Source organism: Streptomyces sp. NBC_01241, from assembly GCF_041435435.1.
Classification (GTDB): domain Bacteria; phylum Actinomycetota; class Actinomycetes; order Streptomycetales; family Streptomycetaceae; genus Streptomyces.
Map to the genome: position 1 here is coordinate 3,214,121 of NZ_CP108494.1, position 115,343 is coordinate 3,329,463.

The window sequence follows — 115,343 nt, forward strand, 5'->3', positions numbered from 1 at the left end:
CGGACCGCGGCGACCTTGGTCCGGTCGGGGGCGTGGAACAGGTCGTTGCGGGGATAGCCGCACTCAAGGACCTCGCCCCGGTAGCCGAACGAGCGCCGCAGGACGGGGGTGGAGAAGCGGTTCGGGGAGACGAGGACGCTCCACTGCCGGGCGCGCTGCTCGATGGTGGCGAGGTAGGCGGCGTTGGCGCAGGCGGTACCCGCGAGGTCGAGGCCGATGCGCTTGAGGGGGGTGCCGTGCCAGGTCTGGACGACGCACTGGCCCTCGCGTCGCTCGAACCACTCCGGCAGCTGGGTGTTGGTGACGAGGTGGCGGCTGGTGGCCAGCGCCTCGTACCAGGCGGTGGAGCCGTGTTCGACGGCCGTGGCACCCGCCGGGACCCGGGCCTGCTGGTCGCTCACCACCCACAGGTGCTCCGACTCGACACCCCTGCGGACCATTTCCTCGTGGATGGCCCGCGGTGAGTCGGAGTACTGGCGGCCGTCGAAGCTGCTGAACAGCACGGTGTCGCGCAGCGGCGCGGTGCGTCGTCGGCTCCGGTACGCCTCACGCAGCAGCCGCTTGCCGTGTGCGCCGCGTTCCGCGGGGGTGAGCACCGGGGCGCAGTTGATCAGCAGTTGGTCGTGGAAGCGCCGTTCGACGAGGTACTTCCGGCCGGTGAGGGTGCGGGCGGCGGGCAGGGTGCGGTGGGCGGCGGCCGGGATGCGCAGCGGGGCGTCGTACGCGTCGTCCAGGGCGCCTTTCTCGCGGAGGAAGAGGTACCAGTGGCCCTGGCCCAGCGGCAGTTGCCCGCCCGGTCCCTCGACGGCGTCCGGCCGGAGTACGGCCCTGAACCGGCGGGTTCCGGCCGCGCCGGAGAAGGCCAGCGGGAAGGCCGCCTCCTCCCCGTGTCCGCTGTGCCTGGTCACCAGTTCGACGGGGCGGTCCGGGTCGTGGGGGAAGGTGCCCTCCAGGAGGAGTTGGCCGTCCTCCGTCCAGGTCGCCAGGTCGACGGCGGGCTGCACGGTGCGGTCGCTGATCAGCAGATTGCCGCGCGAGCTCGCGGTGAGACCGAGTTCGCGCCGCCGGCCGCCGGCCCCGGCCAGCGGGTAGCGGCCCGGCAGTACGGGCCCCGGCACGTCGATCGGCGTTCTGCGCCCGTCCGGGCCGACGAGATGCAGGCTGTACGGGAGCTGCGCGGGCGCCGTCCCCTCCCCCGCGTCCGCGCGGGCGTCGGCGAAGGCGTCGAGCGGGACGGCGGCGGTGAAGCGCCGCCATCCCGCCGCCGACGGTACGGCCCCGTCCTGGACGGTCACCGGACAGTCGAAGGAGGTGCCGGAGGCCCGGTGGGTGAGCGCGAGACGCAGCGGGCCCTTGACCAGGCGATCGCGGATCATGCCGTCGACGACCACGGTGCCGGCGCCGTCGCCCGTGCCGCCCGCGCGGTGCGTCTCGAAGCGGGCGTCGATCCGCTCGGCGTGCAGCACGAGCCGGCCGTCGTCGAAGGCGGGCACGATCCGGTGGTCGCCGTCGGGGCGGTGCACGGGCGGCGGTGCGGCCGCCTCGTCGGTCGAGAGGCCGGAGCGGCGCAGCATGCCGTGTCCGGCGATGCCGATCTCCAGGCGCCAGGTGAGCCGTTCGGGACTGCCGTCGGCGTCGATGCGGAGCCTGGCCGGGTCGATGACGGTCTCGAAGCCGGAGCGGTCGTAGTCGTGCAGGCTCTGCCGGGACCGGGCGGTGGCCTCGGGCTCGGCGACCGTACGCAGCCGGAGCGGCACCACGTGCCGGCGCCCCGCCCGCAGCCACCCGGCCCGGAACTCGCTGCCCCGCGAGGTCGCGGGCAGGTTCCGGATGTAGGCGTACCCCTTGAGGTGCAGTCGGCCGCCCTGCCAGTGGGCGTCCCGCAGCCGGGCGGTGAGCGGGAGGTCCCGTTCGGTGACCCGCAGCACCGGACTCGGCACGGGCCGGGCGAGCGCCGGGAAGGCGGCGCTACGGCGCCGCAGGCCCCGTACCGCGAAGGCTCCCGGCTCGGCCTTGTCGTGGGCGAGCAGCGCCAGCAGTTCGTCGGCCCGCCGTTCGCGCACCAGGTGCCACATCAGCCGCAGTCGCAGCGGGAGCGCGTCCAGGACCGCGGGGTCGACCTGGTCGGTGAACTCGTTGGCGTACGTGAGGAAGGCACGCCGGTACTCCTCGTCGCCGTCGGGCAGCGCCTCCATGAAGTACCGCAGGTCATGGGCGAGTACGTGGGCCTCGTAGCGCCGTTTGTCGGTGGCGCCGCGGTGCTCGTCGAGGAAGGTGGCGACGCCCAGCACGTGCGAGGCCCGGTCCTGGATGCCGCGGACGACGGCGCGACGCGCGGTGATCGAGCCCGGGCGGTCGCGCCAGTGGTAGACGGCGTCCTTCAGCACGTCGACGGAGCGGGCCAGGAAGTGGGCGGGCAGGACGACCGGGATGTCCTCGTAGAGGGCACCGACCGGGAAGGCGAAGGCGTGCTCGTCCCAGAAGGACCGGCGGAAGACCTTGTTGCAGGCGATCCGGTCGGCGGCGAGGTCCCAGTCACGGGAGATGTGGGTGCGCAGCCGGGTCGTCGCCATCGGCTTGCGGAAGTTGGGCGACTGCTGGAGCCTGCCGGTGGACCGCAGCCGCAGCACGTTGCCGGACGCGAGGTCCGAGCCCGTCTCGTCCAGGGCGCCGAGCAGGAGTTCGTACGCGCGGGGCGGGAGCACGTCGTCGCTGTCGACGAAGGCGAGGTGGCGGGCGCCCGGGTCGCAGTGGCGTACCCCGGTGTTGCGGGCGTGCCCGAGTCCGCCGTTCTCCTGGCTCACCAGCCGGAACCGGCCGTCCTGCGCGGCGAACCCGGCGGCCAGGGCCGCGCTGTTGTCGGTGGACCCGTCGTCGACCATGACCACCTCCAGGTCGGTCATGGTCTGCTCCGCGAGGGACTTCAGGCAGTCCGTCAGATAGAGCTCGACGTTGTGGACGGGTACGACGACACTGAGCCGTGGCGGCATGTTGAGCACGTCCGTTCATCCGGGGCCTGGTTGTCCGTACGGCTCAACCCCGTGACGGGCCGGGGGTCACCGGTTTCGGTCTCTCCCGAACGGGTGACATCGGCCGCGCCGGGCTTACGACCTCACCCGCGACGGAGAGCGGGTGAGGTCGTTACTCGCCGCCGCCGAGGAACAGCCGCCGCACCACGCGCTCGGCCGCGTGTCCGTCGTCGTACGGGCAAAAGCGCGCCCGGAACGCCGCCCGCAGCTGCGCCGTCCGCGCCGAGCGCCACTCGCCCGTCCTGAACAGTTCCAGCAGTTCGTCGTCGGTGGTGGCGACCGCACCCGGGGTCTCGCCGGGGCGTCCGGAGAGCAGGTCGAAGTAGGTGCCGCGCGAGGCCCGGTAGGCGGCCCAGTCCGGGGCGTGACTGATGATCGGGCGGTCCAGGCAGGCGTAGTCGAACATCAGCGACGAGTAGTCGGTGATCAACGCGTCGGAGACCAGGCAGAGTTCCTCGACGGACGGATGGCCCGTCACGTCCACTACCCGGGCGCTGTCCGGCGCCGCCGAGCGGCCGTAGAAGTAGTGCGCGCGGACCAGCACCACGTACCGCGGCCCGAGTTCGCGGGTCAGCCGGTCCAGGTCGAGGTGGGGGACGAAGCCCTTGCGGTAGTCGCGGTGGGTCGGTGCGTACAGCAGCACCGTCCGGTCCGGGTCGAGGTGGAGGCGCTGCCGGATCGCCGCGGTCTGCTCGGGGGTGGCGGTGAAGAAGACGTCGTTGCGCGGGTAGCCGAGGCCCAGATGCTCGTATCCGGACGGGTAGACCCGGTCCCAGATCTCCGTGGTGTGCGGATTGGCGGAGAGCGAGAAGTCCCACTGGTCGGCGTGGGCGACGATCTTCTCGAAGCTGATGCCGTTGGTGAGGGCGGGGTAGGAGCGCTGGTCCAGGCCCATGGTCTTCAGCGGGGTGCCGTGGTGGGTCTGGAGGTAGCGCTGTCCGGGGCGCTTGGTGAAGCCGCCGGGAAAGCTGGAGTTGTTGATCAGGTACGTGGCGGTGGCCATGATCCGCCAGTACGCGAGGGAGCCCTCGATGACGTACGGGACGTCGGGCGGCATGCGGTCGCGGTGCCGGGACGAGACCACCCAGACGCCCTGGATGTGCGGGGCCAGTTCGAGGGCCTTGGCGTGGATCGCGGCCGGGTTGCAGGCGACGCCGCGGTTCCAGTAGGCGCCGTACACGGCGAGGTTCGGGTCCAGGGGGCGCAGCAGGTCGGCGCGGTAGGCGGCGCGCGTGAGGCGGGCCCGGAGCGTCTTCCTGCCTCGGCGCAGGGCTTCCCCGGTGCGGGTGCGGCCGGTGCGGACGGCCTCCTGGGCGCGGTGGACGGCATAGCTGCCGGGGAGGTCCGCGGCGCGGTGGAAGGCGGCGCGGTCCTCGGGGGCGATCCGGCCGGGGTCGGCGAGGAGGGTCCGCAGATGGCGGGTGCGGGCGGCCCGGATCCGCGGGTCGTGGCCGGTCGCGGCGAGCAGCCGTTCGTACGCGTCGAGGATCGCGAAGTGGTGGCGGCCGGGCGTGGTGGCGAAGGTGCCGGTGCGGCGGGCGCGGTGGCGGACGCAGACCCGGTCGAGGGTGTCGAGCGTGCCGGTGTCGGAGGCCAGGAGGGTGGCGCTCAGGACGGGGAGGACGTCCTCGTAGGGGCCGTCGGTGAAGCGGAGGCCGTGCGCGCTCCAGAAGGCGCGGCGCAAGAGGCGCGGGGTGGCGGTGGAGAAGCCGTCGGGGCCGGTTTGCGGGGGCGTGACGGTGCCCCACCAGTCGATCCGGTCGTGTCCGAGGAGGAGCACGTCCGGTTCGCTCCCGGCCAGCCGGGCGGTGATCGCGTCCAGGGCGCCCGGTCGCAGCAGGTCGTCGCCGTCGAGGAAGAGCAGATACCGGCCCCGCGCCTCGGCGGCCCCGGCGTTGCGGGCCGGACCCGCGCCGCGGTGCTCGGGAAGGGTGAGCACCCCGGCCCTCGGGTCGCGCGCCGCGAACTCGGCGGCGATCTCGGCGCTGCCGTCCCGCGAGCCGTCGTCGACGACGAGCAGCTCCAGCTCACCGGAGCCCCGGCCGAGCACGGACTCCAGCGTCGCCCTGAGATATCCCTGAGCACGGTGGACGGGCACGACGACACTGAGGAGCATGGCAGCCGAGCGTAATCGCGCAGTCACCGCGCACCGAATCGCGTGTTCACCCGTTCGGGGCAGTGCCGGTGACCCGGCGCGTCCGCCCCGGTTGACCTGGCATGAAGCCGCGCCTCAGTGTCGTCGTCCCGGTCCACAACGTCGAGGACTATCTGGAGGACTGCCTGCGCTCGGTGGCCGAACAGTCGGTCGCCGACATCGAGGTGATCCTCGTCGACGACGGTTCGACGGACGGCAGTACGGCCATCGCCCGGGAGTTCGCCGCCCGCGACCGCCGCTTCCGCTATGTCCGCCGGCCCAACGGGGGGCTGAGCGCGGCCCGTAACACCGGCGTGCGGCACACCACCCAGGGCGTGCCGTATCTGGCGTTCGTCGACAGCGACGACATCGTCGTCCACGACGCCTACGCGCGGATGCTGGCCTCCCTGGAGTCGACCGGCTCCGACCTCGCGACCGGCAACGTGTGGCGGCTCACCGAGCGGGGGCGGCAGCAGGCCTGGCAGTACCGCTGGCTGACCACCACCCGGGCGCGCACCCACATCGGCCGCGATCCGCGGCTGCTCGCCGACCGGGTCGCCTGGAACAAGGTGTTCCGGCGCTCCTTCTGGGACCGGCACGCCTTCGCCTTCCCGGAGGGGAAGCTCTACGAGGACACTCCGGTGATGATCCCGGCCCACTTCCTCGCCGGCTCGGTCGACGTGCTGCACGAGCACGTCTACTACTGGCGGGTGCGCGAGGGGTCGATCACCCGGCGGCGTACGGATGTGCGCGGCGTACGGGACCGGATCGCGGCGTGCGAGCAGGTCAGCGCGTTCCTGGCGGGCCGGGGCGGGGTCGGACACGGCGGTGCGCGGCGCCGCTACGACCTCTCGTGCCTGCGCGACGACTTCGTGTACTTCCTGGAGGGGCTCGCCATGGGCGGGCCCGCGTACCGGGAGGCGTTCATGGCGGACGCGGGGGCGTTCCTGGACCGGATGGAGCGGATGGACGGGGCGGCCAGGTCGAGCCGGGCCGTGGCGCACGAGCTGCCGGTGGAGCTGCGGATCAAGTGGCTGCTGGTGAAGGAGCGCAGGCTCGCGGAGCTGCTCGCCGTGCTCGCCTTCGAACGGGCCAACGGCGCCGGAACGTTCCTGGTGGGCGGTGTGCCGGGGCGGCGGCAGGCCGGATTCCCCGGCATTCCGGACGCCCCCCGGCTCGCCCGTGCCGATCTCCCGGCCGTGGCACGGCTGTTGGAGGCGCAGTGGGGCGACGACGGAAGGCTGCGGCTGCGCGGCTACGCGTACATCCGCAATCTGCCGGCCGGGTCGCCGCGCCACTCGCTGAAGGTGGGCATGGTGCGCGCGACCCGTGGCCAGCAGCTGCGGACGGTGCCCGTACGAAACGTTCCCGCACCCGAGGCGACCATCAACTCCGGTCAGCAACTGCACAGTTACGACCAGTCGGGCTTCGAGCTGACGCTCGACCCGCGTCGACTGCGGCCCGGCGGCTGGCTGGTGGGCATGATGGTGGCCGCTCATGGCACGGTCCGCCGGGTGGCCGTGCGCGCGGTGGACGCGGGGGCGGTCCAGCCGCACGTCCGGGACCTGGGCGACGGACGGCGGGCCGTGCTCGACTACGCGGGCGGGCGGCTCCGGCTGACCCTGACGCAGCTGCCGGCCCGGTGCGAGGACCGTCGCATCGGCGAGGAGCTGCTGTTGACCGGCCGGCTGTACGGGGGTGCCCGGCCGAAGGCCCTGGTGCTGACCTGCGACGGGGTCGCGGACCAGGAGTTCGGCCACCCCGTCGAGTGCCGGGCGGACGGGCGCTTCACGGTACGGATTCCGCTCGCCGACCTCGCCGGGATGGCGGCCGCGCCCGCGTCCTCGCACCGGGCGCCGCGCGAGGTCGAACCGGAGCCGGGCGGGCGGTGGCGGGCGCGGCTGGTGCTGGCGGACGGGTCGCGGGTGCCGCTGGCGGCGGCCCCGGAGGTGGCGCCGCCGGTGGTGGCCGACGCGGCGGGCGAGCTGGTGCTGGACCTGAGCGGGCAGCCGTTCGCGGACGGGGCCGCGTGGACGTCGGACGGGGCGCTGCGGGTGGAGGGCGTGACCGGCGCCGGGGCGGGCGTACGGCAGGGCGAGGGGCCCGCCCACCTCGTGCTGCGGCACGAGACGCTGCGCGAGACGGTGTCCGTCCCCGTCACCCACCACGAGGAACGGCGCGCCGGGGTGTACGAGGGGCGACGTTTCACCGCGTTCCTCGCGCCCTCGGTGGCCGCGGGGCTGCCCGAGGGCCGCTGGGAGGCGCACCTGGGTGGCCGGCCGGTCCGGGTGCTGACCGCGCTCGCCGCCCGGCTGCCGCTCCGCCGCACAGGGACGGACGCCAACACCCCCGCCGCCGACCGGGAGTTCGCCCTCGACCGCCGGTTCGGCGACCGGCTGACCGTACGGACGGGGCCGGTCCTCGCGGTCTCCGAACAGGGCGCGTACCGCCGGGCCGAACTGCGCCGCACGCACTACCCGGCCCGGCGCGCGCTGCCGCTGCGGGACACCGTCCTCTACACGGGCGGCGACTCACCCCGCGCCGTCCACGCCGAACTGGTGCGCCGGAGAGTGGAGTCGGAGCAGCTCTGGGTCACCGACGGGCTCCACGGCCACATCCCGCCCACCGCCGTCCCGGTCATCGAGCACAGTGCCGCCTGGTACGAGGCGCTGGCGCGGTCCCGCCGGATCGTCACCGCCGACCAGCTGCCCGAGTGGTTCGAGCGGCGGCCCGGCCAGATCGTCGTACAGACCTGGCACGGCACCCCGCTCGGCCGCTTCGGCACGGATCTGGACGGCACCCTGTACGCGGACCACCACGAACTCGCCTCGCTGCCGCGCCGGGCGGCCCAGTGGTCCGTCCTGGTCTCCCCCAGCCGCCACTCCACCCCGCTGCTGCGCCGTGCGCTCGGCTACGGGGGCGAGGTCCTGGAGGCGGGTTCCCCGGCCAACGACCTGCTCTTCTCGGCCGACCGGGCCAAGACCGCCGAGCGAGTCCGGCGCCGGCTCGGCATCCCGGACGGCCGCCGGGTCGTGCTGTACGCGCCGACCTACCGTGACCAGCTGGCCCACCCGCCCGGCGCCGACGGCGAGCGGCTCCGCTACCGCTGGGATCCGGCGCTCGACCTGGCCGCCCTGGCCCGGTCCCTCGGCGACGGCCACACCCTCCTGGTGCGGCGCCATCCGCGGGTGACCGGGAGCGTGCCCGAGGGGCACGGCGTACGCGACGTGTCGGCGCACCCGGACACCGCTCAGCTGCTGCTGATCGCGGATGTGCTGGTGACGGACTACGCGGGGCTGATGTTCGACTACGCGCACACGGGCCGCCCGATCCTCTTCCACACCTACGACCTGGCGCACTACCGCGACACGGTGCGCGGTTTCTGCCTGGACTTCGAGGCCCGGGCGCCCGGGCCACTGCTCGTCGGCACGGACGAGATCGCCGGGGCCCTGCGCGATGGCGGCGCCCTGACCGCGTCGGCGGTCCGGCACGCGCAGGCGTACGAGAGTTTCCGCCAGGACTTCTGCGACCTGGACGACGGCGGGGCGGCGGCGCGGGTCGCGGACCGGCTGCTGGCCGAACGGTAGCGCCTACCCGGCCCGGTTCCTGAGCGCGGCGACGGCCGACCCGGCCAGGTCGTCGAGGTAGCCCTTGGGCAGCGGGGTGCGGACGACGGCGAGCCGCCAGTAGAGCGGACCGACGATCAGGTCCAGCGCACGGTCCGGGTCGCTGTCCTCGGGCAGCTCGCCGCGCGCCACGGCGTCCCGTACGACGACGGCGGCGATGCCCTGCTGCGGGTCGAGCAGGGCGGCCTTGATCGTGTCGGAGATCTCCGGACTGCGGGCCGCCTCGACCAGCAGGTCCGGGATGACCTGCGAGGCGACGGGGTGGCGCAGGGCGTAGGCGGCCAGTTCCAGTACGGCGCGGACATCCCCGTACAGCGAACCCGTGGCCGGAGCCGGCATGCCCTGGACGGCGACGGCCGAGACCAGGTCGAGGACCAGGGCCAGCTTGGACTTCCAGCGGCGGTAGACGGCCGTCTTGCCGACGCCCGCCCGCCGGGCGATGCCCTCGATGGACATCCGGGCGAAGCCCACCGCGGCCAGTTCCTCGAAGACGGCGCTGCGAATCGCATCGGTGACGTCCTCGCGCAGCACAGCGGCTCCGGCGGGGACACGGCGGCGGGTTCCCGGGTCGGTGGTCATGGCCGAATCATAGTCCGTCACGACGAAACGGTTGCGTTGCGACGTAGTGCGCCCTACCCTCAGCGTTGCGACGATACGGTCCCGTCCCGTCGATCGTCGTGTTCCTGCCCTCCCGTCGAAAGCGATCGTGGTGAGCCAGACAACAACCCCACCGGCCCCGGCCGACACCCCCGCCGGTACCCCCTCCCCGGTGTACGCGCCGGGCGAGCTGGCCGCGCTCGCCGCCCGCCACGGACTGACGATGAGCGGGGCCCGGCCCTCGCTGGTCGCGTACGTCCGGCAGCTGTGGGGGCGGCGGCACTTCATCACGGCGTTCGCCACCGCCAAGCTGACCGCGCAGTACAGCCAGGCGAAGCTCGGCCAGATCTGGCAGATCATGACCCCGCTGCTGAACGCGACGGTCTACTACTTCATCTTCGGCGTCCTGATGGACACGAAGCGCAACGTCGAGGACTTCGTGCCCTTCCTCGTCACCGGCGTGTTCATCTGGACCTTCACCGCCAGCTCGATCACCGCGGGCACCCGTGCGATCAGCGGCAACCTGGGCCTCGTCCGGGCCCTGCACTTCCCGCGCGCCTCGCTGCCGATCGCGCTGGCCCTGCAGCAGCTCCAGCAGCTGCTGTTCTCACTGGGCGCGCTGGTGCTGATCCTGATCGGGTTCGGACAGTTCCCCAAACCGTCCTGGGTGCTGGCAGTTCCGGCGCTGATCCTGCAGGCCGTCTTCAACACCGGTGTCTCCATGGTGGTGGCGCGGCTGGCCGCCCGGACGCCGGACATCGCCCAGCTGATGCCGTTCATCCTGCGCACCTGGATGTACGCCTCGGGCGTCATGTGGAGCGTGGACGCGCTCCTCAAGGGCGACCGGGTTCCGCACTTCGTGAAGGTGATGCTGGAGTGCAATCCGGCGGCCGTCTTCATCGACCTGATGCGGTTCGCGCTCATCGACAGCTTCACCCGGGCCCAGCTGCCCCCGCATGTGTGGGCGATCGCCACGGGCTGGGCGCTCGTGTGCGGGGTGGGCGGCTTCGTGTACTTCTGGCAGGCGGAGGAGCGGTACGGACGTGGCTGACAACAACAAGCGGGTGCCGACCGTCGTCGTGGACGACGTGCACATCACGTACAAGGTCAACGGCGCCCGTACCGGAAAGGGCAGCGCCACCTCTGCGCTCAGCCGCATCGTCTCGCGCCGGCAGACCACCGGGGTGCGCGAGGTGCACGCCGTGAAGGGGGTGAGTTTCGCCGCGTACAAGGGCGAGGCCATCGGCCTGATCGGTTCCAACGGTTCGGGGAAGTCGACGCTGCTGAAGGCGATCGCCGGTCTGCTGCCCGCGACGAAGGGCCGGGTGCACACCCAGGGCCAGCCCTCCCTGCTCGGAGTGAACGCGGCGCTGATGAGCGATCTGACCGGCGAGCGCAACGTCGTGCTCGGCGGCCTCGCGATGGGGATGACGCGGGCCCAGATCCGCGAGCGCTACCAGGGGATCGTCGACTTCTCCGGCATCAACGACAAGGGCGACTTCATCACCCTGCCGATGCGGACGTACTCCTCCGGCATGGGCGCCCGGCTGCGCTTCTCGATCGCGGCCGCCAAGAGCCATGACGTCCTCCTGATCGACGAGGCCCTGTCCACCGGCGACGCCAGGTTCCAGCGGCGCAGCAAGGAACGGATCATCGAGCTGCGCAAAGAGGCCGGCACGGTCTTCCTGGTCAGCCACAGCAACAAGTCGATCACCGAAACCTGCGACCGGGCGATCTGGCTGGAGGCGGGAACCCTGCGGATGGACGGTCCGGCCGACGAGGTCGTGGCCGCGTACGAGGAGTTCACCGGCAAGAAGTAGCGGACGCCCCCGGCATGAGGGCGGGGCGGCCACCGGAAACCCCGGCGACCGCCCCGCCCCACCACCCGCTACGCGTGCGTACGCAGCAACGTCCGCATCGTCCGCATGGCCACCGACAGGTTCGCCAGGTCGAACGAGTCCGATCCCCGGATCTCCTCAAGCGTGGAGCGCGACCGCGTGAGGATCGCCGCGTTCTTCTCCTCCCACGCCATGAACCGCTCCTCCGGGGTCGAGGTCCCGTTGCCCACGGACAGCACATCCGCGGTGAGCGCGGCGTGCGCGGCGTACAGGTCCTCCCGGATGGACGCCCGGGCCATGGACTGCCAGCGGTCCGCCCGCGGCAGCTCGATGATCCGGTCCATCAGCTGGGTGATGCCCAGCCGGTCCGCGAGGTCGTAGTACACCTCGGCGACGGAGAGCGGGTCCTTGCCGGTACGGTCCGCGATCGCCACGATGTCCAGTGCCGGGAACGCGGAGGAGAATCCGGCGACCCGCTGGGCCAGTTCGCCCGGGACACCCGCCTCGGTGAGCTCGTCCAGGATCGACTGGTACCAGTCCAGGTCGGCGCCCATCAGCATCTTGGGCAGCTCGGCCCAGACCTGCTCGACGCCCGCCTTGAAGAAGTCGATCGTCCCGGCGATCTCCAGCGGCTGCGGCCGGTTGCCGAGCAGCCAGCGCGAACCGCGCTCGACGAGCCGGCGCGAGTGCAGCCGGATCCGGGTCTGCACATCGGCGCCGACCTCGTTGTCGAGCGCCTCGACGGCGTCCCACACCTGGCCGAGGCCGAAGATCTCGCGGGCCGCGAACTGTGCCCGCACGATCTCCTCGATCGAGGCGCCGGTCTCTTCCCGCAGCCGGTGCAGGAAGGTCGAACCACCGCTGTTCACTGTGTCGTTGACCAGGACGGTGGTGATGATCTCGCGACGCAGCGCGTGCCCGTCGACCGCCTCGGGGAACTGCTCGCGCAGCTGCTGCGGGAAGTAGGCGTGCAGCAGCTTCTGCAGGTGCGGGTCGTCCGGCAGGCTGGTCCGGATCAGCTCCCGGGCCGCCGTGATCTTGGTGTACGCCATCAGCACGGCCAGCTCGGGCTGGCTGAGCCCCTTGCCGGCGTTGAGCAGTTCGCGGATCTGCCGGTCGGTGGGCAGGAACTCCAGCGCGCGGTCGAGGTCCCCGTCGCGGCCCAGCCGGCGCATGAAGCGCTGGTGGGCGTGGAGCAGGGAGGACGACTGGGCGGTGGCGTTGGCGAGTGCCACGTTCTGCGCGTAGTTGTTGCGCAGTACCAGACGGCCGATCTCGTCGGTCATCCCGGCGAGCAGCTTGTTGCGCTGCTTGACGGTCATGTCGCCGTCCCGGACCAGGCCGTTGAGCAGGATCTTGATGTTCACCTCGTGGTCGGAGGTGTCCACACCGGCGCTGTTGTCGATCGCGTCGGTGTTGATCCGGCCGCCGGTACGGGCGAACTCGATCCGGCCGAGCTGGGTGGCACCGAGGTTGCCGCCCTCGCCGACGACCTTGGCCCGCAGGTCCTGGCCGTTGACGCGGATCGCGTCGTTGGCCTTGTCCCCGACGTCCGCGTTCGACTCGGCGGAGGACTTGATGTACGTACCGATGCCGCCGTTCCACAGCAGGTCGACGCGGGCCTTGAGGATGGCCTGCATCAGCTCGGCGGGCGTCATCTTCGTGACCCGCGACTCGATGCCGAGCGCCTCGCGGATGTGCGCGTTGACCGGGATGGACTTGGCGCTGCGCGGGTGGACTCCGCCGCCCGCGGAGAGCAGTTCCTTGTTGTAGTCGGCCCAGGAGCTGCGCGGCAGGTCGAAGAGGCGGCGCCGCTCGGCGTACGAGGCGGCGGCGTCCGGGGTCGGGTCGATGAAGATGTGCCGGTGGTCGAAGGCGGCGACGAGCCGGATGTGCTCGGAGAGCAGCATGCCGTTGCCGAACACGTCACCCGACATGTCACCGACGCCGACGACGGTGAAGTCCTCGGTCTGGGTGTCGTGGCCGAGCTCGCGGAAGTGCCGCTTGACGGATTCCCAGGCGCCGCGGGCGGTGATGCCCATGCCCTTGTGGTCGTATCCGGCGGAGCCGCCGGAGGCGAACGCGTCGCCGAGCCAGAAGCCGTACGAGACGGCGACCTCGTTGGCGATGTCGGAGAACTTCGCGGTGCCCTTGTCGGCGGCGACGACCAGGTAGGTGTCGTCCTCGTCGTGCCGGACGACGTCCTTGGGCGGCACGACCTCGCCGGCCACCATGTTGTCCGTGATGTCGAGCAGCGCCGAGATGAAGGTGCGGTAGGAGGCGACGCCCTCGGCCATCCAGGCGTCACGGTCGACGGCCGGGTCCGGGAGCTGCTTGGCGACGAAGCCGCCCTTGGCGCCGACCGGCACGATGACGGTGTTCTTCACCATCTGCGCCTTGACCAGGCCGAGGATCTCCGTACGGAAGTCCTCCCGCCGGTCCGACCAGCGCAGACCGCCTCGGGCGACCTTACCGAAGCGCAGGTGCACGCCCTCCACGCGCGGCGAGTACACCCAGATCTCGAACGCCGGGCGGGGCGCCGGGAGATCCGGGATGGACTGCGGGTCGAACTTCATCGAGACGTAACCGTGCGGATTGCCGTCGTCCGCGGTCTGGAAGAAGTTCGTGCGCAGGGTGGCCTTGATGACGGTGAGGAAGGACCGCAGGATCCGGTCCTCGTCGAGGGAGGCGACCTGGTCCAGGGCCCCGTCCAGCTCTTCGAGGAGCCCGTCGGTCAGCTCGGTGCCGGCGCTCTGCCGGTCCGGGGACATCCGCGCCTCGAAGAGCGAGACCAGCAGCCGGGTGGTGTGGACGTTGTTGCGGAGAGTGCTCTCCATGTAGTCCTGGCTGAAGGTCGAACCGGCCTGCCGCAGGTACTTCGCGTAGGCGCGCAGCACCATCGCCTGCCGCCAGTTCAGACCGGCGCCCAGCACGAGGGAGTTGAAGCCGTCGTTCTCGGCGGCACCGGTCCACACGGCCGCGAAGGTGTCCTGGAAGCGGTCGCGGGCGTCATCGGCGAGGTAGTTGCCGCTGCCGTTGGTCTGCGGCAGCCGCAGACCGAAGTCGTAGATCCAGGCGTGCGTACCGTCCGCGCAGCGCAGCTCGTACGGACGCTCGTCGACGACCTCGACACCGAGCCGCTGGAGCGCCGGGAGGACGGCCGAGAGGGAGACCTGCTCGCCGGTCCGGTAGATCTTGAAGCGACGCTCGCCGGGGCCGGCGCCGACCGGCTCGTACAGGCTGAGGGAGAAGTCCTTCTCGTCCTTCTTGAGCGCTTCGAGGTGGATCATGTCGGACACGGCGGAGCGCGGCGTGTGGTCGGCCTTGTAGCCCTCGGGGAACGAGGGGCTGTACTGGCGCAGCAGCTCGGCGGCGCGCTCCTCGCCGCACTCGGCGTTGAGTGCCTCCTGGAAGCCGTCGGCCCAGGAGCGGGCGGCCTCGACGAGCCGTGCCTCGATGCGGTCGGCCTCGGCGTCGGTGAGGTCGGGCAGCTCGGTGCCGGGGGCGACCCGGACGACGAAGTGCAGCCGGGAGAGGATCGACTCGGTGTTCCAGGCGGTGAAGTCGACGCTGGTGCCGCCCAGTTCCTCCTTGAGGATGTCGATCAGACGCAGCCGGACACCGGTGGTGTAGCGGTCGCGCGGCAGGTAGACGATCGCGGAGTAGTAGCGCCCGTACTCGTCCTGGCGCAGGTAGAGCCGCAGCCGGCGGCGCTCCTGGAGGTACAGCACGGAGGTGACGACGGAGCGCAGCTGGTCGACGGGCGCCTGGAACAGCTCGTCGCGCGGGTACGTCTCCAGGATCTGCAGCAGATCGCGGCCGTCGTGGCTGTTGGGCGTGAAGCCCGCGCCCTCCAGCACCTCGGCGACCTTGCGGCGGATGACGGGCACCCGGCGTACGGACTCGGTGTAGGCGGCGGACGAGAACAGTCCGAGGAAGCGGCGCTCACCGACGACGTTGCCGTCGGCGTCGAACTTCTTCACACCGACGTAGTCGAGGTAGCTGGGGCGGTGGACGGTCGACCGGCTGTTGGCCTTGGTGAGCACGAGGAGCTTGTGCTCACGGGCCTTGGCCCGGGCGTCGGCGGGCAGCCGTTCGAAGGACGGGCTGACGGGGTGTGCCTCGTCGATGCTGTGGTGCGGGTCGGAGCGCAGGATGCCGAGGCCGGTACCGGGGACGGCGGCCAGCGCGTCGGTGTTCTTCAGCTCGTACTCGCGGTAGCCGAGGAAGGTGAAGTGGTCCGCGGCGAGCCAGCGCAGCAGCTCCCTGGCCTCGTTCACCTCTTCGTCCGCGAGGTCGGCGAGCGGCTCGGCGGGCAGGTCGTCGGCGATGCGCAGCGCGGCGTTGCGCATCTTCTCCCAGTCCTCGACGGCCTCGCGCACGTCGGACAGCACGCGGAGCAGATCGGTGGCGATCTGCTGGAGGTCGGAGCGGTCGGTCTCGCGGTCGATCTCGACGTGGATCCAGGACTCGACGAGCGCGTCGTGCGGCAGCTCGGTCGTGCCGCCCTTCTTGCCGCCCTTGGCGCCCTTGGCGTTCTTGCGGGCCTGCGGGCTCGCCGAGGCGCCGTTGCCCTCGGCGAGGACCTCGATGAGCTTGCCGGTGACGTCACGGCGTACGACGACCTGCGGGTGGATCACGACATGGATGCCGCGGCCCTGCCGGGACAGCTCATTGGTGACGGAGTCGACCAGGAACGGCATGTCGTCGGTGACGACCTCGACGACGGTGTGGCTGCACGTCCAGCCGTTCTCCTCGACGGTCGGGGTGTGCACCCGGACGTTCGCCTTGCCCTGCGGGCGGACCTCCGCGAGCCGGTAGTGGGACGAGGCGGCACCGAAGACGTCGACGGGGTCACGGCCCGCGATGTCCTCGGGTGCGGTGTGCAGGTAGTAGCGCTGGAGGTAGGCGAGGAGTACGTCATGTCCGGGACGCTCCTTCTCGGCCCCGGCGCCGCCGGTGGCCGCGACACGTACCGGGGGGGTACCGCCCGGGCCGCCGACACCACCGCCCGGGCTGTTGTCAGCTACCTTGGCGGCCCGTGCGAGCAGCTCGGCCTTGGCTTCGTCCAGCTTGGTCTGCATGTCCTCTGGCTCCTGTCGCGCGCCGTTGCGTGACGTAGGTGTAAAAGACGACGTACCGCCACGACACGGGGTTTCCGGTCTGAGTCGACGCTATGCCGCTATGAGAGACGCCCGGGACCATATTGGCCATTTTTGGCAGTCGGTCCGGGCTGTGAGGATCAGTGATGGCCCGGGTGCTGTGGCACTCCGGGCGCAGGCCGGGGGCTCCGCTGCCCCCGAGGCGTATCGCGCTGATCACGGGGTCCAGGCTATCTCGCCCGCCGCCGTAACCGTCACGAGCCGTATGTGTACAAAAGATGGTCGGAAGTTTGACACTCTGGACAGCGCGGCCGCCCGTCTTGCCGCACTCTGGTAGACGGAACAGGCCGACGAACCGTGGGAGCCCCGCCATGGCACCGAAAATCCTGATCGTCACCGGCGACGCCGCCGAGTCCCTGGAAGTCCTCTACCCGTACCAGCGGCTGCGCGAGGAGGGGTACGACGTCCATATCGCGGCCCCCGCCCGCAAGACGCTCCGCTTCGTGGTCCACGACTTCGAGCCCGGCTTCGACACGTACACCGAGAAGCCCGGCTACACCTGGCCCGCCGACCTGGCCTTCTCCGAGGTGGACGCCGGGGACTACGTGGCCCTGGTCGTCCCGGGCGGCCGGGCCCCCGAGTACCTGCGCAATGACGCCGAGCTGCGCAAGATCCTCAAGGCGTTCTTCGACTCGGACCGGCCGGTGGCCCAGATCTGCCACGGCCCGCTGATGACGGCGGCGGTCGGCGCCCTGGCCGGCCGGCACGTGACCGCGTACCCGGCGCTGGAGCTCGACATGCAGGCGGCGGGCGCCACCTTCGAGGACCACGAGGCGGTGGTCGACGGCACGCTGATCTCGTCCCGTGCGTGGCCGGACCACTCGGCGTGGATGCGCGAATTCCTGAAGGTGCTCCGCACCAAGGCCCCGGTGACCACCTGACGGCGCAGCCGGGCCTCTTCCCCCCTTCCGCTCGTCTCTCCGTCTCATCCAGCCATGCGCCCGGCAAGGTCCGCGGCCTCGGCCAGGCTGTCCACCACCGGCACCCCGGCGGCCTCCAGGCTGGCCCTGCTGTGCGAGCCGCCGGTGTAGAGCACGGCCTTCGCCCCGACGTGGGCGGCGGCCACGGCGTCGTCCACGGCATCACCGACGATCACGGTGTACTCCGGGGCTATCCCGTCGAGCGCGGCAATGTGGCGCTCCATGTGCTGCGCCTTGCTGCCGCCGGACGGCCCGGTGCGCCCGTCGATCCGTAGGAAGTGCCGTTCGATGCCATATCCCCGGACCACTGGGACCAGCTGATCGTGACCGTACATGCTCAGCAGGGACTGGCTGCCGCCGTCCCGCTGCCACTGGGAGAGCAGTTCCTCGGCCCCTTCGGTGAGCCCGCAGGCGGCCCGCTGCTCGATGTAGTACCGGTGGAATATCCCGTCCATCCGCTCCCACTCGGCCTCGGTGGGCAAGCGGCCCATCAGCCGTTCGTAGAAGCGCGGGATGGGGACGCAGTACATCTCGCGGTACTGCTCCAGCGTGATCGGCTCCAGGCCGACCTCACCGAATGCGGCGTTCGTCGCGCCGACGACCGCGACGTTGTCGTCGAGCAGTGTGCCGTTCCAGTCCCAGACCAGATGCGTGCGGTGCTTTCTGTGCTTCCCCATGCTCAAGAAAGTACCCGCCGGGTACGACAACGTGTCCGGCACCCGCAAGAAGGACCGGCTCAGCCGATCAGATTCGGAACCTCCTGGACGCCGAACCACAGCAGCTCGTGGTCCTCGGCGCCGTCCACGGTGAACTGCGCGTCGTCGTCACCGAGGTCCGCGGCGCCCAGAGCGGCCGCGGCGGCCGTGACGTCCTTCTCGGCGTCGTCGGCGTCGACGTGCACGGCGGCGGCCGCGGTCAGCGGTACGGGGGACGAGATCCGCACCTCGCCGAGCGACGACGAGTCGAGGCTGCGGTCCGGGTCGGCCACGGCAGCACCGTCCGGCACGTCGACGGCGACGACGACCCGCCGACGGGCCGCGTCGGGGTTTCCGGCGATCAGGCGCAGAGAGGCGGAGGCGGCCCGGTTGAGCGCCGCGTACTCCAGCTCCTCGATGTCGTCGGAGACGTACCACTCGCGCAGTCCAGGAGTCACCGCGTAGGCGGTCAGCGGACCGGGCCCGATCTCGCCCGCCTGGTGCACCGCTGCGAGACCGGGAAGCGTCAGGGGGACGTACACGCGCATGGCTGGCCGCTTTCGTAGTCGGAAACGCCCCCAGGATACGTGCGACGTCCCCCTTTGGGGTTACGTGCACCACGGCCGCCGCGTCCACCCGGCGCCCGTCTCTCACCCTCTCCGGGCCTGCCCCGCGCCCAGCAGAGCACCCACCGCATCACCCGGATAGGTGATTCGTCCCGACCGGCTCCGGCGCCCGGCCGGCGCTTGCGACCGCCTCCGCCGTCGCCATAGAAGATCCACAGCAGAAGTTACTGCCCGGTATTCGACCGGGCAGCTGAAGCGCGGGGGCGATGAGCGATGAGCACGAACAGGACCCGGCCCACCGGACGTCACGACGGGCGCAGGCCCGAGGCCGTACCACCGCAGCGCACGAGGACTCCCCGGAGGGTCCGCCCGCACCACTGGTTCGCCGAGCGCCTCCTGGCGGTCCTCAGCGGCCAGCGCCCGGTGCACTGGATGCTCGGCCACACCATCGGCGACGCCTACGACCAACTGGCCGAACTGGCCCCCCGTACCCCTCTCAGGGCCCGCGGCGCCCGTCCCGTGATCCGCATGTGCCACGGCGCCCAGCCGGCCCCGGGAGTGGTGGAGGCCTGTGCCAGCATCGCGGCGGGCGAACAGGTGCGGGCCATGGCCTTCCGCCTGGAACAGGGCACAGACCTCCGCTGGCGCTGCGCAGCAGTAGAACTGGGCGACGAACGCCTGCAGACGGCAACGCCCCGATAACGACCTCACCCGCGATGGAGAGCGGATCAGCGAGCGGCGTCATGAGGCTTCGCATCCAAGGCGGAGGAGGGAAGCGACGCGAGGGGGGTCCCTCCCGCGCGAGCAGGTTCGAGCGTGGGGGAGTCGTTGACCGACGACAACACCGGAGGCGGAGTCGCAGGGCGTCGGGAGCCCGCTCTCCCTCGCGGGTGAGGTCGTAAAGCCCGCGTGTTCGCTCGGCGATGCCGACGCGGGCTACCACCGCACTCACGGCGTGACCTACTTCCACGACCCACTTCGGGTCGGCGCCACACCAACGCCCACCACGGACGCCCCATCGAGGCCGTGGCCTCGCCTGAGCCACCCCGTACGTTCGGCACACGGCTTTCCCCGCTTACCGCCCGGGGCGGCCGCTGCCGACATCGGCTTCGGCTTCGGCTTCGGCTTCGGCTTCGGCTTCGGCTTCGGCGTGGAGCCGACCACGAGCGCGCATCACAAAAGCGCCGGCCCCTCCGCCCCGATTCCAGCCCTCCGCTCCGATTCCAGCCTCGCCGGCGTTTGAGGAGCAGGGTCCCGGGCGGAGCCCCGGTTTCGGGAAGGGCGGGCAGGAGACAGCCCCGCGCAGCCGCCCACCCGCACCAAGCCCCCCAACCGGACCCGAAGCCCCCACTCAGCCCCCACACCGCCGCAAAACAAACCGGGGCCGAGCACCCCCAAAAAAGGTGCCCGCCCCCGGCCGGCTCTCAACCATGCCAACGCCAACGGCAAGAACGCCGGCAACGCCACCGCTACTTCTTGCGGCGCCGCCCGCCCCCACCGTTCTTCTGCGCCTTGCGCCGCTCCGCCCGGGTCAACCCGTCCGACTCCGACGCACCGCCACCGTCGCTACTGGAGAAGTCGCCCTCGACGACCCCGCCCTCCCCGTCCACCGTGGGAGCGGAGAAGTGCAGCCGGTCCGGACGCTGCGGAGCATCGAGCCCCTTGGCCCGGATCTCCGGACGCGCCGCCGGTACGAGGTCCTCCTTGGCGAGCGAGGTCCGCTCGGCCTCGTCCTGCACCGGAACCTCCTCGACCTGCTGCTCGACCTGAACCTCCAGGTTGAACAGGTAGCCGACGGACTCCTCCTTGATGCCCTCCATCATGGCGTTGAACATGTCGAAACCCTCCCGCTGGTACTCGACCAGCGGGTCCTTCTGCGCCATGGCACGGAGGCCGATTCCCTCCTGGAGGTAGTCCATCTCGTAGAGGTGCTCACGCCACTTGCGGTCCAGGACGGACAGCACCACGCGCCGCTCGAGCTCACGCATGATGTCCGAGCCGAGCTGCTTCTCACGCTCGTCGTACTGCTCGTGGATGTCGTCCTTGATGGACTCACCGATGAACTCGGCCGTGATCCCCGCGCGGTCGCCGGCCGCCTCTTCCAGCTCCTCGACGGTGACCTTCACCGGGTAGAGCTGCTTGAACGCACCCCACAGCCGGTCCAGATCCCACTCCTCGGCGAAGCCTTCGGCGGTCTCCTGACGGATGTAGTCGTCGATCGTGTCGTCCATGAAGTGGCGGATCTGGTCCTGCAGATCCTCGCCCTCCAGGACCCTGCGGCGCTCGCCGTAGATGACCTCGCGCTGCCGGTTGAGCACCTCGTCGTACTTCAGGACGTTCTTACGCGTCTCGAAGTTCTGCTGCTCGACCTGCGACTGGGCCGACGCGATCGCCCGCGTCACCATCTTGTTCTCGATCGGCACATCGTCCGGCACGTTGGCCATCGACATGACGCGCTCGACCATCTGCGCCTTGAACAGACGCATCAGGTCGTCGCCGAGCGACAGGTAGAAGCGGGACTCGCCCGGGTCGCCCTGACGGCCGGAACGGCCGCGCAGCTGGTTGTCGATACGCCGCGACTCGTGCCGCTCGGTGCCCAGGACGTAGAGCCCGCCGAGCTCCTTGACCTCTTCGAACTCCGCCTTCACGGCCTGCTCGGCCTTCTCCAGCGCGGCGGGCAGCGCTGCCGCCCACTCCTCGACGTGCTCGACGGGGTCGAGGCCACGCTGACGCAGCTCCGCCTCGGCGAGATCGTCGGGGTTGCCGCCGAGCTTGATGTCGGTGCCTCGTCCGGCCATGTTCGTCGCGACCGTGACCGCACCCTTGCGGCCCGCCTGGGCGACGATCGTCGCCTCACGGTCGTGCTGCTTGGCGTTGAGGACCTCGTGCTGCACACCGCGCTTGGAGAGCTGCTGCGAGAGGTACTCGGACTTCTCGACCGAGGTGGTGCCGACCAGGATCGGCTGGCCCTTCTCGTGCTTCTCGGCGATGTCGTCGACGACCGCGGCGAACTTCGCGACCTCGGTGCGGTAGATCAGGTCCGACTGGTCGGCTCGGACCATCGGCCGGTTGGTCGGGATCGGCACCACACCGAGCTTGTAGATCTGGTGGAACTCGGCGGCCTCGGTCATCGCCGTACCGGTCATACCGGAAAGCTTGCCGTACAGCCGGAAGAAGTTCTGCAGGGTGATCGTGGCGAGCGTCTGGTTCTCGTCCTTGATGTCCACCCCTTCCTTCGCCTCGATCGCCTGGTGCATGCCCTCGTTGTAGCGGCGGCCGGCGAGGATACGGCCGGTGTGCTCGTCGACGATCATGACTTCGCCGTCGATGACGACGTAGTCCTTGTCCTTCTTGAAGAGTTCCTTGGCCTTGATGGCATTGTTGAGGTACCCGACGAGGGGCGTGTTCACCGACTCGTAGAGGTTGTCGATGCCGAGCCAGTCCTCCACCTTCGAGACACCGGGCTCGTGGATGGCGACGGTCCGCTTCTTCTCGTCGACCTCGTAGTCGCCGGTCTCCTCGATGCCCTTGAGGGGGTTGCCCGCCTCGCCCTTGGTCAGGCGCGTGACCAGCTTGGCGAAGTCGCCGTACCACTTGGTGGCCTGGTCGGCCGGGCCGGAGATGATCAGCGGCGTACGGGCCTCGTCGACGAGGATCGAGTCGACCTCGTCGACCACGGCGAAGTTGTGGCCACGCTGGACGAGCTCGTCCGCGGACCACGCCATGTTGTCGCGGAGGTAGTCGAAGCCGAACTCGTTGTTCGTGCCGTACGTGATGTCGCAGGCGTACTGCTCACGACGCTGGGCCGGCGTCATGTTGGCGATGATGCAGCCGACGGTCAGGCCGAGGAACTTGTGGACCCGGCCCATCATCTCGGAGTCGCGCTCGGCCAGATAGTCATTGACCGTGATCAGGTGCACGCCCTTGCCGGAGAGCGCGTTGAGATACGCCGGCAGGGTACCGACCAGGGTCTTGCCCTCGCCGGTCTTCATCTCGGCCACGTAACCGAGGTGCAGGGCTGCGCCGCCCATCATCTGAACGTCGTAGTGGCGCTGTCCGAGGACCCGCTTGGCGGCCTCACGGACGGTCGCGAATGCTTCGGGAAGCAGGTCGTCCAGGCTCTCGCCGTCCGCGTACCGTTCCTTGTACTCGTCGGTGAGCGCCCGCAGCTCGGCGTCGGAGAGGTTGACGAAGTCCTCTTCGATGGAGCTGACCTGGTCCGCGATGCGGTGCAGTTTGCGCAGGATCTTGCCTTCGCCTGCACGCATGAGCTTGTTGAAGACGGACACTGAGGCTGGTCTCCTTGCCGGTCGGGCCTGGCACTGGGTCGTGTTAAGGACTCTGGCGCGGGCACGGCAGGTGGGCCCCACCGCAACGGCCATCGTAAGCGAGGACCCCGCCGCGCCGGGAGGGCTGCCGCCGCGTTGGCCCCGCTGTCCCTTCCCAGTCAACGGCCGGCGAGCGCCGAAGGTGCCGGGGAAGCCCGAAAAGTGTTCGCTTCACGGCCTGCGCGTCACCAGAATCCGTACATGGAACCGACCACTTTCACCACCGGGCGCCTGCTGCTGCGCCCCTTCGCCGACAGCGACACGGACGAGGTCCACGCCGCCTGTCAGGACCCGGATATCCAGCGCTGGACGGTCGTGCCCTCCCCGTACAGCCGCCCAGACGCGGAATTCTTCACGGGAAAGCTGTCCCCCGATGGGTGGGCCGACGACTCCATGTACAACTTCGCGGTGGTTCTGCGCGAGAGCGGGGCCCTGGCGGGCGCCATCGGCATCAGTCGCCGCAATCTGCCGGGCACGTACGAGGTCGGCTTCTGGACCGCCGCCGAGCACCGGGGCCGGGGTTACATGACGGAGGCGGTGCTTTCCACCGCACACTGGACCTTCTCGTCGCTCGGCGGTGACCGGCTGGAGTGGCGGGCCGAGGTCGGCAACATCCCTTCGCGTGCCGCGGCGCTGCGGGCCGGATTCCGGATGGAGGGCGAGCAGCGCTCGGCGCTGCTCAACAAGGGGGTGCGGCGCGACGCCTGGATCGGCGCGCTGCTCCCGTCCGATCTCGGCCTGCCGGGCACCGACACCTATCTGCCCGCAGCGAACGGCCTCCCCGCCTCGGCCCGTCGCCCGCTGCCCGTGCCCGCCGCCCGCCGATGAACCCCCCGGACCACCCGGCCCGTGGACTCCCGACCGGATGTCAGTGCCGCCCTCTAAGGTGCGGGGCATGACGTCTGTGCCGCCGCCTCCCGCCGCCGAACTCTCCGCCGATCAGGCGCGCAGGATAGCCCTGCGCGCCCAGGGCTTCCTGGGCGCTCCGGACCGCCGGGCCGGCGTTCCGGGTGTGCTGCGGCATCTCGGTGCCGTGCAGCTCGACACGATCTCGGTGCTCGCGCGTTCGCACGAACTGATTCCGTACGCCCGCCTGGGCGCGGTCGGCCGGCGCACGGTCGAGGAGGCGTACTGGCCGGGTGGCCGCACCTTCGAGTACTGGTCGCACGCGGCCTGCATCCTGCCGGTCGAGGAGTGGCCGCACTTCGCGTTCCGCCGCCGCGCCTACCGCTCACGCCCCCACTGGCACCACGACCTGCCCGACGGCGCCTACGAGACGGTGATCAAGCAGCTGCGCACCGAGGGCCCGCTGACGGCGACGGAGCTGGGCGGCGCGAAGAACGGCGGGGAGTGGTGGGACTGGTCGGCGTCGAAGGTCGCCGTCGAGCGGGCCCTGATGTACGGCGAGGTGGTGTGCACCGAGCGGCGCAGCTGGAAGCGGGTGTACGACCTCGCCGAGCGGGCCCTGCCCGATGCCGTGCTGCACGACGATCTGGACGACGCGGAGTGCCTGCGCCGGCTGGTCGCGCTGGCGGGCCAGTCCCTGGGCGTCGGCACCCGCGCGGACATCGCGGACTACCACCGGCTCAAGGGTGAGCAGTTCGACGCGGTCGTGGCGGACTCCGGCCTGGTTCCGGTGACGGTGCAGGGCTGGTCGAAGCCGGCCTGGGCGGACCCGGCGGCGCTGGCCTCGGAGCCGCGCGGGCGGCACCGTACGACCCTGTTGTCGCCGTTCGACTCGCTGGTCTGGGAGCGGGCACGTACCGAGCGGATCTTCGGTTTCACTCACCGCTTGGAGGCCTACGTCCCCAAGCCCAAGCGCATACACGGATACTTCGCGATGCCGCTGCTGGCGGGCGGAAGGCTGCAGGGCCGTGTCGACCCGGCGCGCGAGGGCAGCACGCTGGTCGCCCGGCAGGTGTCCCTGGAGAGCAGGAAGGCCGTGGCGCCGATGGCCGAGGCCCTGGTGGAGGCCGCGTCCTGGGTCGGCTGTACGGATGTCCGGCTGGAGCGGGTCGACGCACCGGAACTGCGTGAGCCGCTCGCTCAGGAAATCGCCCGCGCTCTGATGTGAGCGCGCGTTCCCGTCCGACCGGTCACCTGATCTCCAGGATCTTCTCGCGCATGGCATAGACCACGGCTTCCATCCTGGAGTGCAGCTGCAACTTCTCCAGAATGTTGCGCACGTGGTTCTTCACGGTGTTCTCGGAAATGAACAGTTCTTTCGCGATATCGCGATTGTTCATGCCCGTTGCGACGAGTTTCAGGACTTCGAGCTCCCGATCGGTGAGTCGCGGCGCGGGCACCAGCCTGCGTTCGTCGGTCCGCTGGATCATCGATTTGAACTCGGTGAGCAGTTTGGACGCCATGGAGGGGCTGATCTGGGACTGCCCGTCGGCGACCGCGCGGATCGCTGTGGCCACCTCGTCCGTGGAGATCTCCTTGAGGAGATAGCCGGTGGCGCCCGCCTTGATCGCGTCGTAGAGGTCGGCCTCCTCGTCGCTGATCGTCAGCATGATGATCTTCGCGCTGGGGGCCACCTCCTTGATGGCGGTGCAGGCCTCGATGCCGCCGCGCTTGGGCATCCGGACATCCATCAGCACGATGTCGGGCAGCAGATCGGCCGCCTTGTCGACCGCCTCCGCCCCGTCACCCGCCTCGCCGATGACCTGGATGTCCTCCTCCTGGGCGAGGACGATTTCCAGACCTCTGCGGAAGAGCGCGTGGTCGTCCACCACGAGAACCCGGATCGGCTCCTTGCCGGAACCACTGTCCGCGTCCGCACCGGCGGTGTCGTCGGCATCATTCGCATCGCGCACGGGCCCGAAGGTGTCCGCCATCGTTCCTCCCCCTGAAGGCCATGGCCTGAAGTTCACAACTGTCCGCCAACGGCAGTTCGGAGAACACCGGTTGGCTTGGGACGACATGATTTCATGCCTGGACGTCGGAACGGTGATTCTGTGCCCGCACACGGGTGCCCCTGGGGGCGCACAGGCGCTCCAGGGGCACCACGAAAGGGTGGCATCAGCCGCCGAGCGCACCGCCCGCGCCGCCCGCCTCATCGGCGGCCAGCGGGTCGGTCCTCAGGTGGATGACACCGTAGTCATAGGCATGCCGTCGGTAGACGACACTGGGTTCCTTCGTTTCGGAGTCGACGAACAGATAGAAGTCGTGCCCGACCAGCTCCATCTCGTAGAGCGCCTGATCAAGCGACATCGGTGCAGCGATGTGCGTCTTCTCGCGCATCACGAGCGGGCCCTCGCCCCGCACCTCCAGCGAGCCGAACCTGGTGGTGGGCACGGACTCGGACGTCTCGTTGCCGACCAGTTCGCCCTCGCCGTTGAACGACGCCGCACCCGGCACCGTCTCGGCGACTTCGGCAGCGGGAATCCGGCCGTTGCCACGGCGGCTGTAGCGCTTGTCGTGCTGCTTGCGCAGCCGCGCCTCCAGCTTGCCGGTGGCCAGGTCCAGCGCTGCGTACGGGTCGCCGGCGGCCGCTTCCGCCCGGATGACCGGCCCACGCGAGCGGAGCGTGATCTCCACCCGGTCGGAACGGTCGGCCTGACGGGGGTTCGGCTCCTTGGACACCTCGACGTCGAGGCTGATCACCTTGCCGTCGAACTTCTGGATCTTGTCCAGCTTCAGCTTCTCGGCCACGTGCTTGCGGAACCGCTCAGGCACCTCGGTCTTGCGGCCCTTGACGACGATGTCCACGCAGAACTCCGTTCCCGGATCGCTCCGCTCAGCGGCGGAGCATCTCCCTTTTGCACCAGGCTCCGGTCGTAGCCGGAGCCGCGGACTCGGTGGCTTTCACCTCCTCCTCCCCCATCGGCAGGGTTTCCACCCCACCGAATTCTCTGCTTCTGGCTACCGGTGAGTCACCTGCCCGAAACCTGGTGGTGCATTCATCGAGGTCCGGCATTCACCATTCCTCACAACCGAACATAGCCTGCCTGGCCGGATGTCGGCACCCGCTACTCGCACGTACCTCCGTTCAGGTCTTTTTACCCGCTCACTACCTGCAACGATGCAGATTCACCGGCAGTTCCGGTTTATTTCGAAGGCGGACGGAGATACTGCGACAACGGCTGCCCGTCCGCTGCCGTGGACGACACCGTCACGCCCGCACGCAGCCCCGATCGCCCGAGCCGCCTCGGCCAGCGAGGAGCCGGTCGTCAGAAGGTCGTCCACCAGCACCACCCGTCCGGCCGCAAGCAGCCGTTCACCCCCGGCCACCACTTCCAGCGCGCCCGCAAGATTCGCCTGCCGTTGCCGGGCTCCGAGCTCCGCCTGATCGGCCACCGGGCGCCGCTGCCGAAGCACCCCGGCCACCTCGGCCCCGATACCGCCGCGCCGCAGCTCACCGGCAGCGGCCAGGGCGATCCGCCGCATCGGATCATGCCCCCGCGCCGCCACGGCCCGCCGCGCCGACGGCACGGGCACGAGCAGTTGCGGGCCGACGAAGCCCGCCTGTCCCGTCCCGGCCCGTACTGCCCCCGCCAGCGCCTTCCCGAGCGCCCCGGCCAGCCCCAGTGCACCGCGCTCCTTATGGGCCAGGAGCACCGCACGTACCGCGTTCTCGTACGTGGCGGCCGCGTACACCACCGGCAGGCCCACCGGCTCCGGCACGGGCCTCACCCTGCGCGGCACCGCGCCGTACAAATCCGCACGGCATTCCTCGCACAACTCGATGCGCGGCCTGCCGCAGCCACCGCAGGACACCGGCAGGACCAGTCCGGAGATCTCCCGCCACCATCCCCGCATGACTCCACTGTGCACTCCCCGAAGGGCCCCGGCCACCCCTGTGGACAACCGGGGCGGCCTCGCGAAGTCTCGGCCCGTCAGAGACGGCTCAGCCCGGGTAGACCAGCGACCGGCCTTGTTTGACCACCGTCTGCCAGTTGTCCCCCGGCGACAGTTTCACGATCCCGTCGCTCGACGTGGCCGCCATCAGCGGCAGCTGCTCGTCGTCCGCCGCCGCGATCGACGACACCTGGTTCACCCCGGGCAGAACGCCCGACGCCGGAGTCGAACCGTCCGCCTGCACATAGCGCACCTGCTGCACGCCGCCCTGCTCCTTGCCGACCACCACGAGACGGCTCCTGCCCGACCACGACATCGCGGTCACATCCGTCAGTTGCGGTGCGGCCTGCCGCAGCTCCACCACCGAGACCTGCTGTTCGCTCTCCGGCCCGCTCCGCTCGATCCGGCCGATCTTCAGTGTGGTGTGGCCGTCCTTGGTCACCAGGAGCGCGATCCGTACCCCGTCCGCGGACATCCGCAGCGCCTCGATCCGATCGTCGTCCAGGCTCGGCACAGTGACCTCCTGCGGCTTGCCGGCGCCACCGGCCAGCCGCAGCAGTCTGCGGTTACCGGGATCCCGGTCGGCCACCCAGAGGTCGCCCCGGCCGTCCCAGCTCGGCACCGACAGACGGTCGTTCGAGGCATGGGCCTTGCTGGTCACCGAGGCCGCCGGAAGCTCGCCGTCCGAGACGATGGACGAGACGTAGAGGGCCTTCCTGTCACGTGAGACCGCCGCCGCCGACTGCTCGTCCCTGGCCACACCGACCGCCCCCATCCGCACCGGTCCGTTGCCGAGCGGACCGAACACCACCTCCGGGGTGCCACTGCCCTTCGTGCTGCCGGGAATTCGCTGCACATGCCCCTTGTCATCGACGAAGTACTGGCTGTCCGGCCCGCTCGACGAAGCGTCAGGGGCGAACTCCTCCGCCTGGTCCGCGCCGAGGACACACAGGGAGGAGCCGTCGGAGCGCTGGAGCTGGACCTGGTCGACCCGAGCGGACGTCAGGTCCCGCAGCGTATAGAGGACCTGCGCCGCCATCATGCGGCAGGACCGCTGTCCGACACCGTCCGCCTTCTTGTTGAGCGGCACCTTCAGTACGTTGCGGTCGTCGGGGGACAGCGAGGTGACGCCCTTCTTCAGCGACGTACCCGGGGGAAAGCGAGAGGTGACCACCGGCCGCAGCCAACTGGTCGGCCCCGCCAGGAGACTGCGGACCGCCTGTGTCACGGTGTCCATCCCGGTGACGGGGTCCGTCCGGCTACGGAGATAGACGGGGTCGGCGACCAGCGTCGACTGCGCAGCCGTCCGCCCTGCGGCGAAGTAGTACGTGTCGACGGAGCGGTAGAGCCGCTTGAAGTCCGACTGCCCGAGAAGAAGTCCGTCCGGCACCAGGTCGATGCGCCACTCCTTGCCCTCCGGCCCGCTCTCCTTCACCAGGCGCAGGGTCTGGTTGTAGTCCGTGGGCGCGAGCGGCTGATAGGCGCTCTGGGCGTCGACCGTTGCCACTTTCTCGCCGGTCAGGGTGTAGGTGATATCCGTGATGGCGCGATCGCTGTCGCGGAACGGGCGGTCGTTATGGTTCGGCGCCTTGGTGAGCACCGTCGTGAACGCGCTCGGCTTCCACCTACTGGCTGCCTTCCTCGTCAGGTACTTACGAGTTGTCCTGAAGTCCGAGTCATCACTGGTCATGGACTCCAGGAAGCCGTCGACCACCTCGCCGGGGGTGGCGTTGTCACGCGGCGCCACGGCGTACACCTGCACCTGGGAATCGCCGGGCTGCGAGGCGTCGACAGCCTTGACATCCCCGGTGACAGGCATCGAGCCACACGCCGACAGGAGCACGACACCACTTCCGAGCAGCGCGAACAGCCCCAGCACTCGCCCATGGCCGTCCCTGCGACGGTCAGTGCCCACGATTCGGTTCCCCCCGCTCCGGTTCCTTCACTGCAGAGTCGAATTCAGCACCCGGCCGGTCCTCGGCCGGACGCGCGACCACCCGTGCTCCGCTCCCCGGCAGCGCCGCCGGATGCACCGAGGCCGGTACCGTACGGGGGGCCACGGGGGCGCGCGAGGGTACGGGCAGCGCGGCCCGGTCGTTGCCGCCGGACTGGTTCGGCACCGCCGTCAGCCGGTGCCCACTCCCGGTCGTGGGAGCGGCCACGGCGCGCTCCCGGTTTTCACGGTTGCGCCGGGAGTCCTCGGGCTCCAGCGGTATGGGCGATCCGCGCAGCGGTTCGTCCGCCGTGCGCGGCAGAGTCAGCCGGAACTGCGAACCGCCACCGGGCTCGCCCCATGCCTGCAGCCAGCCGCCGTGCAGCCGGGCGTCCTCCACGGCGATGGACAGTCCGAGCCCGGTGCCGCCGGTCGTCCGCGCGCGGGCCGGGTCAGCCCGCCAGAAGCGGTTGAACACCCGGGTCGCCTCGCCGGGCTTGAGCCCCACACCGTAGTCCCGGACGGCCACGGCGACCGCGCCTCCGGCCACCCCCATCCGCACCACCACATCCCGGCCCTCGCCGTGCTCGACGGCATTGACCACCAGATTGCGCAGGACCCGCTCGACCCGCCGAGCGTCGGCCTCCGCGATCACCGGCTGCTCGTCGCCGACCACCCGGATCCGGGTGCCCTTGCGCTCGGCCAACGGCTCCGCCCCGCCGATCACCCGTCGGACGACCTGTCGCAGATCTATCGGCTCCGCCTCCAGCGCCGCGGCGCCCGCGTCGAACCGGCTGATCTCCAGCAGATCGGAGAGCAGCGACTCGAACCGGTCGAGCTGATCCCCGAGCAGCTCCGCGGAGCGTGCCGTCACGGGATCGAAGTCTCTGCGGGCCTCATGGATGACATCGGCGGCCATCCGTACGGTCGTCAGGGGTGTCCGCAGCTCGTGGGAGACATCGGAGACGAAGCGCCGCTGCATCCGGGACAGCTCTTCCAGCTGCTGGATCTTGAGCTGCAGGTTCTGCGCCATCTTGTTGAAGGCCTCACCGAGCCGGGCGATGTCGTCCTCGCCGGTGACCTTCATCCGTTCCTGGAGCCGGCCCGCGGAGAGCCGCTCAACGATGCCCGCCGCCATCCGTACGGGCGTGACGACCTGTCGCACCACGAACCAGGCAATGGCTCCGAGCAGCACGACCACGAACATTCCCGCGGTCGCCAGCGTGCCCTTGACCAGCGTCAATGACTTCTCCTCCTGCGTCAGCGGGAAGAGGTAGTAGAGCTGGTACGGATTGTGGTCGATGTCGTAGAGCCGCTTGCCCACGACAAGTCCGGGCTGCGACTCCTGGCCATTCGCATACTGGATCAGGGAGTACGTCTGGAACGCCCCCGGGCCGCTGTTCACGGAGTCCCGCAGGCTCTGCGGGATGCTCGCCGCCTCCACACTGCCCGAGCCGCGCGGCGCACGGGTGCCCTCGTCGGCGCTCAGCGCCACCACGTTGAAGGCGTTCTTGCCGCCGCTGGCGAGCTGGTCGACGAGCTCGGTCCGCCAGGAGTTGTTGGCCGTGCTGCCGTCCACCGCGTCGCTGCCCTGCCCACCGGGGGTGAGCGGAGCGTTCGCCTTCTCCTGGGCCGCCGCGAAACCGCCGGCGGCCTGGGTCTGGGCAGCTTTGCCCTTGGCATCGAGCAGGCCGTTGCGCACCTGTCCGATCACGACCAGGCCGAGGAGCAGCACCACACCGAGCGACATGAGCAGCGTGCCCGCGACGACGCGGAGCTGGAGGTTGCGTCGCCAGAGCCGCACGGCGGGCAGCAGCGGGCGCCGCACCCAGCGCATCAGCAGTCGCGGCACAGGACCGCCGAGCGCCCGGTCGCGGAACAACCGGCCGCCCTTCAGAAGGCGCACGACCTGGGACGCCCTGTGTCCTGGAGCAGCAGCCTGCTCCGCACGGGCTCCCGGCTCCCCGGGCTGCGGAGCAGCGCTGCTCGGGGGCATCTCAGCTCGGTCCGGCCTTGTAACCGACCCCGCGTACGGTCACTACGATCTCGGGCCGCTCCGGGTCCTTCTCGACCTTGGAACGCAGTCGCTGAACGTGCACGTTCACCAGCCGGGTGTCGGCGGCGTGACGGTACCCCCACACCTGCTCCAGCAGTACCTCACGGGTGAAGACCTGCCACGGCTTGCGGGCGAGCGCGACCAGCAGGTCGAACTCCAGCGGGGTGAGGGCGATCGACTGCCCTTCCCGCTTCACCGAGTGACCGGCCACGTCGATGACCAGGTCCCCGATGGCCAGCTGCTCAGGCGCCGGTTCCTCGGACCTCCGCAGACGTGCCCTGATCCGGGCAACCAACTCCTTAGGTTTGAACGGCTTGACGATGTAGTCGTCGGCCCCGGACTCCAGGCCCACCACCACGTCAACCGTGTCGCTCTTGGCAGTGAGCATGACGATCGGCACACCCGACTCGGCCCTGATCAACCTGCAGACCTCGATGCCGTCCCTTCCGGGCAGCATCAGATCCAGCAGGACCAGGTCCGGCTTGGCCTCACGAAATGCAGCAAGTGCCTTGTCGCCGTCCGCTACGAACGACGGCTCGAACCCCTCACCACGCAGCACAATCCCGAGCATCTCGGCCAGTGCGGTGTCGTCGTCGACGACAAGGACGCGTCCCTTCATAATCGACATCATCCCATTAGCTAATCGTTACCTGCGATGATCTGGCACACAGCTCTGCCAGTCCGACCCCCGTGACCGGGGAAACCACGCCCTCCTCCGTGACGATCGCCGTAACCAGCTCCGGCGGTGTGATGTCGAATGCGGGGTTGTACGCGGGGGTTCCGACCGGTGCCACGAGCACCCCGCCGACCTCCCCGCCTGCTACCCCCACCCGCGGCGATGTGAGCTCCGTCACTTCACTTCCGGGCCGCTGCTCCACGGTGATCGATGCCCCGTCCGCGGTGTCCGGATCCACGGTCGTGGTCGGCGCCACCACGATGAACGGTACGTGGTGGTACTTCGCGAGCACCGCCAGCGGATAGCTCCCCACCTTGTTCGCCACCGATCCGTCCGCGGCAATGCGGTCCGCCCCGATGAGTACGGCGTCCACCTCACCCGCGGCGAACAGCGAACCTGCGGCATTGTCCGTGAGCAAGCTGTACGGCATGCCATTGCGCGCGGCCTCGTACGCGGTCAGCCGGGCTCCCTGCAGCAGTGGACGGGTCTCGTCCACCCACAGCCGGCGCAGCCTCCCCTCCCGGTGTGCCCCGAGCGCCACAGCGAAGGCGGTGCCCTCACCACCCGAGACGAGCGCCCCTGTATTGCAGTGCGTCAGCAGTTGATGGCTACCGCCGGACAGCAGTTCATCCAGAAGGGCAAGCCCGTAGCCCGCCATACGCCCACTGGCCTCGGCATCCTCCCGGTGCAGCGCCCTGGCCTCGGACAGCGCCGCCTCGGCGGCCCGCCCCGGATCGGCCTCCTTTTCGACGGCCGCCTCGTACGCTACGGCAGCCCGCCGCACCCCGTATCCGAGATTCACCGCGGTGGGCCGCGCCCGCTCCAGCAGTTCCGCGGCCTCGGCCACGTCGTCTCCCCGCACGGCTGCGAGAGCCACTCCGTAAGCCCCTGCGAGGCCCAGCAGCGGCGCCCCGCGCACTGCCAGCGTCCGGATCGCCTGCACCAGCGCGGGCACGTCGGTGCACACGAGTTCGGCCTCCTCGGCAGGCAGCCGTGTCTGGTCGAGGAGTACCAGCGCGGGACCTTCCGGAAGCTCGCCCCAGCGAAGTACGGGAAGCGCGGGGGGCTCGATGCCCACCGGCGATTGCGCGTCCTGATCAGCCATCCGCACAGTCTGCCCGGTAAACCGCTCACAAATGAAGGCACGAAGGAGATGGAGCGCCAGGCCCGCGCCGGAGCAACGCGTGGCACGATGGCTGCCAACCTGCCGCCCCGATGAGCGGACAGGACCATGAAGGAGCGAGAATGAACGACACTCCGGGCTGGGCCTCGCCCGGATCTGCCCCCTCCGACGGCCAGAAGGCGGGCGTCCCCCGGCCTTCCGAGCCCGTCGACGGCAGCGGCCCGGCAGGGAACTGGTCGCCCACGCAACCGCCCGCAGGGCAGTGGTCCCCACCGAGCACTCCGGGAGCAGGTCCCGGCGGGCCGCACGGCACCCCGGGCTGGGGCGGGGGATCCCATGGCCCCGGCTGGGGCGGCGGGCCGCACGACGCCGGCCGGGCCCGGCCGCCCGCTGCGGCCAAGCCCGGTGTCATCCCGCTCCGGCCACTCGGCGTCGGCGAGATCCTCGACGGCGCTGTCTCCACGATGCGCGCCCACTGGCGCACGGTCCTCGGCATCACGCTCACCGTCTCCGTGATCGCCCAGATCGCGATCATCCTCGTGCAGCGCTATCTGTTGCCGGAACCCGCGGCGATCAACCCGGATGCCACCGGCTCGGAGGCGCTCAGGCAAAGTGCCGACTCGGCCCAGTCGGCACTGATCAACAACGTGCCGTCCCTGCTCATCACCATGATCGCCACGCTGATCACGACATCCGTACTGACCGTGGTGATCAGCCGCTCGGTGCTCGGCCGCCCGGTGACGCTCTCGGACGCCTGGGGCGAAGCCCGGCCCCGGCTTGCCCAGATGCTGGGTCTGACACTGCTGTTGGTCCTGATCAGTTCCGCCATCCTGACGGTAGGCCTGTTGCCGGGCATGCTGATCGGCTCCGCCGCAGGCGCCGTACTCGTCGCCGTCGGCTTCCTGGCCGCCTCCGTCGTCGTCATCTGGCTGATGGTCCGCTTCTGCCTCGCCCCGCCGGCACTGATGCTGGAGCGGCAATCGATCACTGCCTCCATGCGACGCTCCGCGAAGCTGGTCAGGGGCGCATGGTGGCGGACTTTCGGCATCCTGGCTCTTACCTGGCTGCTGACGCTCATCGTGTCCTTGGTCATCGCGATTCCGTTCAGCATCATCGCGATCTCTGTGGACGGTGGCGGTATCAACCCCCTCCTCACCGATGGCTCCATGGACTTCAGCTGGCCGTTCCTGATCGTCTCCGGCATCGGCGCAGTGATCACCGCCACGATCACCTACCCGCTCTCCGCCGGTGTGATGGCCCTGCTCTACGTCGATCAGCGCATCCGTCGGGAAGCACTCGACCTCGATCTCGCCCGGGCAGCGGGCCTGCCCGGCTACGACACCAGGAGCTGATGCCGTGTCGGGGGCGGGGGGCACAACAGCAGCACAGCTACTGATCCGAGCGAGCGGCGACATACCCGTGGACACCCCACGTGTCCCGGCCCGGGAGGCCGCGAAGCACGAGCTGTCCAAGCCGATGTACCACGAGAACGACCCCAACCTCCTCCAGCGCGGTCTCGATCGGCTCTGGGACTGGATCGGCGATCTCCTGAACACGGCCTCCGGCGCCGCACCCGGCGGACCCGTCGGTCTTGTCGTGCTTGTGCTTGTCGTCATCGGCCTCGTCGCCGCGCTCTGGTGGCGGCTGGGCGCCCCGCACCGCACCGTTCGCTCCGCTGACGCTCTCTTCGACGACAGCCCCCGCACTGCGGCCGACCACAGGACGGCCGCCGAGACCCATGCGGCCGCCCACCGCTGGAACGAGGCCGTCCAGGAGCGCATGCGCGCCATCGTCCGCTCTCTGGAAGAGCGCGCCCTGCTCGCACCCCGCCCTGGGCGCACCGCAGACGAGGCCGCTGCCGAAGCGGGCCGACCGCTGCCCGCGCACGCCGCGCGACTCCACGCCGCCGCCAGAGAATTCGACGATGTCACATATGGCGGCCGCACCGCGGACCAGCAGGCGTACCTCGCCGGACGAGCTCTGGACCTCGATCTCCAGACCGCCAGACCCCTCCTGACAACCGCGGCCCAGGGAGCAGCCGAATGACCGAGGTCATCGCCGCCCCCACCACCTCGGTATCCCTCGCCCCACACCAGATCTGGACCCGGACCCGAGGTCTGCTGTTCGCCCTCCTGGTACTCGCCGCAGCCGGAATCGCGCTGGCAACCGTGCGCTCCGGTGACCAGCACGGCCGCCTCGACCCCCGCTCGGCCGACCGCTACGGAAGCCGGGCCGTCGCCGAACTCCTCAAGGAGCGTGGCGTCTCCGTGCATGTGGTCACCACGCTCGACGAGGCCACGGCCCAGGCCGGCCCCGAGACCACGTTGCTCGTCACCTCTCCCGATCTGCTGACACCGCACCAGCAGAACGAACTCCACGCCGCGACAGCCGACTCGGCCGGCCGCACCGTCCTTCTCGGAGCAGGGCCTGATTCCGTGGGCACCCTGGTCCCCGGTGTCCGCGCAGAGTCCTCCGGACCGGTGGCCGCCCGCGCCCCTCAGTGCTCCCTGTCCGCTGCCCGCAACGCCGGTACCGCCGAAACGGGAGGCTTCCATTACTCCTCGAACGGCCACGGCTCCGTCGCCTGCTTCCCGAGCGATGGCCTCCCCACCTTGCTCCTCGTCGAACGGGGGACGACTGATACCGTCCTCCTCGGCTCCCCCGACCTCCTCTACAACGACCGGCTCGACAACCAGGGCAATGCCTCCCTGGCCCTCCAGCTCCTCGGCTCCCGCCCGCATCTGGTCTGGTACCTCCCCTCGCTCGCTGACACCTCCGCTGCCGCAGAGAACGGTGCAGACGGCGGCGCCCCCGACGACCGCAGCTTCGCCGACCTGATTCCGCGAGGCTGGCTTTGGGGCACCCTGCAACTCGCACTTGCCGCTGTACTCGCCGCCATCTGGCGCGCCCGCCGTCTGGGCCCTCTGGTGACCGAACGGCTGCCCGTGGCCATCCGCGCCTCCGAATCCACCGAAGGGCGAGCCCGCCTCTACCGCAGGGCAAACGCCCGCGACCGGGCCGCCGACGCGCTGCGCTCCGCCACCCGCACCCGTGTCGCCCCGCTCATCGGCGTCTCCCCGCGCGATGCCCACTCCCCTGTGACGCTCATCCCTGCCGTTTCCACCCGCCTCAACACCAGTGGCACCGATCTCCAAGCCCTGCTCTTCGGACCCGCCCCGTCCGACGATGCCGCTCTTGTACATCTGGCAGATCAACTCGACACCCTCGAAAGAGAGGTACGCACGTCATGAGCGCACCGCCCCCAGTGCCCGCCGGGACCACCGAGACCCTCGGGAACGGCGACACAGCCCGCGCATCCCTGGAAGCGCTGCGCTCCGAGATCGCCAAGGCCGTGGTCGGCCAGGACCCCGCAGTCACGGGACTCGTCGTCGCCCTGCTCTGCCGAGGCCACGTCCTCCTCGAAGGCGTCCCCGGCGTGGCCAAGACCCTCTTGGCGCGGGCTCTCGCCGCCTCACTCGAACTCGACACCAAGCGCGTCCAGTTCACCCCCGACCTGATGCCGAGCGATGTCACCGGTTCGCTGGTCTACGACGCCCGCACAGCAGAGTTCTCCTTCCAGCCAGGTCCCGTATTCACCAACCTGCTGATCGCCGACGAGATCAACCGCACCCCTCCCAAGACGCAGTCCTCCCTCCTGGAAGCGATGGAAGAGCGCCAGGTCACCGTCGATGGAACCCCTCGGCTCCTGCCCGACCCCTTCCTCGTGGCCGCTACGCAGAATCCCGTCGAATACGAGGGCACCTACCCGCTCCCCGAGGCCCAGCTGGACCGTTTTCTCCTCAAACTGACCGTGCCCCTGCCGTCCCGCGACGAGGAGATCAACGTCCTCACCCGTCATTCCGAAGGCTTCAATCCGCGCGACCTCATGTCAGCAGGCATACGCCCCGTTGCCGGCCCGGCCGATCTGGAAGCAGCCCGCAACGCGGTTTCACGGACCAAGGTCTCCCCTGAGATCGCCGGCTATGTCGTCGATATCTGTCGTGCCACACGTGAGTCCCCCTCCCTCTCCCTCGGTGTCTCTCCCCGAGGCGCTACCGCCCTGCTGTCGACCGCCCGTGCCTGGGCCTGGCTCACCGGCCGCGACTACGTAATTCCGGATGACGTGAAAGCCCTGGCTCTCCCCACGCTTCGCCATCGCATCCGACTACGGCCCGAGGCCGAGATGGAGGGAGTCACCTCCGACTCCGTCATCACGGCGATCCTCGCCCACGTCCCCGTACCCCGATGAGGCAGTGACCGTGGCCCTTACCGGACGTACCGCCTTGCTGGCCGCCCTGGGGTCACTCCCTGTAGGCATCCTTGCCCCAAGCTGGACAGGCATGCTCGCGGTCAACGCACCGCTCTCTCTAGCAATTCTGTGCGACTATGCCCTGGCTGCACCAGTGCGAACGCTTCAGTTCACCCGATCCGGTGATACAACCGTTCGCCTTGGAGAGTCCGCCGAAGTGCAACTCACCGTAACCAATCCTTCCCGCCGACGCCTACGGGCACACCTCCGTGACGCCTGGCCGCCCAGCAGCTGGCCCACCGGCACGGAGCAACCCTCAGCCCGTCACACACTCACGATCCCGGCGGGGGAACGCCGTCGGCTCACCACCCTGCTGCGGCCCACGCGGCGCGGAGACCGCCGAGCCGAACGTGTCACCGTCCGCTCGTTCGGACCTCTGGGGCTCGCGGCCCGCCAAGGGAATCACCAAGCCCCGTGGACGGTACGTGTCCTGCCACCGTTCACCAGTCGCAAGCACCTGCCGTCCGGTCTCGCCAGACTCCGGGAGCTCGACGGCCGCAGCAGCATCCTCACCCGCGGGAACGGCACGGAGTTCGACAGCCTGCGTGAGTACGTTCCTGGCGACGATACGCGTTCCATCGACTGGCGGGCCACAGCACGTCACTCCGCCGTCGCGGTGCGAACATGGCGACCTGAGCGTGACCGCCACATCCTCATCGCCCTGGACACCGGCCGTACTTCGGCGGGTCGTGTCGGTGATGTGCCCCGTCTCGATGCCGCCCTGGACGCGGCTCTGCTCCTCACCGCGCTGGCATCTCGTGCAGGCGACCGTGTGGATCTACTCGCCTACGACCGCCGAATCCGAGCCCAGGTCCAGGGCAGGTCCGCGGGAGAGGTCCTATCGGCCATGGTGAACGCGCTGGCGTCGGTCGAACCAGCACTCCTCGAAACGGATGCCCGAGGGCTCAGCGCTGCTGTGCTTGCCTCCGCACCTCGTCGCTCTCTGATCGTGCTGCTCACCGGTCTGGACGCGGCCCCCGTAGAAGAGGGCCTTCTACCTATTCTCCGCCAGCTGACGCAGCGCCATACGGTGCTGGTAGCGTCGGTGACCGACCCCCACATCGAACAGATGGTGCGAACCAGGGGCACAGTGGACGCGGTCTACGAGTCGGCAGCCGGCGCACAGGCCCGAGCGACGCGACTGCGCACTGCGGAGCAGCTTCAGCGTCGCGGTGCCATCGTGGTCGATGCCGCCCCTGACATCCTCGCCCCGGCTCTGGCCGACGCCTACCTGGCTCTCAAGAGCACGGGTCGCCTCTGACCCGCCCCATTCCCGCCCACCACAGACCCGTTGGGGAAGGGGCACTTTCCCAACGGGTTCCGAACGCAGAAAAGCCCCGTGCCACAAGGGCACGGGGCTTTCCCGTAAAAGGAGTTCGGCGGCGTCCTACTCTCCCACAGGGTCCCCCCTGCAGTACCATCGGCGCTGAAAGGCTTAGCTTCCGGGTTCGGAATGTAACCGGGCGTTTCCCTAACGCAATGACCACCGAAACACTATGAAATTAACCAACACCGGAACAACACGGCCGTTCGTTATTTCAGAACAAACACAGTGGACGCGAGCAACTGAGGACAAGCCCTCGGCCTATTAGTACCAGTCAGCTCCACCCGTTACCGGGCTTCCACATCTGGCCTATCAACCCAGTCGTCTACTGGGAGCCTTAACCAATCAAGTTGGTGGGAATACTCATCTCGAAGCAGGCTTCCCGCTTAGATGCTTTCAGCGGTTATCCTTTCCGAACGTAGCCAACCAGCCATGCCCTTGGCAGAACAACTGGCACACCAGAGGTTCGTCCGTCCCGGTCCTCTCGTACTAGGGACAGCCCTTCTCAATATTCCTACGCGCGCAGCGGATAGGGACCGAACTGTCTCACGACGTTCTAAACCCAGCTCGCGTACCGCTTTAATGGGCGAACAGCCCAACCCTTGGGACCGACTCCAGCCCCAGGATGCGACGAGCCGACATCGAGGTGCCAAACCATCCCGTCGATATGGACTCTTGGGGAAGATCAGCCTGTTATCCCCGGGGTACCTTTTATCCGTTGAGCGACAGCGCTTCCACAAGCCACTGCCGGATCACTAGTCCCGACTTTCGTCCCTGCTCGACCCGTCGGTCTCACAGTCAAGCTCCCTTGTGCACTTACACTCAACACCTGATTGCCAACCAGGCTGAGGGAACCTTTGGGCGCCTCCGTTACTCTTTAGGAGGCAACCGCCCCAGTTAAACTACCCATCAGACACTGTCCCTGATCCGGATCACGGACCGAGGTTAGACATCCAGCACGACCAGAGTGGTATTTCAACGACGACTCCACAACCACTGGCGTGGCCGCTTCAAAGTCTCCCACCTATCCTACACAAGCCGAACCGAACACCAATATCAAACTGTAGTAAAGGTCCCGGGGTCTTTCCGTCCTGCTGCGCGAAACGAGCATCTTTACTCGTAGTGCAATTTCACCGGGCCTATGGTTGAGACAGTCGAGAAGTCGTTACGCCATTCGTGCAGGTCGGAACTTACCCGACAAGGAATTTCGCTACCTTAGGATGGTTATAGTTACCACCGCCGTTTACTGGCGCTTAAGTTCTCAGCTTCGCCGACCCGAAAGTCGGCTAACCGGTCCCCTTAACGTTCCAGCACCGGGCAGGCGTCAGTCCGTATACATCGCCTTACGGCTTCGCACGGACCTGTGTTTTTAGTAAACAGTCGCTTCTCGCTGGTCTCTGCGGCCACCCCCAGCTCGGAGAGCAAGTCTCCTCACCAGTGATGGCCCCCCTTCTCCCGAAGTTACGGGGGCATTTTGCCGAGTTCCTTAACCATAGTTCACCCGAACGCCTCGGTATTCTCTACCTGACTACCTGAGTCGGTTTAGGGTACGGGCCGCCATGAAACTCGCTAGAGGCTTTTCTCGACAGCATAGGATCATCCACTTCACCACAATCGGCTCGGCATCAGGTCTCAGCCTTAACGTGTGACGGATTTACCTACCACACGGCCTACACCCTTACCCCGGGACTACCACCGCCCGGGCTGGACTACCTTCCTGCGTCACCCCATCGCTTACCTAGTACAAGTCTGGTTCGTCGGCTCCACCACTACCCTCAACTCCGAAGAGATCGGGCCGGCTTCACGGACTTAGCATCGCCTGATTCAGTATTGGGCGTTTCAAAGCGGGTACCGGAATATCAACCGGTTGTCCATCGACTACGCCTGTCGGCCTCGCCTTAGGTCCCGACTTACCCTGGGCAGATCAGCTTGACCCAGGAACCCTTAGTCAATCGGCGCACACGTTTCTCACGTGTGTATCGCTACTCATGCCTGCATTCTCACTCGTGAACCGTCCACAACTCGCTTCCGCGGCTGCTTCACCCGGCACACGACGCTCCCCTACCCATCCCAGCAGGCGTTGGCCCTATACGCTGGAATGACACGACTTCGGCGGTACGCTTGAGCCCCGCTACATTGTCGGCGCGGAATCACTTGACCAGTGAGCTATTACGCACTCTTTCAAGGGTGGCTGCTTCTAAGCCAACCTCCTGGTTGTCTCTGCGACTCCACATCCTTTCCCACTTAGCGTACGCTTAGGGGCCTTAGTCGATGCTCTGGGCTGTTTCCCTCTCGACCATGGAGCTTATCCCCCACAGTCTCACTGCCGTGCTCTCACTTACCGGCATTCGGAGTTTGGCTAAGGTCAGTAACCCGGTAGGGCCCATCGCCTATCCAGTGCTCTACCTCCGGCAAGAAACACACGACGCTGCACCTAAATGCATTTCGGGGAGAACCAGCTATCACGGAGTTTGATTGGCCTTTCACCCCTAACCACAGGTCATCCCCCAGGTTTTCAACCCTGGTGGGTTCGGTCCTCCACGAAGTCTTACCTCCGCTTCAACCTGCCCATGGCTAGATCACTCCGCTTCGGGTCTTGAGCGTGCTACTAAAACGCCCTATTCGGACTCGCTTTCGCTACGGCTTCCCCACACGGGTTAACCTCGCAACACACCGCAAACTCGCAGGCTCATTCTTCAAAAGGCACGCAGTCACGACTGTTGCTCCGAAGAACAACAGCGACGCTCCCACGGCTTGTAGGCACACGGTTTCAGGTACTATTTCACTCCGCTCCCGCGGTACTTTTCACCATTCCCTCACGGTACTATCCGCTATCGGTCACCAGGGAATATTTAGGCTTAGCGGGTGGTCCCGCCAGATTCACACGGGATTTCTCGGGCCCCGTGCTACTTGGGAAATTCTCAAACGAGCCGTTGATGTTTCAGCTACGGGGGTCTTACCCTCTACGCCGGACCTTTCGCATGTCCTTCGCCTACATCAACGGTTTCTGACTCGTCGACCAATCGGCAGATTGATCAAGAGAACTCCCGCAACCCCGCATGCGCAACCCCTGCCGGGTATCACACACATACGGTTTGGCCTCATCCAGTTTCGCTCGCCACTACTCCCGGAATCACGGTTGTTTTCTCTTCCTGAGGGTACTGAGATGTTTCACTTCCCCTCGTTCCCTCCACACTGCCTATGTGTTCAGCAGCGGGTGACAGCCCATGACGACTGCCGGGTTTCCCCATTCGGACACCCCCGGATCAAAGCTCGGTTGACAGCTCCCCGGGGCCTATCGTGGCCTCCCACGTCCTTCATCGGTTCCTGGTGCCAAGGCATCCACCGTGCGCCCTTAAAAACTTGGCCACAGATGCTCGCGTCCACTGTGCAGTTCTCAAACAACGACCAGCCACCCACCACCCCGCCCAAACAGACGAGTTCACTGGGGCCGGCAACTGAAGGCGACCTCACGGCCGTACCCTCAGATACCCAACAACGTGCCCGACCCGACAAGCCATCCCCACGTTCCACGCCGAAGCAGTACTAGTGAACAACAACCTGTCGTGCCGAATAGTCAACGTTCCACCCATGAGCAACCACCGTCGAACATTTGCCGACGTAGTGGCCTCTGACCAGGCAAGCCCGGTAAGAAGTGCTCCTTAGAAAGGAGGTGATCCAGCCGCACCTTCCGGTACGGCTACCTTGTTACGACTTCGTCCCAATCGCCAGTCCCACCTTCGACAGCTCCCTCCCACAAGGGGTTGGGCCACCGGCTTCGGGTGTTACCGACTTTCGTGACGTGACGGGCGGTGTGTACAAGGCCCGGGAACGTATTCACCGCAGCAATGCTGATCTGCGATTACTAGCAACTCCGACTTCATGGGGTCGAGTTGCAGACCCCAATCCGAACTGAGACCGGCTTTTTGAGATTCGCTCCGCCTCGCGGCATCGCAGCTCATTGTACCGGCCATTGTAGCACGTGTGCAGCCCAAGACATAAGGGGCATGATGACTTGACGTCGTCCCCACCTTCCTCCGAGTTGACCCCGGCAGTCTCCTGTGAGTCCCCATCACCCCGAAGGGCATGCTGGCAACACAGAACAAGGGTTGCGCTCGTTGCGGGACTTAACCCAACATCTCACGACACGAGCTGACGACAGCCATGCACCACCTGTACACCGACCACAAGGGGGGCACCATCTCTGATGCTTTCCGGTGTATGTCAAGCCTTGGTAAGGTTCTTCGCGTTGCGTCGAATTAAGCCACATGCTCCGCTGCTTGTGCGGGCCCCCGTCAATTCCTTTGAGTTTTAGCCTTGCGGCCGTACTCCCCAGGCGGGGAACTTAATGCGTTAGCTGCGGCACCGACGACGTGGAATGTCGCCAACACCTAGTTCCCAACGTTTACGGCGTGGACTACCAGGGTATCTAATCCTGTTCGCTCCCCACGCTTTCGCTCCTCAGCGTCAGTAATGGCCCAGAGATCCGCCTTCGCCACCGGTGTTCCTCCTGATATCTGCGCATTTCACCGCTACACCAGGAATTCCGATCTCCCCTACCACACTCTAGCCTGCCCGTATCGACTGCAGACCCGGGGTTAAGCCCCGGGCTTTCACAACCGACGCAACAAGCCGCCTACGAGCTCTTTACGCCCAATAATTCCGGACAACGCTTGCGCCCTACGTATTACCGCGGCTGCTGGCACGTAGTTAGCCGGCGCTTCTTCTGCAGGTACCGTCACTTTCGCTTCTTCCCTGCTGAAAGAGGTTTACAACCCGAAGGCCGTCATCCCTCACGCGGCGTCGCTGCATCAGGCTTTCGCCCATTGTGCAATATTCCCCACTGCTGCCTCCCGTAGGAGTCTGGGCCGTGTCTCAGTCCCAGTGTGGCCGGTCGCCCTCTCAGGCCGGCTACCCGTCGTCGCCTTGGTAGGCCATCACCCCACCAACAAGCTGATAGGCCGCGGGCTCATCCTTCACCGCCGGAGCTTTCAACCCCGTCCCATGCGGGACAGAGTGTCATCCGGTATTAGACCCCGTTTCCAGGGCTTGTCCCAGAGTGAAGGGCAGATTGCCCACGTGTTACTCACCCGTTCGCCACTAATCCACCCCGAAGGGCTTCATCGTTCGACTTGCATGTGTTAAGCACGCCGCCAGCGTTCGTCCTGAGCCAGGATCAAACTCTCCGTGAATGTTTTCCCGTAATCGGGACAACACAACACGAGAGCGGAACGATCAGCCGGAATAAGACCGATCGTTCACAGCGTCCTCGCTGTGTAATTGCCTACCGGAACCGTGAGGCCCGGCAGGACTTTCAAAGGAACCACCAACCTGCCGAAGCAGGCCGGGGTATCAACATATCTGGCGTTGACTTTTGGCACGCTGTTGAGTTCTCAAGGAACGGACGCTTCCTTTGTACTCACCCGCAGAACATTCTCTGGGGCTTTCCTCCGGGCTTTCCCTTCGGTCTTGCGTTTCCGACTCTATCAGACTCTTTCGTGTCCGATTCCCGGTCGAAGCGGGTTTGCTTTCCAGTTCTTCGCTTTCGCGTTTCCCTTTCCGGCGGTTCCAACCTTACCAGACTCTTTTCCGTTCCGTTTCCGGTTCGAATTTGAATTCTGGTGGCCTTCGGAATGGCCTTGCCTTTCGGCTGACTCGACTTTACCAGAACCATTCAGCCGAAACGATCGGTTGCATGACCCGGAAATAAGAGAATCAATGGCTCTGCGGAGATTCCATCTCCGTTGAGAGCGAGGTAGACGTTAACTGTCGGGATCGAACCTGTCCAGTCCGACTCAACCGTTAAAATCTACCTCCCCAGGTCGACCATGTCAACGGTCTCCCGGGGCAAAGAGGAGACTAGCAGGTCAGCGCGGGTGTACGCACATCAGGCCGCGGCGGGGAGCTCGGCGCTGCGTTCGGTCGGGTCGATGTCGCCCCGGTCGCCTGCGCGGGCTGCGCGGCCGCCCAGGACGTAGACGTACGCAAGGAAGGCCAGCTCGGCTGTGCTGCCGATGGTGATGCGTCCCCATGTCGGGAGGCCGGAAGGGGTGACGAAGCCTTCGATGACGCCCGAGACGAACAGGACCAGAGCGAGGCCGATGGCCATGCCGATCGCGGCTCGGCCCTGCTGCGCGAGGGCCGAGCGGCGGGTCCGCGGGCCCGGGTCGATGACTGTCCAGCCGAGGCGCAGGCCCGTACCCGCTGCGACAAAGACTGCGGTGAGTTCCAACAGACCGTGCGGGAGGATCAGTCCCAGAAAGGTGTCGAGGCGGCCGGCCGAGGACATCAGGCCGATGCCGACCCCGAGGTTGAGCACGTTGACGAAGAGGATCCAGATCACCGGGATACCCAGGAACGCTCCCAGGACCAGGCACATGGCTGCGGCCTGGGCGTTGTTCGTCCATACCTGGGCGGCGAATGACGCGGCCGGGTGGCTGGAGTAGTAGGTCTCGTACTCCCCGCCCGGGCTGGTCAGTCGGCGAAGGTCGTCCGGGGCTGCGATGGCCGACTGGACTTCCGGATGCGTACCTATCCACCAGCCGATGACCGCGGCCAGCAAAGTGGAGAGGACGGCCGTGGGTATCCACCAGTGCCTGGATCGGTAGACCGCGGCGGGGAAGCCGGTGGTCAAGAAGCGCGTGGCGTCGCGCCAGGAAGCTCGGCGGGTGCCTGTCACCGTGGACCGGGCGCGGGCGACGAGCTGGGTGAGGCGAGCGGTGAGTATCGGGTCCGGGGTGCTGGACTGGAGAAGGGAGAGATGGGTGGCCGTGCGCTGGTAGAGCTCGACGAGCTCGTCGGCTTCCGCGCCGGTGAGACGGCGCCCGCGGTGCAGGAGCTGGTCCAGGCGGTCCCACTCCGTGCGGTGGGTGGTCACGAAAACGTCGAGGTCCATGGGCGGCTGCTGCTCCAGGCATGGGTGCGTACGGGTTCGTACTACGGCGGCGCGTTGCGGGTCAGCTTGGCAGACTGAAGGTCCCGAGGGGCAGGGAAGACCGGCGAAGGATGGGGCGGCGATGAATGAGCTCGTGACCGGGGACGCGGTCGTACTGGGGCTGCGGCCCGCGAAGTTGCCGAGCCGGGCGCTGGCGCTGGTCATCGACCTTGCCGTGGTGGGAGCGGCGTTCGTCCTGGTGTCGATTGGCTTGTCCATGGCGACGGTGACGCTGGACGAAGCGGCGCTCGCGGCGGTGTCCGTGGCGTCCTTTCTGTTGGTGCTCGTGGGCGGGCCGATCGCAGTGGAGACCCTCAGCCATGGGCGTTCGCTGGGGAAGCTGGCGTGTGGGCTGCGCGTGGTACGGGACGACGGGGGGCCGATCCGTTTCCGGCATGCGCTGGTGCGCGGGGCCATGGGGGTCGTCGAGATTCTGATGACGCTCGGGGTTGTCGCCTGTATCGCTTCGCTGGTGTCGGCGCGGGGGCGGCGGCTCGGGGACGTGTTCGCGGGAACGCTGGTCGTACGGGAGAGGGTGCCGGCTGGGCGGGCGGCTGCGGTGCCGCCTCCGCCGCCGTGGTTGGTCGGGCGGTTCGCGGGTCTGGATCTGTCGGCGGTGCCGGACGGTCTGTGGCTGGCGATACGGCAGTACCTGACGCGGATGCATCAGCTCGACACGCAGGTGGGCCGGTCGATGGCGGAGCGGCTGGCCGCGGAGCTGGCGACGCGGACCGGGGTTCCGGTGCCCGAGGGAGTGCCGGCCGGGGCGTATCTGGCGGCGGTGGTGAACGAGCGGCAGGCGCGCGATGCGCGGCGGGTGTTCGTCGCTGCTCGGGACGGTGATCCGCAGTTCGGTGCCGCGCAGGTGGGAGGCGGAGGGCTGGAGGGTCGGGCTGTCGTGCCCTCGCCGGTGGGGGCCGTGCCGTCCGCGGGAGGTACGGGGGCAGGTGCGCCCGTCGCCCCGGTGGCCGAGGAGGGCGGGGCGGCAGCGCCCGCTGCGACGGGGTTCGCGCCGCCTGCCTAGCGCGGTGAGGGTGGGGTTTCCAGGTCTTCGAGCTCGATCCCGGGTGCCGAGAGGACCACGTCGCCGGCGATGTGGACGGTGTGCTGTTCGCCGGTGTCCAGGGCGCTGACCTGGTATTCGTCCACAGTCAGAGGGCCGCTGTCAGTGGCGTGCGCTTCACTGTTCACCAGGGCCCAGGACTGGTCGACGGTGCGGGGGGCAAGGACCGGGTCCGTGAAGGCGACCAGGCGGACGCGGGTCGCGGGGGAATCGGGGGTGAGGCGCAGAAGCCGTGAGGTCGCGATGAGGAATGCGGGGGAAGTGCCGGTGAAGGCGTGGGCGCGCACATTGCCTTCGGTGGCATGAGTACCGGTCGGGTCGGTACGGACCCAGGTGACGCCTTCGAGAGCGGCGCCGCGGACCTGCCAGCTCGCGGCGTGGAGTTCGAGGCGGATGGGGCGGCCCAGTTCGTCGAGGGTCAGGTCGACGGAACCGAGGTGGTCGCCGGAAGAGGCGGTGATCTGGGAGACGTAGCGCCAGCCGGAGGGGCCGGGGGCGCACTGGAAGTGTTCTTCGCCGAGGAGGGTGTGATCGTGAAGATCGTGGAGCGAATATCGGCCGCGGGGCATGGGGTCCTTCGAGGTTCCTCGGGCTGAGCGGGTGCGGTACGAGCGCAGGCCCCCGACACGGGGGTGCGGGGGCCTGCGCGCGTAGCTGCTGCTGAGGTTGTTCCGTCTGTCAGCGGCCGGTGGCCGCTGACGGGCGGGAACAGGGGCCGATCAGTAGCGGTAGTGGTCGGGCTTGTACGGGCCTTCGACCTCGACGCCGATGTAGGCGGCCTGCTCGGGGCGGAGCGTCGTGAGCTTCACGCCGAGCGCATCGAGGTGGAGGCGGGCGACCTTCTCGTCCAGGTGCTTGGGCAGCACGTAGACGTCGGTCGGGTACTCCTCGGGCTTGGTGTACAGCTCGATCTGGGCCAGGGTCTGGTCCGCAAAGGAGTTGGACATCACGAACGACGGGTGGCCGGTCGCGTTGCCCAGGTTCAGGAGGCGGCCCTCGGAGAGCAGGATGAGGACCTTGCCGTCGGGGAACGTCCAGGTGTGGACCTGCGGCTTGACCTCGTCCTTGACGATGCCGTCGATCTTCGCCAGGCCGGCCATGTCGATCTCGTTGTCGAAGTGGCCGATGTTCCCGACGATGGCCTGGTGCTTCATCTTGGCCATGTCGGCGGCCATGATGATGTCCTTGTTGCCCGTCGTGGTGACGAAGATGTCGGCCTTGTCGACGACCTCGTCGAGGGTGGTCACCTGGTAGCCGTCCATCGCCGCCTGCAGCGCGCAGATCGGGTCGATCTCGGTGATGATCACGCGGGCGCCCTGGCCGCGCAGCGACTCCGCGCAGCCCTTGCCGACGTCGCCGTAGCCGCAGACGACCGCGGTCTTGCCGCCGATGAGGGTGTCGGTGGCGCGGTTGATGCCGTCGATCAGGGAGTGGCGGCAGCCGTACTTGTTGTCGAACTTGGACTTGGTGACGGCGTCGTTGACGTTGATCGCCGGGAAGAGGAGGGTGCCGTCGCGGTGCATCTCGTACAGGCGGTGGACACCGGTGGTGGTCTCCTCGGTCACGCCGCGGATCTCGGAGGCGAGCTGGGTCCACTTCTGCGGGCTCTCACCGAGGGTGCGGTTGAGGAGCGTGAGGATGTGGGCGTACTCCTCGCTGTCCGCCGTCGACGGGTCCGGGGCCGCGCCGGCCTTCTCGAACTCGACGCCCTTGTGGACGAGGAGGGTGGCGTCACCGCCGTCGTCGAGAATCATGTTCGGGCCACCGGTGGGGGTGTTCGGCCAGGTCAGGGCCTGCTCGGTGCACCACCAGTACTCTTCGAGCGTCTCGCCCTTCCAGGCGAAGACCGGGATGCCGGCGGGGGCATCCGGGGTGCCGTTCGGGCCCACGGCGATGGCCGCGGCGGCGTGGTCCTGGGTGGAGAAGATGTTGCAGGAGGCCCAGCGGACCTCGGCGCCGAGGGCGACCAGGGTCTCGATCAGCACGGCGGTCTGCACGGTCATGTGCAGCGAACCGGTGATGCGGGCACCGGCCAGCGGCTGCGCCGCGGCGTACTCCCTGCGGATCGACATCAGACCGGGCATCTCGTGCTCGGCGAGGGTGATCTCCTTGCGGCCGAAGGTCGCGAGGGAGAGGTCGGCGACCTTGAAGTCCTGTCGATTGGCGACCGTTGTCATAACGGGCTGCTCCTGGTGATGGGTGTCGAGGTGGGCACGGCTGGCTCTGCGGCGGCGGGCACACGAATGCCCGGGCGCTCGCAGCGCAGTCCGTCGGAGGCCCTCTCTCCCTCGGCCGGTCCGCGTATACGGACCGATCGACCGCCATCAGCAGCGACGACTGACACTGCCATCGAATCTACACCGACCGGCCCGGCCGCTCCCAGCCCGCCCGGGAAGGAAGGTGGCCGGGAAGGCCTGCCGGGAGGGGGCGGGAGGGGGTTGCTGGGGGGCGCAGACGCGAGGCGGTTGGGACGGGAGGTGTGCTTGGCGCTGTAGGGGTACGCGGGTGGTTCAGTGATCGGAGGGCGTCGGGGAGTTCGGGGCTCCGCCCGGGGCCTTGCCGGGGTTCGTGCCGGCTGCGGCGGCCGCCTCGCTGTAGATGTCCGGTTCCAGATAGATGACCCGGGCGATCGGGACGGCTGCGCGGATTCGGGTCTCGGCGGCGTTGATGGCGTTGGCCACTTCGGTGGCCGTGTCGTCGTGCTGTACCGCGATCTTGGCGGCGACCAGCAGCTCTTCCGGGCCGAGGTGGAGCGTGCGCATGTGGATGACACCGGTGACCGTGTCGCCGTCGACGAGCGCGGCCTTGATCTTCTCGACCTGGTCGGTACCGGCGGCCTCGCCGAGCAGGAGGGACTTCGTCTCGGCGGCGAGGACGATCGCGATGACGATCAGCAGGACGCCGATGCAGAGGGTGCCGATGCCGTCCCAGACGCCGTTGCCGGTCCCGAGTGCCAGGCCGACGCCCGCGAGGGCGAGCACCAGACCGATCAGCGCGCCGAAGTCCTCCAGGAGGACGACGGGGAGTTCGGGGGCCTTGGCACGGCGGATGAACTCCTTCCAGGAGAGTGATCCGCGGGTCTGGTTGGACTCCTTGATGGCCGTACGGAAGGAGAAGCCCTCAGCGATGATCGCGAAGATCAGCACGCCGACCGGCCAGTACCAGGACTCGATCTCGTGCGGGTGCTTGATCTTCTCGTAGCCCTCGTACACCGCGAACATGCCACCGACCGAGAACAGCACGATGGAGACGAGGAAGGCGTAGATGTAGCGCTCGCGGCCGTAGCCGAAGGGGTGCTGGGGGGTGGCTTCGCGCCGGGCCTTCTTGCCGCCGAGCAGCAGCAGGCCCTGGTTGCCCGAGTCGGCGACCGAGTGGACGCTCTCCGCGAGCATCGACGACGAGCCACTGAACAGGAACGCCACGAATTTGGCCACTGCGATCGCGAGGTTGGCGCCGAGTGCCGCCACGATCGCCTTGGTTCCGCCTGACGCACTCATGGGTGCCGGGTGTCCCTTCTTCGGTGCTGCGGCCCTGGCGCCGCGGTACGGCCGGACATTGTTGCAGCCGACTGGTGCGGACGGTGCGTCAGGCCACCACTGTGGCACGGAACAGGGTTCCCGTGCCGGACACTTCGACCCTCTCACCAGAGGGTACGAAGACCGAGGCGCCGGGTGCGAGGCCGAGCGTGCCGGCCTTCGGGGCGCCCGCGGTGCAGAGCAGGATCTGCGGGGTGTCCCTGGTCAGGTCGACGGGGTCGGCGCCGGGCGACAGGTCGAAGCGCGAGAGCCGGAATTCGTCCACGGGCGTCTCGTACAGTTCCTCGCCGGACGGGGACGCCTCGGGGCGCAGGACGCCGGGGTCGGTCGCCTCGAAGCGGACGATGCGCAGGAGTTCGGGTACGTCGACGTGTTTGGGCGTGAGTCCGCAGCGCAGCACGTTGTCGGAGTTGGCCATGATCTCGACACCGAGGCCGTCGAGGTAGGCGTGCGGGACACCGGCGCCGAGGAAGAGGGCTTCGCCGGGCTGGAGTTCTACGTAGTTCAGCAGCATGGCCGCGATGACACCGGGGTCGCCGGGGAAGTGGTGGGCGATGCGGGCGTACGGGGCGTGGGTGCCGCCGAGGCGTTCGGCGGCCGCGGCTGCCTGGTTCACCGTTTCGGCCATCTCCGTCGGGTCGGCGGCGAGGATCGCGGTGAGGACCTCACGCAGGGCCGCCTCCTCGGGGTGGGCACCGAGGAGGTCGACGTACGGCTTGAGGGAATCGACGCCGAGTGCCGCCATCGTCTCGGCCGCCTCGGTGGGCCTGCGGAAGCCGCACAGGCCGGCGAAGGGGGTGAGCGCGCAGATCAGCTCGGGCTTGTGGTTGGCGTCCTTGTACGTGCGGTGGGGTGCGTCGATCGGGACGGACCGGCGCTCCTCGTCCTCGTACCCCTGCTTCGCCTGTGCGAGGTCGGGGTGGACCTGGAGGGAGAGCGGGGCACCGGCGGCGAGCAGTTTGAGGAGGAAGGGCAGGCGGGGGCCGAACTTTTCGACCGTGGCCCGGCCCAGTTCCCGCTCGGGGTCGGCGGCGATGACCTCGGTGAGGGGCCGCTCGCGGCCGGCCTCTCCGGCGCTGGTTGTACGGGTGAGGCGGGAGGGGGCTCCGGGGTGGGCGCCCATCCACATCTCCGCCTGGGGTTCGCCGGTGGGCGCGATGCCGAGCAGCTCGGGGATGGCGGTGGTGGAACCCCAGGCGTAAGGGCGCACGGTGTTGGAGAGCCGGTCCATGGGTTGTCCTTGTCAGGTGCGTGGATCGGGGGGTGGCGTACCGGTGGGCGCCTGTGTCAGGCGCGGGCTGCCGACGCCAGTGCCAGGTAGACGGCGGCGAAGTCGGTGACCGCGAGGAGTTCGGCGAGGGCTTCGAGTTCGGTGCCCTCCTCCGGTTCGAGTTCGCTGATCGCCGTGTCGTGGCCGAGGGCCAGTTCGCGGGCTGCGGGGCCGGCGCTCAGGCCGCCGGTGGGGCGGTCGCGGAGCAGTACGACGCGGGCGTGCAGGGGCTCCGCCTCGTCGACCCGGTCGCGGAAGAAGTCGTCGGGGTCGGCCCCGGCGGCGAATGTGCCCGCCAGCAGCGCGCCGTGGGCCGGCAGCGCCTCGGGGAGCTCGGCGGCGAGGGCCGGCCGGCCGGACAACTCGGCCAGGACTGCCGCGAATCTCCGGCCGACCGGGGCCGCCGCGTCGCCCTCCGTCCAGATGAGGGGCAGGCTGTCGGCGAGTTCGGCGGCGAGGGTCTTGGCCGGGTTGCTGTACGTGGCGATGGCCGGACCACAGCGTTCCGCGGTGCGGTCCAGGCGGTCGGCGACGCTCTGCAGCGCCTCGGCGGGTGCGGTGACCAGTCCGACCCGGTCGAGCAGTGCGAGCAGCGGGGTGAACAGGGCCCAGAGCGTGCCGGGGCCCGCCGCCGACGTCTCGGCGTCGTACTCGCCGTGCGGCGCGGTGGCCATGGGTACGACGAGTCCGTGTACCCCGTCGGTCGCCTCGCGCAGCGGTGACCGGTGGGGGGCGACGGCGACGACGCTGCAGCCGCGGCGGTACGCCTGTTCGGCGAGGAGGGAGAGGCCCGGCTCGGAACCGTCGGCCGTGACGATCAGCAGCAGGTCGACGGAGCCGGCCCAGCCGGGCAGCGTCCAACGCATCGCGCCCGCGGCCGGGGCGACCCCGGTGGGACGGATGCGGGTGACGGGCGCGGAGGCGCCTGCCAGGGCGGTGATCAGGTCGGCGACACCGGACGCGGCGGTGCCGGAACCCGCGACGAGTACGGCGCGGGGGCGGCCTTCCGGGTTCAGTGCGGCGATCCCGGCCTCCGCCGCGTGCCGGGCGGCGGTGCGGACCCGGGCCCCGGCCTCGGCGGCGCCGCGGAGCAGTCCGCGGCGGTCGGCTCGGGCCAGGGATTCCGGGGCGTCGAGCAGCGACTCGTCGAGCATGGGGACGGTCCTCCGATCACGTGCTGATCACCGTGCGGGATGCGGATGCCGTTACGCGGGGCGGCGGGCCTCGTCGACGAGGAGGACGGGGATGCCGTCCCGTACCGGGTAGGCGAGGCCGCAGTCCTTGCCGGTGCAGACGAGTTCGGGGCTGTCGGCCGCCGACCGGTCGTCGAGCGGAGAGTGGCAGGCCGGGCAGGCGAGGATCTCCAGAAGGCCGGCTTCGAGCGGCATGGGGTGAGTCCCTTCAAGCATTCGGACGCGCGGTTCGGGTTCACGCGGATCGGGCGACGTCAGCCTACCGCCGGGGTACGGGAGGCGCGGCCGGGGCGGGGGCGGGGCCGGAGCGGGGGCGCCCGCGGCGGACCTGCCCCCTACCCGTCCCTTCCTGAAACCGGGGCGCTGCCCCGGACTCCGCGCCTCAAACGCCGGCGAGGCGGAGAAATGTCCTACGAGGCCCGGACCAGGGTCAGTACCTCGTCCCGTACCGCCGTCATCATCCGTTCGTCACGGGCCTCGACGTTCAGGCGGAGCAGGGGTTCCGTGTTGGAGGCACGCAGGTTGAACCACCAGTCCGGGGCCGTGACGGTCAGGCCGTCGAGATCATCGGTCGTGACTCCGTCCCGGGTCGCGAAGGCGTCGCGTACCGCTGCCGTGCGGCCCGCCTGGTCGGTGACCGTGGAGTTGATCTCGCCGGATCCGGTGTAGCGGTCGTACTGCGCGACCAGTTCCGACAGCGTGCCCGGCTGGCCCCCCAGCGCGGCCAGGACGTGGAGCGCGGCGAGCATGCCCGTATCGGCGTTCCAGAAGTCGCGGAAGTAGTAGTGCGCGGAGTGTTCACCGCCGAAGATCGCGCCGTGCCCGGCCATCTCCGCCTTGATGAAGGAGTGGCCCACGCGGGTACGGACCGGGGTGCCGCCGTTCTCGCGGACGACCTCGGGGACCGTGAGGGAGGTGATCAGGTTGTGGATGACGGTGCCCTTGCCGCCGTTGCGGGCGAGTTCCCGGGCCGCGACCAGGGCGGTGATCGCGGACGGCGAGACGCCCGCGCCGCGTTCGTCCACGACGAAACAGCGGTCGGCGTCGCCGTCGAAGGCGAGGCCCAGATCGGCGCCCTCGGCCACGACGCGGCCCTGGAGGTCGACGAGGTTCTTCGGGTCGAGCGGGTTGGCCTCGTGGTTGGGGAACGTGCCGTCCAGCTCGAAGTACATCGGTACGAGGTCGACGGGAAGGTCCGCGAAGACCGTCGGGACGGTGTGGCCGCCCATGCCGTTGCCCGCGTCTACGACGACCTTCAGCGGGCGGATCGACGCGAGGTCCACCAGCGACAGCAGGTACGCGGCGTAGTCGGTGAGCGTTTCGCGCCGGGTGACGGTGCCGGGGGCTGCCGCCGGTCGCGGCGCACCGGTCTCGGACCACTTCTCGACCAGGGCGCGGATCTCCGAGAGACCGGTGTCCTGGCCCACGGGTGCGGCGCCCGCCCGGCAGAGCTTGATGCCGTTGTACTGCGCCGGGTTGTGCGAGGCGGTGAACATCGCGCCGGGAAGCCCCAGGCTGCCGGAGGCGAAGTACAGCTGGTCGGTCGAGCAGAGGCCGATCAGCGCGACGTCCGCGCCGCGCGCCGCCGCGCCGCGCGCGAAGGCTCCCGAGAGGCCGGGCGACGAGGGCCGCATGTCGTGGCCGATCACGATCGCGTCCGCGCCCATGACCTCGACGAATGCCGCCCCGAACTGTTCGGCCAGCGATTCGTCCCACTGGTCGGGGACCACCCCGCGTACGTCGTACGCCTTGACGATCTGCGACAGATCAGCAGCCACGGGCCGGTCCTCCTGAGATTTCTTCGGACCGCCCAAACTACCCGGCGGCGGTTCGGGCGGACCGCGGGGTCTTCAGATGGTGCGATACAGCGCGGACGCGGGATCGGGTGCCGTGCCGCTCAGGACAGCATCCAGGCCGGCGCCGCCGTGCTCTGTGCCAGCACGATCAGGCACATCACCAACAGCAGTCCCAGGCTCCATGGCAGTACCTTGCGCAACAGGTCGCCTTCCCGTCCGGCGAGGCCGGTACACCCGCAGGGCGTTGACGACGGATTCCGTGATGAGGGAAGCCGTTTCTCACGGGTGAGGAAATAGCTGTGTCGACGACAAGTTCAGGTCGATGGCCCGTACCTGAAAACTTGAACACCCAGGCCTGAAAAATTGAACGGGAGATCCGAGGGGCCGCACACGGGGCGTGCCGTCCGGCCCGCCGCACTCAGGAGTCCGGTGAGCGCAGCACCCGCAGATGGCCGCGGCGCGCGACCTCCATCGGATCCGCGGTCTGCGGGCCACCGCCGTTCCTGCCGTCGCCGCCGCGGTCATGCGGCCGCGCCGCTTCCCGTACGGCATTGGCGAGCGCTTCGAGATCGTCACCGCTGGGACGGGTGGGGGCGGAGGGGTCGGAGAGCCTGACGACTTCCCAGCCACGTGGCGCGGTCAGCCGCTCACTGTGCTCGGCACAGAGGTCGTAGCAGTGGGGCTCGGCGTAGGTGGCGAGCGGGCCGAGGACCGCAGTCGAGTCGGCATAGACGTACGTCAGTGTCGCGACGGCAGGGCGGCCGCACGCGGTGCGCGAACAGCGACGTACAGGGCTCACGATGTTGGACGGTACCGCACTCTTGAGCGGGCTGCGACGACTCTCCCTCAGGTCACCCCACCGTGTCGCCCTGCGACCTCCGGCCCGACGGCCTTCCGGGCAGCCCTCCTGACCTGCGGAGGAAAACAGAAGCACAGGTCGTACCGGCAACGAATCCGGTCACCACTTGGCACAAAAGCTGTCATTCACCAAGAGTTCAACGGTCAGGAGCGGGGCCTGAAACGGGCTCCGGCCTGGCCGGATTGTTCAGGATTGGACATGTCGACGCCCTGTCAGGGAGCGGCGATCCGCTCGCCCGGCGGAGAGTTACCCTGCGTCAGTGATGGACAGTCCCGTACCGCCCCACCCGTCCGAGCCGCGCCCGCGTCGTCGTGACCGCCACGGCCGCGGCATGCGCGGGCCCGTCGCCCCGCCCCAGGTGCCGCTCTCGGCCAGCAGGGCGGAGAACTTCCGTGATCTCGTGCAGGACTCGGTGGAGCGGCTGGAGCGGCGCTGGCCGCAGCTGGCCGAGGTCGACTTCATGGTGCTCGATGTGCCGGGGACGCAGGAGGAGACCGTTCCGCTGGGGCGCGCGGTCTCCGCGAAGAAGGACCGGCCCGCGCAGATCGTCATCTACCGGCGCCCCGTCGAGATCCGTACCAAGAACCGTGACGAGCGTGCCCTCCTGGTCCACGAGGTGGTGGTGGAGCAGGTCGCGGATCTGCTCGGGCTGTCGCCGGAGTCGGTGGATCCGCGGTACGGGCAGGAGTAGGCCGGCGCCCGCCCACCCGTACCGCCGGCTCAGTCGTCCAGGACCGACAGGTCCTGTTCGGCCGCGGGTACCTCGACCGTTCCGCCGTCGTACGGCAGGGTCTGCACGGTGAACATCTCGACGCCGTTCTGCGGGAGGCTGAGCGTGCGTGCGGCGTGGACCGGGCCGCCCGACTCCGTCCGGATCGTCAGCGCGTATCCGCCCTTGAGCCCGGCCGGTACGGGCGGGGTCACCGCGAGCGTCGTACCGCCCTTGACCGTGTACGTCTTGACGGTCTGTTCGCCGCCCCCGCTGCCCGCGGAGGCGATGACCTTCACGGTGGCGGTGGCGCCCGGCGCGGTGAGCGAGAGGGTCGATCCCTTGGCCCGGTTGTCGGCCGCGGTCGCCTGCGCGCCCACCGGACCGGTCGCCGGGATGTAGCCGACCTCCTGCCCGTCACCCTTGCCGCGGACCACGCGCAGCGCGGCCACCACCGGGGTGCCTTTCCCGCCCTCGGCCGGGGTCAGCAGCAGGGAGCCGGTTTCGCCCCTGGTGATGTCCTTCAGGTCGACGCCCGCGGTCATCCTCGACTTGACGTGGATCTCCTCGTGCCCGGCCGGGGAGATCGCGCCGTTCTTGCCGAGGAGTTTCACCTTCAGATCGGCGTCGGCGTCACCGGGCGCGAAGGCCACCAGACGGACCGAGGTGGCGTCCGCCGGAATGCCGGGGAGCACCAGGGTGCCCGCCGGGTCGGCCGAGGCGGCCAGCCAGTCGCTGCCCGTCGCGTCGTCCGCGGTCCTGACGACCGCGCCGACGCGTCCGGTACGGGTGGTGACGTGAACGGTCACGTCCTCGGCCGCCTCGCTGGTCAGCGTGGAGATCAGGACCGGGACGCTGGACCTGGCCGGCACCGTGATGCCCTCGCCGACGTCGGACTTGAGGGTGCCGTCCGGGCCGTACAGCTCGATGTCGGCGACGGCCGCGCTGTCGTCCGGGTTCGTGAGGTGGACGTAGTCCTCGCGGGACTTCGCGGTGCTCGCGGCCGGGAACCAGAAGTTCGTGCCGGGTCCGGTGCAGCTGACGCCGAGCAGACCTCGGGAGCCACCCGCCTCGACCACGGTGGTCTGCTGGGTGGTCCAGCCGGGGGCCAGACGTCCGGTGGCGGTGCCGACGAGCGCGGGGGCGTCGGCACCGGACGCCTCGGCGGTGGCCGGTTTGCCGGGCTCCTTGAGGGAGACGACCGGCTTTTCGGGATCCGCCTTCTTCTTGCCCTTCTCGTCCTTCTTCCCGTCCCCGTCGGCGGTGGTGGACGTGGACTGCTTCAGTTCGGCTGCCCCGGCCTCGCCGCCGCTGCCGCCGGCCGGGGTGAAGGACGTGTACGTCGTCTCCGCGAGGTCCGAGAGACCGGGCGCCGGGCAGAGCAGGCTGGACCGTTCCACCGGCAGCCGGGTGGTGGCCCTCGCCTGCGTCGTACCCCCGTCGCCGGGCGCGGTGAACGCGGCGAATCCGGTGACGGCGGCGAGGGCTGCGGCGCCCGCAATGAGGGACAGGCTGGTGGACTTCACTCGGACTCGCCTCGCGATGCGTTACCGGTCGGCCACGGGTGCTGGCCCGGGGCGGGGTTCTCGTCGGGGTTCTGCGGGTCGTACGGGCCCTGCCCGCCGTAGCCGGCCTGGGGGTCGTACGCGGCCTGCGGGTCGTACTGCGGGACCTGCGGGGCGTAATGGGCCTGTGGGTCGTACTGCTGCTGCTGGGGGTAGCCGTACGGGTCGTAGGCGTTCTGCTGGTACGGGTCCGCGGCGGCCTGGTGCTCGTGCTGCGTGCCGTACTGGCCGTCCTGGTACTGCTGCTCGCCCTGGTAGTGCTGGTAGTCGGCGCCCTGGTACTGCTGCGCGTCCCATTCGCCGTACTGCTGCTGCTGCGGCACCGCCGCGTACTGACCACTGTCGGCCTCCGGAGCGAAGGCGTCTCTGTCGTCGCTCTGCTGCGGATCCGGCTGCGGCTGCGGAGAGAGCTGCGGCTCGGTGGTCTGCTGGGCGGGGATGTACTGGCCCGCCTCGTCCGGTGCCTCCTCGGCGCTCCCGCTCCCGGCCTGCTCCTCCTCCGCTTCCGCCTGGGCGGCCGCGCGGAGCCTGCGTGCCCGGCGCCCCTCGCCCGCGACCGGCTCCGCGGGGACCGTCACGACCTCCTCGGGCAGGTCGTCGTCGATCTCCCGGCGGCGGCCCGGCAGGGCGAGGACCAGCAGGACCACGGCCAGCGCGCTCTGGGCCCAGATCCAGGCGGTGTGGGTGAGCGGGGTGTCGTACGTGAGGTCCAGCGTGCCGCCCTCGGCGGGGAGCTCGAAGCCCTGGGCCCAGCCGTCGACCGTCTTACGGGTCAGTGCCCGGCCGTTCAGCGTGGCCTGCCAGCGGGGGTCGGCGGCGTCCGCGATCCGCAGCACCCGGCCGGAACCGCCCGCCGGGATCTTGGTGTGCGCCTCGACGGGGAGCGCGCCCACGGGCAGCGGTTCGGCGTCGGCGCCGGACGGGACGATCATGACGCGGGCGACCTGCCGGTCGACCCGCCACAGCGCGCTGCCGTCCAGTTGGCTCAGCCTGCTCAGGCCCGGGGTCGCGTCGAGAACCCGGCTCATCTCCTTCGGAGCGCCGTCCCGTACCAGTACGTAACGGATCGCGAAGCCGCTGAGCTGGCTGCCCTGGTCGGCGCCGGAGCCCGCGACCAGGTTGGCGACGACCTTGTCGAGGTGGCTGTTGCCGCCGCCCGCCTCGGCCAGTTCGGCGTCGCCGAGCCGCGCGCCGGAGCCGCGTACCAGGGTGTACGAGACGGCGGCGGGCGAGGTGCCGCCCAGGACCAGGGTGCGCGGCTGGTCGCGGGTGGCGCTCTCCTCCGCGACGAACGCCGGCACCTGCACCGGATCGCGGCGCTCCAGCGGGCCCGCGGCGCCGCCGATCATCCAGCCGGCGGCGGCCAGCGCCGGGGCGAGGCCCGCGGCGAGGGCGATCAGCGCGGCAACGGGCTGGCGCCAGCCGAAGCTGAGCTCGGCGACGCGTACCCGCGCGCCGTCCGCGCCCACCAGCGCGGCGGCGATCAGCGCGATGCCGTAGACGAGGGTCGCGGGGCCCGCCCAGCCCGAGCCGTTGGCGAGCGCGGCGAAGACCAGCGCCACGAGCGCGACGGACCACGCGGTGCGCACCGCGAACTGCCGTTCCCCGCGCAGCAGCGCGGCCAGCGCGGCGAACACGATGCCGAGCAGCAGCACGCTGCCCGCGGCCTTGGGGCCGCCGGGGCTGATGCCGAGCAGATCGAGCGCCGAGGCCGTGCCCGTACCGATGTCCAGGCCGGCTTCCTTCAGGAAGTCGGAGGGGCTGCCGAGGAGCGAGAGCGACCAGGGCGCGAGGACGAGGAGCGGCGTGCCGATCGCGGCGAGGAAGCGGAGCCCGTACGCGGCGATGTCGTTGCGGCGCAGTACGAGCACACCGATGCCGAGGACCACCGCGAGCGGCCAGACGATGGGCGTGAACGCCATCGCGAAGGTGAGGAGCAGGGTGTACGCCCAGGTGGCGCGCCAGCTGCCCCGGGCATATCCGACGGCCCGCATGCCGTGCGCGGAGACCGCGGCGCGGGCGATCAGCGGGAGCAGGACGGCCAGGACGGCGGTGCCGAGGCGGCCGGTCGCCAGTGCGCCGGTCGCGGCCGGCAGGAAGGCGTACGCGATGCTCGCCCAGGCCCGCAGCAGCCTCGATTCGAGCAGCGGCCGGGAGACGAAGTACGCGGTCAGTCCGGCGAGCGGGACCGAGCAGACCAGCAGCAGCGTGAGCGCGAAGCCGGTCGAGCCGAGGAACAGCGCGGACAGCGCCGAGATGACGGCGAGATAGGGCGGCGCGGTCTGCGTGCCGCCGGTGCCGACCGGGTGCCAGCCGTCCGCGTACGCGCCCCACAGGCCGGAGACGTCGGCGGGCGCGGGCAGCAGAGCGCCTCCCGCGAGCGCTCCGCCGCCGAGCAGGCCGCGGCAGGCGATGAGCGAGACGAACAGCAGGACGGCGAAGAGCACCGGGCCCGGCTTCCGCCCGATCCGCTTCAGCCGCGCGAACTGCTCGATCTCCAGGAAGTCGGCGTCGTCACCGCCGGGACCGGACTCCACGGCGCCGTGCCGCGAGCCTCCCGCGTCGGCGTCGGAGCCGCTGCCGAAGTTTCCGGCGACCTGCTCGACGGTGGCACGGACGGTGGCACCCGGCGGCGGGAAGAGACCGCGCAGTTCGGTCTGGTCGACGGCGCCCCTGCCGCGGCTGCGCCGGGCCGCGAGGATCCGTCCGGGGCGCAGCAGGGTGCCGAAGAGCCCGGCGACCTCGTCGAGGGCCTGGCCGGGCACCTTGCCGACGAGATAGGCGAGGGTACGCAGCAGTGTCCCGACGACGAGCCGGAGCATCACCCACGGCAGGGCCTTGGCGCGTGCGTTGACCAGCATCGTGTAGACGGCGCCGGCCTTGTCGACGCGGTGCGGGGAGGCGACGGAGCGTCCCGCGCAGTCGATGGGCCGGCGCTCGCGGGCGGAGGCCTCGGCATGTCTGAGGACGGCGTCGGGGGCGACGAGCACCCGGTGTCCCGCGGTGTGGGCGCGCCAGCACAGGTCGACGTCGTCACGCATCAGCGGGAGCCTGCGGTCGAACCCGCCGAGCTCCTCCCAGATGTCACGGCGGATCAGCATGCCCGCGGTGGAGACGGAGAGCACGGTACGGACCTGGTCGTGCTGGCCCTGGTCCTGCTCGCGCCGGTCGAGTCCGGTCCAGCGGCGGCCGCTGTTGGCGATGGAGACGCCGACTTCGAGCAGCTGCCTGCGGTCGTACCAGCCGCGGAGTTTGGGGCCGACGATCGCGGCGTGCGGGTCGTTGTCGACGACGCGCAGCAGCTCGGCAAGCGCGTCGGGCTCGGGTGCGCAGTCGTCGTGGAGCAGCCAGAGCCACTGCACCGGTTCGCCGTGCGGCAGTTCGGGCAGGTCGTACGCGTCGTCGCGCCAGGTCCTGCTGACGGGGTCCCAGCTGCTGGGGCGGTTCAGGTACGGCAGGTCCTCCGGGCTGAGGACACCGGCCGTGCGGGTCGCCTCGTCGACGGCGGTGCCGAAGCTCGTACGGCGGGCGAGGTGCAGGACGCGTTCGGCGCCGAGCGCCTCCGTGACCAGCCGCGCGGAGTCGTCGGCGCTGCCGGTGTCGGCGGCGACGACGTTCTGTACGGGGCGTTCCTGCCCGAGCAGCCCGGCGAGCGCGTCGGGCAGCCAGCGTGCGCCGTCATGGGAGACGAGCACGGCGGTGACGACGTGCCGGGGGAACTCTGGGGCGGCGGCGGCCGCGTACGGCGCCGTCGATTGGCTGTGCACGGACATCGAGGTACGGGCCCTCCGGCCGGGTCCGGGGGACGTCCCCCGGGGGCTGCATCGGTGTACACGCGCGCTCCGTCGGGGCGTTGGCGCGTCTCGGACGGAGCCCCACACTAACGGTACGGATAACCGCGGTGGCGCCGAGCGGTTGAACGAGGGCTGCGATGGGGAGGGGCGGAGCGGCGGAGCGGGCGACGGCGGACATGCCGATGGCCCGTCGCCTGCGGGCAGGATGCGGGCGACGGGCCATGGCCGGTCTCGGTTCGGTGCGCGGGTCGTGGGGTTCCGGTGCGCGGTGTTCTGTGGTCGCGGCGCTCGGCGGCGCCGGTTGCCGTGGCGGTCCGTTGCCGCGGCGGTCCGCCGTCAGACAGCGGCCTTCTTCAAGCGGCGCCGTTCACGTTCCGAGAGGCCGCCCCAGATTCCGAACCGTTCATCATTGGAAAGCGCGTACTCAAGGCATTCGGACCGGACTTCACAGGCGAGACAGACCTTCTTGGCCTCGCGGGTGGATCCGCCCTTCTCAGGGAAGAAGGACTCGGGATCGGTCTGCGCGCACAGTGCGCGCTCCTGCCAGCCGAGTTCCTCGTCCGCGTCCTCGACCAGCAGTTGCTGGAACAGCTCGGTCATGTGCGCCCCTCGTCTGTCTCTTGCGTCCCCGTGATGCAGCCGTTACTGATTGCGGCCGAACGACACGAGTGAAATTACAAGTGTGTAGCTCCGGGCCAGTCAAGCGAAGATCTGCTATTGGCCCTGGTATTCACTCTGCGGAACCAAGGGTATGCGGAAAGTGTGCAAATCATCAAAAACCTGACATATGCCATCGGCCTCTCCGCACCCCCTTCTCTCACTCAGTGAGACGACCGGGGCCATCGCCATGTTTCGATTCGATCACCGAAGCGATCAAGATCACAGTCGGGTCACAAGACCCCAACGACGTTTGCGGACACGGCTGATGCGCCACATCTCCGCCGCAATGACCGCGCAAACCTTTCCCCGTCGCCAGTAACCGGATGAGGTGAAACATTACCCCCAAATCGGGCATTGGGTTGACAGTGTCGGGTCGAGCCGGTCTCCTTGACTTCATGCCAGCGACCGCAGCGATGTACGCCACCCACGTCCGTGGGTTCCGTACTGCTGTCCAGGCCCGCTGTTGCTGTTCCAGCTGTCGTAGCTGTTGACGCCGTAGAGCACCGGCTCCGGTCCGGTCCGGCTTCCAGCTCCTCTTGCGCAGAGCTTCCTCACCGAGTGACTCCGTAGGGTTTTCTCTCGCGTCTTCGTGGCTCTCAGGTCTCCGTGACACCCCGCACATGCACCCCCCCATGCCGAGGAACCACCGCTTCCATGAACAGCGACAGCGACCTTCAGATCGCCGGCGACATCCTTGAGGTCCGGCACCTCCTCCAGCCGGCCCGCGAGCACCCTTCCACCGTGGCCGAGTTCGTCGGGCTCGCCCGCGCCATCGCCGCCGACCGCGCGCAATGGGCGCCGCTCGTGCGGTACGACACCACCAGCCGCTGGTACCACCGGCTGCGCACCGTTCCCCAGGCTCTCGGCTCCGCTGCGGGGCAGACCCCACTCGGTTACGAGGTGTGGCTGCTCAGCTGGGTGCCCGGCCAGGGCAGCGGACGCCACGACCACGGCCCGTCCTCCGGCGTACTGACCGTCCTGGACGGCCGGTTGACCGAGCACACCGAACGCGGCACGCGGACACTCGCCCCCGGCGCGCAGCGCGTCTTCGCACCCGGCTACGTGCACGAAGTGGTCAACGACTCCATCGAACCGGCCGTCAGTCTGCACATCTACTACCCGGGTCTGACCGAGATGCCGATGCACGCGGCTCAATGCGCCCCGGCGGCCGTGGATGTCGTACCCGCCTGACAAACTGCTGTGCATGCGCATTGTGGTTCTGGCCGGCGGTATCGGTGGTGCTCGTTTTCTGCGTGGCCTCAAGCAGGCCGCGCCCGACGCGGACATCACGGTGATCGGCAATACCGGTGACGACATCCATCTGTTCGGGCTGAAGGTCTGCCCCGACCTCGACACCGTGATGTACACCCTCGGCGGTGGCATCAACGAGGAGCAGGGCTGGGGGCGTACGGACGAGAGCTTCCACGTCAAGGAGGAGCTCGCGGCGTACGGCGTGGGGCCCGAGTGGTTCGGGCTCGGCGACCGCGACTTCGCGACGCACATCGTCCGCACGCAGATGCTGGGCGCGGGCTATCCGCTGAGCGCCGTCACGGAGGCGCTCTGCGCGCGTTGGAAGCCAGGGGTCCGGTTGCTGCCGATGTCCGACGACCGGGTCGAGACGCATGTCGCGGTCGACTTGGACGGCGAGCGCAGAGCGATCCACTTCCAGGAGTACTGGGTGAAGCTGCGTGCCTCGGTCGAGGCGCAGGCGGTCGTGCCGGTCGGCGCCGAGCAGGCCAAGCCGGCGCCGGGCGTGCTGGAGGCCATCGCCGAGGCCGATGTCATCCTCTTCCCGCCGTCCAACCCCGTCGTGTCGGTGGGGACGATCCTCGCCGTGCCCGGGATCCGGGAGGCGATCGCCGAGGCCGGGGTGCCGGTCGTCGGCCTCTCCCCCATAGTCGGCGACGCGCCCGTGCGCGGGATGGCGGACAAGGTGCTCGCCGCGGTGGGCGTGGAGTCGACGGCGTCGGCCGTGGCCCGGCACTACGGCTCCGGGCTGCTCGACGGGTGGCTCGTCGACACGGTGGACGCCGGGGCGGTCGACGAGGTGGAGGCAGCGGGCATCCGGTGCCGTTCCGTGCCGCTGATGATGACCGATGCCGACACGACGGCAGAGATGGCGCGGCAGGCGTTGGTGCTGGCCGAGGAGGTACGGGCGTGAGTGCCGAGGCCTCCGGTGAGGCGCCCTCGTACCGGGTCTGGGCGCTGCCCGGGATGCCCGAGGTGCGGGCCGGGGACGATCTGGCGAAACTGATCGCCGCCACCGGCCCGGGGCTGGTCGACGGTGACGTCCTGCTGGTCACGTCGAAGATCGTCTCCAAGGCGGAGGGCCGGATCGTCGAGGCCACCGACCGGGAAGCGGCGATCGATGCCGAGACGGTACGGGTGGTGGCCCGGCGCGGCACGCTGCGGATCGTCGAGAACCGGCAGGGCCTCGTCATGGCCGCGGCCGGGGTCGACGCCTCGAACACCCCTGCCGGAACGGTGCTGTTGCTGCCCGAGGATCCGGACGCCTCGGCGCGTGCCATCCGGGACGGGCTGCGGGACACCCTCGGCGTCGAGGTCGGGGTCGTCGTCACGGACACCTTCGGGCGGCCGTGGCGCAACGGGCTGACCGATGTCGCGATCGGGGCGGCCGGGGTCCTGGTGCTGGACGATCTGCGGGGCGGTACGGACGCGTACGGCAATCCGCTGAGCGCAACCGTGGTCGCCACCGCCGATGAGCTGGCCTCGGCCGGTGATCTGGTCAAGGGCAAGGCTTCGGGGCTGCCGGTCGCGGTGGTGCGGGGGCTCGTCCATGTCGTGGACCCGACGGATGCCGCGGGCGGGGCCCGGGCGATGGTGCGGGTCGCTGCCGACGACATGTTCCGGCTCGGTACGTCCGAGGCGGTACGGGAGGCGGTGACCCTGCGGCGTACGGTGCGCGAGTTCACCGAGGATCCGGTGGACCCGGGAGCGGTGCGGCGGGCCGTGGCCGCGGCGGTGACGGCACCGGCGCCGCATCACACCACGCCGTGGCGGTTCGTGCTCCTGGAGTCCGAGGGGGCGCGGACCCGGCTGCTCGACGCGATGCGGGACGCGTGGATCGCGGATCTGCGCCGGGACGGCCGCGGCGAGGAGTCGATCGCGAAGCGGGTACGGCGGGGCGATGTACTGCGCCGGGCGCCGTATCTGGTGGTGCCGTGCCTGGTGATGGACGGCTCCCACACGTACGGGGACGAGCGGCGGGACACGGCGGAGCGCGAGATGTTCGTGGTCGCCGCGGGTGCCGGCATCCAGAACTTCCTGGTGGCACTCGCGGGCGAACGGCTCGGCTCGGCGTGGGTGTCGTCGACGATGTTCTGCCGCGATGTGGTGCGGGAGGTGCTGGAACTGCCGGAGTCGTGGGACCCCTTGGGGGCGGTCGCGGTGGGGCATCCGGCGGTGGCGCCCGCGGCGCGGGCGGCGCGGGGTGCGGAGGAGTTCGTCGCGGTGCGGTGAAGCGGGGCGGGGGTGCCTCCCCCCGCTACAGGCGGGCGATGTCGCCTCTGGTCATGCGTGGGGCTCGGCGGGGTGGGGTGCTGCCCGAGAGCAGGATGAGTCGGGTCGCCCGGTGGCGTTGGCCCTCGTAGGGGGTGAGGAGAGCCAGCATTTCCTCGTCGTCGGCGCCTCTGTTGCCCGCCAGGGCGTGGCCGACGATGCCGGGGAGATGGAGATCGCCGACCGTGACCGCGTCCGCCGCGCCGTTCGAGCGCTGAAGCGTCTCGGCCGAGGTCCAGGGGCCGATGCCGGGAATCAGTTCCAGCCGGGCCATGGCCTCGGGGAGTTCCATGGCGGCCGCCTCCTCCAGTCCGCGGGCCACCCGTACCGCGCGCAGGATCGTGGCGGAGCGCTTGGCGTCGACGCCCGCGCGGTGCCATTCCCAGGACGGGATCAGTGACCAGGTGCGGGGGTCCGGCATGACGTGCAGGCCGAGGGCGGTGAACGCGGCATCGTCGGCGGGCCCGGGTGCCGGGGTGCCGTGGGTGCGGACCAGGTGGCGCCAGGCGCGGTATGCCTCGTCCGTGGTGACCTTCTGTTCGAGGATCGACGGGATCAGGGACTCCATGACCAGGCCGGTGCGCAGCAGGCGCAGGCCGGGGCGGCTGTGCCGGGTCAGCGCGATCAGCCGGTGGCGCGGGCGGAAGGCGTCCGGGTCGTCCGTCGCGCCGAGCAGTGTCGGCAGCTGGTCCAGCAGCCAGGGCGCGCCCGGCCCCCAGGCCGCCGCCTCGATCCGGCCGCCCCGGGCCGTGAGCCGGAGGGTGCCGGGGCCCGCGGGCGTGCGGCCGGCCCGCCAGACCGTGCCGTCCCGGGTCATCCGGTAGGTGGGGTCGGCGGGGCCGCGGCGCAGCGGGCCGAGGACCAGGCGCAGGTCGAGCGGGCCGGGCGGGGTCCAGTCGCGGGTCAGCGCGTCCGTCGCCGGAGCCGCCGCCTGGTGCGGGACGCCCGCGCGAGGGGCGCTGCGGGGTGCGAATCGTCCTGCCACGATGAGGTCCTCGGTCGTCGGGGGTGCCTGTCGAGGGTAACGACCTCGCCCACGATTGTCAGCGGCGTCGCGGTGTCCGGGGCCTCCGCCTCCGGCGTTGTCGTCGGTCGCCGACGCTCCGCGTCGACTCCCTCCCCCGCCTTGGATTCGAAGGCCCCAGACACCGCTCCTTCTCCCACTGCCCATCGTGGGCGAGGTGGTAAGCGCAGTGGCGGGTGCCCGGGTGACCGGTTGTTCGTCCTACTCGTCGGACGAGAAGCGCACCGACGCGTCCGGCAGGATCGCCCCGCACCAGACACGGACGCCGGCGCGCAGTTCGTTGTCGGCGCCGACTCGCGCCCCGTCCCCGATGACCGCTCCCTCGATCACCGTACGCCTGCCGATCCTGGCACCGGCTCCGACCAGCGAGTCCGTGATCACGGCGCCCGGTTCGACGACCGCGCCGGCCAGTACCGCGGATCCGTCGATCCGGGCGCCCTCGCCGATCCGGGCGCCCTCGCCGATGACCGTACCGCCGGTGAGTTTGGCGTCGGCGGCCACCGAGGCCGTCGGCAGGACGAGCCGGTCGCCGCACCGGCCGGGGACGGCCGGGGACGGGGCGTGGCCCAGGACCAGGTCGGCGGAGCCGCGCACGAAGGCCTGCGGGGTACCGAGGTCCAGCCAGTACGTGGAGTCGACCATGCCCTGGAGGTGTGCGCCGGAGGCAAGCAGTCCGGGGAAGGTCTCGCGCTCGACGGAGACCGGGCGGCCGGCCGGAATGGTGTCGATGACCGACCGGCGGAAGATGTACGCCCCCGCGTTGATCTGGTCGGTGACGATCTCCTCGGGCGTCTCGGGCTTCTCCAGGAACGCGGTGACCCTGCCGGTGCCGTCCGTCGGCACGAGACCGAAGGCGCGCGGGTCCTCGACCCGGGTGAGATGGAGGGAGACATCCGCTCCGGAAGCGGTGTGCGAGGCGGCCAGCGCCCGGATGTCGAGGCCGGTGAGGATGTCGCCGTTGAAGACGAGCACCGGTTCGTCGGGGCCCGAGGCGAGCCGGGACGCAACGTTGCGTATCGCGCCGCCGGTACCGAGCGGTTCGCGTTCGGTGACGTACTCGATGTGGAGACCGAGCGACGAACCGTCCCCGAAGTACGGTTCGAAGACCTCCGCCAGATACGACGTCGCGAGCACGATGTGCTCGACCCCGGCGGCCCGGGCCCGTGCCAGCTGGTGTGTGAGGAACGGGACGCCCGCTGCCGGAACCATGGGCTTCGGGGTGTGCACCGTGAGCGGGCGCAACCTGGTTCCCTTGCCGCCGACCAGGAGGATCGCTTCTCTTGCCTCTGTCACAGCGCTGACTCTGCTTCCTGATGGGGCCTGGTCCGGTTTCGGCTGGCCAGTGTATGCAGACCGGTTCGGTCGTCCCCGGTCAGCGGCCCTGCAGCTGGGCCGAGGTGGTCCGGGCCGAGCCGAGCTTCTTGTAAAGACGCGTTCCGGGGCATTCGGTTGCGAAACCGTCCCGGTGGCCGGAGATGACGTTGAGTTCGGCCTTCGTCCCCTTCTTGAACTTGTTCCCGCCGCCGGAGACGAGCGTGACCTTGCCCCGCGGGTCGGCTCCGAACAGGCCGAGCTTCCAGGCGGTGAGCTTCGCGACGGCGTTCACCGCTGCGGCGGGCGGGTTGGAGCTCGTGAAGGTGCCGAGCACGGCGATGCCCATGCTGTTGGTGTTGAATCCGAGCGTGTGTGCTCCGAGAACGGGTTTCGTCACGCCTCCTGCCCGCCCTTCGTAGATGTTTCCGCACTTGTCGATGGCGAAGTTGTAGCCGATGTCGCGCCAGCCGCTGCTCTTGACGTGGTAGCGGTAGATGCCGCGCAGGACCGCGGGCGCCTGGGAGCACGTGTAGCTGTTGCCCGTGGCGCTGTGGTGGATGAACGCGGCCTTGACGCTCTTGGTGTACACGAAGGCACGCTCCCGGAGCTTCTCGTCGGCGCCCCAGCCCTTGCGGGTGATGATGCGCGGGCGGGGCCCGATGTACGGCTGGGCGCCGGGCGCGAGTCCGGCCTCCGCCTCGCTGAGGGTCTCGGTCTCCTGCTTGCTCAGGGCGGGGAGCACGCTCGGTTCGTGCGGCGCGGTGCGCCCGTCGTCGGGGATGTCGGCGGTGCCCCAGGCGTCTGCGGTGTCTCCGCTGTCGCCGGCGTTCCCGGTGTCTGCCTCGGCGCCCGCTGCCGGTAGCTGCTGCGGGTCCTTTCCGGGGTCAACGAGTTCGAGGCGCAGGCCGGCGGGCAGCGGTACCGCGGGGGAAGTGCGGTCCTGCGGGTCGGAGGCCTCCGGGCGCACGCGGACGGCGACACCGTCCGATTCACCGACCCAGAGCGGGGCGGTGGAGCCGCGGACGGTGCCGGACTCGCGCTCGGCGGTCCCGGGGTCGGCGGCGTGCTCGGCGTTGTGCGTCTCCAGGTCCTGCCAGTCCGACCAGCGGGTGGTGCCGAGGGCACGGGTACGGACCTGGACGGTGCCGTGGAGCTCGGTGTCGATGTCGTTCCAGACGACGCCGGCCAGGGAGAACGGGCGGACCTCGCGTTCGGGCAGCCCTTGCTCGGCGGCCTCGGTGGTCCGGGTGGGTTCGTCGGTGCCCCGGCCGGGCGCATCCGGCAGGGACGACATCGGCAGGGACTGCGTCGAGCCCGGCACGTCGGAGGGCTCGACGGACTCGGCGGGGGCGGTGGAGGTGTCGGCGCCCGCGGGCACGGCCGACGGAAGTACGAGAACCGCCGCACAGGTGACACCGATCGAGGATGCAATGAAGGCACGCATACGAACGATCCTGTTCATATACTGACAACTCCGGCTACCCGGGTATCTCCGCGCAATTGACGGCCCGTTTGTCCAACCGGTGTACCCCGCGCCCGTCCGCCCCACCCGGTCCGGCGCCGCCGCGTACCCTTGCGCGGATGAACGCCACCGACCGCACCCCCGCCGACCTGCTGCGTTCCGCGCTCGCCACGGACCCGGCCCGCCCCTTGGTCACTTTCTACGACGACGCCACCGGAGAACGCGTCGAACTGTCGGTGGCCACCTTCGCCAATTGGGTGGCCAAGACCGCCAACCTCCTCCAGGGCGACCTCGCCGCGGAACCCGGTGACCGGCTCGCCCTTCTGCTGCCCGCGCACTGGCAGTCCGCGGTGTGGCTGCTCGCCTGCTCCTCGGTCGGCGTGATCGCCGATGTGCAGGGCGACCCGGCCGGCGCCGACCTCGTCGTCAGCGGTCCGGACACGCTGGAGGCCGCGCGCGCCTGCCGCGGCGAGCGGGTCGCGCTGGCGCTGCGCCCGCTCGGCGGCAGGTTCCCGCAGACGCCCGAGGGTTTCGGGGACTACGCGGTCGAGGTGCCGAGCCAGGGCGACCGGTTCGCCCCGTTCGCCCCGGTCGACCCGGACGCTCCCGCGCTCGCGGTGGGCGGCGCCGAGCTGACCGCGGCGCAACTGGTGGCGCGGGCCCGCGAGGATGCGGCCGCCCTCGGCCTGACCACCGGGTCGCGGCTGCTGACGGGACGTACGTACGACACCTGGGAAGGCCTGAGCGCGGGGCTGTTCGCGCCGCTGGCCGCCGGGGCTTCCGTGGTCCTGTGCCGGCACCTGGGACAGCTGGACGAGGGCGGTCTCGCCAAGCGCATCGAGAGTGAACGGGTCACCAACAGCACGGTGTGACAAGCGCCCTGATGATCGCCCGTCCGGCCCACAGCGGGCCGAGTCCTCGGGGCTGCGCGTCAACTCCGGTACATCATCGGCGGTACAGACCACTCGGGACACAACCAAGCGTGAGGTTCAGCCGTCTACTCCTGCGACCGGCGGCCCAGCGCGCCGCCGAACGTGAAGGATGGACGCAGACGTGAGCGAAAGCGCCGGACCGCCGGACAGCTCCGACGACTCGGCCGCGGACCGGCGCGCGTCGCAGGCCGGGGCCGGCTCCGACGCCGGCCCGGAGCCCCTCGCCGGACACAGGCACCACTGGCTTCGCTGGACCGCGCTCGGCGTCTCGCTGGTCGTCCTGGTCGCGGCGGGCGGCGGCTGGTGGCTGTACCGGAAGCTCGACGGCAACATCAGGACGGACACGTCCGCGGCGGCCGAACTCAAGGCGTACGAGCGGGAGCGGCCCGCCACCGTGGTGCGCGACGCGGAGAACATCCTGCTCATCGGCTCCGACAGCCGGGCCGGCGACAACCGCGAGTACGGGCGTGACGACGGCGGCAGCCAGCGCTCCGACACCACGATCCTGCTGCACCTCGCCGCGGACCGGAAGAGCGTCACCGCGATGTCCCTGCCGCGCGATCTGATGGTGCAGATCCCGGTCTGCCACACAGCGGACGGCAAGGCCACGAAGAAACAATTCGCCCAGTTCAACTGGGCCTTCGAGTTCGGTGGTACCGCCTGCACGGTCCGTACGGTCGAGAAGCTGACCGGCGTCCGGATCGACCACCAGATGGTCGTCGACTTCAACGGCTTCAAGGACATGGTCGACGCCGTGGACGGTGTCGAGGTCTGCCTCAAGAAGCCGGTCGACGACCCCGACGCCCATCTGAAGCTCCCCGCCGGGCGCCAGAAGCTCGACGGCGAGCAGGCACTGGGGTACGTACGGGCCCGCAAGTCCATCGGCAACGGCAGCGACACCGAACGGATGGACCGCCAGCAGCAGTTCCTGGGCGCGCTGGTCAACAAGGTGCAGAGCAACGGCGTGCTGCTCAACCCGACCCGTCTCTACCCGGTGCTGGACGCGGCCACCAAGGCGCTGACCACGGACCCGGGTCTGGACACCCTCAAGGACATGTACGAGCTGGTGCGCGGTCTGCGCGAGGTACCGACCGACAAGGTGCAGTTCCTGACCGTGCCCCGGCGGCCGTACGCCGCTGACCCGAACCGGGACGAGCTCGTCCAGCCCGACGCGGACCGGCTCTTCAAGCAGCTGCGCGAGGACGCCCCGGTCGCCGTCGTTCCCGCGGACCGGCCCAAGAACGACAAGGGCGGTGCGGATGACAACGGGAAGAACAACGGGAAAGACAATGCCCCGGATACACCGGGCGCCGCGGGCCCGAGTCCCACACCGACCTATTCGGGCAACAACGCGGCGGCGGACCTGTGTAAGCAGTAAAGCAATTCCCAAGCCGAAGCCGGTGATCGGCGTGTAATGAGCAGAATGACCAGTTGTAAAGACCGTGGAATTTGTCACGCTCGTCGCTCGACGCCGAACTGGGCCGATAGTGTGACGCGATCCGGCGCTGTCGGCCGACAGGCCGCGCACTTCTGGAGCGAAAGATCGAGCGCCTGATCGGGGGAGGCGCCTCGCGTGGCACCGACGGAGGACTCAAGCAACCGTGGATGCGCAAAGCCGTAGGCGGTCGGACGATATCGACCCCGCAGACCAGTGGGTTCTCAATCCGGACACCGGTGATTACGAACTGCGACTGAATAATTCCGGAGGGGATTCGGCCGGTGCTTCCCAGGCGTCGGGCCCACGCATCCCACGTCGCAGAGAGCCGGACGATGAAGGTAATGGCGGGCGCAGAAACACCTCCCGTGACGGCAGTGGTGAGCGCCGGGGGCAGTCCCGGCGTGACGGGCAGGAGTCCGGTCCGCGCCGCGACGTGCCGGGGCAGCGCGGGCGCCGTTCGGCCAATGGCCCGCGCGGTCAGGAGGATTCCGGCCGCGGCACTGCGGGCCGCCGCAGCCGCAAGGCCCCCAAGGCGCGCCGCAAGAAGGCGCTGCTGTGGACGGGCGGCGTGATGGCCTTCGTACTCGTCGGCCTGTCGGTGGGCGGATACGCGCTCTACCAGCACTTCAACGGCAACCTGAACACGGTCGACGTCGGCAGCGCCGGCAACAAGGACGTCATCACCGCCAACGCCCCGGTCAACATATTGATCATCGGGACCGACAAGCGCACCGGTAAGGGCAACGAGGGGTACGGCGACAAGGGCAGCGTGGGCCACGCCGACACCAACATCCTCTTCCACGTCTCCAAGGACCGCACCAACGCGACGGCACTCAGCATCCCCCGCGACATGATCACCGACATCCCGGACTGCACCACCAAGCAGCCGGACGGCTCGGAGAAGGTCATTCCGGGGACGCAGAACATCCGCTTCAACGTCAGCCTCGGCCAGGACGGCCGCGACCCCGGCTGCACCATGCGTACGGTCGAGGAGATCACCGGCCTGCGGCCCGACCACTTCATGATGGTCGACTTCAACGCGGTGAAGGAGCTGTCCACCGCGGTCGGCGGCGTCAAGATCTGTCTGGCCAAGCCGGTCAAGGACAAGGACTCGCACCTGGACCTGCCGGCGGGTGAGCACAGGATCCAGGGCGAGGACGCCCTGGCGTTCGTACGGACCCGGCACAGCTTCGGCAACGAGAGCGACCTGGACCGGATCAAGGTCCAGCAGCAGTTCATCGCCTCGATGATCCGGCAGATGCAGTCGGACGACACCCTGACCAGCCCGACCAAGCTGTTCAAGCTGGCGGACGCGGCGACCAGGGCGCTCACCGTGGACACCGGCATCGGGTCGCCGAAGAAGCTGGCCTCGCTGGCCCAGGAACTCGGCAAGGTCAACACCAAGAACATCACCTTCACGACGGTGCCGGTGCTGGACAACCCGGCCGAGAAGATCAAGGCCACCGTCGTGCTGGACACGGCCAGGGCCGACCCGCTGTTCGCCATGATGCGCGAGGACACCTCGCTCACCGAGGTGAAGGCACAGAAGAAGGCCGCGAAGAGCAAGCAGGACGCGCTCCTCAAGGGCACCAAGGCCGCCGCGGCCGACGTACGGGTCGATGTGTACAACGGCGGCAAGGTCCCTGGTGCCGCGCAGACGACCGTCGCCTGGCTGCAGAACAACCAAGGCGTGCTCAAGTCCACGAACAAGGCCAACGCCCCGGCGAAGATCGACAAGACGACACTGGAGTACGCACCGAACCAGGCGGACCAGGCCCGTGCACTGGCCGCCATGATGGGCCTGCCCGGCTCGGCCCTGAAGCAGGGCACCACGGACGCCGAGGGGCTCCAGGCGATGGTGCTGACCCTGGGCGCCGACTTCAAGGGGGCGGGCATCCCCATCACGGGACCGGCGAAGGTGCCGGACGGCATTCAGCAGGCAAACGCCGACAAGGCAGAGTGCGCCAAGTGACACCCGGTCACTGCGCCAAACCACGAGTCTTAGCAGCAGGGGGGTCCTGGTGGGACGGAGCAGTACACCCGGGGAGGGGACGCGACCAAGCGTCCGGCACGCCGGTCAACCCGGCTGGGACGACGGGCTCTACGAAGACGCCCCGGAGCCGGGCCAGGACTCCGGCGCGGACGGCCGCCGGCCCGCGCCGGCGGGCGGCGGCCGTCACAAGGGCGGGGCGAAGCGGCACGGCAAGAAGGGCAAGCGCCGCGTACTGCGCTGGGCCGCCTCGGTCCTCTCGCTCGTCATAATCGGCGGCGCCGCCGCCGGATACCTCTACTACGAGCACCTCAACGGGAACCTCAAGAAGGAGGACCTGACGCTCGGCGACAAGAAGATGGCCGACCACAAGGCCAACGCCGCCGGTCAGACCCCGCTGAACATCCTGCTCATCGGCTCGGACGCGCGGGACTCCAAGGAGAACCAGAAGCTCGGCGGGGCCAAGGACACCTTCGGGGCGCCGCCCCTGGCCGACGTACAGATGCTGGTCCATCTCTCCGCCGACCGCAGCAACATGTCGGTGATCAGCATGCCGCGCGACACACTGCTGAAGATCCCGAAGTGCACCGACCCGAAGACGAAGCACGTCTACCCCGCGACCACGGGCCTGGCGATGACCAACGAGACGCTCCGCCGCGGCGGTCCCGGATGCACCGTGGCCACCTGGTACGAGCTCACCGGCATCACCATCGACCACTTCATGATGATCGACTTCGCCGGTGTGGTCTCGATGGCCGACGCGATCGGCGGCGTCCCGGTCTGCGTCAAGGGCAACGTCTACTCCCACACGCGCGACGGCAAGGGCTCCGGGCTGAAGCTGGAGGAGGGCACCACCAAGGTCAAGGGCAAGCAGGCCCTTCAGTGGCTGCGGACCCGCTACGGCTTCAAGGACGGAACCGACCTCAGCCGTACGCACGCCCAGCACATGTACATGAACTCGATGGTCCGTGAGCTGCGCAAGGGCACCAAGCTCACCGACCCGGGCAAGCTGATGGGCCTCGCCGAGGCGGCGACCGACGCGCTGACGGTCGACAAGGGCGACAAGGGCCTCGGCAGTGTCAAGAAGCTGTACGACCTCGCGGGCGAGCTCAAGAAGGTGCCTACCAAGCGCATCACGATGACGACGATGCCGAACGTCTACGGAACGGGCGTGAACAAGGGCCGGGTGCTCCCCAAGCCCGTCGACGCCGATCAGCTGTTCCAGATGGTCCGCGACGACGTCCCGCTCGACGGCAAGGCGTCCAAGCGCAAGGCCCCGGTCGCCAAGAAGCCCACGGCGCCCATCGCCGAGATCCCGGTCAGCGTCCGCAACGGAACCCGTACCGACACCGAGTACCCGGTCAAGGGCCGCGCCTCGGCGGTCGAGGGACTGCTCGCCGGGAAGGGCTTCACCCAGGCCGCGGTCGACAAGCAGAACACCAACGCGGCGGCACGGACCGGGGTGCTCTTCCCCAGCGTGGACATGGAGGGCAATGCCCAGGCCGTGGCCACGGCTCTCGGTATTCCGCTGACGGCGGTGAAGAAATCGACCGCGGTCTCCGGCATCACGCTGACCGTGGGGGCCGACTGGCGCGAGGACGGGGACTATTCCGCGCCGAGCGCCGCGGAGAAGACTCCGGAGAGCGCCCTCGCCCTGAACGGCGACGACGAAACGGCGTGCATGGACATCCAGCCGGGTTTCGGCTGGTAGCCGGGCACGCCGACACGGTGTGGGGGCCCTCCGGAATTCCGGAGGGCCCCCACACCGTGTCGGCGGCTATACGGAGACGGCCGGGCGCCGACTGGCGATGACCTTCTTCGCCAGCGAGCGCGGGCTGGTCAGGAAGCCGTACCCCCATGACATGTGCATCGTCGCGAGGGCCACCGGGATCCGGGCCCGCGCCTTCAGCGACAGGCCCTTGCCCGCCGGAAGGGACCCGGCGACGATCGCCGCGACGTATCCGGCGGGGACGACGAACGCCCACGGGGTGACGGCCGCACCGGCCACGATGCCCGCCGCGATCGCGCAGACGGCGGTCGGCGGCGCCAGGTAGCGCAGGTTGATCGAGCCGGAGTGGTAGCGGGCGACGACGTGCCGCCAGCGGCCGTAGTCCTTGTACTGCTTGGCGAGCGCCCTGACCGAGGGCCGCGGCCGGTACTGCACCTTCAGCTCGGGCGAGAACCAGATCAGACCGCCCGCCTCGCGGATGCGGAAGTTCAGCTCCCAGTCCTGAGCGCGGATGAACTCCACGTTGTAGCCGTCCGCCTTCTCCAGTGCCTCGCGGCGGAAGACACCGAGATACACGGTCTCCGCCGGGCCCGCCTGGCCGCCGGTGTGGAAGGCCGCGTTGCCGACGCCGATCTTCGACGTCATGGCCGCGGCCACGGCGTCCTCCCAGGCGTTCTCGCCCTCGGCGTGCATGATGCCGCCGACGTTCTGCGCGCCCGTCTCCTCCAGGAGGCGGACGGCCGTCGCGATGTAGTTCGGCGAGAGCATGCCGTGGCCGTCGACCCGCACGACTATGGGGTGGCAGGAGGCCTTGATCGCGGCGTTGAGGGCGGCGGGGGTGCGGCCGGTCGGGTTCGGAACGGTGTGCACCCGGGGGTCCTCGCGCACCAGCTCCGCGGCGATCTCGTCCGTACGGTCCGTGGAGGGGCCCAGCGCGATCACCACCTCCATCTCACCTGCGTACTCCTGCTCCAGGATGTGCCGGACGGAGTTCCTGAGATGGCGTTCCTCATTGAGCACCGGCATGATCACGGAGACGGCGGGGTGCTGCGCGGCAGACATGGTGGTCCTCGGGTGGTCCTCGGGGCGCCAGGGGTTCAGACCCCACCAGGCGTCGATATTCGGCCGCCACGTTACCGCGAATGAGGGACACGGGCGCGCGGCGCCGGGTCGCGTCCCGGAGTGCAGATCATATGGACCTACTGTGCGAACGATCCCCCTTGCACCGCGGAGGTTCCCCCCGTGCCCAGGCCGCACCCCTCCCCCCGTTCGCCGCGCTCCCGCGCAGTTCCGCCGCAGCGCAGGTCCAGAAGGCAGGACGAGCGGCCCCGCTGGGGCATGCGACTGGTGACCGGCGTCTCCGTGCTGGTGCTCGGGGCCGGTGGGATCGGCCACGCGGTGGTGACCGGCCTGGAGACCGGGATCGACCGGATCGACCCGTTCAAGGACATGAAGAACCGGCCCCGGGCCGGCCACGGCATGAATCTGCTGCTGGTGGGCACCGACGGCCGCGACCGGATCACCCCGGAGGAGAAGGAGAAGTACCGGCTGGGCGGTGCGCCGTGCAACTGCACCGACACCGTCATGCTGGTGCATCTGTCGGCGGACAAGGAGCGCGCGAGCATCGTCTCGCTGCCCCGCGACAGCTACGCCGAGGTCCCCGAGCACAAGGACCGCAACACCGGCAAGACGCACGCCGCCCACGCGCTGAAGCTGAACGCCGCCTACTCCGAGGGCGGGCCCGGTCTGACCGTGCGGACCATCGAACAACTGACGGGCGTCAAGATCGACCACTACCTGGAGGTCGACTTCACCAGCTTCATGAAGACGGTGGACACCTTGGGCGGGGTGCAGATCTGCACGACCCGGCCGCTGAAGGACCCGTACACCGGTCTCGACCTCGCCGCGGGCAGCCATGAGCTGAACGGCGGGCAGGCGCTCCAGTACGTACGCTCCCGGCACATCGACGGGGCCGCCGACCTGGGCCGGATGCAGCGCCAGCAGAAGTTCCTCGCCTCACTGATCAAGCAGGCGACCAGCAGTGGTGTGCTGCTGAACCCGGTGAAGTTCCGGGACGTCGCCTCGACGATGCTGAACTCGGTCCGGGCCGACAAGGGGTTCGGTACGGAGCAGATGCTGGAGCTCAGCCAGGCGATGCGCGGCTTCTCCCCCGCCTCGTCCGAGTTCACCTCCGTGCCGCTGGGGAACGTCGCGTACCCGGTCAAGGGCATCGGCTCCACGGTCAAGTGGGACGAGGCGAAGTCGAAGAAGCTCTTCCAGGCGCTGCGCGACGACCGGCCGCTCTCCCCGGAGCGGCCCGGCGGACCGAAGGCCGTGCAGGTCGATGTCGCCCCGCAGCAGATCCGGGTCCAGGTCTACAACGGGACCCCGAAGGACGGCCTCGGCAAGACGGTCGACGAGGGGCTGCACGCCACCGGTTTCGACACCACGCGCGCCCCGCTGAACGGGGAGCCGCGCAATCTCGCGCACACGCTGATCACGTACGACCCCCGCTGGGACCGGTCCGCGAAGTCCCTGGCGGGCGCGTTGCCCGGGGTCGAGCTGCGGGCGGTGCGGGGGCAGGGCCCTCTGATGAAGGTGACGGCGGGCACGGACTTCGAGAAGGTGCGACGGGTACGGGGGAAGGAGACGAGCCGGGGCGAATTCGGCGCCGTCACGGGCGATCAGGTGGCCTGTCCGTGACCGCGGGCACATGCGGCTCGATCCGGCCCGGCACTGTGCCCCGGGCGTCGTGACGAAGTGTCGTTGCGGTACTACGCGTCGTCGATGCCGTCGGCTGCGCGCTTCTCGCGCAGTTCCTTGATCGCGCGGCGTCGGGCGAGGCGGTGGGTGCGCCGGATCTGCGCTTCCTGGTAGCGCCGCTTGTCGCGCTCCGTCTCCGGGATCACCGGCGGTACGCGGCGCGGCTTGCCGTCCGCGTCGACCGCGGCGAACACCAGGTACGCGCTGCCGACCTGCTGGGCGGGGGTGGACTCGTTCCACCGCTCGGCCATGACGCGGACGCCGACCTCCATCGAGGAGCGGCCGGTCCAGTTCACCTGGGCGCGGACGTGAACAAGGTCACCGACGCGGACCGGCTCCAGGAAGACCATCTCGTCCATCGAGGCCGTCACCGCGGGTCCGCCGGAGTGCCGGCCGGCCACGGCGCCCGCCGCGTCGTCGACCAGCTTCATGATCACGCCGCCGTGCACCGTACCGAGCAGATTGGTGTCGCTGCCGGTCATGATGTGGCTGAGGGTGGTCCGGGAAGCGGCGGTCGGCTTGCCCGGAATGTCGCCCTCCGGGCGCGGGGCCTGATCTGTCATACCGTCCACCTTATGCGGGGGCTTCCGGCCCGCTGCAATGCATCAGCTTCGCAACATCCCTGATGCGATTTCCCGTAGACCCTGTATGAGCGGCACACCCGGCCTGCACACTGGATCGCATGAACGATTGGCCCGAGGGCTGGACCGACGACAACCGCAGCGGCAACCGCTACGGGCAGGGCAGCGACAGCGACCGGCCCGAGGGCGCCCGCGTGATGCGGAACGTCCAACGGCGTCCCGCGCCGCCGCAGCAGTACCCCGCGCCGCCCCGGCAGCGGCAGCCGGAGCAGCAGCAGTACTCCGGCGGCTACGACGGCAACGCAGGGTACGACAACGGTTACAACACGGGCCAGGTCTACGGCGGCGGTGGCAACGGCGGCGGCCGGGGCAACGGCTACGGTGGCGGCGGCCGGGGTGACGGCGGTTACGTCCAGGGGCGCCCCGCGCCCAACTGGGGCCGCCGAATAAAGATAGGCACACTGTCCCTGGTCGTCGTGGTGCTCGCGGTCTCCATCGGCACGTACTTCTGGGCCGACTCCAAGCTCAAGCGCGAGGTGGACCTCTCCAAGGTCATCGAGCGGCCGAAGGCCGGCGACGGCACCAACTACCTGATCGTCGGTTCCGACAGCCGCGAGGGCATGACGGCCGAGGACAAGAAGAAGCTCCACACGGGCTCCGCCGCGGGCAAGCGAACCGACTCGATGATGATCCTGCACGACGGGTCGAACGGGCCGACGCTCGTCTCCCTGCCCCGTGACTCCAACGTCGAGATCCCCTCGTTCAAGGGCTCCGACTCCGGCAAGCTCTACCCGGGCCGCGGCCGCTTCACCAAGCTGAACGCCGCGTACGCCATGGACGGTCCCGAACTCCTCGTCCGTACTGTCGAGTTCAACACCGGACTGCACATCGACCACTACGTCGAGATCGGCTTCGGCGGCTTCGCCCAGATCGTGGACGCGATCGGCGGGGTGGAGCTGGACATCCCCAAGGCGTTCAAGGACAAGAAGTCCGGCGCCGACTTCAAGGCGGGCAAGCAGACCCTGAACGGCGAGCAGTCGCTGGCCTTCGTCCGCACCCGGTACGCGTTCGCGGGCAGCGACCTGGACCGTACGAAGAACCAGCAGAAGTTCCTCGCGGCGCTGGCCAGCCAGACGGCGACGCCGTCCACGATCCTCAACCCGTTCAAGCTGTACCCGACGATGGGCGCCGGCCTGGACACCCTGATCGTGGACAAGGACATGTCGCTCTGGTCCCTGGCGCAGATGTTCTTCGCCATGAAGGGCGTCACCGGCGGTGACGGCACGTCGATGAACATGCCGATCTCGGGCTCCACCGGCGGCAATCTGGTCTGGGACAAGGCCAAGGTCAAGCAGCTGGTGGACCAGCTCAACAACGACGAGAAGGTCACCGTCACCGGTAACTGACGGCAGACGGATGCAGGGCCCGGACGGTTCGCCGTCCGGGCCTTTCCGTTGCTCCGGCGCCCCCATTTGACGGTCGGTCATAAGCTTCCCGGAGGGGTTGGCAGCGCGGCGCACTCGCCCGCGGCCGAGGGACGAGCACAGGAGTGCCATCGATGACGGACGCGACCGTAGACACCGCACGGACCGGAACCGGAACCGAGGACGAGCCGGCCGTACCGGCTCATGGCCAGCTCGTCACCGTAAGGAACCGCCCCTGGGTCGTCACCGCGCCTCCCTCAAAAACCGCGCCTACCTGCGCAGACGCGGCATACGCTGCACCATCCCGGACAAGGTCGATCAGACCCGCAACCGAAAAAAACTCGGCTCCCGCGGTGGCCGCCCGCCGAGGTTCGACCCGGAGGATTACAAGGCGCGACATGCGGTTGAGTGCGGCATCAATCGTCTCAAAAGGCACCGCGTCGTGGCCACGAGGTACGACAAACTCGCGGTCCGCTACGAGGTGACCGTCCTGGTTGCAGCCATCAACGAGTGGCTGTGACCGAGCCCTTCGCTCATCTCCTGGCTAGTCTGAGCGATTGTGAACAGACGGCAGCAGAAGAAACTGTCAAAGCGTCTCGTAGAGGCGGCGACATTCGGCGACACCACTCAGATCAACGCTCTACTAAGAACCGGGGCCTGCCCGGAGGCCGGCAATACCGAGGGCACCACGCCTCTATACGCCGCATCAGTCAACGGAGCCGCCGACAACGTCCTCTGTCTACTGGCAGCCGGGGCCTTGCCCAACACCGAAAGCGGACGCGGCACGGAAGGCACGCCCCTTTGCGCGGCTGCATGCTGGGGCCATACCGAAACGGTGCGTGCACTCCTCACCCACGGCGCCGATCCCAATCTCCACGAAGATCACGGCATGGGCCGTTCGCCGCTTCAATGGGCGATGACCGGGCCCTACCCCGAGACGATCGCCGTGCTTCTCGCGGCAGGTGCCCGACCACACGACCCAGCCACGTGACCCATCCCGTAATCCCAGGTCTCGCCATCCACTTTCGACACACGCCCTAACAGCAGCGTACCCCCGGACCGACATCGACCAGGCCCGGGGCGCCAGTTGGTTGCGGGTCAGCCGGACGCGTACATAACGAACTGGGCCCACGCGCCCGGCGCGAACCCGAGCAGCGGCCCCGCACGTTCTTGGAATCGCGCACGTGCACCGCACCGGGGGGTGTCGCCACCTCAACGCAGTCGTTGTCATCGCCACTGCTGCTGTAGCTGCTCTTGAACCGCTCCAGCTCCGAGACCTCCTCGGCAGAGGATTTGTGGATCACGTCTCGCCCAGCGCTTGCTCGATGAAGCCCAACGACTCCCCTGGCGTAATGGTCAGCCCTCAGAGGCGTACGTCACGAAGGCTGCCCAGGTCGTCAGCGTGAAGCCGAGTTGCTGACCAAACACGTTCTTGGAGTCGCGCACGTGGACCAACCCCGGGGTGGCTGCGACCTCCACGCATTCGCTGCCGTCGCTGCTGTCGCTGTAGCTGCTCTTGAACCACTTCAGCCGGGAAGCGTCTCCAGCCGAGGTCTCACTGCTCATGTCTCTCCCAGCACTTGCTCAATGAAGGCCAGTGACTCCCGTGGAGTGAGAGCCTGGGCCCGGATGATGCCATAGCGCAGCTCCAGGATTCGGATCTGCTTCGGATCGGAAACCGGGCGGGCGGCGAACGCTCCATCGGAGCGCCCCACCGCCGAACCGTCCCCGAACTTCAGCAGCTGAACGTCTCCGTCCACCCCCGCGTGATCCTCACGGTCAGTCGGCATCACTTGGATCTCGACGTTCCGCAACTCTCCGATTTCCAGGAAGCGTTCGAGCTGTCGACGCAACACCATCTTGCCTCCGATGGGGCGTCGGAGCATCACTTCTTCCTGGACGAAACTCAAAGCCGGGGCGGGCGAGCGTCCGAAGATGGACTACCTGGCCATGCGCGCGGCCACTGCGAGGTCCACCTCATCCTGCGAGTACGCGGGCCGCCGCATCTCGAACAGAGCTTGCGCGTACTCTGCCGTCTGCAACAACCCGTGCGGGGTTCGGCTTTTGTACGCCGCAAGCTCGACAGCCTTTTCCTCCAGCTTCGCCAGATCCCGAACCTTCTTCGGGTAACGGACCTCCGCCACATCCCGCTTCATCGCCGCGAGCTTTCCGCCCGCTCCCAGTACCTCGTCCGCCCGGTCCAGGAACTCGGGCCGGGGGATGCGGCGCCCGCCCTCCACCTTGTAGACCAGGTCCTCCCCGTACCCGATCGCGGCCCCGAACTCGCCGGCCCGCAGCCCCGCCGACTCCCGCCACGCCTTGATCTGACGGCCCACCGCAGCGACCACCGCAACCCCCGACTCGTCGTCGGGATCGACGTCCCAGCCGGGCTCGTCCGCTCTGCCGTCGCCGCGCTCCGTACCGGTCTCATCCACGCTCATCCGTGCCCCACTTCCGACGTGCATGCCGTTCTTGCTCAACCCTGGTCGTCCCCAGCACGTCACCCCGGACAGCCGGGACAGCACTGGACAAGCACGGGACAATCACCGTACGTAAGGGGCTCGTCGCTATTCACGGTACGCAGACGCGGCCACGCTGAGTGACGTGACGCAAGAAATCACCCGAACCGAACATTCCGCTCCCACCCGGCAGTTCACGGTGCTGCTCTCCCCCACCCGCCGGGGTGCGCGGCTCGCCCGGCTGCTCGCCACCGCGCATCTATGCGATTGGGGGCTCCCCACGGAGTCAGCCGCGCACATCGTCGCCGAGCTGGCCACGAACGCCGCCGTCCATGGCCGCGTACCGGGCCGGGACTTCCGACTGGGCCTCACCGTCCACCGCGACGCACTCCTGCGGATCGAGGTGACCGATACCCGGGGCGAGCAACTACCTCCCACGCCCGGCACCACGTCCTCCGCCGACGACGCGGAATCCGGGCGCGGCCTCCTCATCGTCGAGGCACTCGCCGACCGCTGGGGCATCGACGCCGGGCCCGTCCCTCGCAAGACGATCTGGGCCGAACTCAGCCTTGTACCGTGACCGTCTTCACCGGGTCGCGGACAGCCACGACCCGGTGAGCCACGTCGCCGCGTCCCACGACACATAAAGCTTTAAAGAACCTGGGGAAATCACCCTCCCCACCCAAACCCGACCCCATCCCGGCCCCGTCACTCGCGCGGGTGACATAGGGCAACTGGGCTGGATTTCATATGGGTTGCCAGGCATATGCTCGCCGCGACAACTACAGACCTGCGACGGCCCCCGACGAGACGCCAATCTCGACCGAGGGCCTGACCACCGAGGAAGAAGAGACCTTCCCGATGGATACCCAGCAGATTACCGCGCCCCCGTGCGCCCCGTCCCCCGCCTCCGGGGACGCCACACCGTCATCCGGTGTCGTCCACATCAACTTCCGGCATGTCGCAGGCTTCACGGTCATCGGCAACCACCTCGCCCAGCACCGCGGCCTCTCCCTCGTCGCGATCGGGCTCGCCGTACACATCCAGTCGCTCCCCGCCGGAGCCAAGATCGGCATCAAACACCTCGCCGACCGCTTCCCGGAGAGCGAGACCCGCATCGCCGCCGCCCTGCGCGAACTCGAAGCCACCGGCTACCTCCACCGCAGCCGCGTACGCCTCCCCGACGGCCGCATCGTCACCCACACCATCTCCTACAACCAGCCCGGCACCGACCCGGCCACCGTCACCACACCTCAGCCACGAACCAGGCTCAGCAAACCGGCCCCGCTGCCCCCACCACCGCCACGCGAGCCCGCTCCCGAACCGGAACCCACCCAGGCACCACAACCGCCCGCACCGCAGCCGGCGCCCGCACCACGACCCGTGCCCGCACCGTGCCCCGTTCCCGCATCGCAGCCCGCGCCCGCACCCGTCCTCCTCGTACCAGCCCCCACCGCGCGCAAGGCACCACCCCCACCGCTCCCCCAGCCGCAGTCACCCACCCCGGAACTCCACCGCTCCGCAGCCGCGCTCCTCGCCGACCTGCGTCGCCACACACCCCAACTCACCCTCTCCGAGAACGACATCCACGCCCTCACCCCCGGCGTCGCCACCTGGCTCGAACGCGACGCCCACCCCGACACCATCCGCCACACCCTCACCACCGGCCTCCCAGTCCCCCTCAAACACCCTGCCAAGCTCCTCCGCCACCGGATCACGACACTCCTGCCACCCCCGCTGCCCGGAGCCCGGGACCTCACCCCCGCACGCCCTGGCGTCATCGTCATCCCCCTCCAGAACTGCGACAACTGCGACCGCGCCTTCCGCTCCCGCCACCCCGGCCACTGCCACGACTGCCGGACAGACCTCCACACAGCCGCCTGACGGAAACGCCACCCAACCCGAACGGACGTACATGGTCAGCTCGCCCCACGAGGCAATGCACCGCATCTTCCAGGAGTACCCCGGTCTCTTCTCCCGCGTCTCCGAAGTACTCGGAGTCGACATCCCGCCACCCTCCTCAGCCACCGCTCTGCCCACCGACCTCACCGAAACCCGGCCCCTCGAACGCCGGGTAGACACCCTCCTGCGCATCGACACAGAGCACGACGGGCCCTTCCTCCTCGCCATCGAAGCCCAGGGCAAGAAGGACCCGGCCAAGACCGCCAGCTGGCCGTACTACGTCGCCTACCTCAACAACAGATACAGGCTGCCCATCCTGCTGCTGGTCGTCTGCCAGGACCGAGCCACCGCCGAATGGGCCGCACGCCCCATCTCCATCGGCCTCCGCCAATGGCAGACACTCGCGCTGAATCCCCTCGTCGCCGGCCCGCACAACATGCCCGTCATCACCGATGTGGCCGAAGCCCGCAAAGACCTCGCACTCGCCACCCTGGCCGCCATCACACACGCCGACAATCCGGACGTCGGTGCCATACTGAAAACCCTGTCCGCCGCACTGCGGGACACACCGGAAACCATCGCCGACCCCATCGTCGAACTCATCGCACAGGGCCTGGGCAACCGCCCGGCCGCACAACAGTGGAGGAACCTGGTGGCCGTGGACCTTTCTTTCTACAAGTCGCCCCTCTCGGAAGAAATCCGGGACGAAGGCCGCGCAGAAGGCCGAGCCGAAGGACTCCTGCTCATCCTCGACGTGCGCGGTATCGCCATCACCGACGAGACCCGCGAGAAGATCAACGGCTGCGACGACCCTCAGCTTCTGCACCAGTGGCTCAACCGCGCCACCACCGCCGCCTCCGCCGAGGAACTCTTCGCCGAGGAGTAGCCCCACCCCGGTGGATCCCGGTGGCCGCGCCCTTGCTGTCCGCAGGCCCGCATCCCGTTCACGGCTCCCCGCACGTCCGAGGGCCGGAGCAGGACGCGGTGCGTCGGGGCCGTCACCGGACCTACTGACCACCCTCGCGCATATAGGGGGGCGGTCATTCACTCGGATACATGGCGTACGGCGAACGACCGGATGTTCTCCATCCGCGGGGCGTTCCCCAGGACCGTGAGGTCTCCTCGCTCTATCACTTCGTCGCCCCGGCGGTGCGCCTCGGCGGCCTTGCTGTAGTCGTGGTGGTCCAGCGTCATCCTGACCCGGCGCAGCCGGCCGTCGTCCCGGTCCTCGACGGATCCGGCGACGGTGACGGCCCCCGGCCCGGAGGGAAACTCCCGGTGGAGCCGCACTGCGCAGGAACCGGTAACGGGCGAGCTGCGGAATGTTCTCCTTGGCCTCGGAGTCTGCCCAGCCCTCGGCGTCGTCGGCGCCGAGCGCGGTGAACAGGTCGGTGAGTGTGGTGATGTCGGTCACGAGAAGGGAAGCTACGCCGCGGCGCCGCAGAGCCGGGCCGCCCTCGGCCGCAAGTGCTCTACCGGAGGAGAAGCTCCACACCATGGACCATCCGCCTGAACGATCTGCTCCCCTCCGCCGCTGCGCGCAGGTCCACGAGGCTGACGTGAGGACGACGCGCCCGGTAGCCGGTGTCCGTCGGTTGGGGGCTGAGCGCGGCGCGCGGGCCGGCCCCGAGGGGCCGGCCCGCGCTGTTTCACGGGAACAGGGTCACGAGGCCTTCTTCAGCGTGAAGTCGCCGGTCGTCGTCTCCCCCTTCTTGAGCTTCACAGTGGTGACCACCGGCTTGTAGCCGTCCTTGGCCACGATCACGGTGACCGGGTTGTTGCGGGTGTCGAACCACAGGGCGAAGGTGCCGTCCTTGGCGGTCCGCAGCGTGTAGCTGTTCGCCCAGGTGTCGATCTGGACGGTCGCCCCGGCCAGTGGCGCGGTGCCGCCCTTGCCGTCGGCGCCGAGCACGGTGCCGGCGTACTTGCCCCAGGTCTTCGGCGGGTTGACGTGCATCTTCACGTCGACCGGGATGCCGGCGTACGGGGTGTCGGTCTGGACGGTCAGCGCCGCGGTGTAGTCGCCGGGCTGGGTGACCTCGGGGACCGTGGCGTCCAGGCCGACGGTGATCGTGGCGCTCTCCCCGGGCTGGAGCGTCACCTTGTCCTTGCTCGTGGACAGCCAGCTGACGTCCGAGGACTCGCCGCCCTGGTCGTAGCCGGGCAGCGCCTCGACGGTGGCCACCGGCGGTGTCGAGCTGCCGCCGGGGTTGCCGCCGACCTTGTAGAAGCCGGAGGCACCACCCACACGGTAGACGCTGGTGTTGGCGTTGGGCAGGGCGGTCCAGCTGCCGGTGCCCGGGTCGAAGGCGTAGCCCTGGTTGGTGATGGCGGCGCTGTCGTTGACGACACCGCTGGAGACCAGCAGCATGCCGTTGCCCACGCCGTACGCCGAACCCCACAGGTCGGCGGGCATGTCGGCGACGGACGACCAGCTGTCGGCGCCCGGGTCGTAGACGTAGGCGTGCTTGGTCGAACCGTTGTCGCTGCTGCCACCGGCGCAGTAGAGCTTGCCGCCGATGCCGCCGCAGGACTGCCAGGAGATCGGCTCCGGGTACGAGGCGATCTGGGACCAGCTGTCCGACGACGGGTCGTAGACCGTGGCGTCCGTGGTGCCACAGCTGCTGGTGCAGCCGCCGACGACATACAGCTTGCCGTCGAGCACCGCGCTGCCCGAACCGGCGTACGGCTTGGGCGAGGACGCCTTGGTGGACCAGCTGTTCGACGCCGGGTCGTAGACCTCCAGCTTGGCGTCGGGGTCGCCGTCGCCTCCCCAGCCGCCGACCACGTACAGCTTGCCGCCGATGAAGCCGTGGGCCGGGTTGCCCTCGCGGGTGTCGGCCGCGGAGGCCAGCTTGGTCCAGGAGCCGCTGTCGGGGTCGTAGGCGTACAGCGCGTTGGTGTCCTCGCTGCCTGTGTAGCCGAAGGCGGAGTAGACCTTGCCGCCGTAGACGGCGACCGCGTTGTCCTGCACAGTGGTCGGCAGGTTGGCCACCGGCTGCCAGGCGTCACCGGCCGCGTTGGCCGCCGGAGCCGCATCCGAGGTCTTGCCCTTGCCGAGGGCCAGCGGGGAGTAGTTGCCCTTCACCAGGTTGAGCGGCGCGCCGCCCTTGAGCTGCTGGGTGAAGCCGCCCGGCTGCTCGCCCAGGGTGAGGCTGGCAGGCGCACCGCCGGTGTTCTTCACCGTCAGGTTCTGGGTGGCCTTCTTGCCCCAGTCGACCGTCTTGTCGATCGAGCCGGGGGTGAACGCCAGCTTGCCGGCCTTCAGGCTGAAGTTCGCCTTGTTGACGCTGTCCGGCGCCACCTTCACCGACTTGTCCAGGTCGGCGTAGTGCGACTTGGAGGCGGTGAAGGTGTGGCTGCCGGTCTTGGAGGTGAACATCCAGTAGAAGCCGTCGCCGAGCGCCGGGTCGTCCGGGGTGGCCGCGGTGATGGCCTTTTCCTGCGAGGCGTCGGTGTTGACGACAGTGGCGCCGACGACGCCGTCGTCGGTGTTGGCGTCCTTCACGGTACCGGCCACCAGGCCACCGTTGACAGGCTCGTAGGTCTTCTTGCCCACGAACACGTTGTCGAGTTCCCACCAGTAGCCGTAGCTACCCGTGAAGTGGAACCGCAGCTGCACGCCGGGCTTCCCGGCGTAGTCGGTCAGGGGAAGCTCGACATGGGCAGGGCCGGTCACGGTGGTGGTGCGGTTCCAGATGTTGGTCCAGGTCGCACCGCCGTCAGTGCTGACGTCGATGTTGCCGGTCTGGTTGCTGAAGCTCTTGTAGTCGGTGTCGAACTCCAGTTGCGGGCTGTCGTTGCCGGTCAGGTCGATGACCGGCGTGATCAGCGAACTGTCCTGCTTTTTGCCGCTGCCGATCTTGTCACTGTCGACCATGGCGAAGGCGCCGGAACCACCGGTCTTGTTACCCCGCTTACCGAAGTCGTCGAAGGACCAGCCGCCGGTGGTGCCGTCGGCGTTGACCACGCTCCAGCCCTCGGGGGCGCCGGCGGTGGAGTCGAAGGGCTCGGTCGGGCCGGACCGCTTGACCTGGTAACCGGGCGCCGTGGCCGCCTGGACGTCCACCGGGACCGCCACGTTCACGGTCTGCGCCGCGTCATCCACGGTCACCTGCTTGGTGACCGCCTCGTAGCCGGGGTACACGGAGGTGAAGCGCAGGGTGTAGTCGGCGCCCTGCGGCAGGTCGACGCTGTACGCGCCGGTGTACGGGTCGGTGAAGACCGGGGCGCCGGGCACGTCATCGATGGTGATCTTCGTGTAGAGCGGCCAACCGTGGCCGGAGCTGTCGGTCACCTTACCGGTCACGGTCTGCCGGGCCACCGCGTCCAGCGCGAAGTCCATCGTGACCGTGCCATCGTCGACGGCGACGCCGTGGGCCTTCTTGGGCTCGTACCCGTAGGCGTACGCGGCCATGTTGTAAGTGTCCGGCGGCAACGTCAGGTTGTAGTGCCCCTGGGCGTCGGTGGTCGACCGGTAGATGCCGGCTACGACGGAGGCGCCGGAAAGCGCCTTGCCGGAGCTGTCGGTGACGGCGCCGGAGATCTCGCCGTGCGAGCCGACGCGGGGGGCGGCGAGACCGCTCCCGGGATGTGTCGCGGTGGCGACGGTGCCCGGAGCGGCTGCCTCGGCGCCGGTGGCAGCCTGGGCGGCGGGTAAGCCCGCAGCCATGACTGCAACGGCCGCCGCGGTGAAGGCGGCCAGTCGCGCGGAGATCCTCCGCGCGGCCGGTCTGGAATGCCTAGAAGTGCGCAATGTGTGACTCCCATGCAGCTGAGCTGGGGTCGACCCGTGCGCTGGTTCTCGGTCGACAGCAGATGGGTTCATCCGCCGGGACAACTAAACATGGTCGCCATGTTCTCGACAAGACCACCATCGCGGATACACGATCTACCATGGATCCGCACATTTGTGATGATGCATCAGCTTCGGCCCGGCAGTCCTGGCTCGGACACCAGGGAGCAAGTAACCCGCCGGAACGTTCTGGAGTTCACCGACGGCGGCGGACGGCCGGATCGTGCTCGGCGATGTGTCGGGCGACAGCGCCGCGTCATCCCATCCGCAACCGCTGCACCCAGCCACAGCAAGGTGCAGCAGTTGAGACGATCAGACCCGCGGGGTCTCCGCACCAGGTGCGTGTGCTGCCGGTTCGACCCTCTGCGCCCGGAGTTCCCTGACCTCGGCCTGAAGATCGGTGAGTTGCCGGTGAAGTGCCTGAATCGCCACGATGGCGACGCCGTTGGCATCGGTGCAGCAGATCGTCTTGTCGTCGGCTCCCAGGCCGAGGTGGGCCCGCCAGTCCTGTGCCATCGGCCCCAGGTGGCGCACTTCGTCGTCCTCCCACCGGTACCGCCATGTGCTTACCGGCAGACGGACCACTCGGGCAAGGACGTCGAACCCGTTCACGCCGTCACCCGCCTCGGCGACTGTTTCCCCGGAGGCTGTGGACGTCATTCCGGCGGGGCTGGGTGTGTCGGGGTGCAGGCGCGCCCGGTAGGCCCGAATGCCGGCGGTCCGGGCGCGGTGGAGGCGTTCGGTCAGCGATCCCATCGCACCGGGCTCACATTGGTCTTTACGGCCCGGTCGGAGAACAGCAGACTGCCCAGCGGAACCCACTGAACCGAGGCCCCGGGGTCGTTGTCGGCCGGGGCGGTGCTGTGCTCCACCGCCCGCACCTGCGCGGGCTCCGCGGCCTCGGCACCCGAGGCTGCGCCCAGGCACACCGACACGGCGGCGATCGCAGCGGAGGACACTGCGGCAAGTCGGGTAGCTGCGGTAAGAGACATGAAGCACGCTCCGGGGTAGTCAGAGATCAGATCAACCAAGCAACGACACCGCCCCCCTTCGGTCACGAGCAGCACGACCAGACATTGACCAGACCCAGCCGACGAAGCACCCAGCGCCAGGAAACGGCAGCGACCAAGCCCTCGGAACCTACCGACGGGTTACTTGCCCCCTGGTGTCCGAGCGGGGACTACCGGACTGTTGACCGGGGGCCTGGCTGGGGAGTTGCAAGGTTCTTCTGACAGCAGCGCGCCCCGCCCCGGCATCAACCAGGCGCGGGGCGCAAGTACGTGTGGATCAGTGACGGGCGGCGTGCGAGACGAAACCCGCCCACGCGCCCGCACCGAAGGCGAGCCGGGGCCCCGGCAGGTTCTTTGAGTCGCGGACGTGCACCGCGCCTGGGGTGGTCGCGACCTCGACGCATTCATTGCTGTTGCTGCTGTCGCTGTAGCTGCTCTTGAACCACTCCAGCCGGGAAGCGTCTCCGGCAGAGGTCTCGCTGATCATGTCTCTCCCAGCACTTGCTCGATGAAGGCCAGCGACTCCCGAGGCGTGAGAGCCTGAGCCCGGATGATCCCACACCGCAGCTCAACGATCCGGAGATACTTCGGGTCAGAGACCGGGCGACTGCCGAAGTCTCCCTCGGAGCACCCCACCGCCGAGCCGTCCCTGAACTTCAGCACCTGCATCTCGCCGCCCATTCCGGCGTGATCGTCGCGGCCGGTCGGCATCACCTGGATCTCGACGTTCCGCAACTGCCCCACTTCCAAAAGGCGTTCAAGCTGTCGGCGCAACACCATTCTGCCCCCAAGGTGGCGCCGCAGTGTCACCTCTTCCTGGACGAAGCTGAGCTCCGGGCCAGGCGAGCGGTCAAAGATGGACTGCCGGGCTACACGAGCAGCCACCAGCCTCTCCACCTCATCCTGCGAGAACGCGGGCCGCCGCATCCCGAACAGCGCCCGCGCATACTCCTCCGTCTGCAACAGACCGTGAAGGTTGTGGCTCCCGTACGCCGAGAGTTCGACCGCCTGCGCCTCCAGCTTCGCAAGCTCCCGGATCTTCTTCGGGTACCGGACCTCCGCCACATCCCGCTTCATCGCCGCGAGCTTCCCGCCCGCCCGCAGCACCTCGTCCGCCCTGTCCAGGAACTCCGGACGAGGGATGCGCCGCCCGCCCTCCACCTTGTAGACCAGGTCCTCCCCGCACCCGATCGCGGTCCCGAACTCGCCGGCCCGCAGCCCCGCCGACTCCCGCCACGCCTTGATCTGGCGGCCCACCGCAGCGACCACCGCCACCCCCGACTCGTCGTCAGGATCGACGTCCCAGCCGGGCTCGTCCGCTCCGTAGTCCCCGCGCCCCGTACCAGCCTCATCCACGCTCATCCGTGCCCCACTTCCGATGTGCATGCCGTTCTTGCTCAACCCTGCTCGTCCCCAGCACGTCACCCCGGACAGCCGGGACAGCACTGGACAAGCGCGGGACAATCACCGTACGTAAGCGGCTCGTCGCTATTCACGGTACGCAGACGCGGCCACGCTGAGTGACGTGACTCAAGAAATCACCCGAACCGAACACTCCGCTCCCACCCGGCAGTTCACGGTGCTGCTCTCCCCCACCCGCCGGGGCGCGCGACTTGCCCGCCTGCTCGCCACGGCTCATCTCGGGGATTGGGGGCTCCCCTCGGAGTCAGCCGCGCACATCGTCGCCGAGTTGGCCACGAACGCCACCGTCCATGGCCGCGTAAGGGGCCGGGACTTCCAACTGAGCCTCATCGTCCACCGCGACGCACTCCTGCGGATCGAGGTGACCGATACCCGGGGCGAGCAACTACCTCCCACGCCCGGCACCACGTCCGCCCCCGCCGACGACGCGGAATCAGGGCGCGGCCTCCTCATCGTCGAGGCCCTCGCCGACCGCTGGGGCATCGACCTCGGGCCCGTCCCGCGCAAGACGATCTGGGCCGAACTCGGCCTCGCACCGTGACCACCTTCACCGGGTCGCGGACACCCACGACCCGGTGCACCACGTCGCCGCGCCCCACGACACATAAAGCTTTGAAGAACCTGAGGAAATCACCCTCCCCACCCAAACCCGACCCCATCCCGGCCCCGTCACTCGCCCGGGTGACATATGGCAACTGGGCTGGATTTCATACGGGTTGGCTGGCATATGCTCGCCGCGACAACTACAGACATGCGACGGCCCCCGACGAGATTGCAGTCTCGACCGAGGGCCTGACCACCGAGGAAGTTCGGAGCTTCCCGATGGATACCCAGCAGATTACCGCGCCCCGTGCGCCCCGTCCCCCGTACCTGGGGACGCCACACCGTCATCCGGTGTCATCCACATCAACTTCCGGCACGCCGCAGGCTTCACCGTCATCGGCAACCACCTCGCCCAGCACCGCGGCCTCTCCCTCGTCGCGATCGGGCTCGCCGTGCACATCCAGTCGCTCCCCGCCGGAGCCAAGATCGGCATCAAACACCTCGCCGAACGCTTCCCGGAGAGCGAGACCCGCATCGCCGCCGCCCTGCGCGAACTCGAAGCCACCGGCTACCTCCACCGCAGCCGCGTACGCCTCCCCGACGGCCGCATCGTCACCCGCACCATCTCCTACAACCAGCCCGGCGCCGACCCAGCCACCGTCACCACACCTCAGCCACGAACCAGGCCCCGCAAACCGGAAGCCCCGCTGCCCCCACCACCGCCACGCGAGCCCGCTCCCGAACCGGAGCCCACCCGGGAGCCACAACCACCCGCACCGCAACCGGTAGCCGCACCACGGCCCATGCCCGCACCGCACCCGGCGCCCGCACCCGTCCTCGTACCAGCCCCCACCACACGCAAGGCACCACCCCCACCGCTCCCCCAACCGCAGTCACCCACCCCGGAACTCCACCGCTCCGCAGCCGCACTCCTCGCCGACCTGCGCCGCCACACACCCCAACTCACCCTCTCCGAGACCGACATCCACACCCTCACCCCCGGCGTCGCCACCTGGCTCGAACGCGACGCCCACCCCGACACCATCCGCCACACCCTCACCACCGACCTCCCAGTCCCCCTCAAACACCCGGCCAAGCTCCTCCGCCACCGGATCACAACACTCCTGCCACCCCCGCTGCCCGAAGCCCAGGACCTCACACCCGCACGCCCCGGCGTCATCGTCATCCCCCTCCAGAACTGCGACCGCTGCGACCGCGCCTTCCGCTCCCGCCACCCCGGCCACTGCCGCGACTGCCGGACAGAGGATGTGTCGCGGGGCAGCGCCGGCCTGGGGTACGCCGCATGACAGTCCCCGATAGCACGCGCTTCGGAGCTGTACCCGCCCGCGAAGCCACCTCCGCAAACTCCCCGAACCGGAAGCCACGGGTCTGGACAGGGAATCAGCTCAGCCGAGAGACCAGCCCTGCGTGCGCAGCATTCCCCGCCAGCGTTCCTGAACCGGGCGGGCCCACTGCGTCTCCGCGCCGAGGGCATAGGCGACGAGGCCGTCGACAGGGTGCGCGTGAGGCTCGAAGCCGTAGCCCTGGACAGCGTGAGTGAGCTCCCTCAGCGCGGCAACCGCTGCCGGGCGGGAGAACGGGTCCCCACTGGAGATGATCATGTCGTCCGAGTAGCAGCCCCACCGCCTCACCTCCCCACCGCGGGCCCCGAAGCGGGCAATTCATGGAGTCTTCGCCCGGATGTCGCCCTTACGGGCCATTCCTCCCCCGGTCCCGCGGCTAGCTTGCAGACGATCACCCCCCGACGATCGTCCTCCGCGGAGACACTCATGTGCAGCCCCCTCCACCAGCCCGACGGACCACTCCTGCCCGACGCCGGGCGTCGTACGTTCCTGCGGGCCGCCGCGCTCACCGGTGCCGCCGCCGCGGCCACGGGGCTCGTGTCCGCCACCCCCGCCGCGGCTCTCCCCCAGCAGAACGCCGGTGCCGCCACGGCCGGTTGGCGACCCGATCCGGAGAGCCCCCGGTTCACGCTCGTCGTCATGCCCGACACCCAGTACCTCTTCGACGGGGCGAGCATCAACAAGGCCCCGGTCGAGGCGTCGTTGCGTTACGTCCTCGATCACGGGCGCGACGAGAACATCGTCTTCCTGTCCCATCTGGGCGACCTCACCGAGAGCGGCCAGGCAGGCGAATTCGCGGCGATCGGCGAGGCGTTCGAGCTGCTCGACCGGCGGCGGGTCGGCTACAGCGTCGTCGCGGGCAACCACGACATCGAGTCGTCCACCGACGACCGGCGCGGCCGCACCCCATACCTGGACACCTTCGGCCCGCAGCGGATGCGGCGCCTGCCGACGTTCGGCGGGGCGACCCCGGACGGCTACAACACGTACCACCTGTTCCGCGCCGCCGGCCGCGAGTGGCTGGTGCTGGCGCTCGACTGGCGGCCGTCGGCGGCCGGGCTCGCCTGGGCGAAGGACGTCATCGCCCAGCACCCGGACACGCCCGTCATCCTCACCACCCACGAGCTGGTGTACGCGAACGCGGACGGCGACGAGGCCGAACTCTCCGGCCACGGAAAGCATCTGTGGGACAAGCTGATAGCCGGGCACGACCAGATCTTCCTCACCCTCAACGGCCACTACTGGCCCGCCGGGCGCACCACCCGTAAGAACACCGCGGGCAACGACGTCCATCTGCACATCACCAACTACCAGAACCGCTACTACGGCGGCGGCGCCATGATCCGCCTCTACCGCTTCGACCTGGCCAGGAACACCATCGACGTGGAGACGATCTCCCCGTGGGTCCTCGGCCGCGCGGGCGAGAGGCTCAACGACCTGGAGCGCGGCGAGATCGAACTGACCGGTCCGCAGGACCGCTTCGCCGTCCCCATCGACTTCGAGAAGCGCTTCGCGGGCTTCGCGCCCGTGCCCGTGCGCGGCCCCCGCCCGGCGAAGCAGCTGCTGATACCGGGCACCGTCGCCTACTGGCGCTTCGACTCCCCTTCACACCAGGACGGTTCTGCCGCCGACGCCGGCCTGCGCGTCCCCGACCTGTCCGGGTACCGCAACGACCTGGTGCGCGAAGCCGTCCCCGGCAGTGCACCCGACGCGCTGCGCTGGTCCACCGCCCACCACCCCGACCAGCCCGGTCACGGCAGCCTCTACTTCGACGGCTCGAAGCCGCCGCTGCGGGGCGCGTATCTGCGTACGGAGAACAACGCACCGCTCAACACCAAGACGTTCAGGTCCGGTTACACCATCGAGGCCTTCCTCCGCCTCCCCGCCGACTGGGACGCCCGACGCAACGCCTGGGGCGCCGTGCTCAGCCGCGGCGGCACGCTCGGGGCGGCCGGCAAGACCTCCGGCGACCCGGAGGAGCCCGTCGCCACCCTCTCCGTATCGGACGGCCCCGGGCTCCAGTGGGCGGCGGCGCCGCTGAACCAGCCGGGGGTCGTCACCAACTGGAGCCATGAGCTGCTGCGTGAGCGATGGTGGCATGTGGCGATCGTCAACGACGAGAAGCACACGACGATGTACGTCGACGGCTGCACAGTCGCCCGCAACCCCGCCACCCGCACCACCGGTCTCGCCACCCTGGGCCTGCCCTGGCTGCTCGGCGCCTACGAGTACGGAGGCAGGCTCGACCAGTTGATGCACGGCTGGCTCGGCGACATCCGGATCGTCGAACGTCCCCTGCACGTGCGGGACTTCATGACGGCCCCGACTCCGCCGCCCCACTGACCGGGCGGTCAGTTGATGACAACCTGACCAGCGGTCATTATGTACGTGTAGCCCTTCACGCATCCCCCGTCGTGAAGGGCTACACCCCTATTGCAGTGCATGCCCCTTTTGCCCGCGCCGACGGAGACCCGGCGGCCACTGATCGCTCAGCTCGTCAAAGTGCCCTGGTGAAAGTACATGCGCCAGCCCACTTCCGTCAGACGCCACACGGAGCTCCGCCATGCTCGGCGCCCACTGTGGTCGGCGAAGTACGTCAGATGAACGATGCCGGGAGCGAGTACGGCCCCCGACATCTCGGTGACCTTGACCGGAGCTTCGGGGACCACCGAACCGTCACTCGTCACCGCGAGGATCGACGTCGCGTCCCAGCGCCGCCCCGACGCTCCGATCTCGAGGAACTCTGGGTCCAGGAGCTCCGAGACCAGGGCCGGCGAAGCACGCACGTCAGGGTCGAGAAGCCGCATCTCTGCCTCAATGGCCGCTTGAACGGCCCGCTCATTCTCGTCTGCCATGCACGAACCCTACGGACGTTCCTCGTCACGTCACAGCGAATAGTTCATGCAACGCAAGCAGCGACACCGGCGATGACGTCGTCCCAGGGCACGGGTCAAAGACGGGTGGAGGGGAACGAAGCCACCCTCGGCCGCCCGCAGCAGCCTGCACGCCAAGGTGATAGCCGCCGATCGGCACATCGCATTGCTGGGCAGCGCCAACCTCACCGGCCGCGCCCTCACCGACAACATGGAGATCGGCGTCATCCTGCGCGACACGAGGGCAGTCGGCCGGCTGGTCGACCACCTGCACTGGCTCACGGGCCCGGAAGCCCGCTGTCTGCGGCCCGGCCGACCCGTCTCGCGCGGTTTCCTGCTGCATACACGCGTCCGGCCCCCGATGTGCCATCGGGGGCCGGACGCCAAGGCAATAACCGTCCTACGGCAGGTTCCGCGCCATCACGATGCGCTGGACCTGATTCGTGCCTTCATAAATCTGCGTGATCTTCGCGTCGCGCATCATCCGCTCCACCGGGTAGTCCCGCGTGTAGCCGTAGCCGCCGAGCAGCTGGACCGCGTCCGTGGTGATCTCCATCGCGACGTCGGAGGCGAAGCACTTGGCCGCGGCGCCGAAGAAGGTGAGGTCGCCGTCGAGGCGCTCGGACTTGGCGGCGGCCGAGTAGGTGAGCTGGCGGGCCGCCTCCAGCTTCATGGCCATGTCGGCGAGCATGAACTGGACACCCTGGAAGTCGCCGATCGGCTTGCCGAACTGCTTGCGCTCCTGGACGTAGCCCTTGGCGTAGTCGAGGGCTCCCTGGGCGATGCCGAGGGCCTGGGCCGCGATGGTGATGCGGGTGTGGTCCAGGGTCTTCATCGCGGTGGCGAAGCCGGTACCCTCCTCGCCGATGATGCGGTCGGCGGGGATGCGGACGTTGTCGAAGTAGACCTCGCGGGTCGGGGAGCCCTTGATGCCGAGCTTCTTCTCCGGGGCGCCGAAGGAGACGCCCTCGTCCGACTTCTCGACGACGAAGGCCGAGATGCCCTTGGAGCGCTTGGTCGGGTCGGTGACGGCCATGACCGTGTAGTACTCGGAGACGCCCGCGTTGGTGATCCAGCGCTTCACGCCGTTGAGCACCCAGAAGTCGCCGTCGCGCACGGCCCTGGTCTTCATGCCGGCCGCATCGGAACCCGCGTCGGGCTCGGAGAGGCAGTACGAGAACATGCCGTCGCCCTTGGCGAGCGGGCCCAGGTACTTCTTCTTCAGGTCCTCGGAGCCGGACAGGATCACCGGGAGCGAGCCGAGCTTGTTCACGGCCGGGATGAGGGAGGAGGACGCGCAGACGCGGGCCACCTCCTCGATCACGATGACCGTGGCGAGAGCGTCGGCGCCCGCGCCGCCGTACTCCTCCGGAACGTGCACCGCGTGCAGGTCCGCGGCGGTCAGGGCGTCCAGCGCCTCCTGCGGGAAGCGCGCCTCCTCGTCGACCGCTGCCGCGTGCGGGGCGATCTTCGCCTCGGCCAGCGCACGCACCGTCTCCCGGAGCATCTCGTGCTCCTCGGCCGGACGGTACAGGTCGAAATCGGTCGAACCCGCCAAGACGCTCACTCCCCAAGATGCTAACTACCGTTAAGTAACCCAATTTTAGGGCCCGGTTCTCGAAATGGCCTATGCCATGCGCGCGTGAGCTTGGCGACAGGGGTGGGAGAAGGTGCTCAGGCAGCCGGAAACCGGGCCTTCGGGGGCACGACTATGCTCGTTCACCGCACGTCTGTCCGCATCTCTCAGGAGCACTACATGGCCCTCAGGATCACTGTGATCGGCACCGGCTACCTCGGCGCCACCCACGCCGCGGCCATGGCGGAACTGGGCTTCGAAGTGCTCGGCCTCGATGTCGTGCCCGAGAAGATCGAGATGCTGAGCAGTGGCAGGGTCCCGATGTACGAGCCGGGCCTGGAGGAGCTGCTGCGCAAGCACGTCGAGGGCATCGAGGGGTCCACGGGACGGCTGCGGTTCACCACCTCCCCGGAAGAGGTGGCGGCCTTCGGCGACGTCCACTTCGTCTGCGTGAACACTCCGCAGAAGCACGGTGAGTACGCCTGTGACATGAGTTACGTCGATGCCGCCTTCGAGTCGCTGGCGCCGCATCTGACCCGGCCCGCCCTGGTCGTCGGGAAGTCGACCGTGCCGGTCGGTTCGGCGGCCCGGCTCGCGGCGCGGCTGACGGAGCTGGCACCGGCGGGCGCGGACGCGGAGCTGGCCTGGAACCCGGAGTTCCTGCGCGAGGGCTTCGCCGTCAAGGACACCCTGCACCCGGACCGGATCGTCGTCGGGGTGGCGAGCGAGCGGGCCGAGAAGCTGCTGCGCGAGGTGTACGCGGTGCCGGTCGCCGAGGGGTCGCCGTTCGTGGTGACGGACTTCCCGACCGCCGAGCTGGTGAAGACCGCGGCCAACTCCTTCCTGGCCACGAAGATCTCGTTCATCAACGCCATGGCGGAGGTCTGCGAGGCCGCCGACGGCGATGTGAAGAAGCTGGCCGAGGCGATCGGGCACGACGAGCGGATCGGGTCCAAGTTCCTGCGGGCCGGCATCGGCTTCGGCGGCGGCTGTCTGCCCAAGGACATCCGGGCCTTCATGGCGCGCGCCGGTGAGCTGGGCGCGGACCAGGCCCTGACCTTCCTCCGCGAGGTCGACTCCATCAACATGCGGCGCCGCGGCCACATGGTGGAGCTGGCCCGGGAGGCGGTGGGCGGCGATTCGTTCCTCGGCAAGCGGGTGGCGGTCCTGGGCGCCACGTTCAAGCCGGACTCGGACGACGTACGGGACTCGCCCGCGCTGAACGTGGCCGGGCAGATACATCTGCAGGGCGGCCAGGTCACCGTCTTCGACCCGAAGGGCATGGCCAACGCCCGACGGCTCTTCCCCACGCTCGGTTACGCCGATTCGGCGCTGGACGCGGTGCGCGGCGCGGACGTGGTGCTGCACCTGACGGAGTGGCGGGAGTTCCGCGAGCTGGACCCGGCGGCGCTCGGCGAGGTCGCTTCCCGCCGGATCATCCTGGACGGCCGCAACGCGCTCGACAGCGAGCTGTGGCGCGGGGCCGGCTGGACGTACCGGGCCATGGGACGGCCGAAGGCCTGACAGCACCCCGCCGTTCGCACCTTCAGCCGCGCTTCGCGCGGTAGGTGCGCATCTTGGCGCGGGCCCCGCACACCGACATGGAGCACCAGCGGCGGCGCCCCGCCGGGCTGCGGTCGTAGTACGCCCATTGGCAGTCCTCGGCCTCGCACGCCTTGAGCCGGGCCCAGGTTCCGTCGGCCGCCGCCGCGGCGATGGCCACCGCGACGCGGGCGGTCAGCCCGGCCGGTTCGGCGACGGGCCGCAGTGCGGCGACGCCCGCCGCGTCCACGGTGACGCGCAGGGGCGCTCCGGCGAGGAGCCGGTCGAGCGGGGGCGCCGCGGGACCGTCCGGCGGGCGGTGGCCGGCGTGCGCGAGGCAGGCGGTACGGAGCGCCTCGCGCAGGACCCGGGCCTGAGGGACGTCCGGCTCGGCGAGGCCGAAGACGGCGCACCCGTCCGCCGTGTCGAGGGTGTCCGCGCCGGTCTCGATGTCCAGCGTGTTGACCAGGGCCTCGATCAGGGCGAGTCCACCGGGCGCGGATTCCTTCCCATTCATGGTTGCGACGTTACCTCCAGTGGGGGAGTATGCAGTAACGGTTACCTGCTGAAGCCGCGTAGGGGTAACCATCCGTCCGGAGGAGGAATTGTCATGGCTGTCGCCACCCTGGGTGCCGTCGTTCTGGACTGCCCCGACCCGGCCGCACTCGCCGGTTTCTACGCCGGGCTGCTCGGCGGAGAGATCGTGCCAGGAGGGGAGGACTGGTTGGAGCTGACCGGGGTCGCGGGCACGCTCCTCGCGTTCCAGGCCGCGCCCGGTTTCGTACCGCCGCGGTGGCCGAGTGCGGACGGATCGCAGCAGGTCCATCTGGATCTGACCGTGCCGGATCTGGACGCGGCGGAGAAGGAGGTGCTCGCGCTGGGTGCGACCGTGCTGGACGCGGACGACCGGGAGCGGACGTTCCGGGTGTACGCGGATCCCGCCGGGCACCCGTTCTGCCTGTGTGCGTGTTAAAAGACGTGTGGGGCACCCCTGGGGGCGCCCCACACACGCGACAGCTCCGGCTCAGCCGGCCAGAGTGTCCAGTCGCCCGATCGTGGCGTGCGACGGGGCCCGGCGGGTGCTCAGCTCGCGTGCGACGTCCTCGGCGTCGCGCAGCACCCGTACCGCGTTCCGCCAGGTGAGCTTGGCGAGGTCGGCGCCGGACCAGCCGCGGCCGAGGAGCTCCGCGATCAGGTTCGGGTAGCCCGCGACGTCCCTGAGGCCCTCCGGGAGGAAGGCGGTGCCGTCGTAGTCGCCGCCGATGCCGATGTGGTCGATCCCGGCGACCTCGCGCATGTGGTCGAGGTGGTCGGCGATCGTCGCCACGGTGGCCATCGGGCGCGGGTTGGCCGCCTCGAAGGCGGCGTGGATCTTCATGGCCTGCGGGGTGGTGTCGAGGTGGTGCAGGCCGTGGGCGCGCATGTTCTCGTCCGCGGCCTGCGTCCAGGCGACGGCCGCCGGGAGGACGAACTTCGGTACGAAGGTCGCCATGGCGATGCCGCCGTTGGCCGGGAGCCGGCCGAGGACGTCGTCGGGGATGTTGCGCGGGTGGTCGCAGATCGCGCGCGACGAGGAGTGCGAGAAGATCACCGGCGCCGTGGAGGTGTCGAGCGCGTCGCGCATCGTGGTGGCTGCCACGTGGGAGAGGTCGACCAGCATGCCGGTGCGGTTCATCTCCCGTACGACCTCGTGGCCGAAGGGCGACAGGCCGCCGACGCCCGGCTCGTCCGTCGCCGAGTCGGCCCACGCGATGTTGTCGTTGTGGGTGAGCGTCATGTAGCGGACGCCGAGGGTGTGCAGGGCGCGCAGGGTGCCCAGCGAGTTGTTGATGGAGTGGCCGCCCTCGGCGCCCATCAGGGAGGCGATACGGCCCTCCGCGCGCGCCGCCTCCATGTCGTCGGCGGTCAGGGCGCGCCGCAGGTCGGCGGGGTAGCGGCCGATCAGCTCGGCGACCACGTCGATCTGTTCGAGGGTGGCGCTGACGGCCTCGGCGCCCGCCATGTCGGACGGTACGTAGACCGACCAGAACTGGGCGCCGACACCGCCCGCGCGCAGCCGCGGGATGTCGGTGTGCAGGTGGGCGGACTGGTCGGTGGCGATGTCGCGGGCGTCCAGGTCGTAGCCGGCCTGGACGCGCAGCGCCCACGGCAGGTCGTTGTGACCGTCGACGACGGGGTATTCGGCGAGGAGCTCCGCGGCCCGCTCCAGCTGCTCCGCCTTGTCCATCGGGGCCTACTTCCCGAAGCCGAAGGAGTCGGCGCCCTCGACCTTGGCGCGCAGTCGCTTGCCCTTCTCCGTCGCCTGGTCGTTCAGCTCCTGCAGGAACTCCTGCATCCGGGCCAGCAGCTCGCTGTCGTGCGTCGCGAGGATGCGGGCGGCGAGCAGGCCCGCGTTGCGTGCGCCGCCGACCGAGACGGTCGCGACGGGGACACCGGCGGGCATCTGCACGATGGAGAGCAGGCTGTCCATGCCGTCCAGGTACTTCAGCGGGACCGGCACGCCGATGACCGGCAGCGGGGTGACGGAGGCGAGCATGCCGGGCAGATGGGCGGCGCCGCCCGCGCCCGCGACGATCGCCTTGAGACCACGGTCCGCCGCCTGCTCGCCGTACGCGATCATCTCGCGCGGCATGCGGTGGGCGGAGACGACGTCGACCTCGTAGGGGATCTCGAACTCGTCGAGGACCTTGGCCGCCGCTTCCATGACGGGCCAGTCGGAGTCCGAGCCCATGACGATGCCGACGAGGGGCGCGGCGGTGGCGGGGGAAGTCATTCGGTGATCGTTCCTCGCAGGTAGTCGGCCGCGTGCCGGGCGCGCTCACGCACATCCGCCAGGTCGTCGCCGTAGGTGTTGACGTGTCCGACCTTGCGGCCCGGCTTCACGTCCTTGCCGTACATGTGGATCTTGAGCTGCGGGTCGCGGGCCATGCAGTGCAGGTACGCCTGATACATGTCCGGGTAGTCGCCGCCGAGGACGTTGGACATGACCGTCCAGGTGGCGCGCGGGCGCGGGTCGCCGAGCGGCAGGTCGAGCACGGCCCGGACGTGGTTGGCGAACTGCGAGGTGATCGCGCCGTCCTGGGTCCAGTGCCCGGAGTTGTGCGGGCGCATGGCCAGCTCATTGATCAGGATGCCGGGCTCCCCGTCGGGTCCACGGGTCTCGAAGAGTTCGACGGCGAGGTGGCCGACGACGCCGAGTTCGGCGGCGATGCGCAGGGCGAGCTGCTGGGCCTCGCCCGCGAGTCGCTCGTCCAGCTCCGGGGCCGGGGCGATCACCGTGTCGCATACGCCGTCGACCTGGATCGACTCGACGACCGGGTAGGCGACGGCCTGGCCGTGCGGCGAGCGGACGATGTCGGCCGCCAGCTCCCGTACGAAGTCGACCTTCTCCTCGGCGAGGACCGGGACACCGGCCCGGAAGGGGTCGGCCGCGTCCGCCTCGGAGCGGACCACCCACACGCCCTTGCCGTCGTAGCCGCCGCGGACCGTCTTGAGGACGACGGGGAAGCCCCCGCCCTCCGCCGCGAAGGCCGCGACGTCCGCCGGGTCCCGCACGATGCGGTGGCGGGGGCAGGGCGCGCCGATCTCGGTGAGCTTCGCGCGCATCACCCCCTTGTCCTGGGCGTGCACCAGCGCGTCGGGTCCCGGGCGCACGGGTATGCCGTCCGCCTCCAGGGCCCGCAGGTGTTCGGTCGGTACGTGCTCGTGATCGAAGGTGATCACGTCACAGCCGCGCGCGAAGGCGCGCAGGGTGTCCAGGTCGCGATAGTCGCCGATGACGACTTCGTTCACCACCTGGGCCGCCGAGTCCTGGGGGGTGTCACTGAGGAGCTTGAACTTGATGCCGAGGGGGATGCCCGCCTCGTGGGTCATACGGGCGAGCTGACCGCCGCCGACCATGCCGACTACCGGGAACGTCACTCCTCCAGGGTATCGGGCGCCCCGGCGGTCGCCCGACGACGCCCTCCAGGACACCCCCGCGGGGCGGCCACGTCACAGCATCGCCACACCTGTCGACCGGCTCACAGGCACGCCCCGGACGGGCTGGATAGCATGACGGGTCCATGTAACCGACAGACAGGCTGAGCGATCACCATGAGCGAACGCGGCGCACTGCGGACCCGGCTGGATCTGCTGGCCCGGGAGGTCGCCAAGTTCGGCGCGGTCGGCGCACTCGGCCTGGTCGTCAATATCGCCGTGTCCAACCTCCTGTGGCGCACCACGGACCTCCAGGTGGTGCGGGCGGGTCTGCTGGCCACGCTCGTCGCCATCCTCTTCAACTACGTCGGCTTCCGCTACTGGACGTACCGGGACCGTGACAAGTCCGGGCGGACCCGGGAGCTGACGCTGTTCCTGCTGTTCAGCGCGGCGGGTGCGGTCATCGAGACCGGTGTGCTGTACGCGGCGACGTACGGGTTCGGGTGGAACAGCCCGGTCCAGAGCAATGTCTTCAAGATCCTCGGGATCGGCATCGCGACGCTGTTCCGCTTCTGGTCCTACCGGACCTGGGTGTTCAAGGCGCTGCCCGCGAAGGAGACCGTGCTGAGCGCGGAGGGGTTCCTGAAGCAGGGGCGTACGGAGCAGGTGCCGCGGGCCGAGGCGGATTCGGTGCGCCGCTAGCGGATCCCGTACGGCGCCCGGAGCGGATCCGGTACGGCGCCACCGCCGCTCACCGCACCGGGCGTTCCGGTTCCTGTCGCCGCAGGGCCACCCGGCTGAGGAACAGGGCGAAGACCGGCGGCTGCTGCTGGAGCAGTTCGAGACGGCCGCCGTCCGCCTCCGCAAGGTCCCTGGCCACCGCGAGACCGATACCGGTGGAGTTGCGGCCGCTGATCGTCCGCTCGAAGATCCGGGCGCCGAGGTCGGGGGGCACGCCCGGGCCCTCGTCCGTGACCTCGACGACCGCCTGGTTTCCGGTGACCCGGGTGCGCAGGGCGACCGTACCGCCGCCGTGCATCAGCGAATTCTCGATCAGTGCGGCCAGCACCTGGGCGACCGCGCCGGGCGTACCGACGGCCCGCAGTCCCTGCTTTCCGGAGCGGACGATGGCGCGGCCCTCGCCCCGGTAGGCCGGGCGCCACTCCTCGATCTGCTGCTTGACGACCTCGTCGAGGTCGAAGGCGACGGCGGAGCCGGTACGCGGATCGCGGGCGTTGGTCAGCAGCCGCTCCACCACGTCGGTGAGCCGCTCGACCTGGGTGAGGGCGATGTTCGCCTCCTCCTTCACCGTGTCCGGGTCGTTGGTGACCGAGATCTCCTCGATCCGCATGGAGAGCGCGGTCAGCGGCGTCCGGAGCTGGTGCGAGGCGTCGGCGGCCAGCCGGCGCTCCGCGGTCAGCATCCGGGCGATCCGTTCGGCGGAGGAGTCCAGGACGTCGGCGACCCGGTCCAGCTCGGGCACTCCGTACCGCTTGTGGCGCGGGCGCGGGTCGCCGGAACCCAGGCGTTCGGCGGTCTCGGCCAGGTCCGTCAGCGGCGAGGTGAGCCTGTTGGCCTGGCGTACGGCCAGGAGCACGGCGGAAATGATGGCCAGCAGCGCCACCGCGCCGATGATCAGCAGGGTGCGGCCGACCTCACGGGTGACGGAGGAGCTGGACTCCTCGACGGTGACCCGCTCGCCCTGCTCCCCCTCGGCCGTGCTTCTGATCACGCTGCCGGTGGGGCGTTCGCCGATTTCGAGGGGGGTCCGTCCGGGGATCTCGACGCGTGCGTAGCGCTTGCCGGAGACCTGCTCGGACAGCAGAGCGGGGTTGATCCGCTCGTCCCCCAGGAGCCGGCTGTCGACGACGCTGATCAGCCGCAGCGCCTCGGAGTCGACGCTCTCCTTGGCGCTGTTGCTGATGGTGCGGCTCTCGACGATGACGAGGGAGACGCCGAAGACGGCGATCACCACGAGCACCACGGCGAGCGTGGAGTTGATCAGTCTGCGGCGCATGAGTGCTTCTGTACGTCAGCTCTTCTCGAAGCGGAAGCCGACGCCCCGTACGGTCGCGATGTAGCGGGGGTTGGCCGCGTCGTCGCCGAGCTTCTTGCGGAGCCAGGAGATGTGCATGTCGAGGGTCTTGGTGGAGGACCACCAGGTGGTGTCCCAGACCTCGCGCATCAACTGGTCGCGGGTGACGACCCGGCCCGCGTCGCGGACCAGGACCCGTAGCAGGTCGAACTCCTTGGCGGTGAGCTGGAGTTCCTCGTCGCCCATCCAGGCCCGGTGCGACTCGACGTCGATCCTGACGCCGTGGGTGGCGGGCTGCGGAACGGGCTCGGTGGCGCCGCGGCGCAGCAGGGCCCGGACGCGGGCGAGCAGTTCGGCCAGGCGGAAGGGTTTGGTGACGTAGTCGTCGGCGCCCGCGTCGAGGCCGACGACGGTGTCCACCTCGTCGGCGCGGGCGGTCAGCACCAGGATCGGCACGGTCTGGCCATCGGCACGGAGCCTGCGGGCGACTTCGAGGCCGTCCATCCCGGGCAGGCCCAGGTCGAGTACGACCAGGTCGACTCCGCCCTGAAGGCCGGCGTCGAGAGCGGTCGGACCGTCTTCGCGGACCTCGACCTCGTAACCCTCCCGACGCAGGGCGCGGGCCAGCGGCTCCGAGATGGATGCGTCGTCCTCTGCGAGCAGTACACGGGTCATGGAGTGATGGTAGTCCGCGCGGGGCGGCTGAAGTGGATTGATCCAAAAGCCCTGCGGCTTCGCAGGGAAAACGGAGAGACACCTTCGAATATGGGAGTTTGGTTCCACGCTTACCTGTGATCCATGTCTCAAGTCCTTCCATATCCGGCACTGTCATGTCGTATGGTTGCTCGACGCCTGTTGCACTACTCAAGGACCCTTGGGCAGCTTTTAGCGCCGAGGGTCTCTTTTGTTCTGCCGGCTGGTTCCCACCAGTCGTGAATCAAGTGAATGACCTGTGGCCGGGCTCGGAGCGTGAGATGCGCACCGGGCGTGGATCCCGATGCGGTCACTTCCCGTCTCCTCGGCCGGCTCCTGAATGAGCCCGGCGGTCGGGACGAATCCCCTGTCAGGCGTGGGGGTGGGACGTGGCCGTGCCGGTGCCGGCCTCCCCCCACCGGGCGCGTCACGCTCACAAGGCGTCGCGTCCCGAGCGAGCAAGGATCGACCATGGCGTCCAGCCTGACGAAGGACCCGGCCAGTACTTCTGGATCCGAGAAGACCTTCTTCGGCCACCCCCGCGGCCTGGCCACTCTCTTCATGACCGAGATGTGGGAGCGCTTCAGTTACTACGGCATGAGGGCCCTGCTCCCCCTCTACTTGATCGCGCCCAACGGGCTTCACATGAACCCGGCCACGGCCACGGCGATCTACTCGGTCTACGTGTCGCTGGTCTACCTGCTCGCCATGCCCGGCGGCTGGTTCGGCGACCGTGTCTGGGGTCCCCGCAAGACCGTCGCCGTCGCCGGTACGGTCATCATGATCGGCCACCTGACGCTGGCACTGCCCTCACAGGGCACCTTCTTCGCCGGTCTCGGACTGGTGGCCATCGGCTCCGGTCTGCTGAAGTCCAACATCTCGACGATGGTCGGCCACCTCTACGACGGCCCGGACGACCCGCGCCGCGACGGTGGCTTCACGGTCTTCTACATGGGCATCAACATGGGTGCCTTCGCGGCGCCGCTGGTCATCGGTACTGTCGGTGAGAGCGTCAACTGGCACCTGGGCTTCGCGCTCGCCGCGGTCGGCATGGGGCTGGGCCTCGCCCAGTTCCTGATGGGCACCCGCCACCTGAACGAGCGCAGCCTCGTCGTCCCGAAGCCGCTGTCCGCCGCCGAGCGGGCGAGCACGCTGCGCAAGGGCCTGATCTGGCTGGCCGTCGCGGCCGTCTTCTACATCGTCACGGTCACCACCGGCGTCTACACGCTCAACTGGCTCCTGGTCCCCATCACCATCGCGGGCCTGGTCATTCCGGTCGTCGTCCTGACGCGCATCAAGCGCGACAAGGAGCTCAGCGCCACCGAGCAGTCGAAGATGTCCGGCTACATCTGGTTCTTCGTCGCCGCCGCCGTCTTCTGGATGATCTACGACCAGGGCGGTTCCACGGTCGCGATCTTCGCCGACTCCTCGGCCGACAACAGTGTCTTCGGCTGGAACTTCCCGGTCTCCTGGTACCAGTCGGTCAACCCGGTCCTGATCATGGCGCTGGCCCCGCTCTTCGCCGCTTTCTGGCTGGCGCTGAACCGCCGCGGCAAGGAGCCCAGCACGATCGTGAAGTTCAGCTCCGGCCTGGTGCTGGTCGGTGCGTCGTTCTTCCTCTTCCTGATGCCGCTGACGATCGCGACCGACGGCCACAAGGCCGCCGCGATGTGGGTGGTCGCGATCTACTTCGTCCAGACGATCGCCGAGCTGACGCTCTCCCCGGTGGGGCTCTCCGTCACCACGAAGATGGCTCCGGCCAAGTACGCCAGCCAGATGATGGGTGTCTGGTTCCTGGCCGTCACTGCCGGTGACTGCATCACGGGTCTGCTCTCCACCGCGGGTGTGGAGCTCAACGGCACCGGCGTGGTCACACTTGAGGCCATCCTCGCCGTTGCCGCAGGTATCGCGGTCTTCATGTACCGCGGCAAGGTCAAGAAGCTCATGGGCAGCGTGCGCTGACGCACCCGCCCCGGCTGCGCGAAGGGCCGCCGCACACCGAGTCCTTGGTGTGCGGCGGCCCTTCGCGTACGTCGAGCCGTTCACGTACGTCCGGCCGTTCGTGTGCGTCCGGCCCTTCGCGTACATCCGGCCCTTCCCGTGCGCCCGGCCCTTCGCATGCGCCCGGCCCTTCGCATGCGCCCGTACGGCGCTCAGCTCACCTGGTGCCGCGCAGCCTGCGCCACGGGGTGAAGGTGAACACGGCGCCGCCCAGCAGGATCGCCGTGCCCGCGACCAGGCCGAGTGCGTGCAGGGTGCCGGTGCCCTCGGCCCCGGTCGCGGCCAGTCCGCCGCCGGAGTCCGTGCCGCCGGCGGAGGAGCCGGCGGTGCCCGTGGAGCCCGAGGTCGTGGAGCCGGAGGCGCCGCCCTGCTGGGCGGTGGTGTCGAGTTCCAGCGACGGGGTCACCGAGCCCTTGACCTTGCACGGGATGTTGATCTTCGAGGCGCCCAGGGTGACATCGATCGTCAGGGTGCCGGGGCTCAGCGTGGACTTCCCGGACGCGCCCGGCTTGTAGGTGCCGGTCATGTCGGAGAGGTCGACGGGCTTGCCCTGCTCCAGCGGTTCGGCGTTGGCGGGTCCGGTGACCTTCACCGAACCCTTGTCGGCGCCTGCGATGACGACGTCCATGGACGGCTTGAGCGCACCGGCGGGCAGCGCGGCCGGGCTGTCCATCACGCCCTTGGCCGTCTTGACCGTGAGCGCGTAACTCCCACCGCTCTTCTTGGCGTTGATCGTCACCTTGGAGGATATGTCGGCCGGTCCCGGGGACGTACAGGTGAAGTGGACGGCGACCTCCTTCCCGGGGAAGTCGGTCCGGCCGCCGCCGGAGCCGGAGGTCGTGCCGCCCGCGGTCGTGGATCCGGAGGTGGTGGAGCCGGAGGTCGTACCCCCGGCCGTGGAGCCGGAGGTCGTACCGCCCCCGGTCGTGGCTCCGCCGCCGTCCGTGACCTTGATGGTCGCGCCGGTCTTCACCGTCTCCTTCGGGCTGCACTTGGTGTCCGTGGAGATCGGCTTGGAGACGTTGATGTTGTACGCGTCCGGCGTCAGCGTGATCTCACCGGCCTTCTCCAGCTTCAGCGTGCCCTTCATGTCGGGCAGCACCATGGCGCTGTTCTTCGGGATCGGCGGGTTCTGCCGCGGCCCTTCCATCTGCAGGGTGCCCGTGGCCGCGCCGCCCACCTTGATGGTGCCGGTCGGCTTGACCGTGTCCTTGTCCAGATCGAGCATGTCGGGGTTCTTGGAAGCGGCCTCGACCGTCTTCCACACCACCTCGACGGTGTCCCCGACCTTGGCCTCGGCGGGCGCGGTCAACTGCACCACGGTGGTGCCCTCCACGGGCGGCAGTCCGGAGACGGCCGGGGGTATGCACTCCGTCTTGTACGAGGTGTCGGCGGCCTGGGCCGGACTCGTGGCCAGCAGCAGGCCTGCACCGCCGAGCATCATCGCGACTCCCGCCGCGACCGTCCTCCGTTGCGTACTCACGAATGTCCCTTCGTCGTCGGTCTGTTCTCTGACGGTGCGGAATCCGGTGTGAACCACGGCAGGGCGGCCGTGGTGCTGGGCGGGGGCGCGGCCGCGGGGCTCCCGGCGGGCCCCGGTGCGCGGCGCAGTTTCGGGAGCCGGGCCGTCGCCCCGGCCGGCTGCGGGTGGCGGTCGCGCCTGGTGCGGGCCGGGGTGCGCGAGGTGCGGGGCCGTACCCGGTCGACGATCGCCATGCCGATCCGGAACACGGCGGCCGGCACGACGACGCACAGCAGGATCCAGAAGAGGGTGACGCCCCAGGGGCGGCCGACCCCCCACGGCTGCTCGGCCAGCACCTTGCTGCCGTACTTCAGCGAGACCTGGTAGTCGCCGTGGGCGCCCGCACCCAGTTCGACCGGCAGCTTGATCTGCGCCTTGCGGCCGGACTCGACGGTGCCGCGCCACTGCCGTTCCTCCCACTGCGGTGCGAGGACGCCGTGCGCGGTGCCGACCTGGAAGACCGGGTCCTTGACGGGAGCGGACCCCAGGTTTCCCACGGTGAAGACCAGTTGCCGGGAGGGCGGGGCGCCGAACCAGGTGAGGATTGTGCTGTCGCCCTCCAGCCGGGTGGTGGCCAGCACCGCGAGCCTGCCGCCCCCGGTCTCCTTCGGCAGCGCGGCGACCGGGTGGCCGGCGACGACGAACACGGCGTCGGCGGTGGCCTGTTCCCCGGTGACGGTGGCGACATGCACCACGCAGGGGCAGGGTGCGGGCGGCTCGGCGACCGGCATCTTCTTGCCGAAGTCGCCCTTGGCGCCCGTCGTGACGGCACGGCCCTCGGCGTTGGCGCAGGAGTTGGTGCCGCCGATCACCCCGCGGTCCGGGGTGGACTGTCCGCAGATCAGCATCATCAGGAGCGTGTTGGGGCGCCAGCCGCTGCCCTTGACGGTGATCTCGCTGCCCTTGCCCGCCTGCTGCTTGGAGAGGGTGACCACGGGCTTGGCGTCCGCGGCTGCCGCCCCCGCCGCGTCGGCGCCGGTCGCCAAGAGCATCAGCAGGGCGGGCAGCAGTGCACCGAGCAACGCGGCGAGCAGCGACGCGGCGGCCCGCCGGTGGCTGCCGCCGCGGAGTGTTGCCGGTCCGGCCTGTCCAGTCACGATTCCGCTCCCGCCTTCACCACGTACCTGCTCTCGGAATGCTGTTGACCTGTCGGGGACCGTCCGGGCGGGCTGCTGTCGCCGCCGTCCGGTGTTCGGAAGCGTGCGCGCCGGCGCCGGCAGACGTACGCGATGACGGCGGCCAGGAGCAGCAGCGCGCCGCCGGTCACCGCACCCCACGGGACGAAGACCGCGCGGGCCGTCGCCTCGCCGTGCGCGCCGCCGGCCGCCGTGACGCGCAGCCGTACGGTCACCGAGTCGAGCGCCGGGGCGTCCCGCCATGGTTCGCCGAGCCTGACGCGCTGTCCGGGCAGCAGCTCCACCGGCAGTGCGCGGGCCTCGCGCCGCAGCAGCCGCCGCCCGAACGCCCCGTCGGCGCCGACGGTGATCCGCGGGGCCAGGACCGTGTTGCCGCGGTTGACCAGCGTGTAGTGGATGGTCCGCCCGGACACGGTGACGTCCTCCACGGTGAGCGCGCCCAACGTCGGCCCGCCGACGCGTAGCTGGATGTGCACACCGACCGAGCGGTCGCCGCTCCGCACGACGATGGCGCCGGGGTGGTCGCCGGGTGTCGCGCCCGTCGGCACCGTGAGGGAGAACGGCACCTCGGCGCGGGTCCGGGCCGGCACGGTCACCTCTGCGGCGGCGGTCCGCAGCCAGGCTCCGGTCCCGGTGGAGCCCTTGCCCTCGCGTACCGCGAAGCCGCCGTCCGCCGCGTTGTACGCGTCCGCCCCGCGCAGCCGTACGGTGACCGGGGCCGTACCGGGGTTGGTGACGGAGAGCCGGTCCTGGAGGACGGTTCCGGGCGGGCCCTCCAGATAGAAGTACGGTCTGCCGCCGCCCGTACCGGAACCGCTCACCGCAGGCTGCGCCGTCCACGACGCGGTACTCGCGGGCGTCGGCGTCCGGGCCTCGGCACCGGCCACCGGGGTCAGGACGAAGGTGAACAGCAGTACGACAAGGGCGAGTCGGGCGGCGTGACCGGGCGGCGACGGCATGGGCGGCTCCCTGGAGCGTGACGGCGGCCGGCTCGTGGACTGGGGGCGCCTTCCGGATCCGGCCGGTCCGGAAGACGCGCCCTGACGCCCTACCGGCCCACGGCCCCCTGCCCGCGCCTGGTCAGCCAGAGCACCCCGGCCGCACCGGCCAGCAGCACCGTGCCGCCGAGCGTGCCGAGCGCCACCGCCGAGTCGAGCGGGCCGGTCTTCGGCAACTGCCCGCCGCCGTCCGGGGTGCTCTGCGCGTTGCCCGCGGCCGTCACGTCGAGCTGGAGCGACGGACCCGGGTTGTTGGAGGGGGTGCAGGTCGTGGTCGTACCGAGTGCCTTGATGGTGAGCACACCGGCGGTGAAGTCGACCTTGCCGCTCTTCTTCGGGGTGTACGTACCCGACAGGTCACTGATCTTGATGGGGGTGTTGGCGGGTATGGCCGCGGAGTTCGGCGCACCGGAGACCTGGACCTGGCCCTGGTCGGCGCCTCCCACCTCGATGACCGCGCTGGGGCTCATCGCGCCCTTGCCGAGTTCGACGGGGCTGGACGAGACGCCCTTCTGGAAGGACATCGTGAGCTTGTAGCCGCTGCCGCTCTTGACGCTCTTGATGTCGATGGGAGACACGGCGCCCTTGTCACCGATCGGTGTCTTGCACTGGTAGTTGACGTCCACGACCGTGGCGTGGGCGGCGGGCGCGGCCATCAGCACCACCGCGCCCGCCAGCGCGGACGCCAGCGCGAGAGCTGTTCGCTTCTGGTAGGACACCTTGAGTTCCCCTCACCACTTAACTGACGACACATCAGATCGGGCGCTCAAGGTACGCCCGAGGCCTTGTGGAGGGAAGACAAAGAGCGCGCCGATCCGGCGCGCTCTTCAGTGGTGCACAGTACGGGGCCGTACACCCCGGGACCGGACGCGGAACCGCTGCCGAACCGGGACGGGGGCTCGCGAAGCCCGAACGCGGAACGGTGCGAAGCCCGGACGCGGGACTCCGTGCAGCCCGAACACCGAACGGCACGAAGCCCGGACGCGGGACTACGCCGGGGCCGCCAGCTCCGCCCAGACGGTCTTGCCGGCCAGGCCCGTCACCCGCAGGACCCCCCAGTCCAGGCAGAGCCGCTGCACGATAAACATGCCGTGCCCGCCGGGCCGGCCGGCCCGGTGCGGGGTGCGCGGCGCGGGCTGCCCCGCGCCCGAGTCGATGACTTCCACCCGCAGCACCTTCGCCGTGCAGGCGATACGCAGCTCCTCGGGGCCCTCCGCGTGCAGACAGGCGTTGGTGACCAGCTCGGAGACGACCAGCAGGACGTCCTCGGCGGCGGCCCGTCCGTCGGCGCTCGTCGCGGGGAGCCAACCCCAGTCGTGAAGCGCCTGACGGGCGAAGTCACGGGCCGTCGGCACGATGCCGGCGACCCCCCGCAGCGACAACGTGCGCCACTGCCGCTCGACCGGGTCGGGGGAGGCCGCACCGGCGCCCGCGTCCGCGCCCGTGCCGGCGCCCTCCGGCTCGCGGCCGAGGTCGCCCGGCGGATGCTGCCGGGTGGTGCTCATCAGCGCTTCACCTCACCGATTCACCATGTCGCCATTGAACAGTTACAAGTACAGGTACACGTACAGATATGGAGTGCGCGGCTCTTTCACGGTTCCGCCCGGTGTCTTCTGCCCGGCCGAATCGCGACAACACCCACTTCGTCTACGCGGCTCGCGTGACACGGGCAACACATGAGGCCCCCGGAGTCGCGAAACGCGCCTCGATCAGGTATTCAGAGCCGCTTCGAGGGAGTCGTGGACGGTGAAGACCGCCTCGGCCCCGGTGATCTCGAAGACCCGCGCCACCACCGGCAGCATTCCGGCCAAATGGACCCCTCCCCCGGCCGCCTCCGCCCTGAGGCGGGCACCGAGCAGCACATTCAGCCCGGTGGAATCACAGAACTCGAGTCGCGAGCAGTCGACCACCAGGCGTACTCGCCCTTGCTCGACGGCGCTCTCCAGAGGTTCTCGCAGCAGATCCGCCGTGTGGTGATCCAGCTCACCCACCGGCGTCACGACCTCGCTGCGCCCCTCGGTTCGGGCCTCGACATGAAGCCGACCCCGGTTCGCACTGCCGACCGTCCCGCGGTCCATGCCCATCCCTCTTCGTCGTCACTGCTTGCATCACTGCCTGCGTCACTGCCTGCATATCCGCGTGCGCAGATTCGTCGTAGCCGTCGCTGACGTTCTTGAAACAGTACGCGTTCCGTTCGCCACGTGGTAGCCGAAGACCTCAACAAACGGGACATACAGCAACATTTGGCGCTTGTAACTGCCTGTCCGGACCGGGTATGGGTAGGGGGACACCCAAAACACGGCCGGCTTCGGAGGCGCCGCTTTACCGCAGGAACACGTATGGGCATCGGCAGCCATATGCCGAGAACGATGGAGGAGACCATGTCACCCCGGCTCGACGAACCGCGTACCCACGACGCGACGTCAGTATGTCCTCAGGGACCGACCCCCTCGGACTCCCCTGCCGCGAACGCCGGAAACGGCACGCGCACCAGCGACACCAGTGCTGGCACCACGACCAGCACCACCCCCACCAGCACGATCAGCAGCACCGCCGTCGGCACGGTCGACGGCCACGGCGTCACCGACGGTCTCGAAGGACTGCCCGAGATCCCGCCCTACGACGAAGTGGGCGCCCTGGACGCCAGGGCTCTGTCGAAAACGCTTTTCGAGCGGCTCGAATCCCTCGAAGAGGGCACCCACGAGTACGCGTACGTACGCAATACCCTCGTCGAACTGAACCTGGCCCTGGTCAAGTTCGCCGCTTCCCGGTTCCGCTCCCGCAGCGAGCCGATGGAGGACATCATCCAGGTCGGCACCATCGGCCTGATCAAGGCGATCGACCGCTTCGAGCTCAGCCGGGGCGTGGAGTTCCCGACGT

The 115,343-nt window shown here is 69.4% G+C and carries 89 protein-coding genes, 3 rRNA genes and 3 pseudogenes (2 of these 95 running past the window's edge); 37 read left to right on the forward strand and 58 right to left on the reverse strand.

Features of this window, described 5'->3' with window-relative positions; all coding sequences use genetic code 11:
• Nucleotides 1–2,990, reverse strand: partial view of a bifunctional glycosyltransferase/CDP-glycerol:glycerophosphate glycerophosphotransferase gene (locus OG306_RS14045; RefSeq protein ID WP_371666238.1) — the 5' portion only. Its footprint begins 616 nt before the window's first position; 2,990 of the gene's 3,606 nt are visible here — the first part of the coding sequence; the start codon lies at nt 2,988–2,990; the stop codon falls past the left edge of the window.
• Nucleotides 2,991–3,141: 151 nt separating this feature from the next.
• On the reverse strand, nt 3,142–5,145 hold the full coding sequence (locus tag OG306_RS14050; RefSeq protein WP_266746516.1) for a bifunctional glycosyltransferase/CDP-glycerol:glycerophosphate glycerophosphotransferase: 2,004 nt from the start codon (nt 5,143–5,145) through the stop codon (nt 3,142–3,144).
• Between the two features lie 101 nt (nt 5,146–5,246).
• On the opposite strand from OG306_RS14050, the gene OG306_RS14055 reads away from it, so the two are divergent.
• A complete protein-coding gene (locus tag OG306_RS14055; RefSeq protein ID WP_327349756.1) occupies nt 5,247–8,750 on the forward strand; it encodes a bifunctional glycosyltransferase/CDP-glycerol:glycerophosphate glycerophosphotransferase in 3,504 nt (1,167 codons plus the stop codon).
• A 3-nt stretch (nt 8,751–8,753) separates the two neighbouring features.
• On the opposite strand, the gene OG306_RS14060 is transcribed toward OG306_RS14055, so the two are convergent.
• Complete coding sequence (locus OG306_RS14060; protein ID WP_266746518.1) at nt 8,754–9,368, reverse strand: TetR/AcrR family transcriptional regulator; 615 nt, start codon at nt 9,366–9,368, stop codon at nt 8,754–8,756.
• A 127-nt stretch (nt 9,369–9,495) separates the two neighbouring features.
• Between OG306_RS14060 and OG306_RS14065 the strand changes: the two genes are divergently transcribed.
• Both OG306_RS14065 and OG306_RS14070 read left to right on the forward strand, forming a co-directional pair.
• Complete coding sequence (locus OG306_RS14065; RefSeq protein ID WP_266746519.1) at nt 9,496–10,437, forward strand: ABC transporter permease; 942 nt, start codon at nt 9,496–9,498, stop codon at nt 10,435–10,437.
• The gene (locus OG306_RS14070; protein ID WP_327349755.1) at nt 10,430–11,206 is read left to right on the forward strand and encodes an ABC transporter ATP-binding protein; all 777 of its coding nucleotides are present in this window, start codon (nt 10,430–10,432) and stop codon (nt 11,204–11,206) included. Before OG306_RS14065 ends, OG306_RS14070 begins: the two co-directional genes overlap by 8 nt.
• Nucleotides 11,207–11,274: 68 nt before the next feature.
• Here OG306_RS14070 and OG306_RS14075 read toward each other — a convergent pair whose 3' ends face one another.
• Nucleotides 11,275–16,308: an NAD-glutamate dehydrogenase gene (locus tag OG306_RS14075; RefSeq protein ID WP_327259181.1), complete on the reverse strand. Its 5,034-nt coding sequence runs from the start codon at nt 16,306–16,308 to the stop codon at nt 11,275–11,277.
• 389 nt (nt 16,309–16,697) lie between these two features.
• On the opposite strand from OG306_RS14075, the gene OG306_RS14080 reads away from it, so the two are divergent.
• Complete coding sequence (locus OG306_RS14080) at nt 16,698–17,267, forward strand: DJ-1/PfpI family protein (RefSeq protein WP_266746522.1); 570 nt, start codon at nt 16,698–16,700, stop codon at nt 17,265–17,267.
• Nucleotides 17,268–17,311: 44 nt separating this feature from the next.
• Here OG306_RS14080 and OG306_RS14085 read toward each other — a convergent pair whose 3' ends face one another.
• Together OG306_RS14085 and OG306_RS14090 are read right to left on the reverse strand one after the other, a co-directional pair.
• On the reverse strand, nt 17,312–17,983 hold the full coding sequence (locus OG306_RS14085; RefSeq protein ID WP_266746523.1) for an HAD family hydrolase: 672 nt from the start codon (nt 17,981–17,983) through the stop codon (nt 17,312–17,314).
• 59 nt (nt 17,984–18,042) lie between these two features.
• Nucleotides 18,043–18,549, reverse strand: coding sequence for a DUF6912 family protein (locus tag OG306_RS14090; protein ID WP_266746524.1), 507 nt, complete (start codon nt 18,547–18,549; stop codon nt 18,043–18,045).
• A 291-nt stretch (nt 18,550–18,840) separates the two neighbouring features.
• On the opposite strand from OG306_RS14090, the gene OG306_RS14095 reads away from it, so the two are divergent.
• Nucleotides 18,841–19,269, forward strand: coding sequence for an Rv3235 family protein (locus OG306_RS14095; protein WP_266746525.1), 429 nt, complete (start codon nt 18,841–18,843; stop codon nt 19,267–19,269).
• 767 nt (nt 19,270–20,036) lie between these two features.
• Here OG306_RS14095 and secA read toward each other — a convergent pair.
• Nucleotides 20,037–22,856: a preprotein translocase subunit SecA gene (secA, locus tag OG306_RS14100; RefSeq protein ID WP_266746526.1), complete on the reverse strand. Its 2,820-nt coding sequence runs from the start codon at nt 22,854–22,856 to the stop codon at nt 20,037–20,039.
• Nucleotides 22,857–23,096: 240 nt separating this feature from the next.
• Here secA and OG306_RS14105 point away from each other — a divergent pair, with 240 nt between their 5' ends.
• Together OG306_RS14105 and OG306_RS14110 are read left to right on the forward strand one after the other, a co-directional pair.
• A complete protein-coding gene (locus tag OG306_RS14105; protein WP_266746527.1) occupies nt 23,097–23,723 on the forward strand; it encodes a GNAT family N-acetyltransferase in 627 nt (208 codons plus the stop codon).
• A gap of 67 nt (nt 23,724–23,790) precedes the next feature.
• Nucleotides 23,791–24,969: a winged helix-turn-helix domain-containing protein gene (locus OG306_RS14110; RefSeq protein WP_266746528.1), complete on the forward strand. Its 1,179-nt coding sequence runs from the start codon at nt 23,791–23,793 to the stop codon at nt 24,967–24,969.
• 22 nt (nt 24,970–24,991) lie between these two features.
• Here OG306_RS14110 and OG306_RS14115 read toward each other — a convergent pair whose 3' ends face one another.
• From OG306_RS14115 to mtnA, 7 genes are all read right to left on the reverse strand, one after another.
• On the reverse strand, nt 24,992–25,735 hold the full coding sequence (locus OG306_RS14115; protein ID WP_266746529.1) for a response regulator: 744 nt from the start codon (nt 25,733–25,735) through the stop codon (nt 24,992–24,994).
• Nucleotides 25,736–25,919: 184 nt separating this feature from the next.
• A complete protein-coding gene (hpf, locus tag OG306_RS14120; RefSeq protein ID WP_266746530.1) occupies nt 25,920–26,609 on the reverse strand; it encodes a ribosome hibernation-promoting factor, HPF/YfiA family in 690 nt (229 codons plus the stop codon).
• Nucleotides 26,610–26,930: 321 nt separating this feature from the next.
• Nucleotides 26,931–27,659, reverse strand: a complete 729-nt coding sequence (locus tag OG306_RS14125) for a ComF family protein (RefSeq protein ID WP_266746531.1) — start codon at nt 27,657–27,659, stop codon at nt 26,931–26,933.
• Between the two features lie 88 nt (nt 27,660–27,747).
• On the reverse strand, nt 27,748–29,613 hold the full coding sequence (locus OG306_RS14130) for an LpqB family beta-propeller domain-containing protein (protein WP_266746532.1): 1,866 nt from the start codon (nt 29,611–29,613) through the stop codon (nt 27,748–27,750).
• On the reverse strand, nt 29,603–31,627 hold the full coding sequence (gene mtrB / locus OG306_RS14135; protein WP_266906473.1) for an MtrAB system histidine kinase MtrB: 2,025 nt from the start codon (nt 31,625–31,627) through the stop codon (nt 29,603–29,605). The genes OG306_RS14130 and mtrB overlap by 11 nt, the downstream gene beginning before the upstream one ends.
• Nucleotide 31,628: 1 nt before the next feature.
• Nucleotides 31,629–32,318 (reverse strand): two-component system response regulator MtrA, encoded by a 690-nt coding sequence (gene mtrA, locus OG306_RS14140; protein WP_187438793.1) that lies wholly within the window; start codon nt 32,316–32,318, stop codon nt 31,629–31,631.
• Nucleotides 32,319–32,322: 4 nt separating this feature from the next.
• Complete coding sequence (gene mtnA / locus OG306_RS14145) at nt 32,323–33,468, reverse strand: S-methyl-5-thioribose-1-phosphate isomerase (RefSeq protein WP_266746534.1); 1,146 nt, start codon at nt 33,466–33,468, stop codon at nt 32,323–32,325.
• 140 nt (nt 33,469–33,608) lie between these two features.
• On the opposite strand from mtnA, the gene OG306_RS14150 reads away from it, so the two are divergent.
• Genes OG306_RS14150 through OG306_RS14170 form a run of 5 tightly spaced genes read left to right on the forward strand, consistent with a single transcriptional unit; the run spans nt 33,609 to nt 39,056 of the window.
• Nucleotides 33,609–34,838: a hypothetical protein gene (locus OG306_RS14150; protein ID WP_266746535.1), complete on the forward strand. Its 1,230-nt coding sequence runs from the start codon at nt 33,609–33,611 to the stop codon at nt 34,836–34,838.
• A 4-nt stretch (nt 34,839–34,842) separates the two neighbouring features.
• Nucleotides 34,843–35,532: a DUF4129 domain-containing protein gene (locus tag OG306_RS14155; RefSeq protein ID WP_266746536.1), complete on the forward strand. Its 690-nt coding sequence runs from the start codon at nt 34,843–34,845 to the stop codon at nt 35,530–35,532.
• The gene (locus tag OG306_RS14160) at nt 35,529–36,737 is read left to right on the forward strand and encodes a DUF4350 domain-containing protein (RefSeq protein ID WP_371665350.1); all 1,209 of its coding nucleotides are present in this window, start codon (nt 35,529–35,531) and stop codon (nt 36,735–36,737) included. The genes OG306_RS14155 and OG306_RS14160 overlap by 4 nt, the downstream gene beginning before the upstream one ends.
• The gene (locus OG306_RS14165; protein ID WP_266906471.1) at nt 36,734–37,735 is read left to right on the forward strand and encodes an AAA family ATPase; all 1,002 of its coding nucleotides are present in this window, start codon (nt 36,734–36,736) and stop codon (nt 37,733–37,735) included. Before OG306_RS14160 ends, OG306_RS14165 begins: the two co-directional genes overlap by 4 nt.
• 10 nt (nt 37,736–37,745) lie before the next feature.
• Nucleotides 37,746–39,056, forward strand: coding sequence for a DUF58 domain-containing protein (locus tag OG306_RS14170; protein WP_266907703.1), 1,311 nt, complete (start codon nt 37,746–37,748; stop codon nt 39,054–39,056).
• 113 nt (nt 39,057–39,169) lie between these two features.
• On the opposite strand, the gene rrf is transcribed toward OG306_RS14170, so the two are convergent.
• From rrf to OG306_RS14190, 4 genes are all read right to left on the reverse strand, one after another.
• A 5S ribosomal RNA gene (rrf, locus tag OG306_RS14175) occupies nt 39,170–39,286 on the reverse strand.
• Between the two features lie 77 nt (nt 39,287–39,363).
• Nucleotides 39,364–42,488, reverse strand: a 23S ribosomal RNA gene (locus OG306_RS14180).
• Nucleotides 42,489–42,785: 297 nt separating this feature from the next.
• A 16S ribosomal RNA gene (locus tag OG306_RS14185) occupies nt 42,786–44,311 on the reverse strand.
• Together the 16S, 23S and 5S rRNA genes form the textbook arrangement of a ribosomal RNA operon.
• Before the next feature lie 695 nt (nt 44,312–45,006).
• On the reverse strand, nt 45,007–46,014 hold the full coding sequence (locus tag OG306_RS14190; RefSeq protein ID WP_266746539.1) for a stage II sporulation protein M: 1,008 nt from the start codon (nt 46,012–46,014) through the stop codon (nt 45,007–45,009).
• 121 nt (nt 46,015–46,135) lie between these two features.
• Here OG306_RS14190 and OG306_RS14195 point away from each other — a divergent pair, with 121 nt between their 5' ends.
• A complete protein-coding gene (locus OG306_RS14195) occupies nt 46,136–47,077 on the forward strand; it encodes an RDD family protein (protein WP_266746540.1) in 942 nt (313 codons plus the stop codon).
• Here OG306_RS14195 and OG306_RS14200 read toward each other — a convergent pair.
• The 8 genes from OG306_RS14200 to OG306_RS14235 form a co-directional block, all read right to left on the reverse strand.
• Nucleotides 47,074–47,685: a hypothetical protein gene (locus tag OG306_RS14200; protein ID WP_266746541.1), complete on the reverse strand. Its 612-nt coding sequence runs from the start codon at nt 47,683–47,685 to the stop codon at nt 47,074–47,076. The two genes, OG306_RS14195 and OG306_RS14200, sit on opposite strands and share 4 nt — an antisense overlap.
• Nucleotides 47,686–47,835: 150 nt before the next feature.
• Nucleotides 47,836–49,293, reverse strand: a complete 1,458-nt coding sequence (gene ahcY, locus OG306_RS14205; RefSeq protein ID WP_266746542.1) for an adenosylhomocysteinase — start codon at nt 49,291–49,293, stop codon at nt 47,836–47,838.
• Between the two features lie 333 nt (nt 49,294–49,626).
• The gene (locus OG306_RS14210; protein WP_266746543.1) at nt 49,627–50,613 is read right to left on the reverse strand and encodes a cation diffusion facilitator family transporter; all 987 of its coding nucleotides are present in this window, start codon (nt 50,611–50,613) and stop codon (nt 49,627–49,629) included.
• Nucleotides 50,614–50,701: 88 nt separating this feature from the next.
• Nucleotides 50,702–51,883, reverse strand: coding sequence for a mannose-6-phosphate isomerase, class I (gene manA / locus OG306_RS14215; RefSeq protein WP_266746544.1), 1,182 nt, complete (start codon nt 51,881–51,883; stop codon nt 50,702–50,704).
• Between the two features lie 56 nt (nt 51,884–51,939).
• Complete coding sequence (locus OG306_RS14220) at nt 51,940–53,076, reverse strand: SIS domain-containing protein (RefSeq protein ID WP_266746545.1); 1,137 nt, start codon at nt 53,074–53,076, stop codon at nt 51,940–51,942.
• A 51-nt stretch (nt 53,077–53,127) separates the two neighbouring features.
• Nucleotides 53,128–53,310, reverse strand: a complete 183-nt coding sequence (locus tag OG306_RS14225; RefSeq protein ID WP_018552946.1) for a Trm112 family protein — start codon at nt 53,308–53,310, stop codon at nt 53,128–53,130.
• 215 nt (nt 53,311–53,525) lie between these two features.
• Nucleotides 53,526–54,893 carry a phosphomannomutase/phosphoglucomutase gene (locus OG306_RS14230; protein WP_266746546.1) on the reverse strand — a complete coding sequence of 456 codons (1,368 nt, stop codon included), beginning with the start codon at nt 54,891–54,893 and terminating at the stop codon, nt 53,526–53,528.
• Between the two features lie 436 nt (nt 54,894–55,329).
• Nucleotides 55,330–55,710 (reverse strand): DUF3499 domain-containing protein, encoded by a 381-nt coding sequence (locus OG306_RS14235; RefSeq protein WP_266746547.1) that lies wholly within the window; start codon nt 55,708–55,710, stop codon nt 55,330–55,332.
• Nucleotides 55,711–56,032: 322 nt separating this feature from the next.
• Between OG306_RS14235 and OG306_RS14240 the strand changes: the two genes are divergently transcribed.
• The gene (locus tag OG306_RS14240) at nt 56,033–56,461 is read left to right on the forward strand and encodes a metallopeptidase family protein (protein ID WP_266746548.1); all 429 of its coding nucleotides are present in this window, start codon (nt 56,033–56,035) and stop codon (nt 56,459–56,461) included.
• A gap of 29 nt (nt 56,462–56,490) precedes the next feature.
• On the opposite strand, the gene OG306_RS14245 is transcribed toward OG306_RS14240, so the two are convergent.
• The 3 genes from OG306_RS14245 to OG306_RS14255 form a co-directional block, all read right to left on the reverse strand.
• Complete coding sequence (locus OG306_RS14245; RefSeq protein ID WP_266746549.1) at nt 56,491–58,005, reverse strand: DUF5719 family protein; 1,515 nt, start codon at nt 58,003–58,005, stop codon at nt 56,491–56,493.
• Nucleotides 58,002–61,817 (reverse strand): glycosyltransferase, encoded by a 3,816-nt coding sequence (locus tag OG306_RS14250; protein WP_371665351.1) that lies wholly within the window; start codon nt 61,815–61,817, stop codon nt 58,002–58,004. The genes OG306_RS14245 and OG306_RS14250 overlap by 4 nt, the downstream gene beginning before the upstream one ends.
• 357 nt (nt 61,818–62,174) lie before the next feature.
• Nucleotides 62,175–62,438, reverse strand: a complete 264-nt coding sequence (locus OG306_RS14255; RefSeq protein ID WP_030927001.1) for a WhiB family transcriptional regulator — start codon at nt 62,436–62,438, stop codon at nt 62,175–62,177.
• 714 nt (nt 62,439–63,152) lie between these two features.
• Between OG306_RS14255 and OG306_RS14260 the strand changes: the two genes are divergently transcribed.
• The 3 genes from OG306_RS14260 to OG306_RS14270 are packed head-to-tail and all read left to right on the forward strand — an operon-like array spanning nt 63,153 to nt 65,978.
• Nucleotides 63,153–63,689, forward strand: a complete 537-nt coding sequence (locus OG306_RS14260) for a cysteine dioxygenase (protein WP_266746551.1) — start codon at nt 63,153–63,155, stop codon at nt 63,687–63,689.
• A 13-nt stretch (nt 63,690–63,702) separates the two neighbouring features.
• The gene (gene cofD, locus OG306_RS14265) at nt 63,703–64,659 is read left to right on the forward strand and encodes a 2-phospho-L-lactate transferase (RefSeq protein ID WP_266746552.1); all 957 of its coding nucleotides are present in this window, start codon (nt 63,703–63,705) and stop codon (nt 64,657–64,659) included.
• Nucleotides 64,656–65,978, forward strand: a complete 1,323-nt coding sequence (locus OG306_RS14270; protein ID WP_266746553.1) for a coenzyme F420-0:L-glutamate ligase — start codon at nt 64,656–64,658, stop codon at nt 65,976–65,978. Before cofD ends, OG306_RS14270 begins: the two co-directional genes overlap by 4 nt.
• 25 nt (nt 65,979–66,003) lie before the next feature.
• On the opposite strand, the gene OG306_RS14275 is transcribed toward OG306_RS14270, so the two are convergent.
• The 3 genes from OG306_RS14275 to OG306_RS14285 form a co-directional block, all read right to left on the reverse strand.
• Nucleotides 66,004–67,002 carry a DNA-3-methyladenine glycosylase family protein gene (locus tag OG306_RS14275; RefSeq protein ID WP_327259176.1) on the reverse strand — a complete coding sequence of 333 codons (999 nt, stop codon included), beginning with the start codon at nt 67,000–67,002 and terminating at the stop codon, nt 66,004–66,006.
• Between the two features lie 240 nt (nt 67,003–67,242).
• On the reverse strand, nt 67,243–68,334 hold the full coding sequence (locus OG306_RS14280; protein ID WP_266746555.1) for a nucleotidyltransferase family protein: 1,092 nt from the start codon (nt 68,332–68,334) through the stop codon (nt 67,243–67,245).
• 79 nt (nt 68,335–68,413) lie between these two features.
• Nucleotides 68,414–69,799, reverse strand: a complete 1,386-nt coding sequence (locus OG306_RS14285; RefSeq protein WP_266746556.1) for a peptidoglycan recognition protein family protein — start codon at nt 69,797–69,799, stop codon at nt 68,414–68,416.
• Nucleotides 69,800–69,936: 137 nt separating this feature from the next.
• Here OG306_RS14285 and OG306_RS14290 point away from each other — a divergent pair, with 137 nt between their 5' ends.
• The 4 genes from OG306_RS14290 to OG306_RS14305 all read left to right on the forward strand — a co-directional run bounded on the left by OG306_RS14290 (nt 69,937) and on the right by OG306_RS14305 (nt 75,888).
• Entirely contained in the window at nt 69,937–70,689 is a 753-nt protein-coding gene (locus tag OG306_RS14290; RefSeq protein WP_266746557.1) for a TIGR03089 family protein, read from the forward strand.
• Nucleotides 70,690–70,870: 181 nt separating this feature from the next.
• On the forward strand, nt 70,871–72,127 hold the full coding sequence (locus OG306_RS14295) for an LCP family protein (protein ID WP_371665352.1): 1,257 nt from the start codon (nt 70,871–70,873) through the stop codon (nt 72,125–72,127).
• A gap of 223 nt (nt 72,128–72,350) precedes the next feature.
• A complete protein-coding gene (locus OG306_RS14300; RefSeq protein ID WP_266746559.1) occupies nt 72,351–74,159 on the forward strand; it encodes an LCP family protein in 1,809 nt (602 codons plus the stop codon).
• 49 nt (nt 74,160–74,208) lie between these two features.
• Nucleotides 74,209–75,888 carry an LCP family protein gene (locus OG306_RS14305; protein WP_266746560.1) on the forward strand — a complete coding sequence of 560 codons (1,680 nt, stop codon included), beginning with the start codon at nt 74,209–74,211 and terminating at the stop codon, nt 75,886–75,888.
• Between the two features lie 66 nt (nt 75,889–75,954).
• Here OG306_RS14305 and OG306_RS14310 read toward each other — a convergent pair whose 3' ends face one another.
• Entirely contained in the window at nt 75,955–76,968 is a 1,014-nt protein-coding gene (locus OG306_RS14310; RefSeq protein ID WP_266746561.1) for a glycosyltransferase family 2 protein, read from the reverse strand.
• Nucleotides 76,969–77,244: 276 nt separating this feature from the next.
• Here OG306_RS14310 and OG306_RS14315 point away from each other — a divergent pair, with 276 nt between their 5' ends.
• Nucleotides 77,245–78,609 (forward strand): LCP family protein, encoded by a 1,365-nt coding sequence (locus OG306_RS14315; RefSeq protein ID WP_266746562.1) that lies wholly within the window; start codon nt 77,245–77,247, stop codon nt 78,607–78,609.
• A 71-nt stretch (nt 78,610–78,680) separates the two neighbouring features.
• On the opposite strand, the gene OG306_RS14320 is transcribed toward OG306_RS14315, so the two are convergent.
• Nucleotides 78,681–79,232, reverse strand: coding sequence for an acyl-CoA thioesterase (locus tag OG306_RS14320; protein ID WP_266746563.1), 552 nt, complete (start codon nt 79,230–79,232; stop codon nt 78,681–78,683).
• A 119-nt stretch (nt 79,233–79,351) separates the two neighbouring features.
• On the opposite strand from OG306_RS14320, the gene OG306_RS14325 reads away from it, so the two are divergent.
• The 3 genes and pseudogenes from OG306_RS14325 (at nt 79,352) to OG306_RS14330 (ending at nt 81,665) form a co-directional block, all read left to right on the forward strand.
• The gene (locus OG306_RS14325; protein WP_266746564.1) at nt 79,352–80,656 is read left to right on the forward strand and encodes an LCP family protein; all 1,305 of its coding nucleotides are present in this window, start codon (nt 79,352–79,354) and stop codon (nt 80,654–80,656) included.
• A gap of 268 nt (nt 80,657–80,924) precedes the next feature.
• A pseudogene (locus OG306_RS40915) lies at nt 80,925–81,194 on the forward strand (IS5 family transposase); the annotation flags it as partial.
• A 39-nt stretch (nt 81,195–81,233) separates the two neighbouring features.
• The gene (locus OG306_RS14330; protein WP_266746565.1) at nt 81,234–81,665 is read left to right on the forward strand and encodes an ankyrin repeat domain-containing protein; all 432 of its coding nucleotides are present in this window, start codon (nt 81,234–81,236) and stop codon (nt 81,663–81,665) included.
• 46 nt (nt 81,666–81,711) lie between these two features.
• Here OG306_RS14330 and OG306_RS14335 read toward each other — a convergent pair whose 3' ends face one another.
• The 3 genes and pseudogenes from OG306_RS14335 to OG306_RS14345 form a co-directional block, all read right to left on the reverse strand.
• Nucleotides 81,712–81,978 carry a DUF397 domain-containing protein gene (locus OG306_RS14335; protein WP_371665353.1) on the reverse strand — a complete coding sequence of 89 codons (267 nt, stop codon included), beginning with the start codon at nt 81,976–81,978 and terminating at the stop codon, nt 81,712–81,714.
• A 52-nt stretch (nt 81,979–82,030) separates the two neighbouring features.
• Nucleotides 82,031–82,240 (reverse strand): DUF397 domain-containing protein, encoded by a 210-nt coding sequence (locus OG306_RS14340; RefSeq protein WP_371665354.1) that lies wholly within the window; start codon nt 82,238–82,240, stop codon nt 82,031–82,033.
• Nucleotides 82,237–83,115: pseudogene (locus tag OG306_RS14345) on the reverse strand (helix-turn-helix domain-containing protein). The gene OG306_RS14340 and the pseudogene OG306_RS14345 overlap by 4 nt, the downstream one beginning before the upstream one ends.
• A 163-nt stretch (nt 83,116–83,278) precedes the next feature.
• Here OG306_RS14345 and OG306_RS14350 point away from each other — a divergent pair.
• The 3 genes from OG306_RS14350 (at nt 83,279) to OG306_RS14360 (ending at nt 85,921) form a co-directional block, all read left to right on the forward strand.
• Entirely contained in the window at nt 83,279–83,713 is a 435-nt protein-coding gene (locus OG306_RS14350) for an ATP-binding protein (protein ID WP_266746567.1), read from the forward strand.
• Nucleotides 83,714–83,994: 281 nt separating this feature from the next.
• Entirely contained in the window at nt 83,995–85,017 is a 1,023-nt protein-coding gene (locus OG306_RS14355; protein ID WP_266746568.1) for a helix-turn-helix domain-containing protein, read from the forward strand.
• Between the two features lie 31 nt (nt 85,018–85,048).
• Nucleotides 85,049–85,921: a hypothetical protein gene (locus tag OG306_RS14360; protein WP_266746569.1), complete on the forward strand. Its 873-nt coding sequence runs from the start codon at nt 85,049–85,051 to the stop codon at nt 85,919–85,921.
• A 158-nt stretch (nt 85,922–86,079) separates the two neighbouring features.
• On the opposite strand, the gene OG306_RS14365 is transcribed toward OG306_RS14360, so the two are convergent.
• The 6 genes from OG306_RS14365 to OG306_RS14390 all read right to left on the reverse strand — a co-directional run bounded on the left by OG306_RS14365 (nt 86,080) and on the right by OG306_RS14390 (nt 92,202).
• Nucleotides 86,080–86,325 (reverse strand): hypothetical protein, encoded by a 246-nt coding sequence (locus OG306_RS14365; protein ID WP_266746570.1) that lies wholly within the window; start codon nt 86,323–86,325, stop codon nt 86,080–86,082.
• 373 nt (nt 86,326–86,698) lie between these two features.
• Nucleotides 86,699–89,707 (reverse strand): carboxypeptidase regulatory-like domain-containing protein, encoded by a 3,009-nt coding sequence (locus OG306_RS14370; protein WP_371665355.1) that lies wholly within the window; start codon nt 89,705–89,707, stop codon nt 86,699–86,701.
• Between the two features lie 435 nt (nt 89,708–90,142).
• Complete coding sequence (locus OG306_RS14375) at nt 90,143–90,586, reverse strand: tail fiber domain-containing protein (protein ID WP_266906459.1); 444 nt, start codon at nt 90,584–90,586, stop codon at nt 90,143–90,145.
• Complete coding sequence (locus OG306_RS14380) at nt 90,574–90,789, reverse strand: hypothetical protein (protein ID WP_432762234.1); 216 nt, start codon at nt 90,787–90,789, stop codon at nt 90,574–90,576. The genes OG306_RS14375 and OG306_RS14380 overlap by 13 nt, the downstream gene beginning before the upstream one ends.
• Before the next feature lie 328 nt (nt 90,790–91,117).
• The gene (locus OG306_RS14385; RefSeq protein WP_266746574.1) at nt 91,118–91,327 is read right to left on the reverse strand and encodes a DUF397 domain-containing protein; all 210 of its coding nucleotides are present in this window, start codon (nt 91,325–91,327) and stop codon (nt 91,118–91,120) included.
• On the reverse strand, nt 91,324–92,202 hold the full coding sequence (locus tag OG306_RS14390) for a helix-turn-helix domain-containing protein (protein WP_371665357.1): 879 nt from the start codon (nt 92,200–92,202) through the stop codon (nt 91,324–91,326). The genes OG306_RS14385 and OG306_RS14390 overlap by 4 nt, the downstream gene beginning before the upstream one ends.
• Nucleotides 92,203–92,365: 163 nt before the next feature.
• Between OG306_RS14390 and OG306_RS14395 the strand changes: the two genes are divergently transcribed.
• Nucleotides 92,366–92,803 (forward strand): ATP-binding protein, encoded by a 438-nt coding sequence (locus OG306_RS14395; RefSeq protein WP_266746575.1) that lies wholly within the window; start codon nt 92,366–92,368, stop codon nt 92,801–92,803.
• Nucleotides 92,804–93,257: 454 nt separating this feature from the next.
• Nucleotides 93,258–94,112, forward strand: a complete 855-nt coding sequence (locus OG306_RS14400; RefSeq protein ID WP_266906455.1) for a helix-turn-helix domain-containing protein — start codon at nt 93,258–93,260, stop codon at nt 94,110–94,112.
• A gap of 99 nt (nt 94,113–94,211) precedes the next feature.
• Here OG306_RS14400 and OG306_RS14405 read toward each other — a convergent pair whose 3' ends face one another.
• A complete protein-coding gene (locus OG306_RS14405; RefSeq protein ID WP_266906453.1) occupies nt 94,212–94,427 on the reverse strand; it encodes a hypothetical protein in 216 nt (71 codons plus the stop codon).
• A 168-nt stretch (nt 94,428–94,595) separates the two neighbouring features.
• On the opposite strand from OG306_RS14405, the gene OG306_RS14410 reads away from it, so the two are divergent.
• A complete protein-coding gene (locus tag OG306_RS14410; RefSeq protein WP_266906451.1) occupies nt 94,596–96,512 on the forward strand; it encodes a LamG-like jellyroll fold domain-containing protein in 1,917 nt (638 codons plus the stop codon).
• Nucleotides 96,513–96,658: 146 nt separating this feature from the next.
• Here OG306_RS14410 and OG306_RS14415 read toward each other — a convergent pair whose 3' ends face one another.
• Nucleotides 96,659–97,024 (reverse strand): DUF4440 domain-containing protein, encoded by a 366-nt coding sequence (locus OG306_RS14415; RefSeq protein WP_266746579.1) that lies wholly within the window; start codon nt 97,022–97,024, stop codon nt 96,659–96,661.
• Between the two features lie 145 nt (nt 97,025–97,169).
• On the opposite strand from OG306_RS14415, the pseudogene OG306_RS14420 reads away from it, so the two are divergent.
• Nucleotides 97,170–97,304 (forward strand): annotated as a pseudogene (locus OG306_RS14420) (phospholipase D-like domain-containing protein); the annotation flags it as partial.
• 138 nt (nt 97,305–97,442) lie between these two features.
• On the opposite strand, the gene OG306_RS14425 reads toward OG306_RS14420, so the two are convergent.
• Entirely contained in the window at nt 97,443–98,600 is a 1,158-nt protein-coding gene (locus tag OG306_RS14425; protein ID WP_266907697.1) for an acyl-CoA dehydrogenase, read from the reverse strand.
• Between the two features lie 198 nt (nt 98,601–98,798).
• Here OG306_RS14425 and OG306_RS14430 point away from each other — a divergent pair, with 198 nt between their 5' ends.
• On the forward strand, nt 98,799–100,142 hold the full coding sequence (locus tag OG306_RS14430) for a UDP-glucose dehydrogenase family protein (RefSeq protein WP_266746580.1): 1,344 nt from the start codon (nt 98,799–98,801) through the stop codon (nt 100,140–100,142).
• A gap of 22 nt (nt 100,143–100,164) precedes the next feature.
• Here the strand turns inward: OG306_RS14430 and OG306_RS14435 are convergent, their stop codons facing one another.
• Complete coding sequence (locus tag OG306_RS14435; RefSeq protein WP_266746581.1) at nt 100,165–100,677, reverse strand: CGNR zinc finger domain-containing protein; 513 nt, start codon at nt 100,675–100,677, stop codon at nt 100,165–100,167.
• 93 nt (nt 100,678–100,770) lie between these two features.
• Here OG306_RS14435 and OG306_RS14440 point away from each other — a divergent pair, with 93 nt between their 5' ends.
• Nucleotides 100,771–101,133, forward strand: coding sequence for a VOC family protein (locus OG306_RS14440; protein ID WP_266746582.1), 363 nt, complete (start codon nt 100,771–100,773; stop codon nt 101,131–101,133).
• 51 nt (nt 101,134–101,184) lie between these two features.
• On the opposite strand, the gene OG306_RS14445 is transcribed toward OG306_RS14440, so the two are convergent.
• From OG306_RS14445 to OG306_RS14455, 3 genes are read right to left on the reverse strand one after another with little or no spacing between them, the layout of a single operon-like run.
• Nucleotides 101,185–102,387 (reverse strand): dipeptidase, encoded by a 1,203-nt coding sequence (locus tag OG306_RS14445; protein ID WP_266746583.1) that lies wholly within the window; start codon nt 102,385–102,387, stop codon nt 101,185–101,187.
• Nucleotides 102,388–102,393: 6 nt separating this feature from the next.
• Nucleotides 102,394–102,933, reverse strand: a complete 540-nt coding sequence (gene purE / locus OG306_RS14450) for a 5-(carboxyamino)imidazole ribonucleotide mutase (protein WP_266746584.1) — start codon at nt 102,931–102,933, stop codon at nt 102,394–102,396.
• Nucleotides 102,930–104,081, reverse strand: a complete 1,152-nt coding sequence (locus OG306_RS14455; protein WP_371665358.1) for a 5-(carboxyamino)imidazole ribonucleotide synthase — start codon at nt 104,079–104,081, stop codon at nt 102,930–102,932. The genes purE and OG306_RS14455 overlap by 4 nt, the downstream gene beginning before the upstream one ends.
• Before the next feature lie 174 nt (nt 104,082–104,255).
• On the opposite strand from OG306_RS14455, the gene OG306_RS14460 reads away from it, so the two are divergent.
• Nucleotides 104,256–104,780: a GtrA family protein gene (locus OG306_RS14460; RefSeq protein ID WP_266746586.1), complete on the forward strand. Its 525-nt coding sequence runs from the start codon at nt 104,256–104,258 to the stop codon at nt 104,778–104,780.
• 49 nt (nt 104,781–104,829) lie between these two features.
• Here the strand turns inward: OG306_RS14460 and OG306_RS14465 are convergent, their stop codons facing one another.
• Both OG306_RS14465 and OG306_RS14470 read right to left on the reverse strand, forming a co-directional pair.
• Nucleotides 104,830–106,095 carry an ATP-binding protein gene (locus tag OG306_RS14465; protein WP_266746587.1) on the reverse strand — a complete coding sequence of 422 codons (1,266 nt, stop codon included), beginning with the start codon at nt 106,093–106,095 and terminating at the stop codon, nt 104,830–104,832.
• 15 nt (nt 106,096–106,110) lie between these two features.
• Nucleotides 106,111–106,788, reverse strand: a complete 678-nt coding sequence (locus OG306_RS14470) for a response regulator transcription factor (RefSeq protein ID WP_266746588.1) — start codon at nt 106,786–106,788, stop codon at nt 106,111–106,113.
• Between the two features lie 489 nt (nt 106,789–107,277).
• On the opposite strand from OG306_RS14470, the gene OG306_RS14475 reads away from it, so the two are divergent.
• On the forward strand, nt 107,278–108,768 hold the full coding sequence (locus OG306_RS14475; protein WP_266746589.1) for an oligopeptide:H+ symporter: 1,491 nt from the start codon (nt 107,278–107,280) through the stop codon (nt 108,766–108,768).
• Between the two features lie 196 nt (nt 108,769–108,964).
• On the opposite strand, the gene OG306_RS14480 is transcribed toward OG306_RS14475, so the two are convergent.
• From OG306_RS14480 to OG306_RS14505, 6 genes are all read right to left on the reverse strand, one after another.
• Nucleotides 108,965–110,248 (reverse strand): hypothetical protein, encoded by a 1,284-nt coding sequence (locus OG306_RS14480; RefSeq protein ID WP_371666239.1) that lies wholly within the window; start codon nt 110,246–110,248, stop codon nt 108,965–108,967.
• 38 nt (nt 110,249–110,286) lie between these two features.
• Entirely contained in the window at nt 110,287–111,426 is a 1,140-nt protein-coding gene (locus OG306_RS14485; RefSeq protein WP_371665359.1) for a hypothetical protein, read from the reverse strand.
• Nucleotides 111,423–112,424 (reverse strand): hypothetical protein, encoded by a 1,002-nt coding sequence (locus OG306_RS14490; protein WP_327259159.1) that lies wholly within the window; start codon nt 112,422–112,424, stop codon nt 111,423–111,425. Before OG306_RS14490 ends, OG306_RS14485 begins: the two co-directional genes overlap by 4 nt.
• Nucleotides 112,425–112,513: 89 nt before the next feature.
• A complete protein-coding gene (locus OG306_RS14495; RefSeq protein ID WP_266746591.1) occupies nt 112,514–113,182 on the reverse strand; it encodes a peptidase in 669 nt (222 codons plus the stop codon).
• Between the two features lie 270 nt (nt 113,183–113,452).
• Nucleotides 113,453–113,968, reverse strand: coding sequence for an ATP-binding protein (locus OG306_RS14500; protein ID WP_266746592.1), 516 nt, complete (start codon nt 113,966–113,968; stop codon nt 113,453–113,455).
• A gap of 204 nt (nt 113,969–114,172) precedes the next feature.
• Nucleotides 114,173–114,541 (reverse strand): STAS domain-containing protein, encoded by a 369-nt coding sequence (locus OG306_RS14505; protein ID WP_266746593.1) that lies wholly within the window; start codon nt 114,539–114,541, stop codon nt 114,173–114,175.
• Nucleotides 114,542–114,844: 303 nt separating this feature from the next.
• Between OG306_RS14505 and OG306_RS14510 the strand changes: the two genes are divergently transcribed.
• Nucleotides 114,845–115,343, forward strand: partial view of an RNA polymerase sigma factor SigF gene (locus OG306_RS14510; RefSeq protein ID WP_266746594.1) — the start only. It continues 515 nt past the right edge of the window; only the first 499 of its 1,014 coding nucleotides appear in the window; the start codon lies at nt 114,845–114,847; its stop codon lies off the right edge, out of view.

Coding starts and splice junctions, on each gene's coding strand:
- OG306_RS14050 (WP_266746516.1), bottom strand. CDS start 5,145: ATGCTCCTCAGTGTCGTCGTGCCCGTCCACCGTGCTCAGGGATATCTC.
- OG306_RS14055 (WP_327349756.1), top strand. CDS start 5,247: ATGAAGCCGCGCCTCAGTGTCGTCGTCCCGGTCCACAACGTCGAGGAC.
- OG306_RS14060 (WP_266746518.1), bottom strand. CDS start 9,368: ATGACCACCGACCCGGGAACCCGCCGCCGTGTCCCCGCCGGAGCCGCT.
- OG306_RS14075 (WP_327259181.1), bottom strand. CDS start 16,308: ATGCAGACCAAGCTGGACGAAGCCAAGGCCGAGCTGCTCGCACGGGCC.
- OG306_RS14080 (WP_266746522.1), top strand. CDS start 16,698: ATGGCACCGAAAATCCTGATCGTCACCGGCGACGCCGCCGAGTCCCTG.
- OG306_RS14085 (WP_266746523.1), bottom strand. CDS start 17,983: ATGGGGAAGCACAGAAAGCACCGCACGCATCTGGTCTGGGACTGGAAC.
- OG306_RS14090 (WP_266746524.1), bottom strand. CDS start 18,549: ATGCGCGTGTACGTCCCCCTGACGCTTCCCGGTCTCGCAGCGGTGCAC.
- OG306_RS14095 (WP_266746525.1), top strand. CDS start 18,841: ATGAGCACGAACAGGACCCGGCCCACCGGACGTCACGACGGGCGCAGG.
- OG306_RS14105 (WP_266746527.1), top strand. CDS start 23,097: ATGGAACCGACCACTTTCACCACCGGGCGCCTGCTGCTGCGCCCCTTC.
- OG306_RS14110 (WP_266746528.1), top strand. CDS start 23,791: ATGACGTCTGTGCCGCCGCCTCCCGCCGCCGAACTCTCCGCCGATCAG.
- OG306_RS14115 (WP_266746529.1), bottom strand. CDS start 25,735: ATGGCGGACACCTTCGGGCCCGTGCGCGATGCGAATGATGCCGACGAC.
- OG306_RS14125 (WP_266746531.1), bottom strand. CDS start 27,659: ATGCGGGGATGGTGGCGGGAGATCTCCGGACTGGTCCTGCCGGTGTCC.
- mtrB (WP_266906473.1), bottom strand. CDS start 31,627: ATGCCCCCGAGCAGCGCTGCTCCGCAGCCCGGGGAGCCGGGAGCCCGT.
- mtrA (WP_187438793.1), bottom strand. CDS start 32,318: ATGATGTCGATTATGAAGGGACGCGTCCTTGTCGTCGACGACGACACC.
- mtnA (WP_266746534.1), bottom strand. CDS start 33,468: ATGGCTGATCAGGACGCGCAATCGCCGGTGGGCATCGAGCCCCCCGCG.
- OG306_RS14150 (WP_266746535.1), top strand. CDS start 33,609: ATGAACGACACTCCGGGCTGGGCCTCGCCCGGATCTGCCCCCTCCGAC.
- OG306_RS14160 (WP_371665350.1), top strand. CDS start 35,529: ATGACCGAGGTCATCGCCGCCCCCACCACCTCGGTATCCCTCGCCCCA.
- OG306_RS14165 (WP_266906471.1), top strand. CDS start 36,734: ATGAGCGCACCGCCCCCAGTGCCCGCCGGGACCACCGAGACCCTCGGG.
- OG306_RS14190 (WP_266746539.1), bottom strand. CDS start 46,014: ATGGACCTCGACGTTTTCGTGACCACCCACCGCACGGAGTGGGACCGC.
- OG306_RS14195 (WP_266746540.1), top strand. CDS start 46,136: ATGAATGAGCTCGTGACCGGGGACGCGGTCGTACTGGGGCTGCGGCCC.
- OG306_RS14200 (WP_266746541.1), bottom strand. CDS start 47,685: ATGCCCCGCGGCCGATATTCGCTCCACGATCTTCACGATCACACCCTC.
- ahcY (WP_266746542.1), bottom strand. CDS start 49,293: ATGACAACGGTCGCCAATCGACAGGACTTCAAGGTCGCCGACCTCTCC.
- OG306_RS14210 (WP_266746543.1), bottom strand. CDS start 50,613: ATGAGTGCGTCAGGCGGAACCAAGGCGATCGTGGCGGCACTCGGCGCC.
- manA (WP_266746544.1), bottom strand. CDS start 51,883: ATGGACCGGCTCTCCAACACCGTGCGCCCTTACGCCTGGGGTTCCACC.
- OG306_RS14220 (WP_266746545.1), bottom strand. CDS start 53,076: ATGCTCGACGAGTCGCTGCTCGACGCCCCGGAATCCCTGGCCCGAGCC.
- OG306_RS14225 (WP_018552946.1), bottom strand. CDS start 53,310: ATGCCGCTCGAAGCCGGCCTTCTGGAGATCCTCGCCTGCCCGGCCTGC.
- OG306_RS14240 (WP_266746548.1), top strand. CDS start 56,033: ATGGACAGTCCCGTACCGCCCCACCCGTCCGAGCCGCGCCCGCGTCGT.
- OG306_RS14250 (WP_371665351.1), bottom strand. CDS start 61,817: ATGTCCGTGCACAGCCAATCGACGGCGCCGTACGCGGCCGCCGCCGCC.
- OG306_RS14255 (WP_030927001.1), bottom strand. CDS start 62,438: ATGACCGAGCTGTTCCAGCAACTGCTGGTCGAGGACGCGGACGAGGAA.
- OG306_RS14260 (WP_266746551.1), top strand. CDS start 63,153: ATGAACAGCGACAGCGACCTTCAGATCGCCGGCGACATCCTTGAGGTC.
- cofD (WP_266746552.1), top strand. CDS start 63,703: ATGCGCATTGTGGTTCTGGCCGGCGGTATCGGTGGTGCTCGTTTTCTG.
- OG306_RS14285 (WP_266746556.1), bottom strand. CDS start 69,799: ATGCGTGCCTTCATTGCATCCTCGATCGGTGTCACCTGTGCGGCGGTT.
- OG306_RS14290 (WP_266746557.1), top strand. CDS start 69,937: ATGAACGCCACCGACCGCACCCCCGCCGACCTGCTGCGTTCCGCGCTC.
- OG306_RS14310 (WP_266746561.1), bottom strand. CDS start 76,968: ATGTCTGCCGCGCAGCACCCCGCCGTCTCCGTGATCATGCCGGTGCTC.
- OG306_RS14315 (WP_266746562.1), top strand. CDS start 77,245: ATGCGACTGGTGACCGGCGTCTCCGTGCTGGTGCTCGGGGCCGGTGGG.
- OG306_RS14320 (WP_266746563.1), bottom strand. CDS start 79,232: ATGACAGATCAGGCCCCGCGCCCGGAGGGCGACATTCCGGGCAAGCCG.
- OG306_RS14325 (WP_266746564.1), top strand. CDS start 79,352: ATGAACGATTGGCCCGAGGGCTGGACCGACGACAACCGCAGCGGCAAC.
- OG306_RS14340 (WP_371665354.1), bottom strand. CDS start 82,240: ATGAGCAGTGAGACCTCGGCTGGAGACGCTTCCCGGCTGAAGTGGTTC.
- OG306_RS14355 (WP_266746568.1), top strand. CDS start 83,995: ATGGATACCCAGCAGATTACCGCGCCCCCGTGCGCCCCGTCCCCCGCC.
- OG306_RS14360 (WP_266746569.1), top strand. CDS start 85,049: ATGGTCAGCTCGCCCCACGAGGCAATGCACCGCATCTTCCAGGAGTAC.
- OG306_RS14370 (WP_371665355.1), bottom strand. CDS start 89,707: ATGGCTGCGGGCTTACCCGCCGCCCAGGCTGCCACCGGCGCCGAGGCA.
- OG306_RS14375 (WP_266906459.1), bottom strand. CDS start 90,586: ATGGGATCGCTGACCGAACGCCTCCACCGCGCCCGGACCGCCGGCATT.
- OG306_RS14385 (WP_266746574.1), bottom strand. CDS start 91,327: ATGATCAGCGAGACCTCTGCCGGAGACGCTTCCCGGCTGGAGTGGTTC.
- OG306_RS14390 (WP_371665357.1), bottom strand. CDS start 92,202: ATGAGCGTGGATGAGGCTGGTACGGGGCGCGGGGACTACGGAGCGGAC.
- OG306_RS14405 (WP_266906453.1), bottom strand. CDS start 94,427: ATGATCATCTCCAGTGGGGACCCGTTCTCCCGCCCGGCAGCGGTTGCC.
- OG306_RS14410 (WP_266906451.1), top strand. CDS start 94,596: ATGTGCAGCCCCCTCCACCAGCCCGACGGACCACTCCTGCCCGACGCC.
- OG306_RS14415 (WP_266746579.1), bottom strand. CDS start 97,024: ATGGCAGACGAGAATGAGCGGGCCGTTCAAGCGGCCATTGAGGCAGAG.
- OG306_RS14430 (WP_266746580.1), top strand. CDS start 98,799: ATGGCCCTCAGGATCACTGTGATCGGCACCGGCTACCTCGGCGCCACC.
- OG306_RS14435 (WP_266746581.1), bottom strand. CDS start 100,677: ATGAATGGGAAGGAATCCGCGCCCGGTGGACTCGCCCTGATCGAGGCC.
- OG306_RS14440 (WP_266746582.1), top strand. CDS start 100,771: ATGGCTGTCGCCACCCTGGGTGCCGTCGTTCTGGACTGCCCCGACCCG.
- OG306_RS14445 (WP_266746583.1), bottom strand. CDS start 102,387: ATGGACAAGGCGGAGCAGCTGGAGCGGGCCGCGGAGCTCCTCGCCGAA.
- purE (WP_266746584.1), bottom strand. CDS start 102,933: ATGACTTCCCCCGCCACCGCCGCGCCCCTCGTCGGCATCGTCATGGGC.
- OG306_RS14460 (WP_266746586.1), top strand. CDS start 104,256: ATGAGCGAACGCGGCGCACTGCGGACCCGGCTGGATCTGCTGGCCCGG.
- OG306_RS14465 (WP_266746587.1), bottom strand. CDS start 106,095: ATGCGCCGCAGACTGATCAACTCCACGCTCGCCGTGGTGCTCGTGGTG.
- OG306_RS14470 (WP_266746588.1), bottom strand. CDS start 106,788: ATGACCCGTGTACTGCTCGCAGAGGACGACGCATCCATCTCGGAGCCG.
- OG306_RS14475 (WP_266746589.1), top strand. CDS start 107,278: ATGGCGTCCAGCCTGACGAAGGACCCGGCCAGTACTTCTGGATCCGAG.
- OG306_RS14480 (WP_371666239.1), bottom strand. CDS start 110,248: ATGCTCGGCGGTGCAGGCCTGCTGCTGGCCACGAGTCCGGCCCAGGCC.
- OG306_RS14490 (WP_327259159.1), bottom strand. CDS start 112,424: ATGCCGTCGCCGCCCGGTCACGCCGCCCGACTCGCCCTTGTCGTACTG.
- OG306_RS14500 (WP_266746592.1), bottom strand. CDS start 113,968: ATGAGCACCACCCGGCAGCATCCGCCGGGCGACCTCGGCCGCGAGCCG.
- OG306_RS14505 (WP_266746593.1), bottom strand. CDS start 114,541: ATGGACCGCGGGACGGTCGGCAGTGCGAACCGGGGTCGGCTTCATGTC.